We start from the raw sequence: 84,700 nt of genomic DNA on the forward strand, positions 1-84,700 counted from the left end.
GAGTATCTCTCGGCATCCGGTATAGGTAAATTATTGGATAATAACCTGCCAGAGCTTGCGCCCCAATCCAAATATTCCTGGAGCGATGTCTTGTATTCATTGCTAAGCATTTACTTATGTGGTGGCGACTGTATCGAGGATCTTCAAACCCATCTTAAACATCATTTCAAAGGCAATCCTTACCTGAATATGCCTAGTTCCGACACGATGCTACGGCGTATAGGTAATTTATCCGAACCCACTGCCCAATGTAAGACCAAAAGAGGTTCTGTACTTCACACATACAGCACCCACTCGGTCTTGGGGCAATTGAACATGGAGGTATTGAAACATTTGGGTGTTTTTAAACAAAAGGAACTCCTGGTGGATTATGACAATACCATCATTTTCAATAAAAAAAAGGATAGTAAAATGACCTATAAGCGTGCCCCGGGGTATCAACCCGGGGTCTGCACCATTAATGAGAACCAGGTCCTTTACATAGAAAACAGGAACGGGAACAGTGACGCAAAGTCCTTTCAGTGGGATACATTATCTCGCCTGTTCCATTTGTTGGAAGCTAATATAGACCGTAAAATTGACCACTTCAGGGCCGATGCTGCTTCCTATCAATATGATGTTGTGAAATTAGTGCAACAAAAGGTAAGGTACTTTTACATTGGCTGTAAAAACAGTTATGTGGAAAAATATTTCAAAAAAGTAGAAAGTTGGGACACCATATCGGATGCCAATAATAACGTTATGGAAATTGGACAGGTTTTAGTGACCCCATTCGAACAACAGGCCAAAAAGGCCGGGGAAAAACCTGTCCAATACAGACTGGTGGTCAAGCGGTCGTTCAAACCTACAAAACAAACCGATGCTTTTACCGGGGATGCTTATCAATACCGCGCCATACTCACCAATAACCTTGAACTCCATATCACCGAACTGGTTCGGCTCTACAATCACAGGGGGAACATGGAGCGTCAGTTTGATATCCTCAAGAACGATTTCGGGTGGGACGGGATGCCTTTCTCCGCCTTGGGCAAGAATACCGTTTTTTTATATTTAACAGCAATCTGCCGCAACCTTTACCATCATATCATGGAATGCTTTTCCTCCAAATACAAAACACTAAAGCCTTGCTATCGTGTTAAAAAATTCCTTTTTAGGTTTATCCTCCTGCCATCAAAATGGATAAAACGTTCCAGACAAGTATCCCTCAGGGTTTATGGAAATATGCCCTTAAAAACTTAGCTGGCAAAAACAAAAACGCTCCGTAAAATAATGACCTCCACAGAGAAAGTATAAAAACTTTAACAGGGGAAGTATGCCCCAACATTTAAAAAGATATCGGAAACCTACAAAAAAAGCAACGTTTAATCCTTAAAGCACCAAAATCAAAACGGGGGGTAATGATTTACTATAGACATGCGGATTTTAGGAAATATCGGGATGGAGTTTTGTAGGGGAGGTTTCCCGTTTCAACTCCCTAACTAACCAACTCCGAACTAATCAACAACCGGTAACCGGCAACAAACTTTAAACATAGAATTACGCAATTATGATGCGTTTGCCCTGGGACTAAAGGGACGGGAGGAAGAAAACAACTAAGCCCGGACCCTGTTCCGGTTTCCTGGACGGAGACAGGGCCCTCTTATATAGTTATGAGAAAAGTAAGATGGGCTTAGTGTTTATGTCTGAATTTTTTTAGATATTTCCAGTTGTAATAATGAGCAATGGCAATTCCAAGGGCTCCGAGAGGTGTGAGAATTGCTTCCCACAACTCGTGTATTTCAAAGCGGCTCAAAGCTATAAGTACAAATCCGCTCACAGCGAGAATAAGGGGGCGTTTTTTATGATGATACCGGGTGTATGAAGGCCATAAGGATAAAACCGCCAGGATAAGTCCCGTACCGATAAATATCCATTCGATAACGGGGTTGGCCAGAAATGCCAGTCCTCCAAGTGTTGAAAATGTAATAAGGATGGGCACCACAGCACAGTGAACGGCACATAAAAGCGATGCGGAAAACCCGAGATAATCATACCAGTAACGGTAACCTACCTTGTTTGAATTCATAAATGCTACTTTGTTGCAAATATATATCAAAAAATATAAATGCTACTAAATTGCATTAATAAAAGTGTTTTTTATCTTTGTTATTTAAAATAAACCGTAATGATTGTTACAAAAGATCTCCGCTTCAGTTATGATAAGGAGCAGTATTTCCGGTTTCCGGACATTGAAATAGAAAAAAAGGGACATCTGCTTATATTAGGAGATTCGGGGGTAGGAAAGACTACTTTTCTGCACCTTCTGGCAGGCTTGTTAAAACCGGAAGAAGGGGCGGTGAATATAGAAGGAACGGATATTGCAAAACTATCGCACCGGAAACTGGACAAATTTCGTGGCAGGCATATTGGTATCGTATTTCAGAAAGCACAGTTTATCCACTCCCTTACCGTGGAAGAGAACCTTTTACTCATACAAAATCTTTCCGGGACAGGACAGGACAAAGGCCGGGTGCACCATATACTGGAAAGGCTTAATATTGCCCCGAAGGCACGTTCCAAAGGAGCGAATTTAAGTGAGGGACAAAAGCAAAGGGTTTCCATTGCCGCTGCGCTGGTAAATAATCCGGATGTTATCCTGGCCGATGAACCTACTTCCAGTCTCGACGATAAAAACTGTACGGCAGTAACGGAACTGCTCAAAGAACAGGCATTGCAGACCAATGCCAGCCTGGTAGTCATTACGCACGATCACAGAATAGCTTCACAATTTTCCAATAGTATCCGGTTATGAATATATATAAATTAGGTGTAAAGAATGCCCTGGCCAATCCTTTGAGTACGTTACTGAGTGTTTTATTGCTCGTACTCAGTATAGGATTGATTTCCCTGATGTTCCAGATCACCAGGCAACTGGACAATAAGCTGGAAAAGAACATCAGAGGTATAGATATGGTTGTGGGGGCTAAAGGAAGCCCTTTACAATTGGTATTGTCTTCCGTTCTGCATATCGATGTCCCTACGGGAAATATAAAACTTAAAGAAGCCGAAAGAGTATCCCGAAACCCTTTGGTGAAACAGGGTATCCCGGTTTCTTACGGCGATAATTACAAAGGATATCGTATACTCGGTACCAACAAGGATTTTCTGGGGCTCTACGGGGCGGAGACCGGGGCAGGGAGGTTGTGGGAAAAGCCTTTCGAGGTGGTTATCGGCGCCACCGTTGCGGATAAACTGCAATTATCTCCAGGAAGTACCTTCTCCGGCTCTCACGGGTTAATGGAGAACAGTGTGGAATCGCACGACCATCATCCTTTCACGGTTGTGGGTATATTAAAGCCCACCAATACGGTAGCCGATCAGTTGATTATCGGTAACCTGGAAAGCGTATGGCTCGTGCATGACCACGACGGGGGTGAAGGACATGAAGAACATGAGGAAGACCGTCACGATCACGAAGAACATGCCCATGAAGATCACGATCATGAGAATGAGCATGAAGTACATATTCCGGAAGAGGATAAGGAAATCACTTCCCTGTTGATAAAATTCAAAAACCCGATGGGAATGGTAAGCCTGCCGAGAATGATCAATGACAAAACCAATATGCAGGCGGCCCTTCCTAATTACGAAATAGAAAGGCTGTCCAATCTCCTTAGTGCGGGCAGTAAAGCCATAACCCTTATTGCCGCGGTGATCATGCTGGTATCCGGAATAAGTATTTTTGTAAACCTCTACAAAGCCGTACGGGAGCGTAAATACGAAATGGCGCTTTTGCGTACCTATGGCGCTTCGCGCTGGCAATTACTGCTTTCTGTGATGGTAGAAGGATTGCTCATAGGCCTTGCCGGTTTTATAGCCGGAATATTGCTGAGCAGGCTCGGACTCCTGGTTCTGGGTGGGTATATCGAAGAGAGTTACCGATATGCCCTGGGCAGTGCAGGGATCATGAAAGAGGAAGTATTTTTGTTTATCTTTACGATATTATTGACGATATTTGCTACGATACTGGCGGCAGTTCCCGTATTTTATCTCAATGTATCTAAAATTTTAGCCAAGGATGATTAAGAGTGTTTTTTGGACAGGTATTTTTTGCTTCTTCGCGGTTTTCTCCGCAAAGGCACAGGAGAAAGTTACCTGGCAGGATTTGGCAGATGTTACTTTTACTTCCAAGTATTTCGATACTACGGATGACTATTTTCTGGTTCCGGATTTCGGGAAAAACGTAAAGGAACTGGAAGGAAAGCAAATATCCATTACCGGGTATTTTTTAAGCCTTTCCCCGGAAGACGGTATATATATGCTTTCTCAGAATCCGATGGCTTCCTGTTTTTTCTGCGGAGGTGGCGGACCGGAATCCGTACTGGAAATTAAGTTCCAAAAGAAACCCTCCTTTAAAACGGACGAAGTGGTGACCATAACCGGTGTATTGAAACTGAATGCCGAAGATATAAATCACTGTAATTATATACTCAAAGAAGCAAGTGGTTTTGCCTTGTAAAGGGAGAATTCGGCAGGGATTTTTGTTGTAAACGGTTTAATTGTTTTAATCTATGAATGCAGAAACGATACCTATGGATAAGAACGTAGAAGAGATGCTGAGATCACATCGTTTGAAGCGAACCTCGGCACGGATAGAAATATTGTCGTTGTTGCTGGGGAGCAGCCACACCATTTCCTATAACGATATAAGCGAGGAATTAGGCGATAATTTCGATAAATCTACCGTATACCGTACCCTCAACAGTTTTGAGGAAAAAGGGATCATCCATGCGGTGAACGACGGTAGCGGGGGAATCAAATATGCAGTGACAAAACAGGAGAGTTCCGATGCGCACGTACATTTCAAGTGTGATGATTGTGAACAGACCTATTGTCTTCCGGATACAAAAATACCACGTGTACACACGCCGGAGGGCTTTATAATAAAAACTTCTTCGTTGCTTATAAGCGGTACGTGTAAATATTGCTCTTAAGACTTCGGCAATATAAAACCCAGTCCTATTCTCCGGAGCATTTTCTTTTCAAAGCCCCAGAAAAAGCGGAATTGCCCGAACAACCACCCGAAAGTAACCAGGAGTACCTGGTATACAGGGAATATGAGTAATATCCGGAGTGTCCAGTATATGACGGGGTGAAGGTTTTCTTCATGCATTTCAAAAAAGGTGAGAAGGGGGCCTGCAAGTTTGGCGGCAGACGACCCGGTAAGGGCAAAGACAACAAATATGATTAAAAGCTGAAAGTTGGATTCAATTCCCCAACGCCTTTTTAATTTCTCCATACCGTACTAATTAGAGGATGCAAAGATAATGAAGATATGTAATCTTTTTGTCAGATACGCGGAATAAAACCTGCCAGCCGCTGATTGTATTTCCGCTGGAAATAAATAAAGTAGTTGTAGAGTTTATAGTTTACTTCATAACCGTAATCAATATTATGGTTATAATCTATCTGCAGGGTGTACAGGTCGGGATTAAAACGGAAAGGTTCCATTACCCTCTGATTCCAGTTGATTACATAAATATGGTTACGATTTTCCAGGAAGTTTTGGGAATAATATCCTTCCGGACGCGCTACACTTTGTAACCACGCATTGAAACCAGGCTCTATAATAATAATTTCATACTCCAGACTGTCGTTAGCTATCGCAATGGTATCCCCGCTTTCCGAATTGAAAATTTCCGATTCGTCCGGGGTATAAGCCACCTTACCCGTAGTACAGGCAATAAGCCCGGATATTACGGCAACGGTAACCAATGTATATCTCAATAGTCCCTTCACAATATTAAAAATACAAAAATTCCGGCAGAATATCTATGAACCCCTCATAAAAAAACCGCTCTCGTTGCGGAGAGCGGTTTTCGTATTCTTTAAAAAGGTTCGGTTTATTTACCGGACATATCTTTCATAGTGTCTTCGATCATACCGTAGAACTGATCCAGTTTAGGCAGAACAACGATTCTTGTTCTCCTGTTGCTGGCACGGCCGGAAGCAGTTTCGTTGCTGTCTAAAGGAATGTAGTAGCTTCTACCTGCAGCAGTCATCCTGGCTGGTGATACGTTGAAGTCGTTTTGCAGTATACGTACCACTGCAGTAGCTCTGTGTACACTCAAATCCCAGTTGTCTTCGATTCCGGGTCTCTTGATCGGCACGTTGTCCGTGTGACCTTCAACCATAAATTCGAAATCGGGTTTGTTGTTTACCACTTTGGCAACTTTACCAAGAACTTCCTTAGCTCTGTCGGTAACCGTATAGCTTCCGCTTCGGAACAACAGTTTGTCGGAAATAGAAACGAATACCACACCTTTTTCTACATTGATTTGGATGTCTTCGTCGTTCAGGTTACCCAAAACACCTTTCAGGCTGGTAACCAGGGCAAGGGTTACAGAATCTTTCTTGGTCATCGCATCCTGTAAACGTTGGATACGAAGATCTTTTTCCCTTAAACTCTCGAGGGATTTCTCCAGGTTCTCAGCACCTTTTTTAGACAAAGTGGTAAGGTTCCCCATGTTGTCTATAAGCGCATTCTTTTCTGATCTCAGGCTTTGGTTATCTGCTTCCAGTCTGGATCTGCTTTCCAAACAAGAGTTAAGCTTAACAGTCGCAGAGTTCAATAGATCCTGCGTTTCTTTTTGCTTCGCTTCCAATTCTGCATACTTCTTTTGTGATACACAGGAAGAGAAGAAAATGGCAATACCTGCCCCTAACAAAACTATTTTTTTCATCTGTCTAAAATTTATGCCTGCAAAATATAGATGCAGGCTTGTTTTCATGATTGTGTTTATTTGGTTTTAAAAATGAGTCCAAAAGTATTAAAATCTTCGAATTAAACAAGCTGTTTTTGTTAATCTTTAACTAATTTGGGGTATACCCTTACATTGGAAATGTAATATGCCCAAACTACAGACTTAATAACGTAGTAATGCCCTGTCTTATTACCCTTCCCCCGTTTTTTTATGGTATTTTTTAAATAATAGTAGTAGCTGAAGTGAGCCCGGATTATGGCAAAACAATGCAGGAATCTCAACTGGAATACAAATCGTATTCCGGCTATACCATCCAGAAAGAGGCGTATGAAAATAAGAAGAAACACGTATCCGGACGGGGCGTTTTTGGTCAGGGAAAAAAGGGAGTTCCGGAAGTTGAGAAACGTCTTTTTCGGATTCATGTTGCTCAGGGTGGCTCCGCCTACGTGGTAAACGCAACTTTGTCCCGTATAGAGGATAAGGTGACCGGCGTTTCCGGCTCTCCAGCACAGATCTATCTCCTCCTGGTGGGCAAAGTAATCCTCGTCAAAACCCCCGAGATCTTCAAAAACTTCCCTGCGTATGAACATACAGGCGCCGGTGGCCCAGAATATTTCCCGGGTGTCGTCGTATTGCCCTTCGTCTTTTTCCAGGTGTTGAAATACACGTCCGCGACAAAAAGGATATCCGAACATATCGATATATCCCCCGGCAGCCCCGGCATATTCAAAGTAGTCCCTGTTTTTGTAATCCAGTATTTTAGGTTGTGCAATACCAACTTCAGGCCTGTTGTTAAAGATATCCCGAAAAGGGTCTAACCAGCCCGGAGTAACTTCGATATCCGAATTGAGAAGACAAAAAAGGTCGGCATTCACCTGTTTCAGTGCTTCATTGTACCCTTTGGCAAATCCGCCGTTCTCCCGGTTTTGAACAATCCGTACCTGCGGAAAAGATTTTCGAAGGAAGTGGAGGGAATCATCTGTAGAGGCATTGTCCGCCACATAAATATCCGCTCCGGGGGAATATTCCAGTACCGAGGGGACAAATTGTTCCAGTAGTTGCTTTCCGTTCCAGTTAAGTATTACAACAGCTATTTTCATAGATTACACATGGGCTGCCGGTAAAGACAGCGGCCTGTTACGGACAGGTCCGGAGTATTATACGTTAAAGCCCACAAATTAACGACTATATGGGGGAATATCCTCTAAAAATATATATTTTTCTTGCATGTAGTCCAACCGGCAAAAGTAATGCTGAAGTCCGTTGGTAACCATAAGGAAGCCTGCCTTTAGGGTAAGGTTGTACCGGGCTATCTGGTCAAAAGTTTCCTGGGTGATCCGTACCGAAGGAGCTTTACATTCCACAATCAGTGTAATTTCTCCCTGTGGCGTGTAGACCACTATATCATAGCGTTTTTTTAAATGGTTTACTTTTAGTTCTTTCTCCACATTGATAAGAGAAACAGGGTAGTCCTTTTCCCGGATAAGAAATCGGACTACATGCTGGCGTACCCATTCTTCCGGTTGCAGAACAATGAATTTTTTGCGTATGGGATCAAAAATATAGGTTTTATTTTCTCTATTTTTGATGCGAAAGTCATATATGGGAAAATTTAAGGCCTGCATGGCGCAAATATAAGGAAAAGGACGAATGGATGCCCGGAGGGAGAATAAATGAATTTTCCGGGTTGCGGACGGCGGATAAGTTGAATTACAAATTTTTGAAGGATAAAATTCATGGATGAAGTAAAACGGATAGTAGCGGATATTAAGAAAGGAGATATAAAGCCTGTTTACGTATTAATGGGGGAAGAGCCGTATTACATTGACAGAATTGCGGAGTTCATCGAAGATAATATTCTCTCCGAGGAAGAGAAGGGATTTAACCAGGTAATCCTTTACGGAAAAGATGTTTCCGTCGGGGATATTATGGAAAGTGCCAAACGTTATCCTATGATGGCTGAGCGGCAGGTCGTTATTGTGAAGGAAGCACAGGAACTTTCCAGGACCATAGAAAACCTGGTGTCTTATGCGGAAAACCCGCAACCTTCAACTGTTTTGGTTATATGTTATAAGTATAAGACCCTTGACAAACGGAAGAAACTGTACAAGGCGGTTAAAAAGGACGGGGTTCTCTTTGAGAGTAAAAAGCTTTATGAAAACCAGGTTGGCGACTGGATACGAAGAGTACTGGCCGGGAAAAAGTACACGATAGCCCCCAAGGCGGCATTGATGCTGGTGGAGTTTTTGGGTACTGACCTGGGAAAGATAAACAACGAACTGGAAAAACTACAGCTTATACTTCCGCAGGGAACCGAAATTACACCGCAACATATCGAGGAAAATATCGGGATAAGTAAAGATTATAACAACTTTGAACTTCGTAAGGCGGTAGGGGAAAAGGATGTGGTGAAGGCTACCAGGATCATTCATTACTTCGGGCAGAACCCCAGGGACAATCCGCTTGTGGTAACCGTGGCGCTCCTGTTTAATTTTTTTTCCCAGTTATTGCAATATCACGGATTGAGTGACCATTCTCCGAAGAGTGTGGCAGGAGCATTGCGCATCAACCCGTTTTTTGTTAAAGAATACCAGGTGGCGGCCCGTAATTACCCGATGAAAAAAGTGAGCGCAGCGGTTGCCGTACTACGGGAAATGGATGTAAAAGGGAAAGGGGTCGGAGCCGCCAATATATCACAAGCCGATCTGCTCAAAGAGTTGCTGGTAAAAATTATGCATTGATTTTCTTCCGACACCTCCGTATAAACAGGTATTGCAGTTTGTCCGAATCGGGCTCCGGCCCTTTTGTAAACGTTTATGCCCCCTTATCTTCTATGCATACGGAGATTTCTTCCCGAGGGCCCCGTCTATACTGAATTTTCCCGGCCCGAGAAGACCGATGGCTACAAAGATAACAAGGTAAAGCAATGCCATCTCCCTTTTTGCTAACGGATCACTGCCATGTACGACAAATGCCGCTACGATCATGGTAATTACGGTGGGTATGGTTGCCCATCTGGTTTTGAAACCTATAATTACCAATATCGGGGCTATAAACTCACCGATCACAGCCAGAATAAGAGAAGTTTTTGCGCCTACACCCACAGGGTCCGGAAATTCGATTTCGCCACCGTTCAGCAACATCTGTAATTTTCCGAAACCATGTGTCATTATCAGTGCGGAAGCACAGATTCTGAGCAGGGCCAGTCCCAGGCCGGAGGAGTTGTCTTTTTTCATATTCTAAAATATTATTATGGTTTTATCGTACTAAAATAGGAAATTATATTCGATGTGTTGTGAGTATACCGGGTGAAATACAGGTTCATGCATCTTAAATGCACGGTAATAGTGCAATATTCCGGGTTTAGGATTTTAAGCGGAAGTTGCATGTTGTAACCGGATATATAACCGGTAAATTACCATATGGGATATGGGTTGCAAATAACCATACCCCCGGATTTTTATATTTCTCATATAGTACGTGTGATTATTCAGATTGAAAAGGATAGCGGGGGATTTAAAATAATCTATTAATGTGAATTAAGGGTTGAAATTCAATACTTATAACCTTCGGGGTATATTGATAAACAATTCTGCTCGTCCGGCTGAGAAATTGCATTTTAGTTATTGAGTTATTCAGTTTAAGGGTATTGCCTAAATAACTCAGTAACCGAATAATCCGCCTGTTTTTTTATGGAAAAACCATGACGGACTAATCCTTAATTCACATTAATTAACGTGAGTTTAAGACAAGACCAAATGTTCTGGTTATAAGTCGGTTGAGTCAAAATAGTACTGTCACCTCGAGAGCTAACGTTTTGGCAACCGCATCAATTAATAATGACGTATCTGTCGGCCCGAGCCCTTCGGCTGTGCTCAGGATACCCGCCTGCCGGACGGGCAGGAACTAAAGTCGAGGGGGTTTTAGTTCGAATGGTCTCTCAAAGAGGTCTCGACTACTCCCGATAACCATCGGGACGACCTGACAGGGATTAAGTTAACCATTTGTTATTCTGTATGATATAAATCGAACTCTCGTCATTATTAAGATGTATAAAGGATGTCAACAGTAAGTATGGAATGAAAAGTGTTTTTTCAGGAGAGGCAGACGAAGAGATAAGTGCTAAAAAAAGCAGGCTGCTTTTTAGCAGCCTGCTAATGAAAAATATAAATATTTTGTTATGCTTCCTGTAATTTGCTCAAAGCATTGTTGAATACTTGATTGGGACGCATGGCATCTGTGGCAAGGGTTTCGTCAGGGAAGTAATAACCTTCTATATGGACAGGTTTCCCCTGAATGTTATTCAGGTCTCCCACGATATCCTGTTCCCTGGTTTCCAGTTCGGATGCCAGCGGGGTGAATTCGGCCTGTAAATCCTTGTCTTTGGTTTGCTTTGCCAAAGCCTGGGCCCAGTAAAGGGCAAGATAGAAATGACTGGTACGGTTATCCGGCTCATTTACCTTACGGGAAGGAGAACGGTCGTTTTCCAGGTATTTTTCCGTAGCTGCGTCAAGGGCGTCGGCGAGTACCAGGGCTTTTTCGTTGTTGTATTTGTTGCCAAGGTGTTCCAGCGAAACTGCCAATGCGAGGAATTCACCGAGAGAATCCCATCTCAGGTGATTTTCTTCGAGGAATTGTTCTACGTGTTTCGGAGCGGAACCTCCGGCGCCGGTTTCAAACAGGCCGCCACCGTTCATCAGCGGTACAATGGAAAGCATTTTTGCACTGGTCCCCACTTCGAGGATAGGGAAGAGGTCGGTCAGGTAATCGCGAAGTACGTTCCCGGTTACAGAAATAGTATCTTTCCCCGCCTTAAGACGATCGAGGGTAAAGTGTGTTGCTTCTGCAGGAGCCAGGATACGGATATCCAATCCTTTTGAATCGTATTCTGGCAGGTATTGGTTTACTTTTTTGATCAGTTCCGCATCGTGGGCGCGTTGTTCATCCAACCAGAAAATGGCAGGAGTTTGCGTTGCCCCGGCACGGTTAACAGCCAGTTTTACCCAATCCTGAACGGGAGCATCTTTGGTCTGGCACATTCTCCAGATGTCCCCTTTTTCCACAACGTGCTCCATAAGGATATTTCCTGCGCTGTCCGTTACCTGTACGGTACCATCGGCAGAGATCTCAAATGTTTTGTCGTGCGAACCGTATTCTTCCGCTTTTTGTGCCATAAGCCCTACGTTGGGTACGGTACCCATAGTGGTAGGATCGAATGCACCGTGTTTTTTACAGAAATCGATAGTTGCCGCGTATACGGCAGAATAACTGCTGTCCGGTATTACGGCTTTGGTATCCTGTGCTTTACCTTCCGCATTCCACATTTGTCCGGAATTCCGGATCATCGCAGGCATGGAGGCATCTATGATAACGTCACTCGGCACATGGAGATTGGTGATACCTCTGTCGGAATTCACCATGGCCAGGTCCGGTCCGTTTGCGATACAGGTTTTGATTTCAGCTTCAACAGCATTTTTCTGATCTTCCGGAAGCGATTGCACTACTGCGAGAATATCCCCCAGGCCATTATTGGCATCAGCACCTGCTTTGTCCAGTATATCCCCGTATTTTTCGAATACCGGGGCAAAGAATACTTTTACGGCATGGCCGAAGATGATAGGGTCGGATACCTTCATCATGGTAGCTTTCATGTGCAGGGAAAACAAGACGCCTTGTTCTTTGGCATCTTTTAACTGTTCCTGTAAAAATGCTATCAATGCTTTTTTACTCAGGGCGGTACCGTCTACGATCTCGCCTTTCAGTACGGGAAGGCTTTCTTTGAGAACGGTAACGGAACCGTCAGCCTGTTTCAGGCTTATTTTTAAAATATCTTTTTGTGTAAGGGTATGAGATTTTTCATTATGCATAAAATCCCCGGCATCCATGGTGGCTACATGAGACCTGGAATCTGAACTCCATGCCCCCATGCTGTGCGGATGTTTGCGGGCGTAGTTCTTTACGGCTTTCGGAGCCCTTCTGTCGGAGTTACCTTCCCGCAATACGGGATTTACGGCACTTCCCTTAATTTTGTCATAACGGTTTTTTACATCCCTGTCTTTGTCCGTAGAAGGAGCATCCGGATAATCGGGGATAGCATATCCCTTGCTCTGTAATTCTTTAATAGCGGCTTCGAGCTGAGGAACGGAAGCACTGATATTAGGCAGCTTTATAATATTGGCATCCGGAGTCTTTGCGAGTTCTCCGAGTTCCGCAAGGGCATCATTTACCCGCTGAGATTCGGTCAGGTAATCCGGGAAACTGGCAAGGATCCGTGCCGCAAGAGAAATATCTTTTACTTCGATTCCGATCCCCGAAGAGGCGGTAAACGATTGTATAATGGATAATAAAGAACGCGTAGCGAGGGCTGGAGCCTCGTCTGTTTTGGTGTAAACTATCTTGGGTGTTTGTGACATGATTATGAAAGGTAATTTTTTGAAATAAAATTAATGGGTTTGATGCATTTTAAGCGAGAGCAAATATACAATTAAATGTGGGAATGAGGGGATTAGAGATGCGTAAAATTGGCAGGAAACAAGGGGGAATTGTTATAATTACGGAGGGTGGGGGAGGAAAGGCTAAAAGTTGTGGGGTTTTTTAGTTGGGAGTTCTCAGTTGTTTAAAAACTCACGAATTGAGTTTTGTGTTTTGCTAAGTCAGTTTTTATATTCACAAAGAGATATCTAGTCTATTTTCTTTTGGGAGTTGAGTTATTCGTCTCTGATTCGGTTTTAAAATCCTGCTATGGAATTGCAGTTACTTTAGTCTTGTGATTTTAGCCGAGGATATATTGATTAGGACCTGTTAACACAACCGGAAAAGATTGATTTTTTGAGTATATTTTTCTTCTGATCCGGGGAATCGGGTAGTCAGAAAAACAAAAGCCATATCATCGTATTTTTCGTTGATATGGCTTTTTGGAAATAATTGATCGAATTCTTTATCCCTCGGTGTTATTGCCGAGTTTGCAAACTCCGGTTGCCAGTTCGTTCAACCATTTCCTGTGGGAAGCACTTTTGCAGCCGTACTGTCTTTGTGTTTCCCTATACTTTTTCAAACTTCCTACTGCGGTTCACGAAACTTTCGTAAATCTCTTCGGCTTAAAAACCTGGGTTTTTAACTTTCTGTCAAACTCTTGTATTGTGTATTACAATAGTGGTTTTTCGAGACTTTGTTTAAAAAAGTATTATACACAAGAACATTTTTCTGTTTCTTGTGTTATAAAGTTACGAAAAAAATAGGAGAAATAAAAAAAGCAGGAGTTTTAAAATCAACAATTTATGAACCGGAGTTATTAACAATGGTTAATAAAAAAGCCATCCCGGCAGGATGGCTTTAAAAACTTTTGGCAAAGGCGAGAATTAACCTCGGACTTCTTTGATCCTTGCTTTTTTACCACGAAGACCTCTGAAGTAGAATATACGTGCTCTTCGTACTTTACCTTTTTTGTTGATTTCGACTTTCTGAAGTGCGGGCATGTTTACAGGGAAAATACGCTCTACACCTACAGTACCGGACATTTTCCGGATAGTAAAAGTTTCGGAAGCACCTGCGCCTCTTCTTTGAATTACCACGCCTTTAAAGAACTGTGTACGTGTTTTTTCACCTTCCTTAATTTCGTAATACACAGTAATTGTGTCTCCGGCAGAGAATTCCGGGAAATCCTTTCTCGTAACGAATTCGTCCTGGACAAATTTTACCAGACTTTCCATGGTTATATCTTTTAAAAATAGTGTTTTTTCAAAGCAACATACACGTCTTTCGCCAGAGGTTGATCTGAAATTGGGTGCAAATATAAATAATTATTTTAATCGATGCAATGTCCCGGTTATTTATTTCAGTACGGGAATGCCTTCCACACTTCCCTGGTTTCGAAGCTCTTCGCTGGCTCTTAGTGCCAGGGTGTCATTAACTTGTATATCACCGAATATTTCCGTTTTTCCGGCCCCGTTTCCGCCTATGGTGATCGGGATCCACACGGTTTTTCCTTCTGATATTTTAATAATATACATGCCTTCTGTAGAATTCAGCACGGCAGAAGAAGGGATTACAAAAGAACCGGGCCTGGATTTTACGGGGATGGAAACTTCTGCAACCATTCCGGGGAGCAGGATCTTGTCTGTGTTCCGGACATCCATTTCCGTACGCTGGGATCGTAACCTGTTATCCAGGGCCCCGGCCAAACGCGACACTTTTGCTTCGAAATGACGATCAGGGAGTGCTTTTACGGTGAACGCGACGGTACTTTGCGGAGACAGGTAACCGATGTATCCTTCCGGTACGTTGACTACAAGGCGAAGGTTTTCCTGTTCCCGGAGTGTGAAAAGTGGTAACTCGGACCCTCTGCCGGAAGGCCCGACATAAGCTCCCGGGCTTACATTCCTGGCGGTGATGACCCCGTTAAAAGGAGCTTTGATCTCCAGGTAGTTCCGATTCGCCATAATTTCGCGATAGTCGGCCTTTGCCGCTTCGAACTGAGCGAGATCGGATTCCTGTTTGGCGAATGCTATATCGAGGTCGTTTCGGGAAACGGTTCCCGGGGTTTTACTGGTTTCCAGAAGCCGGTTATAAGTTGCTTTACTGGAAATATACACAGCTTCCTGCGATTTCAGGCGCGATTCGGCTGCTGCCAGCTGGGAGTTGATCTCCGGAGCCTCCAGTACGGCTAAAAGCTGGCCACTTTTTACCTGGCTTCCTATATCCGCTTTAAGGGTTTTTATAAAACTGTTGACCTTGGCATATAAATCTACTTCCTGGTACGCGGTTAACTCTCCCGGAATGCGGATACTGGAAGATAAACTGTCTTTTTTAACTATGAAGGCTTCCGGTCCGTCCGCACCCGTTGTGGTTTGATCGCGGTTTTCCCCGGCATTTCCATGCCCGCAGGCTTGTAATGCGAGAGCAACGCATAGAGGAAATAATAAAGAGTAGTTGGTACGTTTCATAATATAACGGGTAAAAATAGAACGTGATATTTTTTTATATGGATATTGCATGTTTCTGTTTTTATTTCGAAAGTTTTGTGTAGTGAATACTTTCCTCGTCTTCGGGGTCGAGAGACATACTTTGTGTTGATGCTTTTCCCTGTCCCCAGGCAAAGGCGAGTGGAAGGATAAGCAGTGCAGCGAAGGTAGAGGCCACAAGCCCTCCGATTACCGCTCTTCCCAAAGGAGACGACTGGTCCCCTGCTTCTCCCAGGCCGATGGCAATGGGTATCATACCCACTACCATAGCAAGTGCGGTCATGACAATGGGACGCAAACGCAATGCGGCGGCTTGTTTTGCAGCTGTAAGAGCATCTCCGGATTCCTTACGTATTTGTTCCGCGTTGGTTATCAGTAGAACAGCGTTGGATATGGATACTCCTACAGACATAATGATACCCATGTAAGACTGTAGATTGAGGGTAGAACCACAGAGCATCAGCAAGGCCAGGGACCCCAGAAGTACTGCCGGCACCGTAGCCAATACAACAGCGGATACTTTGAATGACTGGAAATTGGCTGCCAACATGAGGAATATAACCACAATGGCAACGAAGAGCCCGTTTTCCAGACTGCTCATGGTCTCGTCCATAGTGTCGCTCATTCCTATGAGATCCACATTCAGTCCCCTGGGGAGTTCTCCGAGGGAGGCTATGGCTTTTTTTACATCTTCGGCAGCACCAGCCAGGTCTTTGTGATCTGTATTTGCGGTAACTGTCAGTGTTGGCATAGCCCCGAGGTTATCCGTTTCTCCATAACTGCGCCCTTCGGATAAAGTAGCAATATCGCCAAGTACCGGCCTGGAGGAATTTTCCAGGAGCGGGATCTCCAGGATCTGTTGCTGATCTGTCATTTTATTTTCCGGAATCTGTACCTGCACATTATAGCTGTATCCTGCCTTTTCATCGATCCACACATTTTTTTCCGTAAAACGGGAGGAAGAGGTGGAGGCTATAAGAGAGCGGGAAATGTCGCTTACATCTACACCGAGTTGTGCGGCGCGTACCCTGTCTATGTTGATGTTGATGGCGGGATAATCTATGGATTGCCCGATCTGTACATCTCTCAGGTAGTCTATTTGTTTCAATATACCTACCATTTTTTTGGCATATCGCTCATTAAGTTTTTTATCTCTGCCGGAAAAGCGAACTTCGATAGGGGTAGGAGACCCCTGGCTCAAGATCTTGTCCGTAAGTTCTATGGGTTCAAAAGACAATTTCATTTCCGGGGTGGATTTTCCGGCCATTTCCCGGATTTTGTCTTTCAGTACATCCAGGTCGTCATGGCCTCCTTCTTTCAGGGCTACCTGTAGTACGGATTCATGCGGGCCGGCTACCCAAAGGAATATGGGGCTGATGGAAAACAGTTGGGGATGGAGACCGACATAGGCAGAAGTGATGGAGACATTCTCTTTACCTACCAGGTCTTCAATGCCGCGTATCAGTTTTATGGTTTCCCGTTCGTTGTGCTCTATGCGCGTTCCATCGGGCATGCGGAGCCGTACCTGGAATTGTCCGCCGTTTACTTTGGGCAGTACGTCGCGTCCTATACTGTTTATGAGGATAACGGCAATTAGCCCTATCAATAGTATATACCCGGTAACGATGATTTTCCGATGCGGAAGCATCCGGTCTATGAAACGCAGGTAGCGCATACGAAGGCGTTCGAAACGGCTGACCTTGCCGTCCCGGTTACTGTCTTCCCTTTCCACCAGTTCCGCTTTTTGGTTCCAGGTATTGGATTCGCTTTCGGCACCGAGCCCGGATTGCCGGTATTCTTCACTGTCCGACAGCGGCTTTCCGTTTCTATCGTAATGATGTTTCGTCTTCATTAGCCAGTTGGCCATTATAGGAACAAAGGTCTGTGCCAGGAAGTATGAAACGACCATGCTGAACCCGATGGATAGCGCCAGGGGAAGGAACAGTGAACCGGGTATACCACCCATGGTGAATGCCGGTGCAAATACTGCCAGAATACAGAGCAGGATGAGAAGTTTCGGGAAGGCAATTTCCTTACAGGCATCCCATATGGCCAGAGCTTTGGGTTTGCCCATGTCCAGGTGTTGGTGGATGTTTTCTATGGTAACCGTACTTTCGTCTACAAGTATACCAATGGCCAGGGCCAGCCCGCTCAGGGTCATGATATTTATGGTCTGTCCGAACAGGTTCAGGAAAAGTATGGCCGAAATAATGGATGTTGGGATCGTAAGGATAACAATGAGGGCCCCTCTTATATCCCCGAGGAACAACAATACCATAAGACCGGTGAGTACAGCTCCTATAATCCCTTCATGGAGCAGGCTCTCTACAGAGTTCATTACATAGGTAGACTGGTCGAACTCGTAACTGAGATGTACGTCTTCCGGGAGTTGTTGCTGTATTCCCGGGATGGCGCTTTTCAGGTTCTGGGTAACTTCCCAGGTAGAAGCGTCCGCACTTTTTGCAATACTGAGGTATACGGAACGACGCCCGTTTACCAGGGCATATCCGGAAGTGACGTCCGCACCGTCTTCGACAGTAGCCACATCTCTGAGATAGAGGTTATCTACTCCTCCTTTGAATAAAGGTATGTTCTCAAAATCTTTGATAGACCGTATGGTGGTGTTGGCGGGGGTAATATAGTTTTTATCCCCTATACGTACATTGCCGGAGGGGGCGGTCTGGTTATTGAGCCGAAGGGCTTGTACGAGCTGGTCGGGTGTCATCTGATGTTGCCGGAGTAATTCCGGATCGGCTTTAATGACCACCGTACGCACATTTCCACCGAAGGGAGGGGAAGATACCAGCCCGGGAACAGAGGTGAAGGTAGACCTCACGTAAATATTGGCAAGGTCCAGCAGTTCGTTGTTGCTCCGCTGTTCGCTGCTTAGTACCAGTTGTCCTATGGGCAGGGTAGAGGCATCGAACCGTATGATAAAGGGCGGATTGGAGCCCGGGGGGAATACTGCCTGTATACGGTTGGAAAAGGCGCTTACTTCTGCTGCTGCCTGGGCCATATCCGTGCCCGGGTAAAAGTTGATCTTCATCAGTGTAAGACCCTGTATGTTCTTGGTTTCAATGCTTTTCACCCCGTTTACAAAGAGAAAGATGTTGATGTAACTCTTTGCGAAAAAGGATTCCATTTGTTCCGGGGTATATCCTCCGAAGGGGTGGGAGACATAGATCACCGGCATATCCAGTTGCGGGAAAATGTCTATTTTAATATCATTGACAGCTTTTATCCCGAAGAAGAAAAGTGTGACAACCAGTACAAGGATGGTTATCGGTTTTCGTAAGGCAAAGCGTATTAGATTCATGTACTTTTATATATAGAGGTGGTTTATAACTGATCTTCGAACAAGCCGAAATCTCCGGTTGCAGCTGCTTTTAGCAGGAGGGCTTGCCATACATTGTTGTAGGCGATATCCCTATCCGTTTCTGCACGTACAAGAGCATACAGGGCCTGGGTTACCGCGTTCAGGTCGGTAAGGCCGTTTTTATATAATACGGTCTGACGCTGATAGGCTTCGCGGGCTGCATTTACCTGTACCGGGGCTTCTTCGTAGTTGTCCAGGGAGTTTTGGATCTTCTGTTCGGAATACTTTAATTGCGCTTCTATCTGCTGTCTTGCTACTTCATATTCGTTACGGAGTCCCTGGCTTATATATTTCTGGGCTTTCACCCGTTGCGATCCGCGGAATGGCTCGGTTATATTCCAGTTAATACCGATCCCCAGCAGGTAATTGGCCATTTTGGGCTCGATGCCGTCCCAGTAGTTCCTGGTAAATGCTTCGTTGTCGGTTGCATAGTCGTGAAAAAAACCGGAGCCACGGGTCTGGATAACCCCAACGAGATTTATGGAAGGCAAAAAAGAAGTTTTCAGGAATTTAGCCTGGGTATCGCTATAACTTACCCGGCTTTCGTACCACTGCAATACGGGGTGTACATCTGTGGGAGTTGCCGGTTCCCTGTTTAGTATCATGGGAATCCTGGAGATAAACAGGGTATCCGGTATAAATTCTCCTGGTGGTATACCCATTAATTGTGCCAGGTTATTGCTTTGTTCCTGCTCGTTGTCAATGGCTTTGGTGAGGGTTATCCTGGCACTGGAGTATTCGGCATTGGCCTGTAGTGAGTCCACACCTGCAATGAGTCCGCTTCTGGTCCTGGCAACTACGATATTGTGGAATGTCTCCGCACGCTCCAGGTTTTTCCGGTACGATAGTACCAATTGGTGGGCGGCAACTACCTGGAGGTAGGTAGCAGCTACTTTTACTTTATGCTGAAAGATCTCCTGCTGCCAGTCTTTGGAATCGCGATCAGTAGCAGCTTCGGCAGCACGCGTTCGCTGTTTGGCCTTTCCAAAGGCAAATATTTCCCAGTTAAAACTGGCAAAATAGAGGGAACCGAAGGCGGCATTCCAGTTTTCTTCTTCATAAGCGGGACCGGAAGAGGCCAGTCCGGAACCACCGAAACCAAAAGAAGGGCCGTAAAGTCCGTTTATGGTACCATAATCGTTACGGGCACCAAGGATTATATCCGGCAAATACGTTCTCCGGGCTTCTTTTTCCAAAGCACCGGAAGCACGATAATAGGCATTTTTAGCCTGGATACTTCCGTAATTGCCGATGGCCAGGGATATGGCTCCCTTTAATGGAAGGACTTCCTGTGCGAACGCTCCGGAAAGTAGGCAAAATGTAAAAAACAGGACAAGCTTTCTCTTGTCCGGAAGATAGAACTTCTGCATTGCGGCAAATAATTAATGTTAGTTTGGTACGGTAAATGAAAAACATCATTTTGAAGCAAATTTGAAGTACCGGACAGTAAATGGAATTTTTAGGAATTATTTATGAAATCAGGCAAGAACCGGGGCTTTGATTTTTGGCATTTCCATATCTGTAGTCTTGTTGTCCGTTCCGTTGTTAAAATAAATCACTAACACGTGCCAACCTTCATCATAGTGATAGGTTATCATGAAATTGTGCAGCTGACATATTTGTTTTACGATAGACAACCCAAGACCGATCCCCGTGTTGCACTGATCTCCTTTCTTAAACCGCATAAACAGTTCTTCCGTAGGGATTTTTGGTGGTTTCCCGGTATTTCGCATTATAAGGCGATCAGGAGTGAGAAACGTTTCTATATTACCTTCTTCATAATTGTGTCTTATGGCATTGCTGAAAAGATTGGACAATAATATTTCGGCCAGTACGGGGTGTATCTTTAGTAATACCCTTTCATTGATATCGGTTTTCACCTTTAATCTCTTTAACGAGGTGCGTTCTTCGTACATTCCCAGGACTTCTCTGGCAGAATTGCGGAAATCGAGCAGTTGAGAAGTCTCGAATTCATGGTTTTCGAGTTTGGTGAGGAAGAGGAGAGAACGATTAATACGCGAGAGTTTATCGATGGCTTTATACATTTCTTCTATAAGCCTGGCCTGGGATTCATCAATCCGTGTTTCCGTGAGCAGTTCCATTTTACTGCGTAATATGGCCAATGGTGTTTGCAGTTCGTGCGAGGCATTTTCACTGAATTCTTTTACCGAAGCGTAGTCTTCAATAGCCTTGTCGGTCATTTTTTTCAGGAACAGGTTAAGTTCTCTGAATTCTGTCGTATTTGTTTCCGGGAGTTCTAAAGTCGTTTTTCCTTTCAGGTTGAAATTTTTAATCGCTTTCATGGTGTGGCGAAGCGGTGTAAAAATGTATCTTGAGAGTATCCGGGCGCACAGGAGGAGGGATATGATTATGAGGAGCATTTTCCAGAAAATGGAATGGAGCATTCCGGCCAGTATTTCATCTGATTTGGTAACATAATCAAAGGAGGATACCTGGTAATTATGCCCTGCGATTTCGTAATAGGAAGTTACCCGGATCAGGCATTCTTTGTTCCCGTTTTCCGCATTGTGCTTAAAGGTTTCTTCTATACATATTCTGTCTTCCGGTAGCGGTCCTTCGAAAGGGGTTATCCGGATGGGTCTTCCCTGGGTAAAATGACTTGTCGTATCACTGGTTTGTATTTGTGAGGCAGCGCGATCATTGGCCTGGATCATCCGGCTTATTTCTGCCTGGTCCATCGCCTTTTTGATATTCCGGAGCGCTATATACATGCTTATGGGGGTGACCAGGAATACCACGCCGATGAACCATAAGGTTATTTTGTTGAGAAGCTTCATGAGTTGGTAGTATTGAACTTGTATCCCAGACCGTAAATGGTTTCTATATAATCCGACCCACCCAGGGCATTGATTTTTTTCCGGAGGTTCTTGATGTGTTGATAGATAAAATCAAAATTGGGTAAATTATCCGTATGGTCTCCCCAGAGATGGGTGGCGATGGATTGCCTGGATAGTACCCTGTTTTTGTTGACAATAAAATAATGTAGCAAGTCGAATTCTTTGGGAGTTATATCCAGTTTGGTGTTGTGGATAAAAATCTCCATGGTATTTGTGTTCAGTGTTATTTCATTACAGGTCAAAAGGCTGGTCCCTTCCGTTTTTTTTCTCCGGTACACAGCCCTTAGACGTGCATGTAATTCCGGGAGGTGGAAGGGTTTGGTAATATAATCGTCCCCTCCGCTTTCCAAACCGGCTATTTTGTCATCCAGCGCATCCTTGGCGGAAACGATGAGAACACCACTGGTTATTTTCTCATGCTGCATAAAGCGAAGCAGTTCCAGGCCGTTTCCGTCCGGTAACATAATATCCAGCAGTATGCAGTCATAACTGTAAAACAACAGTTTCTCACGGGCACTATCGACACTATCGGCATGTTCACAGACAAATCTTTCGCTAACGAGAAAATCACGAACACTTTCCGAAAGCTCTTTGCTATCTTCTACAATGAGTACTTTCATCTGTTTATTTTTTATTGTTTTTCAACGGTCAGATGTAACCCCTGCCTGTATCGGCAGGCAGGTTTGATGGCCAAAATAATCATAGCCCTGTGAGTCTAAAGATTCTTTTAGTCATGTCGGTTTCATGAAACATCAATCTAATTAATAAAAAATGTCGGAACTGAATATCCGCAGAAAACAGGGTTTGTATACCAGGAACTGAAAAGATTGTTACAGCAATTTTAGGATAATAAAGTTAAGCTAAAAAGAAATATGTAAGGAGAAAAACTTATATTAATACGGATGTTCTATTCTTTATTCCTGGTATTTGCTGTTTTCCTAAAAGGAAATACTTTTTTTAGTAAAATTGAAATATGGTATATTCTTTTTTGTGAAAAATGAAGAGGGGAAGGTGCAGGATGAACAGAGTTTTTTGTACTTTTAAAACCGGAAAACATATGTGTAAAACAGAGTTGTCCATTGAACAAGGCTAATTCAAATAATTTAATTTCATTAATACAACAGGGAGACGAAAGAGCATTTGAAACTCTATATCGTCTTTATGCAAATAACCTGTTTATTATAGCAAAGTCTTATCTCCGTGACGATTTTTCGGCAGAAGAGGTGGTGCAGGGTATTTTTATGTCTGTTTGGGATAAAAGAAATGATATCCGTGTCAGGGGTAATGTGGGGGGATACCTGTTTAAAATGACCAGGAACAGGTGCCTGGACATACTTCGTAAACCCCGGAAGATAGTTTCTATGGAAGACGAGGCTGTTCTGTTGGAAGATGCCATAAATTTCAAAGCGCTGGAAGACGGGGAAGCTTCTTTTTTATTGGAAGAAGAACTGGAAAAGCGTATTGAAGAGGCGGTTGAACTATTGCCTAAAACCTGTAAAAAGGTATTCCTGAAAACAAAGGTGGAGGGACTGAACTACAGGGAAACCGCAGAAGAACTTCACATATCTGTTAAAACAGTGGAAAGTCATATGACCAAAGCTTTGAAACATATGCGTTTTCATTTAAGGGAATTTATGTCCTGCTTTCCTTTTTTCGGGTAATCCCGTCCTGGTAAAGTGCTATAACTAGCCTTAAGCATGTTTTTTGATTTGAATTTACCTTTGTGAACTTTGTGTAAATCTCCGTGTTCTGTGGTTAAACGCCAACCACAAGGCGATGTCCTTAGCGTAGCCGAAGAAGGCTTCAAGTATGCACAAAAAACACGAAGCTGACTTGTTATCAAAATTTAATGCATCTGTACTAATTGCGAATCACAAATTATCTTCAACTGCATAGAATACTCTTTTTGAAAGGTATTTTTATATTTTGTTAAAAAAGGGATCTCTTTATTCAGGATGAAATCAAAATATAAGGATAAAACTTTTTTATTGTAAAATTTCACACAAAAACTAAGGGTGTTTATATTTTTTAACGTCTTATTAATACAGGCTTAACATTTTATTATGGTATGGAAGATGAAACTTTACTGAAATATATAAATAACCAGCTGGGAAAGAAAGAGAAACAGTTGGTAGTGAAATGGATAAATACTTCGGATGAAAACCAGGAGCGTTTTAATATACTTAAGGCGAAGAATACCGCCTCTGTTTTTAATACCCCCTTGCTGGATGTAGATGGAACGTATGACAAAATAAGAGAGAAGAAAAGAAGGCAAAAAATAAAAGAAACAGTATTACAATGGGTGTCCATAGCGGGAATTCTGGCTATCGGATGGTTCCTTCATGATTATCTGAACTCTCCGGAAATTACGGAAAATAAGGTGGTTATTGAAGCAGGGACGGAAATGGTTGAAGAAGTAACACCGAAAGGAATCAGAAGGGAAATAATGCTTCCCGATGGAACCAGGGTAGTTCTGAATGTAGACAGCAGCTTACGGTATTCCGGAACTTTCCGGGATAGTTTAAGAGAGGTTTTCCTTACCGGAGAAGCCTATTTTGAAGTAAAAAAAGATGTTTCCAGGCCATTTATCGTACGTGCCGGAGATATGAATGTAAAAGTGTTGGGGACGTCTTTTAATGTTCGTTCCTATTCCGAAGATCACAATACCAGAACTACTTTGATAGACGGAGCAGTGGAAATAGAAAGTGCTTACGGAGCCCCGGTGAAACTGAAACCGCTTCAGACCGCTTCACTGGGCAGGAAAGGCAAGCGTATTGAAGTAAAACGTGTTTCTGCCGAAGAAGTGGTTTCCTGGAAAGAGGGGAAACTCATTTTTAAGGAAACCCTCATGGAGGATGTATTGGAAGATCTGGAACGCAGGTACGATGTGAAATTTGATATTCGGTCCGAAGTACTTTATGACTATTTGTATACCGGAACTTTTGATAACCTGACGATAGATGAAGTACTGAAGGTACTTAAGATTTCGTCTCCCATCCAGTATAAAAAGGAAAATGAAAAAATAATCTTGTATTGAGATAAAAATAAAGAAGAAGGTGCGGCAACACCTTCTTCCTGTTGAGTGTTTAATTAAACTAAAACCAGTCTTGTTTTAATCAAAAAAACGTTTAAAAGTATGAAAAAAAATTATCGTTTTAAATCGTTTTACAGGCATTCCCATCCCGGAACGGGAAAGGTACCGGTAAAACAAATGATCAGGATTATGAAGATCTATGTTGTATTGGTATGTCTGACTATCGGGGAATTATTTGCGGCAAACCTCCGCGCGCAGAATATTTCATTGCGAATGGAACAACAAAACCTGTCGGAAGCTCTTGCTGTTATTGAGCAGAAGACGGATTATCACTTCTTTTATAACGCCCGTTTGGTAGATGTTTCCAAAAAGGTAAGTATCAATGTAAGCGATATGGAATTGGAGGAAGCTTTAAAGCAGTTACTTCACCATGTTAATATCGATTATAAGTTGGTAAAGGACCAGATTGTACTTTTTCCCAAGGGAGATACCTATGTGGTGGAGATGATAGAAGAGCTTTTGGAAGATGTTGAGGAAAAGGGTTCTGGTGAGAACCAAATGGAGTCCCAAGCAAGTAATGAAAATGCCGCTAATTTAAATCGGGCATTACAAGATCTGATAACCGGAAATGTTACTGATGAGGACGGTGTACCTCTTCCTGGTGTAAACATAGTGGTAAAGGGAACCACTATTGGTACTCAAACGGATTTTGACGGAAATTATACAATCTCCGCTAGTGAAGGACAGGTATTGATATTTTCTTATGTGGGGCAAAAGACCCAGGAAGTAGCTGTCGGTTCTTCCGGGGAGGTAAATGTACAGATGCAGGAAGATGCACAGGCTTTGGAAGAGGTAATTGTAGTGGCCTATGGTACAGCTAAAAAAGAAAGTTTTACAGGTTCCGCAACTCAAATCAATGCTGATAATCTTGAAAAAAGAACAATAACTAATCCATTGGCTGCATTGGAAGGTGCTGCTGCGGGAGTAAATGTTTCCGCTGCAAACGGTCAACCTGGTGCTCCGCCTAACATTAGAATAAGAGGGGCAGGATCTTATGTGAGTTCTGCCGGGAATAGTCGAAGAGGATCTTTTAGCGATCCTAATTCTCCTATCTATATTGTAGATGGTGTCCAGTTTAACGGAGATTTATCCAGTATAAACTCGTCGGATATAGCAAGCATGACTGTTTTAAAAGATGCTGCGTCTACTTCCTTGTATGGTAGTAGAGCTGCCAATGGAGTGGTTATGATTAAAACAAAAAGTGGTAAAAAAGGAAAAGGTAGTGTTACCTTAAATATAAGCCAGGGTATTACATCGAGATCTATTCCGGAATACGATAGATTAAACGCTTCACAATACTATCCTTTAATGTGGGAAGCCTTACGAAACAGTTTGTCTATATCAGGAACTACACCTGTCCAGGAAGCCAATGAAAGAGCTTCGGCCGAGATATTTGACGAGTTGGGGCAAAATCCTTTTAATGTCTCTAACGATCAGATAGTTTTGCCAAACGGACAATTGAACCCCAATGCCAGCTTATTATATCCCGAAGATCTGAATTGGCAAAAGCCTTTGATAAGATCCGGCTCCCGTAGTAATATTGATTTATCTTATGGAGGAGGAACAGAAAAATCAGATTATTATGCTTCTATAGGATACCTGAAGGAGGATGGGTATATTTTAAACTCAGATTTCCGTAGAATTACGGCGAGGGTGAATGTGAACACAGAACTTGCAAGCTGGGTTAAAACCGGTTTGAATTTATCGGCAACAGATACGGAATCAAATCAGGCAGCAGATGCGGGGAGTAGTTCTTATGTGAATCCTTTCCGGACTACAAGATATATAGGTCCCATTTATTCTGTACATCAACATGACCCTGTTACAGGAGAATATATACTGGACAGGAATGGGCAAAAAGCCTATGATCTTGGAGACAATCGTGTGGGAGGCGGAGGTAGTGGACGAAATGTAATCCAGGAAACGCTTCTCAATATAGATCAGGATAAAGTATTTACGGTGTCTACAAGAGCTTATGCCGAATTTTATTTTCTTAATGATTTTACCTTTACCGTAAATGGAGCTATAGATAAAAGGTATTACGATAGAAAACAATTTTGGAATCCTGTGGTAGGAGATGGATCTCCCGAGGGGAGATCATTTAGATGGTCCACAAATAGAACAACAACAAACTTTAACCAATTATTAAATTATACCAAGCAAATAGATAAGCATAATGTATCTGTTCTATTAGGGCATGAAAGTTATGAGACAGAGTATGATAATTTTTATGGAGCGAGACAATCTCAGGTAGTAGATGGTAACATAGAGCTTGTTAATTTTATAACTACGCAAGATTTAACATCATATCTTCGAAAGCTCACTACGGAAGGGTACTTTGCCAGATTAAACTATGATTTTGATAATAAATATTTTATAACAGGATCTTATCGCAGGGATGGTTCATCCCGCTTTCATAAAAGTGAAAGATGGGGAGATTTTTTCTCTGTTGGTGCTGCATGGCGTATTGACCAGGAGAATTTTCTTAGGGATGTGGATTGGATAGACCTTTTGAAGTTAAGAGGTTCATACGGGGAAGTTGGTAACGATAATTTGGTTTTAGGAGATGATAACGCTCATGGATATTATGCGAGTTATCCTCTGTTTGCACTGAATTACAATAATGCCGGTGAAGGCGGGATTCTTATGGAAACTCTTGGGAATGAAAATCTGAAATGGGAGACCAATGTGCAATCCGACGTAGCATTGGAATTCGGTTTTCTGAATAACAGGATATCCGGAACGGTCGAATATTATAACAGGAAGTCAAAAGATTTACTTTTCAGAGTGCCTTTACCCTTATCCGCAGGTCTTGATGATTTTCCGGATAATATAGGCAGTTGGACCAACAGTGGTTTCGAAATAGGTTTGAATTTCGAAATAATTCAAAATGAAAATTTTTCATGGGATTTTAATATAAATGCTTCTACGCTGAAAAATAAAATTACCGAGTTGTCACAGGATGAAATTATTAATGGGTCCAAAAAACTGGTCGTAGGCGGAGATTTTTATAATTATTGGATGCGAAAATGGTATGGCGTAGACCCGGCAGATGGAGCTGCATTATATTATGCAAGTCCGGAAGCAATTGAAGCCGGAAGTGGAGATTTAAGGGAAATAGACGGAACTATGGTTACTACAAACCATAACAATGCAGAATACGGATTTGCCGGTACTGCAACCCCGGATGTTTTCGGTGGTTTTGGAAGTAACATTAATTATAAAGGATTCTCACTTGGTTTTACATTTACATACCAAATAGGAGGAAAAATTTACGATACGAACTATTTAAGCTTAATGCATTCAGGAGAATATGGTACCGCCTGGAGTACGGATATTTTAAAAAGGTGGCAGAATCCGGGAGATGTAACGGATGTACCAAGATTGGATGCATCGCAAACTACGCCTTTTGGCGCGCCATCGGATAAGTGGTTGGTAAAGTCAGATAACTTATCCCTTCGACAAGTAAATATTGGTTATAATTTGAATAGCACTTTGACGGAAGCATTTGGTATTTCATCGGCCAGGATATATGCCAGCGGTGAAAATCTGTTTAGGGTAACAGCAAGAAAAGGATTGGATGCAGGAGAAAATTTTAACGGGACCACTTCCAACAGATTTACGCCGGCAAGAGTTATATCTATGGGACTTAATATAACCTTTTAAAAAGATAGGAATGAAAAGTATAAGAAAAATAAAGGCTATTTTGACTATTGTGATAATGGGTATCATTTTATGGTCATGTAACAGTGATTTTTTGGAAGAATCTCCTACAGAAAGTATATCGAATGATGATGCCGTTTCTACCACAAAAAACCTGTTTGCAATAATTAACGGAATCCATAGATCACTTTATATACGCTATGATGAATCGCAAGGGCGTATTGGAGTAGGAGCGATGATGATTCAAAATGACGTATTAGGAGACGATTTTGTGATGACCTCCAGAGGGAATGGTTGGTTTGTATCTGCGGCAGCGTGGAACATGCATACTAATGCAAGTAGTGCAGATAACAGATATCCTTACAAAATTTATTATAGGATTATTAGAAATGCAAATGAAGTAATAATTGGTACAGAAACAGCAGAAGGACCGGACGAAGAAAAAAATATGGTGAAGGGGCAAGCGCTAACCTATAGAGCATGGGCACACTTCCAGTTGGTTCAGTTGTATGGTAAACGATACGATGCCTCGGGGGAAAATACCCAGCCGGGAGTCCCTATTCGTTTAATTCCTGAAAATGAACCTTTACCTCGTGCTAGTGTGGAACAGGTATATACCCAGGTAAATAAGGACTTGGATGAAGCCATAGTTCTTTTGGATGGCTATGAAAGGGGAAACAAATCTCATTTTGATAAATCTGTAGTATTGGGTTTGAAGGCCAGAGTAGCACTTGTTCAGCAAAATTATAGTATAGCGGCTGAATATGCTGCTTTGGCGCGGGAAGGTTATAGCCTGATGTCTAATGATGAGTATTATGGCCAATTCAATACTTATACTAACGGTGAATGGATGTGGGGAAGTTATGTACAGGAAGATCAATCGGACACTTTTGGAAATTTCGGAGCTTATGTTTCCAGGAATTTTAGTTCTACCAATATTCGTACAAACCCAAAAGCAATAAATAGTTTATTGTATGATGAAATTTCGTCTACAGATATCCGTTCGAAATTATTTGATCCTACAGGAGAACATGATAGTTTACCTCCGGGTTACAGTATTGCCTCCAATTTTGCTAAATTTCCTTATACTAACCAAAAATTTTTAGCAGCAGGAACCGGAGACAGCCGTATGGATGTACCTTATATGCGTGCCGCAGAAATGTACCTTATCGAAGCAGAGGCCCTTAGCTATATTGATGAGAATGCTTCCCGGAATATACTTTATGAACTTGCTTCAAACAGGGATTCGGAATATGTTCTGTCCACGAATAGCGGACAAGATTTGAAAGAGGAGATTTATTTGCAAAGGAGAATAGAGCTTTGGGGAGAAGGATTCAGATTTTATGATCTTAAAAGGTTGAATTTACCTTTGGATAGAACAGGGGCAAATCATGTAGGAAGTGTTATTAATAATATATATACGGTTCCGGCTGGTGATAATCGTTGGCAGTGGCTAATTCCATTGGATGCTATTAATGCTAATCCGTTGTTAGAGCAAAACCCTATTTAATTAACTGGAATTTTTCAAGAGGCCGTCTTTTTTGGACGGTCTTTTGTATATGAACTCGTTTTGCGGTTTTCTGATAATAATCAGGATGGGAAGAGGTTTAACGACGAGTTCTATTTATAGACATCTCTTAAAAATAATTACACCATGAAGAAAAAACAACTAAAAGCAAGATTAAGCTTAAACAAACAAACCATCAGCCGGCTGTCCGGTAAAGAAACATCCCGTATTCTGGGAGGTGGTGGAGATACAACTCAAAACCACACGATCTGTGATTGCGATATGGCAGAAACAGAGCAGGGCGGTGGATGCGAAGGTTCATATATGACGGTTTGCGGAACATTGGGATGCGGAAACAATACCGGAACCAGACTTCCTTCCTGCTGGAATTGTTAAAGAGAAATGGTAAAAAAACAAACCCCGGTATGTTGTGAAAAACATGCCGGGGTTTGTACTTTAAGTGAAAAGAAGTTATTTATCCACCTTCACATTCACAAAAAAACGATCCGTAGCTACGGAAATCCCTTTTGGCGGAGTATCCAGTTTTTGCCATTCCCTGGTGGGGTGCAATCGTATTTCTTCTCCGTTTACACTAACGTCTATCGGCATGTTGAAGTTCTCTGCATCGGCAATCCAGCGGTAAGCGGTACTGTTGCCCTCTCTTTTCAGTTCCAGTACGGGGATGTCTTTATATCTCAGGTACTGATCGAATACCGGTTCGAGATTCAGTTTGGTTTCCTGTTCGAAAAAGTTGAGTACCATTTCGGTATCCACGATCATATGTTTAAAGGTTTCACTGAATTCCTTTATCAGTTTCCACCATTTTTCGTCATCATCTATCATATGGCGGATGGTATTGATCATTAAGGCACCTTTGGGATACATATCTCCGGAACCCTCTTTATTCACGCCGTAATCCCCTATAATAGGCTTGTCATTCCGCACGTTTTTCCTCAACCCGTTAATGTAAGCCTGTGCGTCTTTATATCCCCACCGGCATTCTACATATACAGCCTCACTGTAGGTGGTAAAACCTTCGTGTATCCACATATCGGCAATATCGGAGGAGGTGATGCTGTTACCAAACCACTCATGTCCTGTTTCGTGAATGATGATAAAATCCCATTTCGTACCTATACCCGTACCGGAGAGGTCACGCCCCAGGTAGCCTTTCATATATTTGTTGCCATAAGCCACGGCACTTTGGTGTTCCATTCCGAGGTGCGGGGTTTCTACCAGTTTATAGCTGTCCTCTTTAAAGGGATATTCCCCGAATTTCTCCTGGAAACAATCCATCATCGGTTTTACCTCCTGGAAGTGCTCTTTTGCCTTATCGAGGTTATAGCTCAGCACGTAGAAATCCATATCGAGACCTTTGTATGTCTCGCCGAAATGAACATAATCTCCGATATTGAGAGCCACATCATAGTTATTTATCGGATTGGTAACTTTCCAGTCCCATCGCGTATACCCGTTCCCGAGGTCTTTTTTACCTGTTAAACGTCCGTTGGATACATCCATAAGCCCGTTCGGTACGGCAACTTTTATGGTCATACCGTTTTCCGGTTCGTCACTTTGATGGTCTTTATTGGGCCACCATGCGCTGGCACCCGTACCCTGAACTGCCGTAGCGATCCACGGTTTGCCGTTTTTGTCCGTTTTCCAGTCAAAACCACCATCCCATGGAGCTCTGACGGCTGCAATGGGATTGCCGGAGTAATAAAAAGTTAAACTGTCTTTTTTGTTTTTTCGAAACCCCTCTTTGTTCTTTATAAAAACCGCGTTGTATTCCCTTCGGTAGGAGAGTTGTTTACCGTGATATACTATAGAATCCACTTTCATGTTCTCAAAGAGGTCTATCTGAATAGAAGTCAGCTTTTGTTGCGGGACAAAAACAATACGGTTATATCCGCTGAGATATTTTTTTACCGGGTCTACTTTTATATTCAGGTGATATTCCCTTACGTCAAAGTTTCTCTCGGTACGGAGAGAACCTCGCAGCGTGTCTCCCCGTGTGTAATTTTCTTTGTCCTGCATCAATTGGGCCTGCATACTTTGAACACATACAAGGGCCAGGCTTAAGAGTATTATTTTTTTCATGGATTCCTGATTTTAGCGCAAAAATATCAAATTCCGTTTCCTGTCGGTTATTACGGATAGAAATTTTCCGGTAAAGGAAATTCTATACCTGTATTATTCCCGGATTATATGGTTTTTCAATGGGGGCATGATTGGCCGCTTCTATTCCCATACTGATCCATTTCCTGGTATCTGCAGGATCGATAACAGCATCTGTCCACAACCTTGCTGCCGCGTAATATGGAGAAGTCTGCGCATCATATCTCGATTTGATCTTGTGGAACAGTTCGTCTTCTTTTTCTTTGGTTATGTTTTCTCCTCTTTTCTTAAGGGAAGCGGTTTCTATTTGCAACAGTACTTTAGCCGCCTGTGCACCTCCCATTACCGCAAGTTCCGCACTCGGCCAGGCGAAGATGAGTCTCGGGTCATATGCTTTTCCGCACATCGCATAGTTTCCTGCCCCGTAGGAGTTACCTATGACAACTGTAAATTTGGGAACAACACTATTGCTTACCGCATTTACCATTTTAGCTCCATCCTTAATAATTCCGCCATGTTCGCTTTTACTGCCAACCATAAAACCGGTAACGTCCTGTAGAAAAACAAGCGGTATTTTCTTTTGGTTACAGTTGGCAATGAACCGGGTGGCCTTGTCTGCGCTGTCTGAGTAAATGACCCCTCCGAACTGCATTTCTCCTTTTTTGGTCTTCACTACTTTACGCTGGTTGGCCACGATGCCCACGGCCCACCCGTTTATACGGGCGTAACCGGTAATGAGTGTTTTTCCGTAACCGGCCTTGTATTCTTCAAATTCCGAGCTATCTACCAGGCGCTTTATGATCTCCATCATATTGTATTGATCTCCCCGGGACTTCGGAAGGATGCCATATATGTCTTCCGGGTTTTCGACAGGTTTAGCCGGCTTTACACGGTTGTACCCGGCCTTATCGAAATCACCGATCTTATCCACGATATTTTTTATAGTATCCAAAGCATCCTTATCGTCTTTGGCCTTGTAATCGGTAACCCCGCTGATTTCACAATGCGTTGTTGCCCCTCCCAGTGTTTCGTTATCGATAGATTCTCCTATGGCGGCTTTAACGAGATAGCTTCCGGCAAGAAAGATACTCCCGGTCTTGTCCACAATAAGGGCTTCATCGCTCATAATGGGCAGGTAAGCACCGCCAGCGACACAACTTCCCATAACCGCGGCTATCTGGGTAATTCCCATACTGCTCATTACGGCATTATTCCGGAAAATACGGCCGAAATGCTCTTTATCCGGAAATATTTCGTCCTGCATGGGCAGGTAAACCCCGGCACTGTCTACGAGATAAATAATAGGGAGCCTGTTTTCGATGGCAATTTCCTGGGCCCGAAGATTCTTTTTTCCGGTAATGGGAAACCATGCTCCTGCTTTTACCGTGGCATCATTGGCTACGACAATACATTGCTTTCCTTTTACGTAACCTATTTTCACGACAACTCCTCCGGACGGACAGCCGCCGTGTTCTTCATACATTCCTTCTCCTGCAAAAGCGCCTATTTCAATGTTGTCAGAACCTTTATCCAGTAAATAATCGATACGTTCCCGGGCCGTCATTTTTCCTTCTCCGTGCAGCTTTTCCACCCTTTTTTCCCCACCGCCTTTTTTTACGGTGGCCAGTCTGTCCCTCAGATCCGAGAGGAGCATTTTATTGTGATCTTCGTTTTTGTTGAAGTTGATATCCATATTTTTCGCTTAGAATGCTGCTAAAATACGAAAAGAAGACCGAAGTCCGAAGAGAAGTACTGCCGGAACAGGTGTCAATGCACCTTAAAATTCAAACAATTTCTTACTGCTGTAGACAGCCGGCCGTTTTTTAGTACCGGGATTCGGAGATTTGTAAACTTTAATCGCGGATTCACGGATAATCAGGATGAGTTTCTAAAGATTATCCGTGCATCCGGGGTAAAATAAACTTTCTGCATATAAAAAACTATGGATTTCTAATCCATATACCTCCTCAACTCCAAACTCCTCAACACCAAAACTAAAAAAACAACCGGCCATGCTAAGAAGTTGTTTGAATTTTTAGATGCGTTTGCCCGGATACATCTGTTTGTAATACTTAAATATTTCATAAATTGTACGATATTTGCCCGTCAATTCGGTATGAATACGGAATTTTGTACCTAAAACACATTTAATGGATACATCAATGGGAATGAATAAGAATGCTATATTCGGCTGGGCCTCCTTAATTATGTTTTTGATCGGAACCGCTTTAGTGTTACTGGGCGTTTTGAAATACCGGGACTATGCTATAGGATTTTCTGTAGTAGGTATCGGTTTTTTTGCGATGTCATGGATATTTAATGCACTGAAAGGAAGGATTTAAAGCCTATGTTGTAGCCTGTAAGCAGGCGTATAGCCTGATTTTGGAATCCGGCAAAAAACAAGAGAAGTTTACCGTGGTGTAGCGCAGCTCTTTTAAACGACGTCCTTGAAATCCGGATGTTCATTATCCAAATCAAATGGATTCCGGTTCTATTATGCCTAATATTGCGGAAGGCTTTGACCGGGATGGAAATAAGGAATTTCAATTTTTTTAAGTATTGCCGGAAGTTCCGCAAGTGAACTGAAGTTACAGGGATACCGGACAATGAATAAAAAAATCGTGAACAAATAGCAATTTTCCAAGCTTTCCGAAATGTGTGAGTACGAAAAACGAAAAAACAGATGCCTTTATGTATTATTTGCGTAATTCAGGTGTCAAAGGTCAAAAATTTAAATCGTAAGCTCAACCTATCAACTACAAATCATAAATTACAAACAATAAAATAAACCTTATTCAATGTCAGACGATAAGAAAGTTATTTTTTCGATGTCGGGCGTTTCCAAAACGTACCAGAGTACAAACAAGACTGTACTGAAAGATATCTACCTGAGTTTTTTTTACGGGGCCAAGATCGGGATACTGGGGCTTAACGGTTCCGGTAAATCCACGTTGCTGAAGATCATTGCCGGAGTGGAAAAGAATTACCAGGGAGATGTGGTTTTTTCTCCCGGATATTCCGTAGGATACCTGGAACAGGAGCCTCAACTGGATGAGGAAAAAACGGTAATCGAGATCGTAAAGGAAGGAGCGGCCGAGGTAGTCGCCGTTCTGGACGAATATAATAAGATCAACGATATGTTCGGATTGCCCGAGGTCTATGAAGATGCCGATAAGATGCAGAAACTCATGGACAGGCAGGCCGAACTTCAGGATAAGATAGATGCTACCAATGCCTGGGAACTGGATACCAAACTGGAAATTGCGATGGATGCCCTCCGTACCCCGGAACCGGATACCCCGATTAAAGTATTGTCCGGAGGGGAGCGCCGGCGTGTAGCGCTTTGCCGGTTGCTTTTACAGCAACCCGACATACTGCTACTGGATGAACCTACCAACCACCTGGACGCGGAATCCGTATTGTGGCTGGAGCAACACTTGCAGCAATATAACGGAACCGTAATTGCCGTGACCCACGACCGGTATTTCCTGGACAATGTAGCCGGATGGATACTGGAACTGGACAGGGGAGAAGGAATTCCGTGGAAAGGAAACTATTCTTCATGGCTCGATCAGAAGTCCAAACGACTTGCCCAGGAACAAAAACAGGCATCCAAAAGACAAAAGACCCTGGAACGGGAACTGGAATGGGTACGTATGGCGCCTAAAGGAAGACAAGCCAAACAAAAAGCACGTCTTAACAATTACGATAAACTCCTTAACGAGGACCAGAAACAACTGGACGAAAAACTGGAGATCTATATCCCCAACGGACCCAGACTGGGAACCAATGTTATAGAGGGAAACGGCGTAGCCAAGGCTTTTGGAGATAAACTTCTGTACGAAAACCTGAATTTTAAACTTCCGCAGGCGGGAATAGTTGGTATTATCGGGCCCAACGGGGCAGGTAAGACCACTATTTTTAAGATGATCATGGGTGAGGAAAAGCCGGATAAAGGGGAATTTGTAGTGGGAGAAACCGCTAAGATCGCTTATGTAGACCAGAGTCATTCGAACATCGATCCGGAAAAATCCATCTGGGAGAATTTTTCGGACGGACAGGAACTGGTGATGATGGGAGGAAAACAGGTGAATTCCCGCGCATACCTCAGCCGATTTAACTTTTCCGGGAGTGAACAAAACAAAAAAGTTTCAACCTTGTCCGGGGGAGAACGCAACAGGCTTCACCTTGCCATGACCCTGAAAGAAGAAGGCAACGTATTGCTGCTGGACGAACCTACCAATGACCTGGATGTAAATACACTCCGGGCCCTGGAAGAAGGGTTGGAGAACTTTGCGGGTTGTGCGGTAGTGATCTCTCACGATCGTTGGTTCCTGGACCGTATATGTACCCATATCCTCGCTTTTGAAGGAAATTCGGAGGTCTACTTCTTTGAAGGGGGCTTCTCGGATTATGAAGAAAATAAGCGTAAACGCCTTGGTGCCGATGTAATGCCAACGCGTATCAAGTATAAAAAACTGATCCGATAGTTAATCGGGGAAAAATAAAACCCGGGTTCCGATAATATGAAATTTCCCTGAAATTGTTTCGGGGCTGTAAATCATACGGAACCCGGGTTTTTGTTTATATTATTTTCTTTATAACCCTTAGTTTGTGTGTATGCCTTCGGGTATCCACATTGAAAATTCCGCTGTGGTCAATGCGGTCAATACGTACTTTTCCGTAGGAGTGGATAACGTAGTTGTCTTTCATAATTATACCTACGTGTACGATATTCCCTTCGTCATCATCAAAAAAGGCCAGGTCACCCGGTTCGGATTCTTCGATAAAACTCAGGGCCTCTCCCTGAGTGGCTTGTTGAGCAGCTTGTCTCAGCAGGGGATACCCGTTTAGTTTATATACCATTTGTGCCAATCCGGCAGAATCGATACCAAAGGGTGTTTTTCCTCCACATTGATGTGGTGCGTTCAGGAATAAAAATGCGGTTTCCACCAGGTCCTCTTTCTTCTGTATACCGGATTGTATCCTGCCGTCAAAATGATGGGAAAGAAAGGAAGACGAACTGACGTGCGATCCCATTGGTACGGGCATAAGCTGCCCGTTGTGATCGGTAATAAATTCTACCATGTCCGAGGAAAGGCCTGTAACATCTTTATCCATGTTTTTATAGGTGTCCTCTTCAATGAACAGGTATTGTTTATTGTCTATCCAGCCTTCGTGCCTGTCGAATGCAAGACGGATTCTGCTCCAGTATTTTTGTTGTTCAAGTACTTTAAAATGTTCGCCGTACAGGGCCTGCGAGGTAAGTTCGGCCGTATCGGAGGGATTCGATCGTAAAGGAACGATACTGAGGTTACAAATTCCGTATTGCATTTATTTTTTTAGTTTTGGAGTTTTTTAGTCCCGGTATATATCGGGACTAAAAAGACTAAGAACTAATTTACTATCTTTCTATAACGATTGCCGATGCACCTCCGCCTCCGTTACATATGGCGGCAGCACCGGTTTTTGCGTTGTTTTGTTTTAAAACATGGATGAGCGTTACCAGGATACGCGCACCGGAACAGCCGAGAGGGTGCCCGAGAGAAACCGCTCCTCCGTTTACGTTTACTTTATCATCTGTCAGGCCTAATATTTTCATGTTAGCCAGTCCCACTACAGAGAAGGCCTCGTTAAACTCAAAGAAATCCACGTTTTCCATGGCTACTCCCGCTTTTTCCAGGGCTTTTGGCAAGGCCTTGGCCGGTGCTGTGGTAAACCATTTCGGTTCCTGGGCCGCATCGGCATATCCTTTTATCGTAGCCAGGGGTGTAAGGCCCAGTTCCGAAGCTTTTTCTTCACTCATCAGCACCAGTGCCGCTGCGCCGTCATTAATGGTGGAAGCATTGGCTGCCGTAACCGTACCATCTTTGGTAAATGCAGGACGAAGGGATGGTATCTTTTCCAGGATTACGTTTTCGTATTCTTCATCTTCTTCGACCAGCACTGGATCTCCTTTTCGTTGCGGGACCTCAACGGGAACTACTTCGTCTTTAAATTTTCCTTCTTTCCAGGCATTGGCAGACCGTTTGTAGGACTGAATGGCAAACTCGTCCTGGTCTTCCCTGGAAAAACCGTATTCCCGGGCGCAGGCATCTCCGCATACGCCCATGGCATTGTTGTCATAAGCGTCTACAAGACCGTCTTTCTGCATCCCGTCTTCCAGAGAGGCGGGGCCGAATTTCGTTCCTTTTCTCATGTGGACGTAATGGGGTATAGAGCTCATGTTTTCCATTCCCCCGGCTACTATGATTTCCGCATCACCGAGAGCAATAGCCTGTGCGGCCTGCATTACCGCTTTCATACCGCTGGCACAAACCTTATTGACCGTGGTACAGGGTACGGTGTCAGGTATTCCGGCATATATTGCTGCCTGTCGGGCAGGGGCTTGTCCTTCTCCTGCCTGTACGACATTTCCCATCAGTACTTCATCCACTTTGGAAGGGGCCAGGCCTATTCTTTCCAGAGCGCCGCGTATGGCAATGGCGCCGAGTTTCGGAGCCGGAATACCGGACAGGCTGCCCAGAAAACTTCCTATCGGGGTCCTTACGGCCGATACTATAACTACTTTTCTTGTCATTTTATTCTGTTTTAGTGTGTTTTCTTTATTTTTTCCGGGGTCGGGGCTGCTGCATTCTCTTTTCCCGGATACATGCTTTTATTACGAACTACACATGCCCGGTTACCCGTACTGCATCATTCAAAAGGGTTTATGTTGCGAATTTAAGTAAAATTGAGATATTGAACGGCCGGGCATCGGAGTTATTACTCACAATTACGTCTCTTCCGGAAGTTTGTCCAGAATGTGTTTTGCCCTGGAGCGGTATGCCGCAGAATGCTCACCGTATCCCTGCATGAGGATCAATCGCAGTTCGGGATATATCCATTTGAATTTGCTACCCAGAAGAAAAAGACAACGCATGGCATATGCTTTTACGGCAACTTTCTGGTCCCCGATAAGCCAGTCAAAACATGTTTCGGAGATTTTACGAAGATGTTTTTCGCTGAGGGATTCTTTTATCTGGTTCGGGTGTTTGGCAAAATACTTTTCACAGAGGAGTTCGCATACTTTTCCCGAAGACCGTATGGCCCCGTCAGACTTTAGTGTATGTAGGTTGGTAGTAAAGGTATCGATATACGGTGCCATCCAGTGCAATCTTTCTTTACAAACAAATTCGAGTACCCAACAGGCTTTTGCCGATGTCGGTTTGTCTTCGGAAAAGCAGGCATGTACCAGGTCCGGGAAAAGGGAAGGAGTGGCCAGGATCTCATCCGACAGTTGTTTTCTTCGTTGTCGAAGGGCATTTACATAATGCAATTTATCGTATATATCGCTTTGCAATTTTACAGGGAGTTTTGGAATCGGGAAATAGCTTTGGGTACCCCGGTAGTGGCTTTTTCCGGGATTATGGTCAGATTCGGGATACTATCGGCGGCGATACCCGGTTTGGGATCAATGAAATACAGGGGAATATTTCCCGAGGTGTAATGGACCAGTCCGGCTGCAGGATAAACCTGCATGGAGGTGCCTACGATCATAAGGATATCTGCCTGAGAAACTGCTGCTATGGCATTGTCTATCATTGGCACTGCCTCACCAAACCATACGATGTGCGGACGTAATTGATGGTTGTGTTCACAAAAATCTCCGATGCGAATGTCCTTTTTCCAGTCGTAGACGAGTGCTTCGTCAAAAGTGCTTCGGGCTTTGAGCAGTTCGCCGTGCAGGTGTATGACGTTTTTACTTCCGGCCCGTTCATGAAGGTCGTCTACGTTTTGGGTTACTATAACTACTTCGTATTTTTCCTGTAATCCGGCAAGGGCGGTATGGGCGGCATTGGGGCTTACCTCAAAAAGCTGCTGTCTTCGCTTGTTGTAAAAATCGAGGACCAGGACAGGATCTTTCCGGAAACCTTCCGGAGAGGCTACTTCCATGATATCGTGTCCTTCCCAGAGCCCGTTGGCATCCCGGAAAGTATTTATTCCGCTTTCGGCACTTATTCCTGCACCGGTTAAAACAACTATTTTTTTCACTCGAATATTTTTAAGGCACTGCCCTGAGTATTATTGTTTGGTTAAAAAGGGTTCCTTTTAGTGTGCCCATACAGGTTAAATACATTCTAAAATTGTAATTGTAAGTACAAGTTACAGGTTAGTGAGAGCAGGGCTGCGGGGCATCTCGTCTCCCGGTCACCTTTACAATCTCTATCCTCTCATTTCCCTGGCTCCTTTACCTCATTCACATTATCGAATTTTCACATTCCCACATTTTCACATGGTCAGACGCTCTGCGCGTGGTGTGTTTGCCCTGTGTGTTGATAGGCACGATTTAAATTTTAGTCTAAAATAATGTAAATTGTGCGCGTTTAAAAATGAATGTATTTAAAAAATGAATTGCACTGCTTTCCGTAAACGGGTTCAAGTTGCAAAAAGTGTATACCAATGGCAGATAAAGCACTGTTAGAATACCTGGAAGGCTTTCTGACCGAAGAAAGAAAAGAAAAGTTCCTGGATATATTGTCCCGCCGTACCCGGCATTTCACCGTTGCCATACAGGACGTTTTCCAAATGCACAACACCAGTGCCGTTATACGTAGTTGCGATGTTTTCGGGATACAGGACATGCATATCATAGAAGAGCGATTCGGTAAGCGGCTGGACAAGAATATAGCTATGGGAGCCCAGAAATGGGTGGATGTACATCGTTATGCATCTGCCCGGGAATGTATGGGGCAACTGCGAAAAAAAGGCTACCGTATCATTGCCACCACACCGCATGACGACTCCTGTTATGTGGAGGATTTTGATGTTTCCGAAAAATCGGCATTATTTTTCGGTACGGAAAAAGAGGGGCTTTCCGAGGAGATATTAACACAGGCAGACGGGTATCTTAAAATACCCATGGCAGGATTTACGGAGAGTCTTAATATTTCGGTTTCCGCTGCAGTAATTCTCCATACATTGACCGGGAAACTTAAAAAATCCGGAATATCCTGGCAATTATCAGAAAAAGAAATATTCGAAAAAAGGATTCATTGGTCTCAAAAATCCATCAAAAGTATAGAAGACGTACTTAAAAGATATTATGAAGGTGCGTAAATTCGGCTATCCCTGTAATCTTTTCGTCTATTCTACCCGGTTTAGTACTTTGTATTCTTCGTAACAGTCGTGAATGGCATCCAGGATCTGAAGATCGTTTGCGGTGCGGATAAAGTCTTTGGAATAGTTACAGTTACGCAAAATTTCATCTATATCCACGCGATCTAACTGAAGTAATTCGCTCAGGGTTTCCCGGTCAAATTTGGATGCCAGAAGATTTCGTATTTCATCGTCTTCCTTCATCTTACGAAGCTTACGCATTTCCGTGGGTTTTTTGCCGAAAACATTATGCAGGAAATCCACCGGGTTAAAAATAGCGCCAAGCACTTTGGATATTGCTCCGGGATTGGCACTTCCGGCCTCGTATCCCTTGGGCAATCCGGATATGCTGTAGCGACCGGCATTGTTTATCGGAATGTTTTTGGCGTCAATGTCCAGGTAACCGGTAAGTTTGTATGGCCGTATTACTACTTCTTCAAGGGCATAAGCAAGCTCTGTCATACCAATCCGTGTGCCGTCAAACTTGAGCATATCGTTGGTGACCCTTATTTTTATGGATTTAAACCCGAGGAATGAAAAGTACAGGGTATCGTTTACACTGGCAGTGATCCGGAACTCTCCCTGCGGATTGGAAACAGTACCTACCACCTGGTTAAGGTTTACTACGTGTACATTATCCATTACTCTGTCCGTACTGATATTAAACACAACACCTTTAACTTTGTCTGCCTCCTGAGAAAAGCACAGAACCGTAAAGAACAGGGTAATTATAAAAGGAATTATCTTTCTCACTAGTCAATTTATTTTTCCCGGGGTGCGGAGCGGGCAGTACTTACATTGATAAAATCTCTGTCCGCATTCGGTCCTTTCCGTCGGGGTTTGCCGGGAGGCTAAAAATACTAAACCAAAATTAAAAAAATGCGTGTTCGGACAATTTTTTAATATACAATTAACAGCTTTGTCCTTATAGAAAATTTTCCCTTAACCTGTATTGTACAAGCTGAGCAAGTATCCGGATTATAAAAGAACTTTCCGAAAGTACCGCTCCGGAGGAACAGGCAGTAGATTCTTTCGGAAAGTTCTGTGAAATCATATCGGAAAAAGCTTATCTTCTCCTTCCTTTTTTGCCTTTTTTGCTGAATCCTTTATCTTTATCACCGGCGTTGAACCTGGTGTTACCTCCTTTTTTCCAGCCTTTGCTTTTTCGGCTTCCACCTGGGTTTTTGGAAATTTCGATATTGATAAAACGCCCGTCCATTTTAAAGTCGTTGAAAATATTCAGAATACTTTCCGTATGTACGGCGTCCGTATTAAAAAAGGAGAAACTTTCTTTTACATCTACTTTAAACACATCGTCCCTGTCCAGGCCAACGGTTTCCCGGAGAAAATCTTTCAGAGATTTCCAGTCGTAATCGTCACGTTCCCCTACGTTTATAAAATAACGTACATCGCCGCGATCCGGTATATCGTCGGAAGAGTGTTGATTGCGGTTATCCGGACCTGCATTGACATTGAGGTCTTTGGCGTTTTTATAGTAGTTGAAAAACCTGCCGAATTCCACAGACACCATTTTTTTAATGAGTTCTTCCCTGTCTAAATCGCGAAGAACATCATTAATGGCAGGGAGATAATGATTTACTTCTTCATTGATCTCGGTATTCTTTATTTTGCTGGCCAGGTGATACAGTTGTATTTCGCAGATTTCCATGCTGCTGGGAATCGTCTTTATTTCGAACTGTTTTTTAATGATCTTTTCGATCGCCCGGATCTTTCGTATTTCACTTTTGGCAAGGATAACCATGGAGATTCCTGATTTTCCCGCCCGTCCTGTACGACCACTGCGGTGGGTGTAGGTTTCCACTTCGTCCGGAAGCTGGTAATTAATAACATGGGTAATATCATCAACATCTATCCCTCTTGCAGCCACATCTGTGGCAACCAGCATCTGTATTTGCCTGCTGCGGAAAGCCTTCATTACCATGTCTCTCTGGTTCTGGCTCAGGTCTCCGTGCAATGCCGCGGCATTATAGCCGTCCTCGATCAGTTTTTCCGCTACGTTTTGCGTATCTCTCTTGGTACGGCAAAAAACTACGGAGAAAATATCCGGATTAGCATCGGATAAGCGTTTCAGGGCCTGGTAACGGTCGCGCCCATTTACCAGGTAGTATTCGTGTTGTACGGTATCTGTTCCGGAGTTCTTGGCCCCAACAGTGATCTCTTCGGGCTGAGACATGAATTTCTTGGCTATGGTAGCTACTTCTTTGGGCATCGTCGCCGAAAACAGCCAGGTATTCTTTTCTTCCGGGGTGTGGGAGAGTATGGAAGTGATGTCTTCATAAAATCCCATGTTGAGCATTTCATCCGCTTCATCCAGTATACAGTAATCTATACTGGATATATTTACCATTCTGCGGTTGATCATATCCTGCATTCTACCCGGTGTAGCTACGATGATCTGCGCCCCTTTTTTTATATCACTAGCCTGTGCGGTAATACTGGCTCCTCCATAAATGGCCACAACATTCAGGCCTTTAACATATTTGGAGTAATTTTTCAGTTCATTGGTGATCTGCAAACACAATTCCCTGGTGGGAGAAAGGATGAGTCCCTGTGTGGTCCTGTCATTTGCATCTATCTTTTGGATAAGCGGAAATCCGAACGCTGCCGTTTTTCCCGTTCCCGTCTGTGCCAGGGCTACCATATCGGTGTCGTTGGCGAGTAGAACCGGAATAGCCTTTTCCTGTACCTCGGAGGGTGTCTCAAAACCCATATCTTCAATGGCCTTTAAAAGCAGGTCGTTCAGTCCTAATTGTTTAAATTTGTTCATAAATAAAATTAAAATAAGGGGCAAAGGTACTGTTTATTCGCGGTTATTCGCTATTTTTTACTAATTTTTTATACCCGCGGAAAGAGATGGAATTAATTGTATCAGACCTAGTTAGAGAGATGAAAGTCTTTTTTGTACCGTAAATATGCTACTAAAACGATGTAAAATATCCCTTTGCCTGAAAAAATATTCTTTTTTCAGGTGATAATACATCCAAAAAGTACACATACTTATAAAACATTCTTATTCGCAACCATGCAATACAGGTTAAAAACATATCAGGACAGGGAAGCATTTTTCCTGGATTTATATAAGTCGTTCTTTCCGGATGTAGCCGCTTATGTGCGAAAGAGGGGAGGGACGCTGGATTGTGCCAGAGATATTTTTCAGGAATGCCTGGTGGTCTATTATGAGCAGGTCATTGCCTCGGATTCCCGGTACGTTCGGAACGAAAAGGCGTATCTTATGGGTGTTGCCAAAAAACTGTGGTACAGGATGTATGCGGAAGGTAAGAGATTTTCCGGAGAAGAAGAGCGAAATGGTTTTGCGGAAAACAATTACGAAATGCCCTTGCCGGAAATATCCGTATCGGTAAATATTATGGAATACCTGGACCAGGCGGGAAGAAAATGTATGGACATGCTCAGGGCTTTCTACTACGATAATTACAATATGAAGGAAATGGCAGAGCGTTTTGGTTTTACAAGTGTACGCTCCGCAACGGTACAGAAATATAAATGCCTGGAAAAAGTAAGAGATACAGTCAAAGAAAAATCCCTGAACTATGAGGACTTCACTGCGTGAGATCAAACAACTCGAAGATCACATATTTGGAAGAGAAGATGAAGCGGAAGCCCTGGTGATGCATGTGAAGCTTCACCTGGATAAAGAGCTGGAAGATAAACTCGCTGCGCAACAACGGGCTTACGATTACGTCCGGGCATACGGAAGGAAAAAGTTAAGGACGGAGATAGCTTCCGCAGATCATAAACTTTTTTCCGAAAGAAGATACAAGGGCTTCCGGGAGAGGGTACGAAAACTCTTTGGAAACTAGGTAAGGAAAAAAGCAGGAACACGCTGCTTATCAATTCATCAGAACCCATAAACCTTTTAATAGTATTTTGATATGGAACTTTCATCCGGAGTAATCCCTATGGTTATCGATAACCGCGACAGGGGAGAGCGGGCGTACGATATTTACAGCCTGTTACTTAAAGAACGCATTGTTTTTTTAGGATCGGCCATAGACGATCAGGTGGCTAATGTTATCGTGGCGCAATTGCTTTATCTCAATAGCCAGGACCCTAAAAAGCAGATAGATCTTTATATTCAAAGCCCCGGTGGCAGTGTCTATGCGGGAATGGCAATTTACGATACCATGAAAATGATGTCGGCCCCGGTATCGACGGTAGCCGTGGGGTTTACGGGAAGTATGGCTACCGCCCTCCTTACTTCCGGGGCCAAAGGCAGGCGTTATGCCTTGTCTCATGCTACCGTGCATATGCATCCGGCAAGCGGGGGCGCCAAAGGGTATACGGAAGATGTGCGCATTGCCACGCACGAACAGGAACGCCTCCAGGTACAATTGTTTCATATTTTCGGTAATAATATGGGGAGATCTCGAGAAGAAGTGGAAGAACTCTTTTTAAGGGACAAGTTTATGAGTGCCCCCGAAGCCAGGGATTACGGACTGGTAGATGAAATACTGGGAGACACGAGCGATGTGATCCGACTGGAAAATTCCGGGTTTAAAGTGTCTTTCTTCGAGACAGGGAAAAATTGATGTACCCGGTACTTTTGCAAAATTTTCAATGCGGGCCATCCGGCTTTTTGCTTTTATCGTATCTTGCGGCGAACTTTATACTTTTGCGATAACGATAAAAGAAAAATTTATGGCTAGACCCGTTATTTCAGCTTTGCGGATACTTTTTGTAGTAATCTTTCTGGCAGTTTCTTTTACCGCTTACGGGCAGGAGGAAGAAGAAAATCCAGAGGAAGAACTGACCAGGTGGCAAATGTTCAAATATGACGGCGCCAATATTTTCGGGGGAATGGCACATGCCTATAGCAGGCCTTTTCATTGGGACGGAGATGACTGGCTGACTTTCGGAGGGGTTATGGTAGGTACAGGGCTGATTTTTCTGGCTGATGACGAAACGAATAGATTTTTTGCAAGGCAAAGGGACGATGTGCCGCAAATTATACGCGATTACGGTTGGTACTACGGTAGTCCGCAGAACAATTACATGCTTACCGGTGCGGTTTACCTGACGGGGCTGGTGACAAAAAATGAGAAATGGCGGCGAACCGGTGTCCTTCTTATTTCCTCTGCCAGCACCGCCGGCCTGTTACAGCAGGTGAGCAAATTGGTAGTGGGACGGGCAAGGCCACGGACCGGAAAGTCCAAAGATACTTTCGATCCCTTTCCGGAAGATGCCGATTATCATTCATTCCCTTCCGGGCATGCCATACTATCGTTTACCAATGCTTATGCCCTGGCAAAGCTTGTTAATAATCCCTGGGCTAAAGCCGGTATTTATACCGTGGGCCTTATTCCCCCGGTATCCCGTTTGTGGGAAGGGGCGCATTGGTTATCGGATGTGGTGCTTAGCCTGGCTATTAGTGTCGCCACCGTGGAAGCCATAGACCATTATCTCGATTCCAAATACGCGTCTTCTTATCCGGGTAAACGAAGTAAAATCTCCTGGAACTTTAATGTAGGTCCGGGAAGAATTGGCATAGTAGGCGTGTTTTAGGGGTGTTTACCCTTTATCTTTCAGATATTCGATAAGCTGTTTTACAGCTTTTCCGCGGTGACCTATATTGTTTTTTATGTCCAGGGGTAGTTGCGCAAAGGTTTTGTCGTAACCGTCGGGAGTGAATACAGGGTCGTATCCAAATCCTTTGTCTCCGGATTTCTGCTGTGCAATAGTACCGTTAACAATCCCTTCAAAAAGTAATTGCTCCCCGTCAAGGTGTAAGGCAATAACAGTTTTAAACCTGGCGCTTCTGTCCGGTTTATTCCGTAACTCTTCCAGGAGTTTTGCCGTATTGGCCTCAGGATCTTTTGCTTCCCCGGCATATCTTGCAGAATATACTCCGGGGGCTCCGTCCAGGGAATGTACTTCCAGTCCGGTATCGTCGGCAAAACAGTCGTAACCGTATTTTTCCCGGATATAATCCGCTTTTTGCACCGCATTCCCTTCTATGGTATCGGAAGTTTCCGGAATGTCTTCGTTACAGTTTATATCGTCAAGGCTTAGAACGGTAATACTTTCCGGCAGTAAAGCCTGTACTTCGTAAAGCTTGTTCTTATTGTGTGTGGCAAAAACCAGTTTCATAGGATGTAATAAAATTTAAAACAACAGGTCACTATTTGTATTTATTACCTGTGGTGATAAGGTTCGTTATTCAGTATGGTAAAGGCCCGGTACAATTGTTCCGTAAAGAACAGTCGGACCATTTGGTGCGAAAAGGTCATGGCGGAAAGAGATAGTTTTCCCTGCGCCTTTTGGTATATTGCATCCGAAAAGCCATAAGGGCCGCCAATGACAAATACGAGCTGCCTGATTCCCGAATTCATCTTTTTTTGAAGGAATTCCGAAAAGCCAACGGAAGAGAACTGTTTACCGTTTTCATCCAGTAAAACCAGGATATCCGTAGATTGCAGTTTTTTGAGAATAAGTTCGCCTTCCTTTTCTTTCTGCTGTGTCTCACTGAGTTTTCCCGCATTCCGTATATCCGGGATGATCTCCATGGAAAAGCGCACATAGAAACCCAGCCGCTTTTCATAATCCTGTATTAGCGACTGTAAAGCGGTGTTGTCTGTCTTGCCTATGGCGAGGAGCTTTATGTTCATAGGACAAAATAAACGGAGCGAAGTGTAGAAAACAAGGATTTTTGTGTAAATCTCCCTGTGTTGCTGTTTTTTTTATAAAGGACAGAGAAAGTCAGAGAACACCGGCAGGGTAAACGCATCATATTAAGAGAAGACTGATGAGGGGGGTGAAATACTGGGAGGCAAAGTGACAAGGAGACAAGGAGATGAGGGGCGTTGGTGATTTATAGTGATTTGTTGTTATTGATGAAGATTGCCCTTCGGCTGCTCAGGAACCTGATAAAGATAGAAGATATTGGGTGCTAAGTTTGGGAGTCCCAATATTAACGGGATGGAGTTCCGGAGTTTTGTAGGGAAGGTTTTTCGTTTCAACTCCCTAACTAACCGACTCCGAACTAATCAACAATGGGGAAACTGGCAAACCGGTAACCGGCAACAAACCTTAAACATAGAATTACGCAATTATGATGTGTTTGCCCTGAGAACACCGGGAATAAATTTTTCCCGGAAATGTTCTGTTCGTAACTTTGGCTGCCCGGTTTAAGGAGGTAGTTTCCCAACCCGGAATAAAAAAGAGTATAATTTAAACAGTTTCTTAGTATTTTAGCGATAAAACTGTCCGAAAAATGATATCAAAAGAACAATTCGACCGTGAGATAGATCTTATTATAGTGAATGCCATCCGGGAAGATGTCGGGGATGGAGATCACAGTTCCCTGGCTTGTATACCGGAATCTGCAAAAGGAAAAGCGAAACTCCTGGTAAAGGACCAGGGAATTATTGCCGGAGTGGATTTTGCCCGAAAAGTTTTTAATCATGTCGATGAAGATATGAAGGTCGAGGTGTTGATACCGGACGGGGAAAAGGTAAAGCAAGGCGATATTGCTTTTTTTGTGTCAGGAAGTTCCAGGTCCATTCTTAAAGCGGAAAGATTGGTACTCAACGCCATGCAGCGGATGAGTGCCATAGCGACAAAAACGGCTAAATATGTAAACCTTCTGCAAGGTACGGGGACCGGAATACTCGATACCAGAAAGACTACTCCCGGAATAAGGGCCCTGGAGAAATGGGCGGTAAAAATAGGAGGTGGAGAGAATCACAGGTTTGCCCTGTACGACATGATCATGCTCAAAGACAATCACATCGATTTTGCGGGGGGGATTACCAAAGCGATAGAAAAAACCGGGAAATATCTGGCGGAAAAAGGAAAGGACCTGAAGATAATCGTCGAGGCCAGAAATATGCAGGAAGTAGAGGAGATATTGCAGTCTGATGGCGTGTATCGTATATTACTGGACAATTTTACTTTTGAGGACACCGTGGCGGCCGTAAAGTGGATAGGAGAAAAGTGCCAGACCGAATCTTCGGGGGGGATCGATGAAAATACCATACGCAAATATGCAGAATGCGGGGTAAATTACATATCTTCCGGGGCATTGACCCATTCCGTATATAATATGGATCTCAGCCTTAAGGCGGTTCACGATCAGTACTGAAAAAACGAAACGGTGAAACCGTTGCAGAAATTGTAAATCCCTGCCTGTAGGCAGGCCCCAATCGAAGAGCAGTATGTCTATAGAAATCGAAGAAAAACTTTCTAAGATACCGGTGGTAAACCTTCTCGTTGCTTTTTTCAAAAAGATAAAACTGAGAGCTTTCGAAGGGCTTTCCGTTTATGACCTGCTCGAAATGTACGTATTGGGAATTGTAAAAGGAGCGCTTACATACAGGGCAAGTGCTATTTCCTTTAGCTTTTTTATGGCTATATTTCCCTTTCTGCTCTTTGTGCTCAACCTTATTCCATTTGTTCCCATACGGGATTTCCAGGCACAGTTTCTACATTTTATAGACGGCTTGTTACCACCGGAAACCGCATCCTACTTTAATCCCATTTTCAGTGATATTGCCGGTAAAAAAAGGGGGAGCCTGCTTTCTTCGGTATTCTTACTTTCCGTTTTTCTGATGACTAACGGTATTAATGCCGTGTTCGGGGGATTCGAAAACTCTTATCACGTAAAAATAAGCAGGAATGTGGTGCGCCAGTATTTTGTAGCCCTCGGTGTAGCGGTTATCATGGCTCTGTTACTGTTATTTTCCGTTGCGGCTTTTGTGTTTTTTCAGACGGATGTTATAGACGGACTTATCGAGAGAGGATATATCGAAAACGCGGAACTTTGGATCGGGATCGGGAAATACCTGTTTTTTGTATTCATCGCTTACCTTTTTACCTCTATTCTTTATTATTTCGGTACCATAGAAGGTAAACATACCAGTTTTTTTTCGCCAGGAGCCTTGCTGACCACGATATTATTTGTCCTGACTTCGTATTTTTTCGGGGTTTACATAGAAAACTTTTCGCAATACAATGAACTCTACGGTTCCATAGGGGCGTTACTTATTCTGATGTTGTACATTTGGTTGAACTCCAATATCCTGCTCCTCGGATTTGAACTAAATGCTTCCCTTCGTAGTTTGAAACAAAAATTTTAATATATTTATTTATATAATCACAAAAACAGATAAAATGAAGCAATTAATAATACTAAGCGGGGCGTTTTTCCTGCTTGCCACCTTATCGGTGACCGCCCAGGATATTTTAGGAAAATGGAAGACGATAGACGATGAGACAGGTAAAGAAAAATCCGTTGTGGAGATTTACGAACAGGGAGGTAAGATTTATGGTAAAGTGGTAGAGATACTCAACAAGGAAAAACTGGATGCTAAATGCGATAAGTGTAAGGGAGATAAAAAAGACCAGCCTATATTGGGGATGGTTATTATTGACGGCCTGAAAAAAGACGGTAGTGAATATTCCGGAGGAAGTATCCTGGACCCGAACAAGGGAAAAGAATATCGTTGTAAATTATGGGTGGACGAAAGCGATCCGGATATGCTTAATGTAAGGGGATATGTAGCTTTCTTTTACCGCACACAAAACTGGTTTCGGGTACAATAAAGATCCGGTCCTTTTTTTCGGGGGAAATCGAAAATACAACCGGGTACCATCCGTGGCTCCGGATTTCGTTTAAGAAAGCGTCGGGAATAATTTCCGGCGATTACCCGTCGCCGGTCCCCCGTCCTTTTCATATCTTTGTTGCATGCAACAGTATTTCGTAGACGTTATTCTGCCCATACCCGTAGAAAAACAATTTACGTACCGTATTTCGGAACAGGAATTTCATTTTATACAACCGGGGATGCGGATAGCGGTTCCTTTTGGCAAGTCTAAAATATATACTGCACTTGCGTGCAAACTTCATCAAACCCCTCCACAACTATACGAAGCAAAAGAAATCCACCAGATACTGGACGAAAGCCCGGTAGTAACGGAAAAACAACTGGAATTGTGGTTCTGGATGGCCGGGTACTACATGTGTTCGGCAGGAGAAGTTTTTCGGGCTGCCTTGCCGGGCACCCTGCTTCTGGAGAGCGAAACCATTGTGCTGAAGAACGAGGAATTCCGGGCTCCCGAAACTACGCTAAAAGATGACGAATGGCTGGTATATGAAGCGCTACAGCACCAACCGATACTTAAAGTAACCGAAATTACGGCCATTCTCGATAAAAAGAATATACTTCCCGTATTGAAACGATTGCTGGAAAAAGATGTCATACGGGTAAAAGAGGAAATACAGGAACAATACCGCCCGAAACTGGTGCGATTTGTCCGGTTAACCTCCCGTTATGAAGAGGAAGATGCATTGCGCGAACTGTTGGATACCCTGAACAGGGCTCCGAAACAGAAGGACGTATTGCTAACACTCTTTTCACTCTCCGCAACTACCAGAAAACCTGTGAAACTTAAAGAATTACAGGAAAAATCCGGGGCATCCGCAGCAGTTGTTAAAAGCCTGGCAGACAAAGAAATCCTGGAAGATTATTACATACAAACGGACAGGGTGGAATATTCCGGTAAGCCCGTGAGCAGTTCCAAGGAGCTGAACGAATTCCAGGTAAAGGCCCTTTCCGGGATCAAAGAACATTTTCAAACCCGCGATGTCACCCTTTTATACGGTATTACCTCTTCCGGTAAAACGGAGATCTACGTAAAACTTATCGAAGAAACACTGGCCCTGGGAAAACAGGTACTCTATCTTTTGCCCGAAATAGCCCTTACGTCCCAGCTTATCCATCGGTTACAGGGGTATTTCGGAGAAAAAGTAAGTGTGTACCATTCCAAGTACTCCAACAACGAGAGGGTAGAAGTGTGGAACAATCTGCTTCAAAATTCCCCAAAAGCCCGGATTGTCGTAGGAGCAAGGTCTTCGGTATTTTTACCGTTTACCAACCTCGGATTGGTAGTGGTAGATGAAGAGCACGAAGTATCTTTCAAGCAATTCGATCCTGCTCCGAGATATCACGCCCGCGATGTTGCCGTTGTACTGGCCCGGTTGCACGGGGCAAAGACGTTACTGGGGTCTGCCACACCCGGTGTAGAGAGCAGCTATAATGCCAAAATGGAAAAATACGGGCTGGTAGGCCTTACCCGCAGATATGGTAATGTACTCCTGCCGGAAATGGAACTCGTAGATATAAAGGAGAAGCACAGGAAAAAAAGAATGAAAGGCCATTTTTCCGATCGTTTGATAGAGGAAATAGAAGAATGCCTTGCCATTGGAGAGCAGGTGATCCTGTTTCAGAACCGCAGGGGATATGCGCCGGTTATGGAATGCAATACCTGCGGGCATAGCCCGCAATGCCCGAGTTGCGATGTAAGCCTTACCTATCACCGGATACGGAAACAACTGAGGTGTCATTACTGCGGTTACCACATGGCCCTGCCGGAAAGTTGTGTTGCCTGCGGAAGCAGTGATCTCGATACACGAGGTTTGGGAACGGAACAGGTAGAAGAAGAATTGCGATCTATTTTTCCGCAGGCCAGAACGGGAAGAATGGATTCCGATACCACGAGGGGTAAATATGGCTACGAAAAAATCATTACGGCTTTTGAACAGCAGGAGATAGATATTCTGGTAGGCACGCAGATGCTGACTAAAGGTCTGGATTTCCGGAATGTAACCCTGGTGGGTATTATGAATGCGGACAACCTACTCAACTACCCGGATTTTCGTGCTTTTGAACGGAGTTTTCAATTGATCCTGCAAGTGGCAGGCCGTGCCGGGAGAACAGAAAAAAGAGGGAAGGTGCTGATACAGACATACAACCCATACCACCAGATATTACAACAAGCATCGATGAACAAATACGGTGATATGCTGAGGGACCAGTTAAATGACAGGAAGCAGTTTTTGTATCCCCCCTATTACCGGCTTATAAAAATATCATTGCGCCACCGTAATTATAATACCGTACACGAAGGTGCAGATTGGTTTTCCGGGGCGCTGCGAAACTATTTCAGTGCTTCGGGATGGAAAAAAGATCTTATCCTGGGGCCCGAATCCCCGTCTGTCGGGCGGGTCAGAAACCTGTACATAAAAGATATACTCATAAAAATTCCGCCGGGACAAAACCCGAAATCCGTTAAAAGCGGAATATGGCGTGTCCATAAAAGTTTTGCAGCAATTGCTTCATACCGCAGTATCCGTACCACATTTGATGTCGATTGTTATTGATGCAAAGTTAAGTGAAGGAGGTGCAGGTTACAGGTTTGACCTAACAAGGTGGCTGAGTGTCCCGAACTTAGTTCGGGATGTATCGAAGCCACCGGGTTCCGGAAATCTGAAAACCTGTTATTTTTTCAGTATTTCGGCCAGTTTGGCTTTGCGGTTACGGCTCAAGGGGAGTTTGGTACCGCTGACTTCCACGACACGGCTGTTATACCGGTCTACCTTATCCAGGTTGATGATAAACGATTTGTGAATCCGCATAAAACGCTCCTCCGGAAGTTCCTGTTCAAAAGATTTCATGGTAGAGAGTACAATGATACCCTCTTCTTCGGTAATCAGTTTCACATAATCTCCCAATGCTTCTATCCATTTGATCTCATTCAGGAAAATCTTGTGTTTTTTCAGATTACTTTTTACAAAGATATAATCGTCATCTTCCCTGGCAACTGTTTTCAGTTTGTGTTTTTCCAGTGCCCTTTTTACCGCTATTTCAAAACGTTCTGCGGAAATGGGTTTATGAAGATAGTCCGTTACATCATAGTCAAAAGCCCGCAGGGCATATTCCGCCTTTCCGGTAATGAGGATCACCTGGGGCGGGTCCTGTAAAGATTCCAGGAGGTCAAACCCGGTGATGATAGGCATTTCTATATCCAGAAATATCAGGTCTATCTTTTTTAGTTTTAACCCGTTTTTCGCCTCAATAGCATTTCCGTATTCAGCTATAAGTTGAAGGGAGGTATTGTTCTTAATAAGTTTGGCTACCGCCATTCGCTGAATATTCGAATCATCTACAATTATGCAATTCATCTTCATTGCTGTGCTGCTGCATTTTGGGTTAAGTTCTTTTCCTTAGTACAAAAATTGTGCCGGGAATATAAACCGATGGGGCGATTCTGTAAAAAGTAGTTTATGTGCCGGGATGCCAGATATTCTATATTAGTAAGACAAAAATAATAAACAATTTTACAGAATTTTTTTGCTTTGACACAATTTTACGTAAAAAAAAGAATAAAATTCCGGTTAGGACAAATATTGTCCGTATATTTTTTGTTGTTAATTTACAAAAGAGTACTTTTGCACCCACAAAATAAAAAAAATAATTATGTATCATTACGAAACTGTTTTCATTCTTAATCCCGTTTTATCTGAGACCCAGGTAAAGGAAACAGTTAAGAAGTTCGAAGATTTCTTAATTTCCAGGGGAGCAGAATTTGTATCCAAAGAAGATTGGGGGCTTAAAAAACTGGCTTACCCTATTCAGCACAAGAAAAGTGGCTTTTACCATTTGTTCGAATTCAAAGTGGCCGGAGAAATCCTGGACACTTATGAGACCGAATTCAGAAGGGACGAGAGAGTTATGCGGTTTTTAACCGTAAAACTGGACAAGCACGCTGTAGCTTGGGCAGAGAAAAGAAGGAATAAATTAAACCAAAAAGCTTAGGAATTATGTCATCTATCGAACAACAAGCCAAAGGTAAAAAAGACGGGGAAATAAGATATCTTACCCCCCTGAACATTGAAACCAGCAAGGCTAAGAAATACTGCCGATTTAAAAAATCCGGAATCAAATACATCGATTACAAAGACCCGGATTTCCTGCTGAAGTTTGTAAACGAGCAGGGTAAAATTTTACCTCGTAGATTAACAGGAACATCATTGAAGTACCAGAGAAAAGTGGCTGTAGCTGTCAAAAGAGCACGTCACCTGGCTTTGATGCCTTATGTAGCGGATTTGTTAAAATAAAAAAAGGCAGACAATGGAATTAATATTAAAGAAAGACGTAGATAATTTAGGATTCAAAGATGACGTAGTAACCGTAAAAAACGGTTACGGACGTAACTATCTGATTCCTCAGGGCTTTGCCGTTTTGGCTACAACTTCTGCCAAAAAAGTACTGGCAGAGAATCTCAAGCAGAGAGCATTTAAAGAACAAAAGGTTATCGATGATGCCAAAAAAGTTGCAGATGCCCTTAACAAACTGGAGGTGAAAATCACGGCAAAAGCCGGAGCCGGAGATAAACTGTTTGGTTCTATTTCCAATATCGACCTTGCGGGAGCACTGGAAAAAGAAGGACAGAGCATCGAAAAAAAGTTCATCAACATCAATGGTGGCATTATAAAAAGAACCGGAAAATACAACGCTGTTATCCGGCTGCACAGGGAAGTTATTGTAGACTTTCCTTTTGAAGTAGTTGCCGAAGTAAAGTAAGTATTTAAGATATAGATCTTTGAAAGTCGTCTAAAAAGTAATTTTTTAGGCGATTTTCTTTTTGGTTAAAAAGCAGACGGAACTATGAAATACAGGAGACTTACAAAAGAACAACTGGAAGAACTGCACCCGGAATTTATCAATTTTCTGGCCACACAATCCATCACTGCCGACGAATGGACAAAGATCAAAAAAGAACAACCCGGAACGGTGGAAGAAGAACTGGATATATTCAGTGACCTTATCTGGGAAGGCGTCCTGGCCAAAGCAGAATACCTGGAAAATATCTCGGCACGGCAGATGCATTTGTTTTATATGACCGATAAGGAAATGAAACTTATTGCTATAAGAATACTCAATCCGGACATTGACCTGACGACCAAAATTGGTTTTGACTGGTTTAAAAAACACTTTATGACGGATATGGTAGACATTATGACAGCTACCAAAGCGTATTCTGACGATAAGAACAAAGATAAGTTTGAACTGATAGAAAAAGGAGGAGTAATAACCAGGGGAGAATTATACCGCTGGTTCGATGAAATACTTAAAGAAGAGTAAAAACTACCCCGGATACCCGTTACCGGTCTCAACTTTGCCTGTACGGTGTTCTGTCATGTTAGCAAAAATTAAGATATTTGCCCGTAATAAAAATCCGGAGTCCGAAACGGTGATAGTGGAGTTAAAAGGCAGTGTTCTTCAATTTCGGTACGGACCAAGAAGCAAACCAGAAACAATCAGACCATCCAATGGCACAAAAACCAGGTATACCCAAAGGAACCCGTGATTTTTCTCCCACGGAAGTAGCCAGGAGAAATTATATTATTTCCGTAATCCGGACCAATTTTGAACTTTTCGGGTTTCAGCCGATAGAAACACCCAGCTTTGAAAATTCTTCTACGCTGATGGGAAAGTACGGAGAAGAAGGAGACCGGCTTATTTTTAAAATACTCAATTCCGGGGATTTTCTCAAAAAAGTAGAAGATAGTCTTTACGAACAGAAGGACAGCCTGCTGCTTACCGGGAAAATTACGGAAAAAGCCCTCCGGTATGACCTTACCGTTCCCTTTGCACGCTATGTGGTACAGCACCAGAACGAAATAGACTTTCCGTTTAAACGCTACCAGATACAGCCGGTATGGCGGGCAGACCGCCCCCAGAAAGGACGTTTTCGTGAATTCTATCAGTGCGATGCCGATGTAGTCGGGTCACAGTCGCTCTGGCAGGAGGTGGAATTCGTACAATTGTATGATACGGTATTTACTTCCCTCGGGTTGAAAGGCGTAACCATAAAAATGAACAACCGGAAGATACTTTCGGGCATTGCCGAGGTCATAGGGGAGAAAGACAAGCTGATCGATTTTACCGTAGCGCTGGACAAGCTGGATAAAATAGGAGAGGACGGCGTAAAAAAGGAAATGCTGGAAAAGGGAATTTCCGAAACTGCCATAGAAAAAGTACAGCCCCTGTTTCACTTTAACGGGGCTACCGGGGAAAAACTCGATCGCCTGGCAGAACTTTTAAGCACCTCCGAAGAGGGGCGTAAAGGTGTGGAAGAATTACGCTTTATTTGTAATACTATAGAAGAAACCGGGTTACAAACCGCGGTGCTTGACCTTGATGTAACCCTGGCACGGGGACTGAATTATTATACAGGTGCTATTTTTGAAGTATCGGCCCCGGGAGTTGCCATGGGGTCCATTGGTGGCGGCGGACGATATGACGACCTGACCGGGATATTCGGACTCAAAGGCATTAGTGGTGTAGGGATCTCTTTTGGCCTGGATCGTATTTACCTGGTTTTGGAAGAGCTGGGACTTTTTCCCGAAACCGTAACTTCTTCGTCCCGGGCGCTGTTTATCAATTTCGGCGAAGCGGAAGCATTATACAGTATGAAAACCCTGCTGGCATTGCGGAAAGAAGGTGTTAAAGCGGAATTATACCCGGATAATGCCAAAATGAAAAAGCAGATGCAGTATGCGGATAAACGAGGTATTCCATTTACGGTACTGGTAGGAGAAGAAGAAATGCGCAAGGGACAATATACCCTGAAAAATATGCAGACAGGTGAACAAAAAGCCGTTTCCCTGGCAGAATTGACCGGGGAATTGCAGGGCCGGATGTAAGGTTGGGTGTTTTATATTTGTAACCTGTAACTAAAAGCAGCCCGTACCGAAAAATAGAAATAGCCATAAAACAAATTAAGTTCTGTGTTTAATTTGCTTGTTTATGGCTATTTCATTACCCCAAACATACTAATTCACCGATAAGTTCCGGATAAAATTATCCCCTTCTATCCGGGCGACCGGTTTAGTGTTTTACAAATATACCCCGGTAGTGTTTTTTTTGAAATCCCTGATTTCCGGTATTTTGGAAAACGGTGTAGCTTCGAAAAACGAATAGGAACAGGACTGCCACGGCACTGTTGCTACATAGGCACGAAAAATGGACTAATAATAATGCTCTTTTATATTCTTTCCGGCTTTCTTTTTCCATAGGGATTGCGGATTAAAATGAATAAAGACCCTTTGGGTAGAAAGATATAATCGGGGAGGAATTGAGTTAAATAATGGTTTTCCGGGATTTTCGGATAAGCCGCAGATCTTTATTTTTGACTAAAAATAAACCCGTTGTGTATGTTGTGTGAATATAACCAATTCAAGAGTTAAAAATAGGATAACCACAAAAACACATCAGGTTTTAAAAACAGATATACATGTACGATCAATTTAAAGCAGACCGGTTTGACGGTACTACTTTACAGGCACTTGCCAATGACCTGCAATCTGCGGGGTGGGAAGTTCGGGTAGTGTGGAAAAAAGGAACTAAAAAGAAAGAAGAATACGGAGAAGGCGTCAATTTTCTGCAATTGGAAAAAGACGGCAAGTGGTTTTTCCGCCAGGTACGAAACAAGGGATTGGTTCGCTTCGGAAATATGGATAAAGAGGAAAAAATCCTGTTTCTGCAATTACTGAAAAAGTACAATTTATATTCCCGTCCGGAATGGGGCCTGGGAATAGCATTGAGTATTATCTACGCTTTGCTGGTATTTTTCCTGGCTTCTTCGAGAGATGAGGAATGGATGAGCATAGGTCTTTTTATAGCAGCGCTCTGCCTTGTTTCCTTTCTTACCATAGCGTATCTGAGGTCAAAAGGAGAAGTGCCCGAAGGCTTGTATAAGGTGTCTCTTGTATTCGGAATAGCCGGTTATGTGTTAACGGCCCTTTCTTCCTTGCTCTGTCTGCCGATTATGAACAATATTTTTCAGAATTCCCTGTACCATAAAATAAATACGGTAACTGTTTTGTCCTAGCTTTTTCAGATCACATTGCACTGTATGTTGACGGATGTACCCGTTTGCGGACTGGAATGAACGTCCATTTCACCTTCCAGGAGTTCCACCCTGGCTTTCAGGCTGGACATACCCAGCCCGTTTTTGTGGATGGCGGTCTTCGGATCAAACCCTTTTCCGTTGTCCTCTACGGTGAGAAACAGCTTGTCATCCCGCTGTTGTAACTGCACGAATATATGTGTGGCTTCGGCATGCTTCAGGGCGTTGTTTACCAGTTCCTGGATAATACGGTATATAGTTACCTGCTTGTCTTTAGGGATGTTGTCGCTGACATGAATGACCTGGCAGGTAAGTGTCAGCCCCGGCCTGGATATTTTATTGCAGAATTGTTTCACTGCTTCTCCCAGTCCCTGTATATTCAGCACTTGCGGCATGAGGCTCTGCGCTATGGTGCGAAGCTCGTCTATTGCTTCATCCATGTGTGTCAGGGCTTTGGAAACATTTTTTCTGGAGGGTGTTTCTTCCATATCCTTCACAGAATTGGAAAGGGAGAGTTTTATTCCCGAGAGCAATCCGCCCAGACCGTCGTGGAGGTCTTTTGCAATACGGCTTCGTTCGTGCTCTTCCCCGTTTATAGTCGCGTATAAAAGCGATATTTTATGCTGTTGGTGCAAGGTGTCCATTTTCAGTTGATGTACCCGTTTTTGTTGCGCTATAAGCGTTTTCCCTTTTTTATAGTACAGGTAGTACAGTACGGAAATAATAAGCAATCCCGCCACGGTAATCAGTAAAAGCAATATTCCCATCTGATTTCGTACCAGTCGCAATTCCGCAGCTTCCATTTCGTATTGTAAATTCGCGATCTGTTTTTCTTTCCGGGCACTTTCGTATTGTTTGTCGAGTTCGTGCATGGTTTTGGTCAGCTCCACTTCATTAAGGCTGTCAGAAACTCTTATATATTCCGTAAAATAGTTGTGTGATTCCGGATAGTGATGCAGCTTATATTCCAGTTCCCCTAGTTTTTCCAGTCCCAGCAGCTGAAAGTGAAAGTCCTTCAGGTCGCTGCCCAGTTGGTAATATTGCCGGGCATATGTGAGCGCTTTATGGTATTGTTCCCGTATTTCATAGACATTTACGAGCCCGATGATGGCATTGGACATATAATGCAGGTTCTTAAATTCCCTGGCAATTTTAAGGCTGGTGTCGTATAACAATTCCGCTTCCTTGTAGCTCTCCTGTTTAAAAGCGAGTTCCCCCTTCAGGTAATACAGTTGGGCTATCTGATCTACCGTATCGCTATTCGAATTCAGTATGCTTTCTGCTTCCTTTAGATAATATTCCATAGGCTCCAGGCTGTCCATTTCGCTCAGGCATAAGGCAATGTCGAGGTGGCGCGTACCAAAATAATAATCGTTTTTATCCGATTCGTTATGGGTTTCAAGCGCTTTGGTATAGTACTCCAGGGCGGTGGAGTACTGTTTCTTGTTGAAGAAAATAACGCCGAGGTTTCTATAGCTAAGGGCCAGGTTAGAGGTGTCTTTTAACTGTACAAAAAGCGGAATGAGTTCCAGGTACTGTTCCTGTTGTTTCCGGATATCCCCGTTGACACCGTATAATGCCGCGGCGTTAAGGCGGATAAGTCCGCTGAGCTTTTTACCGGCCAGCGAAGTATCGGGCTCTATTATATTCCGGGCAGTATCCAGGTATTTTTGTGCGTCTTCAAAACGGTACAGGTTGTAGTAAAACCTTCCCAGGTTCCCGTAGATCTTCGAGGTGAGTATAATTTGTTTTTCCCGGTCGGTCAGGGATAGAGCTTCCTGGTAATAACTTTTTATTTCCATACTGTCGCTCATGGGAAGTCTGTTGGCTATAAGCATCATCACTGTGGCCTTTGCACTGTCGGAAGTAGCTCGCTGTAACTCGTTCCGAAGGCTGTCGGTTACGGAAAGTTCCTGGGACCGCACATAGACAAAAGAAAAAAGACAGCATAATAGTAAAAACAGAGTAGAAATGTGGCGCATAGTATGGTTTTGGTTAAACAACAAGGTTAAAAACAGATCATAATTAATAAACGGAATTCCCTTTCGAATGGTATGGGGCTTCGACCTTTTACGGAACAATAGGATAACCGTTTATGACATGTATTACATCATTTACAGGTATGGCGATGCCCTTGACATTGCGGAAACCGCATTGAAATTATTGTGAGGGGGAGTACAAAAATAGATTACTTTTTCCGGAGGTACAACGTCCGGGCGCTTCTATTTAGACAAATTGTCGTTTTACATACAGAACTCGTCTTGAGTTGTTCTATTACCTACAAAATCATCATTTTGCCCCCTAATTTCGTAATTTTATCGAACCGTAGCGCTGCTATGCTTCTCCAAAATCACTTCATTAGTGAACAAAAGCATGACTTTTCGCTTAAATACAACAACTCAAGACGAGTTCACAGTTTATTACAGTTATTTTAGAAAGTGTCTTAGTTTTTTCAGCCACGAATGCACGAATATAGTAATAGCTGTTTTACGATGATTCGTCCATCTGCTTTCCCATAGTCTCCCGGACTTTTCAGAGGACGCCATCCGGTTTGGTGCGATAGTTTACCAGCGTAACAGGGCTTCCAGCAATTCCGAATCCCTCCCCGTATCCTTATCGGTTACAAAAAGGACCTTCACATTCCGGGAAGAAGCGGCTTCCAGGACGGAGACAGATTCTACCTTTATTTTTAACGGGATATTGTTTTTGCCCCCTTCGGAGAGCAGGGCACAGGCAGGGCGATAGTTTTCCTTCAGCTTTGTACAATCTATAATGCCGGTAAAGCTGCCCAGTATTTCCCCGTCATCAATGGCATTGGGTGTATTTTCCACCGATGCGGTAAATACTATTTTATCGTGTCCGGGAACGGCAGTGGCTCCGGAAAATCCGGCTTTAATACCGTTTATAGAAGGAAGTTCTAACCGGTATACATTCGGTTCGGGGTAGGTTTCGTTGTTTTCCAGGTAGCCGAAAAAACCGGGAACCGGATACTCCAGCACGGTATTTTCTCCCCTGAGGAAAAAATAAATCCGGTCATTCCGGGCCGCGACAGCTTCGATGTTAAGTTCCCCGTCTTCGGGGACATGGCGGCTCCTTATGATATCGTAAAAGGATTTCAGAGAAAAGGTACTTACCCTGTTCCTGTTTTCCACATTCACCTGTATCATGATGTCCCGTTGAGGAGATTTGGAACCGGAACCGAACAAGTATAATTTGTTGTTGATGATCTCCATAGCCTCAAAATCCGGTTTGTCCGGTTTGGGAATGATCTCGCCTTTGGACAACGGGGTGTAGCGGAAGACGGAAATCCTGGAAATGGGTTCGTATTTGCGGTTGAACCGGAACAACCACGGAGAATTGTCGCCGGTAATATAAACCTGGTCTTCCGTTACCACCGTCCCCGATGCCGATGGTACCCCGGAAAGTGTCTGACGATGTGTAATTTCACATTCCACAGAGGGGCCTGAACATGCGGAGGATACAATAGATAGAAGAAAGAAATATAGATTTCTCTTTATACCGGATATAGATTTCATACACTTGCTTTTTTTGTTCCCGGAAGCATTCATTACCTGATCTTCTGAATATCCCGTACCGATTTGACAATGTTTTCGGAAAGATTGGTCAATCCTATCAGGTGTTCGATGATCAGTTGCCCTTCTTCCATTTTCAGTTTGAAGTTATCATCATATATCCCGTTGGATGCCATGATCTCCTTTTCCCGTATCTCTTTCAGTTCGGTAAAGCGCAGTTTCAGCATTTCTTTTATTTCCACCGTATCTATGGAGATATTCTGCTGCTCTTCGTTGAGAAGCTGCATGGCGTTGTCCAGGTTGTTTACAATGGCCCCGGTAATGACGTTGAAGGCTTCCGAAGCTTTTGTTGTTTTCCGGGATTGTATAAACGCCCCCATGGAGGCAGCAGAAGATAACAGGGTATGGTTAAGCACTACGAGCGCGTAGTATTGTCCCAGTTGTTTCTGCCTGGACTTAGGTTCCTGTGTCATCCGTTGAAAAGAGGCCATAAGGTTGCCGATCTCTATAAAAGCGTGTTTCCGGGCAAGTCGGTAAGGCAGGGGGACTTCTCCTTTCTGGTTATAGAAAACCGATATTTCCTGGATATAATCCCTCGTGGCTTTTATGGAGTTCTTGAGGAATGTAGGCAGGCTCAGGAACTCCCAGGAAGGCCATAGGAAATGATTGGCTGTGAAAGCCAGCGTGGTACCGATAAGGGTATCCGCGATCCGGAACAGGATCACGTCCCGGATGTCGGGGGTGAGCATGCCGTAAACAAAGATGACATACAAGGTAATAAAAGTGGCTCCTATGGGATAATTTCGCTGGGAAAAGGAAAACCCGAGAACCATACAGGTCATTGCCAGTATGCCGAGAACGGTACTGTTGTGTACAACGGAAATAATTCCGAAAGCAATAACTCCCCCGGCAAGGGTACCGATGGTACGGTGAAAGGACCGTTGCTTGGTGAGCCCGTAACCCGGGCGCATGATCACTACTATGGTGAGCAATATCCAGTATGTATTTTGTATGGGCAATACATTACCTATCAGAAAACCGACCAGTATCGTCAGGGTAAGCCGCAGGGAATGCCGGAATATGGTAGACGAAAAACTGAGGTTTTGCGTCAGGGTGATTGGAGCGTAGTGGATGGGGGTCAGTAACTTTTCCAGATCCCTGTCCTTCCGTTTCAGGTCCTGCGGATTTATAGCGTGGGTAAAGGTGTATTCTACAACCTTAATTTTTTCCACCTGTTTTTCCACGTAGTTGAACATGTTGGTCAATACCAGTACCTCGTCGGTGGTACGGATGTCGGTATTTGTTTCCGTTTCGTAACGGTCTATGGCCTTTTTAAAAGATTCCAGGTCTTTGAACGGATGGTGTACGGAAGCATATTTTTTCCTCTTTTCCACACTTTGTCCCAACTGGTTCAGCAGGGCTGCCAGGTTAAATGCCAGGTGTCTGTATGCATTTAATACATACGGATGTTTGCGGAAGGTTTGGTGCAGTTTTTCGTGGTCGAAAGAAGTGGCCATAGCCAGTTCCAGGATCTCTACCAATTCTATGTGGGCAATAAGCAATCTCCTGTTCTGGTTGGAGGAACCTCCCTTGGTGCGATTGCGTATCAGGGTTTCCCGGAGGTTTTCGTGGATGTCGTTCAGTTCTATCTGCAGATTGAGCAGTTTTTCTGTGATTTTATCCCTGTTGGCATTAGTGTCCCATAACCGGCCCCGTAGTTTCAGGTACCTGGAAGTCAGTAAAATACACTCGGCCATTTGAAGTTCTGCATACCTGTATGGCCTTATAAAATAAAACAGCATGGAAATGCACAGGTAGAAAAGCCCTCCGCCAATCATTAATCCGATATGTTCCAGTAGTGTCCACCCGGTATAGCTGTGACTAAAAGAAAGAGACATGGCCAGCAGCCCGGAAAAAGAAACCAGGGTGGCCCGTTGCCCGTAAACTGCTATCATAGAAAGGAAGAATACCAGAAGGATAAGCACGGGATAAAATATCCAATGGCTTAGCGTAGCGAGACTGATGAGCACGGTACTCCCCGTGGCGATCAGGTTGGAAGCCAGCATACCGTTTACCCGGTGACGCAGGTTGCCGGGAATGTCACTGATAAAAGTAAATAATGCCCCTAAGGCCACCGTAAAACCAATACTGAAAAGGTCCAGGTAAGAGAATAGTATAACCGGGGTAGCAGCGGCTACGGTAACTTTTACTGCCCTGATAAAGTCGGTACTTTCTAAGAATTTCTGAAGCTGGCGATTCATATTCCGGATTGCTAACGACAAAAGTAAGGATAACGCAGATATTTATTAAGAAAATACGTTGATTTAAAGTAGAAGTTGATAAGTCCGGAGTTTTGGAGGGAAGTAATTTTTTAGCCACAGATACCCGGATATTTTTTGTTCGGAGTTGTTCCGATGCAATGATCTGGTTTTGTGCCTGAAAAAGTACAGCTCCCCTGAATTTAGAGAAGTATTATCTCCTTTTGAAAAGGTCCCGGCACAAACGATTAAATACCCTGACCAACTCCAAAACTAAAAGACTCCCGGATTACAACAACCGTTCGCGTATTTCCTTGAGTTCCGATTTTATTTCTTCGGCCCAGGTTCCCAGGTTATTGGAAGGGATGTCAAGTTCGCCGGATATTTTACTGACCACTTGCCATATTTCCTGTACGTCCCCGGTATTGGTTTCAATTACGGGATATTCCGGATTTATGGAGATAAGGCGTAGTTTTTCCCCGGAGACAAGTACTTTTTTTACAACTACGGTATCGGGGAGTACTATTACGTATAGTTGGTTTTCCTTAATACCGGACAGCTTTTCCTCGGCACGGGCAATGACCCATTCGCCGGAGTGGAGTACGGGGTACATACTGTTACCTTCTACCTGGAATCCCCGGTAAGAAGCATTCCGGTATTCGGGCAGGGGCAGGTCGAAAGCGGGGAGGGATTCATACCATTCGGGGTCCTGCAGATTGTGTGCGTATCCGGCGGAAGCCTTGATGTTTACCAGTACGATATTCTCGTTTTCGGACGAATTCAATGTTACCACTTTTGGCAATATGCTCTGTTCCGCAGGACGCAGGTATTTCTGCTCGCTTTTACCGAACAGCCACAGGGGATTGATCCCGAACTGCTCGAGCAGGGCGGCGACTACTTCTCCGGAAATCCTGGTCTTTCCTCTTTCGATATCTGCCGTGGAATTCCTGATTCCCAGGCGTTCCGCAAAAGCCTGTTGTGTCAGGTCCAGTTCCCGGCGAAGCATTTTAAAACGCCGTATTTCGGTATTTAAACTTTTGGACATAAGGCAAATATAACCCTTAATTTGGAAAATATCCATGAAATTTCCGGATTATTTCCTTTTGTATGGAAAAATTCCATAAATTTGGAAAAATTCCTGGAAGTATGAACCGGACAATCCTGCACCTGGATCTCGATACATTTTTTGTTTCCGTTGAGCGGTTGTTAGACAGCCGTCTCAAGGACCGTCCTCTGCTGGTGGGTGGACTCAGCGACCGCGGTGTAGTGGCCGCGTGTAGTTATGAAGCCCGCACTTTCGGCATTCACAGTGGTATGCCGATGAAAATGGCCAGGGAATTGTGTAAAGAAGCTACGGTGATCCGGGGAGATGCCGCTACATACACCAGGTATTCCGGGGTAGTCACCGAACTGATCCGGGAAAACGTGCCCTTGTTCGAGAAGTCCAGTATAGATGAGTTCTATGCCGATCTTTCCGGGATGGACCGTTTTTTCGGAACTTATCGTTATGCTTCCGGGCTCCGGCAGAAAATTATCCGGGAAACCGGGCTGCCGATATCTTTCGGGCTTTCCGTAAACAAGGTGGTATCCAAGGTCGCCACCAACGAGGCTAAGCCCAATAACCAGATGCTGGTAGAGCTCGGACGGGAGAAGCCTTTTTTAGCCCCATTATCCATCAGGAAACTTCCCATGATAGGTGACAAGACCTACCTCACCCTGCGTAACCTCGGGATAAAGCAGGTGAAGACCTTACAGGAAATGCCGGGGGAGATGCTATACCGTGTGCTGGGCCGTAACGGACTCACCATCTGGGAACGCGCAAACGGTATAGACACCACCCCGGTAATTCCTTTTTCCGAACGAAAATCCATTTCAACCGAACGTACTTTTGACCGGGACACCATAGATGTACACCTGTTGCGCACCCTATTGGCCGCTATGACGGAAAACCTGGCCTTTCAGTTACGTCGCGGAGAGAAACTCACGGCGTGTATAAGTGTAAAGATCCGGTACTCCGATTTCCAGACGTACTCCAAGCAGTTGAAGATCCCCTATACCAGTGCCGATCATATACTCATCCCCAGGATACTGGAACTGTTTCACCAGTTGTATAACCGCAGGCTGCTCGTGCGCCTTATCGGGGTGAAATTCAGCCACCTGGTACATGGCAACTACCAGATCAACCTTTTTGAAGATACCGAAGAAACTATACGCCTGTACCAGGCTATGGACAAGATCCGGCTGCGGTACGGAGATCGCAGCGTTACCCGGGCTTCGGCCCTGGGAGTGAAGACTATAGGAAGAATGACCAATCCTTTTAACGGACAACCTCCAACCATTTTAGCACATAGAAAACAGTAATGTATTTAAATTGCCACACTTATTACAGCCTGCGCTTCGGTACGTTTTCCGAAGTGGAACTCCTGCAACTGGCGCGTGAAAACCACGTAACCCAACTGGCCCTGACCGATATTAACAACACTTCCGCCTGTCTTAATTTTATACGTAAAGCGGAAAACCTGGATATAAAACCTATCGTAGGAGTGGATTTCAGGAACGGAATGGACCAGCAATTCGTCGGAATAGCCAGAAATAATGAAGGATATACTGCACTTAACGGTTTTTTGTCCGGACATCTGCATGAACACAAAGATTTTCCCGGGCGAGCCCCTGTTATTCCGGAGGTGATCATTGTGTATCCGCTGAAAAAAGTAGAACAACACCAGTTCGGGGATTTGCGGGAAGATGAGTATATAGGGGTTTCTGTCCAGGACCTGCGGAAACTGACATTGTCCGCATACCGGCATTTAAAAGATAAACTGGTGGTACTGCAACCCGTGACTTTCCGCAACAAAAAAGATTTCAATGCCCACAGGTTGTTGCGGGCCATAGATAACAATACCCTGCTCAGCAAGCTGTCCCCCGGAGAGGTGGCTTCGGAAGAAGAGAAGATGTATCCTCCGGAAAACCTGTACAAGGCTTTCGGGGAATATCACTTCATCCTGGAAAACACGGCCCGGCTGATGAAGAAATGTCATGTATCCTTTGATTTTTCCGCTGCGAAACAGAGCAGTAATCAGCGAACCTACACCGGCGATAAGACCGGGGATGAGGAATATCTTCTGGAACTTTGTATGCAAAATATCCGCTACCGTTATCCGGACGATCAGAAAATGGCCCTGGAACGCCTGCACCGGGAACTGGAACTTATCAAACAAAAGGATTTTGTCTCCTATTTTCTTATCAATTACGATATTGTGGATTACGCCAGGCGGAAAGGGTACTTTCATGTAGGGAGGGGGAGCGGAGCCAACAGCATCATAGCATATTTACTGGGGATCACGGATGTGGACCCGCTGGAACTGGATTTGTATTTCGAACGTTTCATCAACCTTTTCCGCAGTACGCCCCCCGATTTTGATATCGATTTCTCCTGGCGGGACCGGGATGATGTCACCAGGTATATCTTCGAACGTTTTCCCAATGTAGCCTTGCTGGGAACATATGTTACCTTTAATTACAAGGGAGTGGTGCGGGAACTGGGTAAAGTGTTCGGGTTGCCCAAAGAAGATATCGACCGCCTTAGTGAAGGCAGTTACAATACGTATGAACTGGACCAGCCTTCTCAGCTTGTTTTGAAATACGGGAAACTCATTCAGGGAATGCCCAGTTATATCAGTGTTCATTCCAGTGGTATTCTCATAAGTGAAGTCCCACTAAACACTTTTTCCGCTACCTTTTTGCCCCCCAAAGGATATGCTACGGTACAGTTCGATATGCATATTGCCGAGGATGTGGGACTGTATAAGTTTGACATTCTCGGCCAGCGCGGACTGGCCAAGATCAAGGAGACCCTGGAAATTATCCGGTATAACCGTCCGGATGAACCTCCCCTGGATATCCATGATGTCAACCGGTTCAAAAAGGACGATAAGATCCATAATATGCTGGAAAGTGCACAGTGTATGGGATGTTTTTACGTGGAGTCGCCTGCGATGCGGATGTTGCTTCAAAAGTTGCAGGTAGACAATTACCTGGGGCTGGTAGCAGCGAGTTCCATTATCCGGCCGGGAGTGGCTAAAAGCGGAATGATGCGGGAGTATATTCTGCGGCATCAGGACCCCAAACGGGTGGAACAGGCGCATCCCGTGCTGCTCAAGATCATGCCGGAAACTTATGGTGTGATGGTATACCAGGAAGATGTGATAAAGGTGGCCCACCACTTTGCGGGACTTACCCTGGCCGAGGCCGATGTACTGCGAAGGGGAATGAGTGGGAAATTCCGTTCCAGGGCAGAATTCGGGGAAGTGGAAGACAAGTTCATAGCCAATTGCCGGCAGAAAGGATATGAAGACGAAGTGATCTTTGAAGTCTGGAAACAGATAGAGAGTTTTGCCGGGTATGCTTTTGCCAAAGGGCATTCCGCTTCCTATGCCATAGAAAGCTATCAGAGTTTGTTCCTGAGAGCCTATTATCCGCTGGAATTTATGGTGGCCGTGTTGAATAACGGGGGAGGGTTCTATCGTCCGGAGATCTATATACATGAAGCCCGGATGCTGGGAGCGACGATTCATGTTCCCTGTATTAACTACAGCCGTATGGAAACCAGGATATCCGGAAAGGATATTTATCTCGGTTTCGGGTACCTGAAAGAGCTCGAAGACCGGGTATGCCATCGTATACTGAAAGAAAGAGACAAAAACGGAATTTTTACATCCCTGGAAAACTTTATGGACAGGGTCTCCGTAAGTGTGGAACAGCTGGCGATATTGATACGCGTCGGGGCATTCCGGTTTACGGGTACGGATAAATACGAGTTGTTATGGCAGGCGCATTTGCGACAGGGAGTGGTACCGGGAGAAGAAGAACAGTACAGGTTGTTCAAGGCAAACCAAAAAGAACATATCGTACCTGCACTGCAAACCACCAGGCTTGAAGCTGCATTTGACCAGCTGGAACTCCTCGGGTTCTGCCTGAGCAGCCCTTTTGAATTGTTACAGGAAAAACCGAGGAGCAATAAAGGAGCGCAGGACCTGAAATATACCCAGGGCAGATACATAGACATTTACGGATACCTGGTAGCGGTAAAAAAGACGAGGACCCTTAAGGGAGAGGAAATGTTTTTCGGCACTTTTATCGATCATTACGGGGAGGTATTCGATGTGGTTATCTTTCCCCCGGTAGCCAGGAATAACAGGTTCCGCGGAAAGGGAATATACCGTTTGTACGGAAAGGTTGTTAATGAGTTCGGGTTTTTTAGTATAGAAGTGGTTAAGATGCGAAAAGAGGATTATATCCAGGACCCGAGATTTGAAGCCTGATATGCCTGATCGTTCTATTTTCCCGGAGTAATGGAAAAATCCTTAAATTAGTTCGGTTAAGCTGCCGGTACATATATCCCGGGAAAAGACGCAATAGGTGAAAAGGGGGCTGCAACTAAAACTAAAACAGTTAATGATTATTACAATGGTCTGGATGGCCATCGGATTTATCATTGCGGTTTACGATCATCTGATACTGCATACCAATACTTCTTTGGGCCCTTCTGAAGATTATTCCTTTGTCATATCCGTAATGCGCAATGTAGGAGGGGGGCTTATCGGCGCCTTGTTGGGCGGAAGTTTGCTGGTGTTTTATATCAATGTAAAATACAGGGACAAGCCTTACGGATACACCATCCTGATTGTCAGTGTTATCTTTGTCTGTATCATAGCCCTGATTACCTTGGTTATGGCTGCTATCATAGTCCCTTTTAAGACCGGGAGACCTTTGTACGACCCGGTGTCCAAAGAAGCTTTCCACGCTTTTGTTACGGATAGTTACCCTATAAAAAACGGACTGGTATGGTCTTTTATCGTGGCGGTGACCCAGTTGCTCCTGCAGATGAACAGCAAGTTCGGTCCGGATACTTTCTGGAATATTATTAAGGGAAAATACAACACGCCCAAAACGGAAAAACGGATATTCATGTTCCTGGACCTGAATTCTTCGACAACCATAGCGGAACGACTTGGAAATGAAGTATATCATGCCCTTCTCAGGGATTTTTTTGCGGACATAACGGATCCCATCCTGGAAAGCAGAGGGAATATTTACCAGTATGTAGGCGATGAGGTAGTAGTAGTATGGAAGTTCGAAGAAGGTCTGGAAAACCTGCAATGCCTGCGGTGTTTTTCGGAAATGAAAAAATATATCGAACAAAGGAAAGACAAATACCTGCATAAATACGGTATGGTGCCTTCCTTTAAGGCAGGGATACATTGTGGCCGGGTAGTGGCCGGGGAGATTGGTATAATTAAAAGGGATATTACCTATTCGGGTGATGTGCTGAATACCACATCGCGTATCCTGGGGATGTGTAGCAGGTTTCACGAAGAGGTCATAGTCACGTCTGATCTGCTTTCGGAACTGGATTACGGAAGTGGGTTCACCATTCGTCACCTCGGAGCGATCCGGTTGAAAGGCAAAGAGCAGGAAGTTTTGCTTGTCGCGATAAGAGAGACGGAAGCGAATTAACTTGAAGTTTTGGAGTTGGTTAGTGTAGATATGTCTAAAGCTAAAATAACTATTACTTTGTTTAAAAACGCATCGTAGATTTTAAGGCATGGTTAAAGCTTAGAGAAGTCGTCGGGACATGTCGTTTCCTGACGGAAGTGCTTTTGTACAATAAAACACTAAATATTCCGAAAATCCATCATGTCCCAATCCGAACTCCTTAACTATTGCCCTTTCTTGTGCCGGCGATACCATTCCATAGCCTTTACATTACTGCCGCAACTTTTCATGCTGCACCAGCGTCGTCTTCCGTTTTTGGTGGTGTCCAGGAACAGCCATCCACAATTCGGACATTCTTTTACCCGGTGAAGTTTACCGGACAGCATTAGGTCATAAGCGTCCAGTAAAACCGGGCCCAGGATACGGGAAATATCCTTTTCGGGCAAATCCCAGCCCCTTTCAAAGCCGTCCCGGGTTTCTTTCAGTGTTAAAGCGGACAGGTATTCCGATAGATACCGGTTAAAGGATTCCATGTCTTTTGCGGTTACCGGAGCGCCTTTGCTCAGGGACAGGAACATGCGATATAACAGTTCGCGAAAGGAAACAGCTTTTTCCAGGAGATCTTTATCTTTCCCCGCCAGGGCAGATGTATTTACGGGGAATAAGCGAAGCAGAGTTCCCCAGGCTATAAGATCATCGATTTCCAACAGGTAGTCTTCGGAAGGCTCCTTTTTTCTGTCATGAACCGTATTGATAAAATCCAGGCAAAGTGTTCCCCCTTCCAGACTGATGTTATTTACAGGGCTATTTTTTACCATCTATATTTGTTTAACCGGTAAAAATTTATAATTTTACGTTCTAAAGGTATTTTAACGGTAAAACAAAAATAGTCAATTCACCCATTAACCGAAAAAATAAGTATTATGATCACCAGGATATGGCATGGCAAGACCAAAACGGAAGATGCGGATAACTATTTGCAGTTCCTTCTCGAAAAGGGAACTTCCGAATATTTACAAACCCGGGGAAATATATCCGTAAAAGTATGGCGACGGCAAGAAGGGGAGCAATCTCATTTTTATACCGTAACCGAATGGACGGGGATAGAAGCCGTAAAATCCTTCGCCGGAGATGATGTGTCCCGGGCAAAATATTACCCGGAAGATGAGGGAGTATTACTGGAATTTGAAGAAGAGGTAATACACTGCGAGACATATAAGGTTTCCAATAACAGGGTCCGGGGTTTTATAAAACAGTTAAACGAATTTTTCCACGGAGAGAATTGGCATTCGGAGAGCCTGGAAGAAAAATTAAGAGATGTAGACAATACCCTGGCCTTTCAACAACCCGTGCCGGAAGTACATTCCATAGCGGAGATCATCTGGCATTGTATTTATTGGCGACAGGTGTTTATCCGCTATGCAGAAGGAGATCCGGATTACCGGGATAATACGGTGGAAAAACTGAATTTCCTGCCTTTGAAAGAATTAAAACGGAAAGGATGGGACGTTCTGCGCAGGGAATTGGAACAAACCCAGGAAGAAATACTGGAACTACTGGAAAGTAAGACCGACGATTTTCTGGACGGCAGACCTAAGCCCGGTGGTGATACTTTAGGTTATATCCTCGAAGGTATTCTACAACACGATATTTATCACACAGGGCAAATAGGGCTGGTGAAAAAAATAATATCCGTGACCCGGTAGATCGACATAACTTCCCTGTTTGCCTCTTCCTGTACTACCGGGACACGGACTTAAATATTCTTTCTAACGGATCCGGATATAATTCTCAGAGAACGTCCGGTTTCCCTCTTCGTTGATGCTTATCTGGCGGAACCAGCCTTTCCCTCCCTGCAGTTCAAAAGAAAATATGCGGGAGGTATCGATGATTTTCATCATACTGGCCGAACCGTATTCCAGGGTTTCTACCAGGCTGGTATCTGTAGACAGATATTTTCCGTAACCATACCATTGTGTAGAATCCTGCGGAACTTTCCTGGTCCACATGACCTTTCCGTCCTGGTACATTTTCACCTGCCTGTAACCTTCGGTATTCGGAAAACTATCAATTATATGGTTATCTTCGTAAGTATAGTAATTTACAAGTTCCCAAACACCTTCCAGCGAAACGGGAGTATCTTCTTTCGTATCAGGATAACGGTTCCAGCCTAGTAATACTACAGCCAGAAACACAATTGCTAAGACATAAATAAAACTTTTCATAATGAAGAACTTTTAGGTTATTGATTCCGGAGGACACTGTATCTAATTTACGTAAAATTGATGTATTATCATATTTTTTTTGGATATTTATGGTTTTTTGCTTAAAAAATAAGGATATGGTATCCGATATGGGGAAATGCCCCGGAAATAGTGGTTCTTGCAGATTTATCTCCTTATTACTTGGCATAACTATTGCGATATAGAAATATCCCATAAAGGGATTAAAATGTTTATGTATTGATTTTAAGAAAGTTATTAAATAACAACTATTGGTTCTTAAGCTGTTGTAATGACAGAATGACTCACAGATAATCTATGGCTAAATCAAAGTTTTTAAATATTGACAGTTTGTCATTTCAGGGTATGGACGAAGAAGCGGAGCTTATTCCGTTAATGACCCCGGAAGACGAAGAAGAGATAAACAAAGAGGAACTTCCTGAGGAATTGCCCATATTACCCCTGCGCAACACAGTGTTGTTCCCCGGGGTAGTAATACCGATTACCGCAGGAAGGGATAAATCCATCCGTTTGATAAAAGACGCAAACAATGGCGATAAAGTTATCGGGGTGGTATCTCAGAAAGATGAAGAAGTGGAAAACCCGGCAGTCGAGGATATCAACACCCTGGGTACGGTAGCGCGTATTCTCCGGGTATTGCAGATGCCTGACGGTAATACGACGGTAATTATCCAGGGAAAAAAGCGTTTCGAAATAGACCGGGTAGTGTCTACGGAGCCTTATATAAGGGCGAGTATAAAAGAAGTGGAAGAAATAAGGCCGGAAAGGGACAACCCGGAATTCACGGCAATTATCGAGTCCATAAAAGAACTCTCCCTGCAGATCATCAAGAATAGTCCTAATATTCCTTCGGAAGCATCTTTTGCTATCAAGAATATTGAAAGCGGCTCGTTCCTGATCAATTTTGTTTCTTCTAATATGAACCTCAGTGTAGAAGATAAACAGGAACTTCTGGAGATGAATAACCTCCGGGAAAGAGCGTTGGCTACCCTGAAATACCTGAATGTGGAATTTCAGAAACTGGAGCTTAAAATAGACATACAGTCCAAGGTCCGCCACGATATGGACCAGCAGCAGCGCGAATATTTCCTGCATCAGCAGATGAAGACCATTCAGGAAGAACTGGGTGGCGTATCTTATGAAGAGGAAATAGAAGAAATGCGTGACAAGGCCCAGGGAAAGAAATGGGATGCTAAGGTAAAGGAACATTTTGACAGGGAACTTGCCAAGTTACAACGAATGAACCCCCAGGTCGCCGAATATTCCATACAACGGAATTACCTGGACCTGCTCCTGGAACTTCCGTGGGGTACGTATTCCAAAGATAAGTTCGACCTGAAAAGGGCACAGCGTATTCTGGACAGGGACCAGTACGGACTGGATGAAGTAAAACGAAGGATCGTCGAATACCTGGCGGTGCTTAAACTGCGTAACGATATGAAATCGCCCATACTTTGTTTGTACGGGCCTCCCGGTGTAGGTAAAACGTCATTGGGTAAATCCATAGCCGAAGCGCTTGGCAGGGAATATGTACGTATATCGCTTGGAGGTCTTCGGGATGAAGCGGAGATAAGAGGGCACAGAAAAACATATATCGGGGCGATGCCCGGCAGGATCATACAATCCCTGAAAAAAGCGGGAACGTCTAATCCCGTGTTTGTACTGGACGAGATAGACAAACTCACCACCAGTCATACGGGAGACCCTTCTTCTGCCATGCTGGAAGTACTGGATCCGGAACAAAACACATCTTTTTATGATAATTTCCTCGAACTGGGATTCGATCTTTCCAAGGTGATGTTTATTGCTACAGCCAACAACCTGGGGAATATACAGCCTGCGTTACGGGATAGGATGGAGGTGATCAATGTTACCGGGTATACCATCGAAGAAAAGGTAGAAATTGCCAAAAGGCACCTGTTGCCCAAACAATTGAAAGAACACGGACTTACATCCGATAATCTGAAGATTGCGAAAAAAGGGCTGGAGAAGATCGTGGAAGGTTATACCAGGGAATCCGGTGTAAGGGGACTTGAAAAACAAATAGCCAAGATGGTGCGATTTGCCGCCAAGTCGATTGCCATGGAAGAGGAATACAACGTGAAGGTCACTTCCGAAGATATAGAAAAGATACTGGGCCCTGCACGTATGGAGCGGGACAAATATGAAAACAATGAAGTGGCAGGGGTAGTTACCGGCCTTGCATGGACAAGTGTGGGCGGAGATATTCTCTTTATAGAATCCATACTTTCCGCAGGTAAAGGAAACCTCACCATTACGGGGAACCTGGGGAAAGTGATGAAGGAATCGGCCACGATTGCTATGGAGTACATTAAAGCCAATGCCGAAGAACTGGGAATAGAGCCGGGAATATTCGGTAACTATAACGTACATATCCATGTTCCGGAAGGAGCAACTCCAAAAGATGGCCCTAGTGCGGGTGTAACTATGTTAACATCGCTGGTATCGCTGTTTACCCAGAGAAAGGTGAAGAAAAGCATAGCCATGACCGGGGAAATAACCCTTAGAGGAAAAGTATTGCCGGTAGGAGGTATAAAAGAGAAGATACTGGCTGCAAAAAGGGCACGTATTAAAGAAATCCTGCTCTGTGAGGAGAACAGGAAGGATATAGAGGAAATTAAAGCGGAATACCTGAAAGGACTAACATTTCATTATGTAAGTGATATGAGCGAGGTATTAAAACTGGCGCTTACCAAAGAGAAGGTAAAGAACGCCAAAACCCTTTGATGCTAACATAAAGGTTTATCTTTATAAAGAACCGCCTTCGGATACTATCCGGGGGCGGTTTGTTTTTTCTTCCGGTTTGCTAAAATCGCTTCGTCATGTACTAAAAAAGCGTAACACCATGGATGTGCTATGTAGTTTTGGGCAAAGCCCCGGGAACTGTAGTGAAAAAGAATACAGACCAGGGATGTAGTGATACTTCTGCCCGGGCAAGAGGGCAGGCGTGGGGACTTTATAGCTATACCATGTGTTATCTTCAAATTGTTTATGCCGATTATTATTACCCGGAACATTACTTTGCAAAAAAGATCTGCGGGGAGGAAAGTCAACTACTTCGGGGCGTCCCGATATTATCGGGACACTTAGTGCGTAAAAAATTACCCCGGTGTATTACACCGGGGTAATCAAGGGTTATAAAAAATCTTGGTTGGTTTACCTTAGATATTTTATAAATCAATAGAATTAAAGCCTTTTATCCATGCTTCTGCCATCAGGTAAGCTCCCGGAATAGAGGGGTGCACACCATCAGGACACCAGTAAGATGCCGGAGCGCTTTTCAGGGCTTCGTCAAAAATTTCCTGGTAGGGTATCCACACGGTTTTATAATCTTTGGCGATACGGGCTGCGGCTTCCTGGTAACCTTTGAATTCCGGAAACCACTTGTCGGTAATGGCCGATCCGCCTTTTACCGCAAAAGGCTGTCCCAGAATAAGTCTTACACCGGGAAACATGCGTAAAGTATCGTCCAGGAGTTTTCTGAGGTCCCGTTCGTATATTTCCACGGAACCGTTATACTTGCCGTTGAGTTTATGCCAGAAGTCATTGACACCTATCAGTATGCTCAATACATCCGGTTGCAGCTGAAGGCAATCGTCTTTCCACCGTTCTTCCAGTTGATAAACTTTGTTACCACTGATTCCCCGGTTATATATAGTCCATTCTGTTTTCGGATTATTGGCCATAATATGGCTTACAATGTTAAAAACATAACCCAGTCCCATACCACGGGAGTCATTCGGATAGTAATGTCCGCGATCCCTTCCTGCATCCGTAATGGAATCTCCCTGGAATACTACAGTCAGTTTTTCCGGGAGGTTGACAGATGGTGTTTTTGATTTCGGATTGGTCACAGCCTGCATGGTGTGAAAACCAAGTAGCCCTGCCGAAGCCAGGGATGCAGACTTTATAAAATTCCTGCGTTCGGTTGATTGTATGTCAGTTTTCATGTTCTCAAATTTAATATTATTCTTTTTAATGGCGCAAAAAATATATTTTTTTCTTTTTGATTGTAAAATGATAGAATTAAATAAAAGCATTAACAAATATTTGTAAAATACTGTATTTATGTAAAGTGTACATTAGTACTCCTGTTTTTAAATAATTGGATTTTTTTCTGTTCTATCTTGAGAACGTAATGAAAATGTGCAGTTATCCGGTTGTTATTGCCTGCTTAAAGTTGTAAATGTTCCATATCCATACCAATTCCCGGAACAGGATCAGTCTGAAAGAAATTGCCGAAGTGGCCAATATGAATGAGAATTCCTTTTGCCGTTATTTCAAATCAAAGACCCGTAAGACATTTATCCAGTTCTTAAATGAAGTAGGGATAAAACATGCCTGCCATTTGTTGATGGAAAGTAAAATGAGCATTAAACAGATCTATTACGAAAGCGGATTTAATAATGTAACGTGAGTTTCGATTTATATCACACAGAACAACAGCTGGTTAACTTAACCCCTGTCAGGTCGAGCGCAGTCGAGACCTCTTTTAAGGACCATTCGATCAAAAACCTCTCGACTTTAGCCTGTCCTGAGCTTGTCGAAGGGCTCGAGGTGACAGTGTTATTTTAGGATAACATACTAATAATCAATGAATTGTAAAATATCTTGCATAGAACTCACGTTAATGTAACAAGTTTTCATAAGTATTTTAAAGGAATTACCGGAAAAAGTCCTTTACACTATCAGCAGCAATTCGCGGTGTAAGTGTAATTTGAGCATTACAAAAAGGAGAATGTTGTTATCAAACGGGATTAGCCTGTTTTCAGAAGGACAAAAATGCTCCCAAAAGATCAATGACTATTCGGCATACTGTGAAAATAGGTATATTTAACGGATAATATAATTGGTTGAAATATGAATTCATATACGAATCGGGGAAACGGAAAAGGGATTTTCCGGGCGATCCTGCTAAACGGCCTGCTGGTAGGCACCCTGGATATCAGCTTGGCATGTATACAGGCGGGTATACGGGGTGTGGGGCCAGGGCGTGTATTGCGATATGTTGCCAGCGGGATCTTTGGTGATGCCGCTTCTTCCGGGGCCATAATGTATGCTTTTTACGGACTCTTCTTTCACTACGTTATAGCCATGTGCTGGACCATCCTGTTCTTTATACTATATTCCCGATTACATTTATGGAAATATAACCGGGTGATCACCGGTATTGGTTATGGTATTCTGGTAGGCTTGTTGATGAATTTTGTAGTGGTTCCGCTTTCCAGCGTTCCCCGCGGCCCTGTGGAATTATCTTCGGTGATTACTGCCATTGCCATATTGATTGTGGCAATAGGCATACCTTTGTCCTTCGGAGCGTATTCTTTTTACCAGGATTTACGGAAAACCGGGAGAGCGTAGGTCAGAGTTTCAAAAGTGAGGAGAGGTGTTGTTCGTCAAAATCCGCCAGTCGTCTTAATTTGAGGTCGGCCTGATTAAATTCCTCCAGGTGAAATTGTTTTTCCGAAGGTATGGCTACCGTTTTCATCCCTGCATTTTTTCCCGCCATAATCCCGTGTACGGAATCTTCAAAAACAATACAGTTTTCGGGAGAAATCCCCAGTTTCTTCGCTGTGGTGAGGTATACGGCGGGATGTGGTTTTCCCAGGACCTCATTTTCGGAAGAGGATACGGCATTAAAATAGTCCGAAATACCGGATTTTTCCAGCACAAGGGGAATCAGCCTGGAAGGGGAATTCGTAGAAAGACCTATCCGGAAACTCCTGTGGTGAAAGAGTTCCAGTAATTCTTTTATTCCGGACATGGGTTCTCCTTCTTCCAGGATAAAGCGTCCCACACAGTCTATGACCTCATTTTCTACTTCCCGCAGGCTTTTACCTTGCCAGGGAGCTTTTTCATACCAGAATTTTGTAACTTCAGTAGTGGTCATGGCAGAGGTAATCTCCGACAGGTCCGGAGCTACGTGTACTCCGACGGAAGTAAAAACTTCGTATTCTGCCTTTTTCCAGGCCGGTTCGGAGTCAATAAGTACACCGTCCATATCGAAAATAACGGCATGAGTTGTTGCGGACATCTGCAAGAAGTTTTTATGATCTTTACAAAGATACTTTTTCTCGTTTTATTGGTCTTAAAAGAGTTGAAACTATCAGGGCAAACGTATCATGTATACAGTATCTGAGAATGTGGGAATGTAAGAGTGTGAGAGTGTGAGAATGAGACCATGAGTTAAAGGAGTTTGGGAAATGAGAGGACAGAGATGGTAAGGATGACCGGGAGACCGGGTGCCTTTCGGCCCCATTCAGAGTAACCTGCTACCTTGAACTATTAATAATTTTATAATGCGTTTGCCCTGCTGAAAAACTATAGTCGGGATTGCTTTGGCTGTTGGAAAGTTATATTCCGGGGTCATTTGGACTTCAAGTCCATAATCATTTAGTTTTGTGTTTCACACTCAGAGACTGTCTGAATTTCCAAAGCCGGTACGCATCTCGCATACAATGTCCGCAGGGGCGATATCCATACTTCGTGGCTTCCTGTGCGGAAGTGAAGAATACCCTGTTTTTCCGAAGCATTTTTTTACCGGATCTGCAGTGAAGTTTTCCGTAAATTTTCAGTTTTTTGTTTCCGCCGGCAGTAATACTCCCATCGCGTATATATTTGTGTAGTAAAGCATCCGTAATATTATTGTGTTCCACCATAATATAAAACATTTTGAATGGTCCGTACCCGGAGATCAACTGACAGCGTCGTGAAAAATGATACCGAGAGTGTGGCGTTCTCCCCGGGTTACTTCGCTTACACCGTGTTTCATATGTATGCGGTAATATCCTTTCTTACCCTTTGCCGGGCGGAAGTTGGTGGTAAATATCAGCATATCCCCTTTTCCGGGACGGAGTACAATTGCACGGGACTGTGCCCTGGGAACCTGTTCGGTAAGTACAAATTCACCTCCGTCGTAATCGGTCCCTGCTTCGTTGAGAAAAAGTACGGCCTGTAAGGGAAAAAACACGTCTCCGTAAAGGTCCTGGTGCAGGGTGTTATATCCGCCCGGTCCGTATTTCAATATCAGGGGGGTGGGTTTTAACTGGCCGTTATCCCGACATTGTTGCTGTAATTCCGGATGGGTTTGGGGAAAACGTATGTCTGTTCCCAGCACTTTCATCCATAGATTGGCCACTGGTGCCAGTTTAGGATAAATATTTTCCCGTGTAGCCTGTATAAGGTCCGGTAAGGGATAATCGAAGTATTTATATTCTCCCAGTCCGAAGCGGTAACGCTCCATGACCACGGTTTTTCTGTACGCTGATGTTTCGTTATAATTTTCGATCAGGGCCTGGCATTGTTGCCCGGTCAGCCATCGGGGGATAAGGGCGTACCCTTTTTCATTCAGACTTTCGGTAACCTTTTCCCAGTCCCTGTTCGCTGTTTTTTGCTGTGTGTCTTCCATGGTTATTCTTCTGAAGATATACTATTAGTCCGGGCAGCTTCCCACCCGATAATTGCGGTTTTCCGGTTATTTCCCCATCGGTAACCGCCCAGAGCTCCGGTTGACCGGATCACCCGGTGACAGGGGATAAGAAATGCTACCGGGTTGCTGCCGATGGCGGTACCTACGGCCCGTGACCCTTTTTCGTTTCCGATTTCTCCGGCAATGTTGCCGTAAGTGACTAACCGTCCCATAGGAACCCGGAGCAATGCCTCCCAGACCTTTAACTGGAATTCCGTTCCTTTCAGGTGTAGTTTCAGCCGGTCTATCTCCTCCCAATTATGAGTAAAGATATGTAATGCGTTTTGCTGTAACAGATCTGTCATTTGCCTGAACTGTGCGTTCGGGAAGCTTTGTATGAGTGCCCGGAACGCTTCTTCTTCGTTATCCGAAAAAGCCATATGACATATGCCTTTGGTAGTAGATGCTACCAGGATATTGCCAAACGGACTTTCGGCAAAGCTGTAATTTATGGTAAGTTTTTCTCCTCCGTTTTTATATTCACCGGGGGTCATTCCTTCAATTTTTATAAACAGATCGTGTAACCTGCCTGTCCCGGAAAGTCCCGTGCCATAAGCTACGTCAAACAATGTGGTACTTTTGTCCCGGAGAATCTGTTTGGCGTGTTCCACGCTTATGTATTGTAAAAATTTCTTCGGACTTACACCGGCCCACTCCTTAAACATTCTTTGAAAGTGAAAAGGACTCAGGTGTATCTGCTCTGCCACTTCTTCCAGATTGGGTTGTTCCCTGAAGTTTTCCCGTATATATCCTATTGCCTTTGCAATACGATCAAAATCTAAGGTGTTTTGTGAATTCATGGTGCTGCATTTTTTATATACACAAAGATACGGACAGGTGCTATGGTGAAAAACCCGGAATTTGCGGAATTGCTTCTTTTGATTGGTTTCAAAAATAGTTTAAAACCATGTATTCCGGAGTTCTGGTAGAGTCATTGTGATCGCTTTATTTTCTAAAATGTTAGGGTTGTTGAGTTTAAGGGTGTTGCCGGAATAACACAATAACCAACAACTAAAAAACGATTTATTGTTTTCGTGCACATAAACGTGTGCTCGACACGTATTTTCAGTACCGAAAAAAAGATGATTTGATCGGTTAATTGAAGCATTTGGTCTATTTTCTTTGAGTAAAAAATATATTTTTCGCTTATGCCCCTTTTTATTGTGAATTTTATTTCTGTAAAAGAAGAATTTCAGGAAGCTTTTATTCTTCATGAAATGAATATAATAATGAATGTTGAGTTATATGATTAAAGTTTTACTTGTAGACGATCATTCTATTCTAAGAAAAGGATTTCGCTTTTTAATATCACAAATCCCGGATACCATAATAGTGGCGGAAGCGGAAGACGGAAATGATGCTTTGCAAAAAATCAGGCATTATAAGCCGGATGTGGTTTTTATGGATATTACCATGCCTCATATGAGCGGACTGGAAGTGATAAGTAGTATCCGGAAAGAAGACAAGGAAACGGATTTTGTGGTGCTAACCATGCACAATAGCGTAGAATATTATCAGGAGGCGATGGGAGCAGGGGCAAACGCTTATTTGTCCAAAAATGTTACGGTGGAAGAACTTCAGGACTGTATGGATGCCTTGAATAAAGGGGAAACATATATAGCGGAATCCGTACAGGAAACGGTAGATCAGGCAACTTCCGGACTAAATAGTCTCACAGCGAGAGAAATAGAGATATTACGGTTACTTATTGAAGGTAAAACCAATCGCGAAATAGGGGATATCCTTTTTTGCAGTGAAAAGAATGTGGAGAAGATCAAGACAAATGTTCGGAAAAAACTGGATTTACCTTCTTCATATGGCGCTTTGTTATCCTGGGCACTTCGGAATAAGGTCTTTCTGTGATTAAAATTTCGCCGGTAACGGCTTCTGAATAACTATTATTTTTTCATTCCGGGCCTCTTTTGTTCTAAATACAAAAGAGGTTTTCTTTTTCGCGTATTGTATTAATTGTCTTTTTTACAGTTTATTAGAATTTTATTCTTTGTTCGTATAACCGTGGAAGTTTTTTTTCAAATTTCTTAAAAAAGAGGTTCTTGGTCGGTAAAAGACTCCCATTGACCGAAAGTAGGGGATCCCCTATTATTCGCACTGTGCGTACGATGATAAGTTTGCTTAAAATAAAATGAATGAGAGAAAATTACTTTATCCGTATTTCTAAAAAATAGGTATTCAGGTCGATAATCATTGTTCGTATCCGGACAATTGATACTTCTTCTTAGTCCGACTCAGCAGGGCTGAAATCCCGGACATTTTATTCGATAATCACAGGATTAAAAAATTGCTCATGTGGTAACTCATGAGACAATATAGACAGATTGTAATAATAAAAATTAATCAAAGCATGATGAAACACTTTTACGCGTTAGTACTTTTTCTGGCAGTTATTTTTTCGGGATACGCCCAGGTAGGGGTAGGAACACCTATGCCCGACAGTTCTGCCCAGTTGGATGTTGTAGCGAAAGACAGAGGAGTACTGATCCCCAGAATAGCTCTTAAGGGGATTAAGGATGTGACTACTATAGCTAATGGTAATGTTGAAAGTTTGCTGGTGTTTAACACCTCCGATACTGCCGATCTGAAACCGGGTTACTATTACTGGCATATAGACAGCTGGCACCGGGTAGTGTCATCGGGAGATCTTACCGGAGGGGACATTCCGGATAATATAGTTGTATATAACCCGGTAACGAATCAGTTTACATACATTGATGAGAATGGTAATTCTCAGGAGATCAATTTTGAGGAAATCGTTAAATCCAATGAAACGGTTACGACACTTGTCAATACCGGTAATGGTATCTATATATATACTTCCGAAGACGGAACGGAAACCACAATCAATGTTCAGGCGGATGTAATTAACCAGTTTGAGGAAATTATTAAAAACGAAAATATAGTCAACAAGATCACCGAACTTATCAAAAATATCGGGGGTAATGTGCACTATGACGGGGATAGTTTTACCTATGTGGACGACAACGGAGATACGCAAACGATCAATTTTGAGGAGATAGTAAAAGCTAACGAGACGGTAACCACACTGGTAAACAACAATAACGGGACCTATACCTATACAAGTGAGGATGGAACAGAGACGGTGATCAATGTTCCTGCGGATGTGATCAACCAGTTTGAGGAGATCATCCGGAATGAGAACGTAGTCAATGAGATCACCGAACTTATTCAGAATGTCGGTGGTAATGTATATTACGACGGTGATAGTTTTACGTATATCGATGAAAGTGGTAATACGCAAACAATCAATATTGAGGAAATCGTTAAATCTAACGAGACGGTAACCACACTGGTAAACAACAATAACGGGACTTATACCTATACAAGTGAGGATGGAACAGAGACGGTGATCAATGTTCCCGCGGATGTGATCAACCAGTTTGAGGAGATCATCCGGAATGAGAACGTAGTCAATGAGATCACCGAACTTATTCAGAATGTCGGTGGTAATGTATA

General features: G+C 43.6%; 74 protein-coding genes. 38 read left to right on the forward strand and 36 right to left on the reverse strand.

The annotated features are described in order from the left end of the window. On the forward strand, positions 1-1,239 hold a 1,239-nt coding region (locus ACVBDU_RS13210; protein ID WP_447178411.1), incomplete at its 5' end, for an IS1380 family transposase. A 430-nt stretch (positions 1,240-1,669) separates the two neighbouring features. On the opposite strand, the gene ACVBDU_RS13215 is transcribed toward ACVBDU_RS13210, so the two are convergent. Beyond that, positions 1,670-2,065, reverse strand: coding sequence for a MerC domain-containing protein (locus ACVBDU_RS13215; RefSeq protein ID WP_447180206.1), 396 nt, complete (start codon positions 2,063-2,065; stop codon positions 1,670-1,672). Between the two features lie 99 nt (positions 2,066-2,164). Between ACVBDU_RS13215 and ACVBDU_RS13220 the strand changes: the two genes are divergently transcribed. The 4 genes from ACVBDU_RS13220 to ACVBDU_RS13235 are packed head-to-tail and all read left to right on the forward strand — an operon-like array spanning position 2,165 to position 4,973. Next, positions 2,165-2,791 (forward strand): ABC transporter ATP-binding protein, encoded by a 627-nt coding sequence (locus ACVBDU_RS13220; RefSeq protein WP_447180207.1) that lies wholly within the window; start codon positions 2,165-2,167, stop codon positions 2,789-2,791. Further along, on the forward strand, positions 2,788-4,065 hold the full coding sequence (locus ACVBDU_RS13225) for an ABC transporter permease (RefSeq protein ID WP_447180208.1): 1,278 nt from the start codon (positions 2,788-2,790) through the stop codon (positions 4,063-4,065). Before ACVBDU_RS13220 ends, ACVBDU_RS13225 begins: the two co-directional genes overlap by 4 nt. Further along, positions 4,058-4,498: a hypothetical protein gene (locus ACVBDU_RS13230; RefSeq protein ID WP_447180209.1), complete on the forward strand. Its 441-nt coding sequence runs from the start codon at positions 4,058-4,060 to the stop codon at positions 4,496-4,498. Before ACVBDU_RS13225 ends, ACVBDU_RS13230 begins: the two co-directional genes overlap by 8 nt. 52 nt (positions 4,499-4,550) lie before the next feature. Next, positions 4,551-4,973: a Fur family transcriptional regulator gene (locus ACVBDU_RS13235; protein ID WP_447180210.1), complete on the forward strand. Its 423-nt coding sequence runs from the start codon at positions 4,551-4,553 to the stop codon at positions 4,971-4,973. On the opposite strand, the gene ACVBDU_RS13240 is transcribed toward ACVBDU_RS13235, so the two are convergent. The 5 genes from ACVBDU_RS13240 to ACVBDU_RS13260 form a co-directional block, all read right to left on the reverse strand. Further along, on the reverse strand, positions 4,970-5,278 hold the full coding sequence (locus tag ACVBDU_RS13240; RefSeq protein WP_447180211.1) for a DUF6787 family protein: 309 nt from the start codon (positions 5,276-5,278) through the stop codon (positions 4,970-4,972). The two genes, ACVBDU_RS13235 and ACVBDU_RS13240, sit on opposite strands and share 4 nt — an antisense overlap. A gap of 50 nt (positions 5,279-5,328) precedes the next feature. Then, positions 5,329-5,766, reverse strand: coding sequence for a DUF6146 family protein (locus ACVBDU_RS13245; protein WP_447180212.1), 438 nt, complete (start codon positions 5,764-5,766; stop codon positions 5,329-5,331). Positions 5,767-5,882: 116 nt separating this feature from the next. Beyond that, on the reverse strand, positions 5,883-6,722 hold the full coding sequence (locus tag ACVBDU_RS13250; protein ID WP_447180213.1) for an OmpA family protein: 840 nt from the start codon (positions 6,720-6,722) through the stop codon (positions 5,883-5,885). Between the two features lie 119 nt (positions 6,723-6,841). Then, positions 6,842-7,843 (reverse strand): glycosyltransferase family 2 protein, encoded by a 1,002-nt coding sequence (locus ACVBDU_RS13255; RefSeq protein ID WP_447180214.1) that lies wholly within the window; start codon positions 7,841-7,843, stop codon positions 6,842-6,844. Positions 7,844-7,921: 78 nt separating this feature from the next. Next, the gene (locus tag ACVBDU_RS13260) at positions 7,922-8,368 is read right to left on the reverse strand and encodes a type I restriction enzyme HsdR N-terminal domain-containing protein (RefSeq protein WP_447180215.1); all 447 of its coding nucleotides are present in this window, start codon (positions 8,366-8,368) and stop codon (positions 7,922-7,924) included. A 111-nt stretch (positions 8,369-8,479) separates the two neighbouring features. On the opposite strand from ACVBDU_RS13260, the gene holA reads away from it, so the two are divergent. After that, on the forward strand, positions 8,480-9,484 hold the full coding sequence (gene holA, locus ACVBDU_RS13265; protein WP_447180216.1) for a DNA polymerase III subunit delta: 1,005 nt from the start codon (positions 8,480-8,482) through the stop codon (positions 9,482-9,484). Between the two features lie 90 nt (positions 9,485-9,574). On the opposite strand, the gene ACVBDU_RS13270 is transcribed toward holA, so the two are convergent. From ACVBDU_RS13270 to ACVBDU_RS13305, 8 genes are all read right to left on the reverse strand, one after another. Then, positions 9,575-9,979 carry a DoxX family protein gene (locus ACVBDU_RS13270; protein WP_447180217.1) on the reverse strand — a complete coding sequence of 135 codons (405 nt, stop codon included), beginning with the start codon at positions 9,977-9,979 and terminating at the stop codon, positions 9,575-9,577. Between the two features lie 942 nt (positions 9,980-10,921). Further along, the gene (locus tag ACVBDU_RS13275) at positions 10,922-13,156 is read right to left on the reverse strand and encodes an NADP-dependent isocitrate dehydrogenase (protein ID WP_447180218.1); all 2,235 of its coding nucleotides are present in this window, start codon (positions 13,154-13,156) and stop codon (positions 10,922-10,924) included. A 945-nt stretch (positions 13,157-14,101) separates the two neighbouring features. Then, positions 14,102-14,452 carry a 50S ribosomal protein L19 gene (gene rplS / locus ACVBDU_RS13280; protein WP_447180219.1) on the reverse strand — a complete coding sequence of 117 codons (351 nt, stop codon included), beginning with the start codon at positions 14,450-14,452 and terminating at the stop codon, positions 14,102-14,104. A 120-nt stretch (positions 14,453-14,572) separates the two neighbouring features. After that, on the reverse strand, positions 14,573-15,685 hold the full coding sequence (locus ACVBDU_RS13285; protein WP_447180220.1) for an efflux RND transporter periplasmic adaptor subunit: 1,113 nt from the start codon (positions 15,683-15,685) through the stop codon (positions 14,573-14,575). Positions 15,686-15,746: 61 nt separating this feature from the next. Further along, positions 15,747-19,019, reverse strand: a complete 3,273-nt coding sequence (locus tag ACVBDU_RS13290) for an efflux RND transporter permease subunit (protein ID WP_447180221.1) — start codon at positions 19,017-19,019, stop codon at positions 15,747-15,749. A 23-nt stretch (positions 19,020-19,042) separates the two neighbouring features. Next, positions 19,043-20,449, reverse strand: coding sequence for a TolC family protein (locus tag ACVBDU_RS13295; RefSeq protein ID WP_447180222.1), 1,407 nt, complete (start codon positions 20,447-20,449; stop codon positions 19,043-19,045). A 108-nt stretch (positions 20,450-20,557) separates the two neighbouring features. Continuing rightward, positions 20,558-21,877, reverse strand: coding sequence for a sensor histidine kinase (locus ACVBDU_RS13300; RefSeq protein ID WP_447180223.1), 1,320 nt, complete (start codon positions 21,875-21,877; stop codon positions 20,558-20,560). Then, positions 21,874-22,557 (reverse strand): response regulator transcription factor, encoded by a 684-nt coding sequence (locus ACVBDU_RS13305; protein WP_447180224.1) that lies wholly within the window; start codon positions 22,555-22,557, stop codon positions 21,874-21,876. The genes ACVBDU_RS13300 and ACVBDU_RS13305 overlap by 4 nt, the downstream gene beginning before the upstream one ends. 459 nt (positions 22,558-23,016) lie before the next feature. On the opposite strand from ACVBDU_RS13305, the gene ACVBDU_RS13310 reads away from it, so the two are divergent. The 5 genes from ACVBDU_RS13310 to ACVBDU_RS13330 all read left to right on the forward strand — a co-directional run bounded on the left by ACVBDU_RS13310 (position 23,017) and on the right by ACVBDU_RS13330 (position 30,597). Further along, a complete protein-coding gene (locus ACVBDU_RS13310) occupies positions 23,017-23,598 on the forward strand; it encodes an RNA polymerase sigma factor (RefSeq protein ID WP_447180225.1) in 582 nt (193 codons plus the stop codon). Between the two features lie 407 nt (positions 23,599-24,005). Then, entirely contained in the window at positions 24,006-24,974 is a 969-nt protein-coding gene (locus ACVBDU_RS13315; protein ID WP_447180226.1) for a FecR family protein, read from the forward strand. Positions 24,975-25,073: 99 nt separating this feature from the next. After that, on the forward strand, positions 25,074-28,697 hold the full coding sequence (locus tag ACVBDU_RS13320; RefSeq protein ID WP_447180227.1) for a SusC/RagA family TonB-linked outer membrane protein: 3,624 nt from the start codon (positions 25,074-25,076) through the stop codon (positions 28,695-28,697). Between the two features lie 10 nt (positions 28,698-28,707). Next, a complete protein-coding gene (locus ACVBDU_RS13325; RefSeq protein WP_447180228.1) occupies positions 28,708-30,204 on the forward strand; it encodes a RagB/SusD family nutrient uptake outer membrane protein in 1,497 nt (498 codons plus the stop codon). Positions 30,205-30,348: 144 nt separating this feature from the next. Continuing rightward, positions 30,349-30,597, forward strand: coding sequence for a class I lanthipeptide (locus ACVBDU_RS13330; protein ID WP_447180229.1), 249 nt, complete (start codon positions 30,349-30,351; stop codon positions 30,595-30,597). A 75-nt stretch (positions 30,598-30,672) separates the two neighbouring features. On the opposite strand, the gene ACVBDU_RS13335 is transcribed toward ACVBDU_RS13330, so the two are convergent. Then, positions 30,673-32,301: a M1 family metallopeptidase gene (locus tag ACVBDU_RS13335; protein WP_447180230.1), complete on the reverse strand. Its 1,629-nt coding sequence runs from the start codon at positions 32,299-32,301 to the stop codon at positions 30,673-30,675. A gap of 82 nt (positions 32,302-32,383) precedes the next feature. Next, a complete protein-coding gene (locus ACVBDU_RS13340; RefSeq protein ID WP_447180231.1) occupies positions 32,384-34,012 on the reverse strand; it encodes an acyl-CoA carboxylase subunit beta in 1,629 nt (542 codons plus the stop codon). 469 nt (positions 34,013-34,481) lie between these two features. Here ACVBDU_RS13340 and ACVBDU_RS13345 point away from each other — a divergent pair, with 469 nt between their 5' ends. Both ACVBDU_RS13345 and ettA read left to right on the forward strand, forming a co-directional pair. Continuing rightward, positions 34,482-34,661 (forward strand): CAL67264 family membrane protein, encoded by a 180-nt coding sequence (locus ACVBDU_RS13345; protein WP_072318545.1) that lies wholly within the window; start codon positions 34,482-34,484, stop codon positions 34,659-34,661. Positions 34,662-35,117: 456 nt separating this feature from the next. Next, positions 35,118-36,809, forward strand: coding sequence for an energy-dependent translational throttle protein EttA (ettA, locus tag ACVBDU_RS13350; protein WP_447180232.1), 1,692 nt, complete (start codon positions 35,118-35,120; stop codon positions 36,807-36,809). Between the two features lie 94 nt (positions 36,810-36,903). Here ettA and ACVBDU_RS13355 read toward each other — a convergent pair whose 3' ends face one another. The 4 genes from ACVBDU_RS13355 to ACVBDU_RS13370 all read right to left on the reverse strand — a co-directional run bounded on the left by ACVBDU_RS13355 (position 36,904) and on the right by ACVBDU_RS13370 (position 40,353). Beyond that, positions 36,904-37,653 (reverse strand): C40 family peptidase, encoded by a 750-nt coding sequence (locus ACVBDU_RS13355; protein WP_447180233.1) that lies wholly within the window; start codon positions 37,651-37,653, stop codon positions 36,904-36,906. Between the two features lie 70 nt (positions 37,654-37,723). After that, a complete protein-coding gene (locus tag ACVBDU_RS13360; protein ID WP_447180234.1) occupies positions 37,724-38,899 on the reverse strand; it encodes an acetyl-CoA C-acyltransferase in 1,176 nt (391 codons plus the stop codon). A 195-nt stretch (positions 38,900-39,094) separates the two neighbouring features. Further along, entirely contained in the window at positions 39,095-39,661 is a 567-nt protein-coding gene (locus tag ACVBDU_RS13365; protein WP_447180235.1) for a HEAT-like fold family protein, read from the reverse strand. A 2-nt stretch (positions 39,662-39,663) separates the two neighbouring features. Further along, positions 39,664-40,353, reverse strand: a complete 690-nt coding sequence (locus tag ACVBDU_RS13370) for an SIR2 family NAD-dependent protein deacylase (protein WP_447180236.1) — start codon at positions 40,351-40,353, stop codon at positions 39,664-39,666. Positions 40,354-40,761: 408 nt separating this feature from the next. Here ACVBDU_RS13370 and ACVBDU_RS13375 point away from each other — a divergent pair, with 408 nt between their 5' ends. Then, positions 40,762-41,418 (forward strand): TrmH family RNA methyltransferase, encoded by a 657-nt coding sequence (locus ACVBDU_RS13375; protein WP_447180237.1) that lies wholly within the window; start codon positions 40,762-40,764, stop codon positions 41,416-41,418. 27 nt (positions 41,419-41,445) lie between these two features. Here the strand turns inward: ACVBDU_RS13375 and ACVBDU_RS13380 are convergent, their stop codons facing one another. Further along, complete coding sequence (locus ACVBDU_RS13380) at positions 41,446-42,210, reverse strand: carboxypeptidase-like regulatory domain-containing protein (RefSeq protein ID WP_447180238.1); 765 nt, start codon at positions 42,208-42,210, stop codon at positions 41,446-41,448. A gap of 313 nt (positions 42,211-42,523) precedes the next feature. Then, positions 42,524-44,245, reverse strand: coding sequence for a DEAD/DEAH box helicase (locus ACVBDU_RS13385; RefSeq protein WP_447180239.1), 1,722 nt, complete (start codon positions 44,243-44,245; stop codon positions 42,524-42,526). A 201-nt stretch (positions 44,246-44,446) separates the two neighbouring features. On the opposite strand from ACVBDU_RS13385, the gene ACVBDU_RS13390 reads away from it, so the two are divergent. The 4 genes from ACVBDU_RS13390 to ACVBDU_RS13405 all read left to right on the forward strand — a co-directional run bounded on the left by ACVBDU_RS13390 (position 44,447) and on the right by ACVBDU_RS13405 (position 47,001). Beyond that, a complete protein-coding gene (locus tag ACVBDU_RS13390; RefSeq protein ID WP_447180240.1) occupies positions 44,447-45,049 on the forward strand; it encodes an RNA polymerase sigma factor in 603 nt (200 codons plus the stop codon). Next, positions 45,030-45,299, forward strand: a complete 270-nt coding sequence (locus tag ACVBDU_RS13395) for a hypothetical protein (RefSeq protein WP_447180241.1) — start codon at positions 45,030-45,032, stop codon at positions 45,297-45,299. The genes ACVBDU_RS13390 and ACVBDU_RS13395 overlap by 20 nt, the downstream gene beginning before the upstream one ends. A 72-nt stretch (positions 45,300-45,371) precedes the next feature. After that, positions 45,372-46,028, forward strand: coding sequence for a ClpP family protease (locus tag ACVBDU_RS13400; protein ID WP_447180242.1), 657 nt, complete (start codon positions 45,372-45,374; stop codon positions 46,026-46,028). A 109-nt stretch (positions 46,029-46,137) separates the two neighbouring features. After that, complete coding sequence (locus ACVBDU_RS13405; protein ID WP_447180243.1) at positions 46,138-47,001, forward strand: phosphatase PAP2 family protein; 864 nt, start codon at positions 46,138-46,140, stop codon at positions 46,999-47,001. Between the two features lie 6 nt (positions 47,002-47,007). Here ACVBDU_RS13405 and ACVBDU_RS13410 read toward each other — a convergent pair whose 3' ends face one another. Then, complete coding sequence (locus tag ACVBDU_RS13410) at positions 47,008-47,586, reverse strand: non-canonical purine NTP diphosphatase (RefSeq protein WP_447180244.1); 579 nt, start codon at positions 47,584-47,586, stop codon at positions 47,008-47,010. 44 nt (positions 47,587-47,630) lie between these two features. Next, positions 47,631-48,104: a 23S rRNA (pseudouridine(1915)-N(3))-methyltransferase RlmH gene (rlmH, locus tag ACVBDU_RS13415; RefSeq protein WP_447180245.1), complete on the reverse strand. Its 474-nt coding sequence runs from the start codon at positions 48,102-48,104 to the stop codon at positions 47,631-47,633. A 605-nt stretch (positions 48,105-48,709) separates the two neighbouring features. Between rlmH and nadC the strand changes: the two genes are divergently transcribed. The 4 genes from nadC (at position 48,710) to priA (ending at position 53,656) form a co-directional block, all read left to right on the forward strand. Further along, positions 48,710-49,579 (forward strand): carboxylating nicotinate-nucleotide diphosphorylase, encoded by an 870-nt coding sequence (gene nadC / locus ACVBDU_RS13420; RefSeq protein WP_447180246.1) that lies wholly within the window; start codon positions 48,710-48,712, stop codon positions 49,577-49,579. Between the two features lie 73 nt (positions 49,580-49,652). Beyond that, positions 49,653-50,573, forward strand: coding sequence for a YihY/virulence factor BrkB family protein (locus tag ACVBDU_RS13425; RefSeq protein WP_447180247.1), 921 nt, complete (start codon positions 49,653-49,655; stop codon positions 50,571-50,573). A gap of 34 nt (positions 50,574-50,607) precedes the next feature. After that, complete coding sequence (locus tag ACVBDU_RS13430) at positions 50,608-51,039, forward strand: DUF2147 domain-containing protein (RefSeq protein ID WP_447180248.1); 432 nt, start codon at positions 50,608-50,610, stop codon at positions 51,037-51,039. A gap of 142 nt (positions 51,040-51,181) precedes the next feature. Then, positions 51,182-53,656, forward strand: a complete 2,475-nt coding sequence (priA, locus tag ACVBDU_RS13435) for a replication restart helicase PriA (RefSeq protein ID WP_447180249.1) — start codon at positions 51,182-51,184, stop codon at positions 53,654-53,656. A gap of 117 nt (positions 53,657-53,773) precedes the next feature. On the opposite strand, the gene ACVBDU_RS13440 is transcribed toward priA, so the two are convergent. Next, positions 53,774-54,463 (reverse strand): LytR/AlgR family response regulator transcription factor, encoded by a 690-nt coding sequence (locus ACVBDU_RS13440; RefSeq protein ID WP_447180250.1) that lies wholly within the window; start codon positions 54,461-54,463, stop codon positions 53,774-53,776. A gap of 289 nt (positions 54,464-54,752) precedes the next feature. On the opposite strand from ACVBDU_RS13440, the gene rpsF reads away from it, so the two are divergent. From rpsF to ACVBDU_RS13470, 6 genes are all read left to right on the forward strand, one after another. Beyond that, positions 54,753-55,091, forward strand: coding sequence for a 30S ribosomal protein S6 (rpsF, locus tag ACVBDU_RS13445; RefSeq protein ID WP_447180251.1), 339 nt, complete (start codon positions 54,753-54,755; stop codon positions 55,089-55,091). A 2-nt stretch (positions 55,092-55,093) separates the two neighbouring features. Continuing rightward, the gene (gene rpsR / locus ACVBDU_RS13450) at positions 55,094-55,393 is read left to right on the forward strand and encodes a 30S ribosomal protein S18 (RefSeq protein ID WP_447174367.1); all 300 of its coding nucleotides are present in this window, start codon (positions 55,094-55,096) and stop codon (positions 55,391-55,393) included. 13 nt (positions 55,394-55,406) lie between these two features. Next, the gene (rplI, locus tag ACVBDU_RS13455; RefSeq protein WP_447180252.1) at positions 55,407-55,859 is read left to right on the forward strand and encodes a 50S ribosomal protein L9; all 453 of its coding nucleotides are present in this window, start codon (positions 55,407-55,409) and stop codon (positions 55,857-55,859) included. Positions 55,860-55,943: 84 nt separating this feature from the next. Beyond that, a complete protein-coding gene (locus ACVBDU_RS13460; RefSeq protein WP_447180253.1) occupies positions 55,944-56,420 on the forward strand; it encodes a DUF6495 family protein in 477 nt (158 codons plus the stop codon). 188 nt (positions 56,421-56,608) lie between these two features. Beyond that, positions 56,609-57,985: a histidine--tRNA ligase gene (hisS, locus tag ACVBDU_RS13465; protein WP_447180254.1), complete on the forward strand. Its 1,377-nt coding sequence runs from the start codon at positions 56,609-56,611 to the stop codon at positions 57,983-57,985. A 590-nt stretch (positions 57,986-58,575) separates the two neighbouring features. Then, positions 58,576-59,172, forward strand: a complete 597-nt coding sequence (locus ACVBDU_RS13470) for a hypothetical protein (RefSeq protein ID WP_447180255.1) — start codon at positions 58,576-58,578, stop codon at positions 59,170-59,172. A gap of 5 nt (positions 59,173-59,177) precedes the next feature. Here the strand turns inward: ACVBDU_RS13470 and ACVBDU_RS13475 are convergent, their stop codons facing one another. From ACVBDU_RS13475 to ACVBDU_RS13490, 4 genes are all read right to left on the reverse strand, one after another. Beyond that, the gene (locus ACVBDU_RS13475) at positions 59,178-61,172 is read right to left on the reverse strand and encodes a tetratricopeptide repeat-containing sensor histidine kinase (RefSeq protein ID WP_447180256.1); all 1,995 of its coding nucleotides are present in this window, start codon (positions 61,170-61,172) and stop codon (positions 59,178-59,180) included. Between the two features lie 582 nt (positions 61,173-61,754). Continuing rightward, positions 61,755-62,726 (reverse strand): DUF6929 family protein, encoded by a 972-nt coding sequence (locus tag ACVBDU_RS13480; RefSeq protein ID WP_447180257.1) that lies wholly within the window; start codon positions 62,724-62,726, stop codon positions 61,755-61,757. Between the two features lie 32 nt (positions 62,727-62,758). After that, the gene (locus tag ACVBDU_RS13485) at positions 62,759-64,984 is read right to left on the reverse strand and encodes an FUSC family protein (protein ID WP_447180258.1); all 2,226 of its coding nucleotides are present in this window, start codon (positions 64,982-64,984) and stop codon (positions 62,759-62,761) included. 286 nt (positions 64,985-65,270) lie between these two features. Further along, positions 65,271-66,026 carry an XRE family transcriptional regulator gene (locus ACVBDU_RS13490; protein ID WP_447180259.1) on the reverse strand — a complete coding sequence of 252 codons (756 nt, stop codon included), beginning with the start codon at positions 66,024-66,026 and terminating at the stop codon, positions 65,271-65,273. A 101-nt stretch (positions 66,027-66,127) separates the two neighbouring features. Between ACVBDU_RS13490 and ACVBDU_RS13495 the strand changes: the two genes are divergently transcribed. From ACVBDU_RS13495 to ACVBDU_RS13505, 3 genes are all read left to right on the forward strand, one after another. Then, positions 66,128-67,342 carry a DNA polymerase Y family protein gene (locus ACVBDU_RS13495; protein WP_447180260.1) on the forward strand — a complete coding sequence of 405 codons (1,215 nt, stop codon included), beginning with the start codon at positions 66,128-66,130 and terminating at the stop codon, positions 67,340-67,342. After that, positions 67,342-70,302 carry a DNA polymerase III subunit alpha gene (locus ACVBDU_RS13500; RefSeq protein ID WP_447180261.1) on the forward strand — a complete coding sequence of 987 codons (2,961 nt, stop codon included), beginning with the start codon at positions 67,342-67,344 and terminating at the stop codon, positions 70,300-70,302. Before ACVBDU_RS13495 ends, ACVBDU_RS13500 begins: the two co-directional genes overlap by 1 nt. A gap of 133 nt (positions 70,303-70,435) precedes the next feature. Next, a complete protein-coding gene (locus ACVBDU_RS13505) occupies positions 70,436-71,497 on the forward strand; it encodes an adenylate/guanylate cyclase domain-containing protein (protein ID WP_447180262.1) in 1,062 nt (353 codons plus the stop codon). 203 nt (positions 71,498-71,700) lie between these two features. On the opposite strand, the gene ACVBDU_RS13510 is transcribed toward ACVBDU_RS13505, so the two are convergent. After that, complete coding sequence (locus tag ACVBDU_RS13510) at positions 71,701-72,294, reverse strand: CGNR zinc finger domain-containing protein (RefSeq protein ID WP_447180263.1); 594 nt, start codon at positions 72,292-72,294, stop codon at positions 71,701-71,703. 105 nt (positions 72,295-72,399) lie between these two features. Between ACVBDU_RS13510 and ACVBDU_RS13515 the strand changes: the two genes are divergently transcribed. Next, positions 72,400-73,182 (forward strand): DinB family protein, encoded by a 783-nt coding sequence (locus tag ACVBDU_RS13515; protein WP_447180264.1) that lies wholly within the window; start codon positions 72,400-72,402, stop codon positions 73,180-73,182. Positions 73,183-73,245: 63 nt separating this feature from the next. Here the strand turns inward: ACVBDU_RS13515 and ACVBDU_RS13520 are convergent, their stop codons facing one another. Continuing rightward, positions 73,246-73,701 (reverse strand): hypothetical protein, encoded by a 456-nt coding sequence (locus ACVBDU_RS13520; protein ID WP_447180265.1) that lies wholly within the window; start codon positions 73,699-73,701, stop codon positions 73,246-73,248. A gap of 315 nt (positions 73,702-74,016) precedes the next feature. Here ACVBDU_RS13520 and lon point away from each other — a divergent pair, with 315 nt between their 5' ends. Beyond that, positions 74,017-76,467: an endopeptidase La gene (gene lon, locus ACVBDU_RS13525; protein ID WP_447180266.1), complete on the forward strand. Its 2,451-nt coding sequence runs from the start codon at positions 74,017-74,019 to the stop codon at positions 76,465-76,467. A 122-nt stretch (positions 76,468-76,589) separates the two neighbouring features. Next, entirely contained in the window at positions 76,590-76,868 is a 279-nt protein-coding gene (locus ACVBDU_RS13530; RefSeq protein ID WP_447180267.1) for a hypothetical protein, read from the forward strand. Positions 76,869-76,910: 42 nt separating this feature from the next. Here ACVBDU_RS13530 and ACVBDU_RS13535 read toward each other — a convergent pair whose 3' ends face one another. Further along, complete coding sequence (locus ACVBDU_RS13535) at positions 76,911-77,690, reverse strand: SGNH/GDSL hydrolase family protein (RefSeq protein ID WP_447180268.1); 780 nt, start codon at positions 77,688-77,690, stop codon at positions 76,911-76,913. A gap of 236 nt (positions 77,691-77,926) precedes the next feature. On the opposite strand from ACVBDU_RS13535, the gene ACVBDU_RS13540 reads away from it, so the two are divergent. Both ACVBDU_RS13540 and ACVBDU_RS13545 read left to right on the forward strand, forming a co-directional pair. Further along, entirely contained in the window at positions 77,927-78,157 is a 231-nt protein-coding gene (locus ACVBDU_RS13540) for a helix-turn-helix domain-containing protein (RefSeq protein ID WP_447180269.1), read from the forward strand. A 443-nt stretch (positions 78,158-78,600) separates the two neighbouring features. Next, positions 78,601-79,101 carry a hypothetical protein gene (locus ACVBDU_RS13545; RefSeq protein WP_447180270.1) on the forward strand — a complete coding sequence of 167 codons (501 nt, stop codon included), beginning with the start codon at positions 78,601-78,603 and terminating at the stop codon, positions 79,099-79,101. Between the two features lies 1 nt (position 79,102). On the opposite strand, the gene hxpB is transcribed toward ACVBDU_RS13545, so the two are convergent. The 4 genes from hxpB to ACVBDU_RS13565 all read right to left on the reverse strand — a co-directional run bounded on the left by hxpB (position 79,103) and on the right by ACVBDU_RS13565 (position 82,008). Then, positions 79,103-79,774 (reverse strand): hexitol phosphatase HxpB, encoded by a 672-nt coding sequence (gene hxpB, locus ACVBDU_RS13550; RefSeq protein ID WP_447180271.1) that lies wholly within the window; start codon positions 79,772-79,774, stop codon positions 79,103-79,105. Positions 79,775-80,129: 355 nt separating this feature from the next. Next, on the reverse strand, positions 80,130-80,399 hold the full coding sequence (locus tag ACVBDU_RS13555) for an Ada metal-binding domain-containing protein (RefSeq protein WP_447180272.1): 270 nt from the start codon (positions 80,397-80,399) through the stop codon (positions 80,130-80,132). 35 nt (positions 80,400-80,434) lie between these two features. Continuing rightward, a complete protein-coding gene (locus tag ACVBDU_RS13560; RefSeq protein ID WP_447180273.1) occupies positions 80,435-81,148 on the reverse strand; it encodes a 2OG-Fe(II) oxygenase in 714 nt (237 codons plus the stop codon). A 2-nt stretch (positions 81,149-81,150) separates the two neighbouring features. Further along, positions 81,151-82,008, reverse strand: coding sequence for a methylated-DNA--[protein]-cysteine S-methyltransferase (locus tag ACVBDU_RS13565; protein ID WP_447180274.1), 858 nt, complete (start codon positions 82,006-82,008; stop codon positions 81,151-81,153). A 445-nt stretch (positions 82,009-82,453) separates the two neighbouring features. Here ACVBDU_RS13565 and ACVBDU_RS13570 point away from each other — a divergent pair, with 445 nt between their 5' ends. After that, the gene (locus ACVBDU_RS13570; protein ID WP_447180275.1) at positions 82,454-83,071 is read left to right on the forward strand and encodes a response regulator; all 618 of its coding nucleotides are present in this window, start codon (positions 82,454-82,456) and stop codon (positions 83,069-83,071) included. Between the two features lie 499 nt (positions 83,072-83,570). Beyond that, positions 83,571-84,700, forward strand: a 1,130-nt coding sequence (locus tag ACVBDU_RS13575; RefSeq protein ID WP_514372383.1) for a phage tail-like protein, incomplete at its 3' end; no start/stop codon positions are given.

The organism is Sinomicrobium endophyticum, from assembly GCF_052983315.1.

What these genes read in the sequence shown, in the direction of transcription:
- ACVBDU_RS13540 (WP_447180269.1), top strand. Translation starts at nt 77,927, where the DNA reads ATGTTCCATATCCATACCAATTCCCGGAACAGGATCAGTCTGAAAGAA.
- ACVBDU_RS13495 (WP_447180260.1), top strand. Translation starts at nt 66,128, where the DNA reads ATGAACCGGACAATCCTGCACCTGGATCTCGATACATTTTTTGTTTCC.
- ACVBDU_RS13345 (WP_072318545.1), top strand. Translation starts at nt 34,482, where the DNA reads ATGGGAATGAATAAGAATGCTATATTCGGCTGGGCCTCCTTAATTATG.
- ACVBDU_RS13340 (WP_447180231.1), bottom strand. Translation starts at nt 34,012, where the DNA reads ATGGATATCAACTTCAACAAAAACGAAGATCACAATAAAATGCTCCTC.
- ACVBDU_RS13220 (WP_447180207.1), top strand. Translation starts at nt 2,165, where the DNA reads ATGATTGTTACAAAAGATCTCCGCTTCAGTTATGATAAGGAGCAGTAT.
- ACVBDU_RS13275 (WP_447180218.1), bottom strand. Translation starts at nt 13,156, where the DNA reads ATGTCACAAACACCCAAGATAGTTTACACCAAAACAGACGAGGCTCCA.
- ACVBDU_RS13405 (WP_447180243.1), top strand. Translation starts at nt 46,138, where the DNA reads ATGGCTAGACCCGTTATTTCAGCTTTGCGGATACTTTTTGTAGTAATC.
- ACVBDU_RS13385 (WP_447180239.1), bottom strand. Translation starts at nt 44,245, where the DNA reads ATGAACAAATTTAAACAATTAGGACTGAACGACCTGCTTTTAAAGGCC.
- ACVBDU_RS13485 (WP_447180258.1), bottom strand. Translation starts at nt 64,984, where the DNA reads ATGAATCGCCAGCTTCAGAAATTCTTAGAAAGTACCGACTTTATCAGG.
- ACVBDU_RS13255 (WP_447180214.1), bottom strand. Translation starts at nt 7,843, where the DNA reads ATGAAAATAGCTGTTGTAATACTTAACTGGAACGGAAAGCAACTACTG.
- ACVBDU_RS13470 (WP_447180255.1), top strand. Translation starts at nt 58,576, where the DNA reads ATGTACGATCAATTTAAAGCAGACCGGTTTGACGGTACTACTTTACAG.
- ACVBDU_RS13300 (WP_447180223.1), bottom strand. Translation starts at nt 21,877, where the DNA reads ATGAAGCTTCTCAACAAAATAACCTTATGGTTCATCGGCGTGGTATTC.
- ACVBDU_RS13490 (WP_447180259.1), bottom strand. Translation starts at nt 66,026, where the DNA reads ATGTCCAAAAGTTTAAATACCGAAATACGGCGTTTTAAAATGCTTCGC.
- rplS (WP_447180219.1), bottom strand. Translation starts at nt 14,452, where the DNA reads ATGGAAAGTCTGGTAAAATTTGTCCAGGACGAATTCGTTACGAGAAAG.
- ACVBDU_RS13270 (WP_447180217.1), bottom strand. Translation starts at nt 9,979, where the DNA reads ATGAAAAAAGACAACTCCTCCGGCCTGGGACTGGCCCTGCTCAGAATC.
- ACVBDU_RS13520 (WP_447180265.1), bottom strand. Translation starts at nt 73,701, where the DNA reads ATGAAAAGTTTTATTTATGTCTTAGCAATTGTGTTTCTGGCTGTAGTA.
- ACVBDU_RS13315 (WP_447180226.1), top strand. Translation starts at nt 24,006, where the DNA reads ATGGAAGATGAAACTTTACTGAAATATATAAATAACCAGCTGGGAAAG.
- ACVBDU_RS13425 (WP_447180247.1), top strand. Translation starts at nt 49,653, where the DNA reads ATGTCTATAGAAATCGAAGAAAAACTTTCTAAGATACCGGTGGTAAAC.
- ACVBDU_RS13290 (WP_447180221.1), bottom strand. Translation starts at nt 19,019, where the DNA reads ATGAATCTAATACGCTTTGCCTTACGAAAACCGATAACCATCCTTGTA.
- holA (WP_447180216.1), top strand. Translation starts at nt 8,480, where the DNA reads ATGGATGAAGTAAAACGGATAGTAGCGGATATTAAGAAAGGAGATATA.
- rplI (WP_447180252.1), top strand. Translation starts at nt 55,407, where the DNA reads ATGGAATTAATATTAAAGAAAGACGTAGATAATTTAGGATTCAAAGAT.
- ACVBDU_RS13360 (WP_447180234.1), bottom strand. Translation starts at nt 38,899, where the DNA reads ATGACAAGAAAAGTAGTTATAGTATCGGCCGTAAGGACCCCGATAGGA.
- ACVBDU_RS13410 (WP_447180244.1), bottom strand. Translation starts at nt 47,586, where the DNA reads ATGAAACTGGTTTTTGCCACACACAATAAGAACAAGCTTTACGAAGTA.
- rlmH (WP_447180245.1), bottom strand. Translation starts at nt 48,104, where the DNA reads ATGAACATAAAGCTCCTCGCCATAGGCAAGACAGACAACACCGCTTTA.
- ACVBDU_RS13530 (WP_447180267.1), top strand. Translation starts at nt 76,590, where the DNA reads ATGTGCTATGTAGTTTTGGGCAAAGCCCCGGGAACTGTAGTGAAAAAG.
- ACVBDU_RS13240 (WP_447180211.1), bottom strand. Translation starts at nt 5,278, where the DNA reads ATGGAGAAATTAAAAAGGCGTTGGGGAATTGAATCCAACTTTCAGCTT.
- ACVBDU_RS13460 (WP_447180253.1), top strand. Translation starts at nt 55,944, where the DNA reads ATGAAATACAGGAGACTTACAAAAGAACAACTGGAAGAACTGCACCCG.
- hxpB (WP_447180271.1), bottom strand. Translation starts at nt 79,774, where the DNA reads ATGTCCGCAACAACTCATGCCGTTATTTTCGATATGGACGGTGTACTT.
- ACVBDU_RS13395 (WP_447180241.1), top strand. Translation starts at nt 45,030, where the DNA reads ATGAGGACTTCACTGCGTGAGATCAAACAACTCGAAGATCACATATTT.
- ACVBDU_RS13285 (WP_447180220.1), bottom strand. Translation starts at nt 15,685, where the DNA reads ATGAAACGTACCAACTACTCTTTATTATTTCCTCTATGCGTTGCTCTC.
- ACVBDU_RS13565 (WP_447180274.1), bottom strand. Translation starts at nt 82,008, where the DNA reads ATGAATTCACAAAACACCTTAGATTTTGATCGTATTGCAAAGGCAATA.
- lon (WP_447180266.1), top strand. Translation starts at nt 74,017, where the DNA reads ATGGCTAAATCAAAGTTTTTAAATATTGACAGTTTGTCATTTCAGGGT.
- ACVBDU_RS13320 (WP_447180227.1), top strand. Translation starts at nt 25,074, where the DNA reads ATGAAAAAAAATTATCGTTTTAAATCGTTTTACAGGCATTCCCATCCC.
- ettA (WP_447180232.1), top strand. Translation starts at nt 35,118, where the DNA reads ATGTCAGACGATAAGAAAGTTATTTTTTCGATGTCGGGCGTTTCCAAA.
- ACVBDU_RS13560 (WP_447180273.1), bottom strand. Translation starts at nt 81,148, where the DNA reads ATGGAAGACACACAGCAAAAAACAGCGAACAGGGACTGGGAAAAGGTT.
- ACVBDU_RS13250 (WP_447180213.1), bottom strand. Translation starts at nt 6,722, where the DNA reads ATGAAAAAAATAGTTTTGTTAGGGGCAGGTATTGCCATTTTCTTCTCT.
- nadC (WP_447180246.1), top strand. Translation starts at nt 48,710, where the DNA reads ATGATATCAAAAGAACAATTCGACCGTGAGATAGATCTTATTATAGTG.
- ACVBDU_RS13430 (WP_447180248.1), top strand. Translation starts at nt 50,608, where the DNA reads ATGAAGCAATTAATAATACTAAGCGGGGCGTTTTTCCTGCTTGCCACC.
- ACVBDU_RS13555 (WP_447180272.1), bottom strand. Translation starts at nt 80,399, where the DNA reads ATGGTGGAACACAATAATATTACGGATGCTTTACTACACAAATATATA.
- ACVBDU_RS13535 (WP_447180268.1), bottom strand. Translation starts at nt 77,690, where the DNA reads ATGAAAACTGACATACAATCAACCGAACGCAGGAATTTTATAAAGTCT.
- ACVBDU_RS13500 (WP_447180261.1), top strand. Translation starts at nt 67,342, where the DNA reads ATGTATTTAAATTGCCACACTTATTACAGCCTGCGCTTCGGTACGTTT.
- ACVBDU_RS13235 (WP_447180210.1), top strand. Translation starts at nt 4,551, where the DNA reads ATGAATGCAGAAACGATACCTATGGATAAGAACGTAGAAGAGATGCTG.
- ACVBDU_RS13330 (WP_447180229.1), top strand. Translation starts at nt 30,349, where the DNA reads ATGAAGAAAAAACAACTAAAAGCAAGATTAAGCTTAAACAAACAAACC.
- ACVBDU_RS13260 (WP_447180215.1), bottom strand. Translation starts at nt 8,368, where the DNA reads ATGCAGGCCTTAAATTTTCCCATATATGACTTTCGCATCAAAAATAGA.
- ACVBDU_RS13335 (WP_447180230.1), bottom strand. Translation starts at nt 32,301, where the DNA reads ATGAAAAAAATAATACTCTTAAGCCTGGCCCTTGTATGTGTTCAAAGT.
- ACVBDU_RS13515 (WP_447180264.1), top strand. Translation starts at nt 72,400, where the DNA reads ATGATCACCAGGATATGGCATGGCAAGACCAAAACGGAAGATGCGGAT.
- ACVBDU_RS13225 (WP_447180208.1), top strand. Translation starts at nt 2,788, where the DNA reads ATGAATATATATAAATTAGGTGTAAAGAATGCCCTGGCCAATCCTTTG.
- ACVBDU_RS13355 (WP_447180233.1), bottom strand. Translation starts at nt 37,653, where the DNA reads ATGCAATACGGAATTTGTAACCTCAGTATCGTTCCTTTACGATCGAAT.
- ACVBDU_RS13480 (WP_447180257.1), bottom strand. Translation starts at nt 62,726, where the DNA reads ATGAAATCTATATCCGGTATAAAGAGAAATCTATATTTCTTTCTTCTA.
- ACVBDU_RS13570 (WP_447180275.1), top strand. Translation starts at nt 82,454, where the DNA reads ATGATTAAAGTTTTACTTGTAGACGATCATTCTATTCTAAGAAAAGGA.
- ACVBDU_RS13440 (WP_447180250.1), bottom strand. Translation starts at nt 54,463, where the DNA reads ATGAAGATGAATTGCATAATTGTAGATGATTCGAATATTCAGCGAATG.
- ACVBDU_RS13505 (WP_447180262.1), top strand. Translation starts at nt 70,436, where the DNA reads ATGATTATTACAATGGTCTGGATGGCCATCGGATTTATCATTGCGGTT.
- ACVBDU_RS13375 (WP_447180237.1), top strand. Translation starts at nt 40,762, where the DNA reads ATGGCAGATAAAGCACTGTTAGAATACCTGGAAGGCTTTCTGACCGAA.
- ACVBDU_RS13230 (WP_447180209.1), top strand. Translation starts at nt 4,058, where the DNA reads ATGATTAAGAGTGTTTTTTGGACAGGTATTTTTTGCTTCTTCGCGGTT.
- ACVBDU_RS13215 (WP_447180206.1), bottom strand. Translation starts at nt 2,065, where the DNA reads ATGAATTCAAACAAGGTAGGTTACCGTTACTGGTATGATTATCTCGGG.
- ACVBDU_RS13305 (WP_447180224.1), bottom strand. Translation starts at nt 22,557, where the DNA reads ATGAAAGTACTCATTGTAGAAGATAGCAAAGAGCTTTCGGAAAGTGTT.
- ACVBDU_RS13325 (WP_447180228.1), top strand. Translation starts at nt 28,708, where the DNA reads ATGAAAAGTATAAGAAAAATAAAGGCTATTTTGACTATTGTGATAATG.
- ACVBDU_RS13475 (WP_447180256.1), bottom strand. Translation starts at nt 61,172, where the DNA reads ATGCGCCACATTTCTACTCTGTTTTTACTATTATGCTGTCTTTTTTCT.
- priA (WP_447180249.1), top strand. Translation starts at nt 51,182, where the DNA reads ATGCAACAGTATTTCGTAGACGTTATTCTGCCCATACCCGTAGAAAAA.
- ACVBDU_RS13510 (WP_447180263.1), bottom strand. Translation starts at nt 72,294, where the DNA reads ATGGTAAAAAATAGCCCTGTAAATAACATCAGTCTGGAAGGGGGAACA.
- ACVBDU_RS13295 (WP_447180222.1), bottom strand. Translation starts at nt 20,449, where the DNA reads ATGCAGAAGTTCTATCTTCCGGACAAGAGAAAGCTTGTCCTGTTTTTT.
- ACVBDU_RS13400 (WP_447180242.1), top strand. Translation starts at nt 45,372, where the DNA reads ATGGAACTTTCATCCGGAGTAATCCCTATGGTTATCGATAACCGCGAC.
- rpsF (WP_447180251.1), top strand. Translation starts at nt 54,753, where the DNA reads ATGTATCATTACGAAACTGTTTTCATTCTTAATCCCGTTTTATCTGAG.
- hisS (WP_447180254.1), top strand. Translation starts at nt 56,609, where the DNA reads ATGGCACAAAAACCAGGTATACCCAAAGGAACCCGTGATTTTTCTCCC.
- ACVBDU_RS13545 (WP_447180270.1), top strand. Translation starts at nt 78,601, where the DNA reads ATGAATTCATATACGAATCGGGGAAACGGAAAAGGGATTTTCCGGGCG.